The 115,285-nt window shown below is 38.3% G+C and carries 95 protein-coding genes and 3 pseudogenes (1 of these 98 only partly in view); 41 read left to right on the top strand and 57 right to left on the bottom strand.

What is annotated here, in order from left to right:
- The 3 genes from LB467_RS01020 to LB467_RS01010 all read right to left on the bottom strand — a co-directional run.
- The coding region (locus LB467_RS01020) for a transposase (protein ID WP_224472171.1) at window positions 1-388 on the bottom strand (388 nt) is incomplete at its 3' end.
- Between the two features lie 166 nt (window positions 389-554).
- Window positions 555-1,007, bottom strand: coding sequence for a hypothetical protein (locus LB467_RS01015; protein ID WP_224472170.1), 453 nt, complete (start codon window positions 1,005-1,007; stop codon window positions 555-557).
- The gene (locus LB467_RS01010; protein ID WP_224472169.1) at window positions 994-1,584 is read right to left on the bottom strand and encodes a peroxiredoxin family protein; all 591 of its coding nucleotides are present in this window, start codon (window positions 1,582-1,584) and stop codon (window positions 994-996) included. Before LB467_RS01010 ends, LB467_RS01015 begins: the two co-directional genes overlap by 14 nt.
- Before the next feature lie 191 nt (window positions 1,585-1,775).
- Here LB467_RS01010 and LB467_RS01005 point away from each other — a divergent pair, with 191 nt between their 5' ends.
- From LB467_RS01005 to pncA, 3 genes are read left to right on the top strand one after another with little or no spacing between them, the layout of a single operon-like run.
- Entirely contained in the window at window positions 1,776-2,303 is a 528-nt protein-coding gene (locus LB467_RS01005) for a macro domain-containing protein (protein WP_224472168.1), read from the top strand.
- Window positions 2,304-2,317: 14 nt separating this feature from the next.
- Window positions 2,318-3,721 (top strand): nicotinate phosphoribosyltransferase, encoded by a 1,404-nt coding sequence (locus LB467_RS01000; protein ID WP_224472167.1) that lies wholly within the window; start codon window positions 2,318-2,320, stop codon window positions 3,719-3,721.
- Window positions 3,722-3,728: 7 nt separating this feature from the next.
- Entirely contained in the window at window positions 3,729-4,340 is a 612-nt protein-coding gene (gene pncA, locus LB467_RS00995) for a bifunctional nicotinamidase/pyrazinamidase (protein ID WP_224472166.1), read from the top strand.
- Here the strand turns inward: pncA and LB467_RS00990 are convergent.
- Entirely contained in the window at window positions 4,327-5,106 is a 780-nt protein-coding gene (locus LB467_RS00990) for a THC0290_0291 family protein (RefSeq protein ID WP_224472165.1), read from the bottom strand. The two genes, pncA and LB467_RS00990, sit on opposite strands and share 14 nt — an antisense overlap.
- Before the next feature lie 201 nt (window positions 5,107-5,307).
- Here LB467_RS00990 and gdhA point away from each other — a divergent pair, with 201 nt between their 5' ends.
- The 7 genes from gdhA to LB467_RS00955 all read left to right on the top strand — a co-directional run bounded on the left by gdhA (window position 5,308) and on the right by LB467_RS00955 (window position 18,127).
- Window positions 5,308-6,651, top strand: a complete 1,344-nt coding sequence (gene gdhA, locus LB467_RS00985; RefSeq protein ID WP_224472164.1) for an NADP-specific glutamate dehydrogenase — start codon at window positions 5,308-5,310, stop codon at window positions 6,649-6,651.
- Window positions 6,652-7,026: 375 nt separating this feature from the next.
- Window positions 7,027-10,140, top strand: coding sequence for a WD40/YVTN/BNR-like repeat-containing protein (locus tag LB467_RS00980; protein ID WP_224472163.1), 3,114 nt, complete (start codon window positions 7,027-7,029; stop codon window positions 10,138-10,140).
- A 140-nt stretch (window positions 10,141-10,280) separates the two neighbouring features.
- Window positions 10,281-11,000, top strand: a complete 720-nt coding sequence (gene recO / locus LB467_RS00975) for a DNA repair protein RecO (protein WP_224472162.1) — start codon at window positions 10,281-10,283, stop codon at window positions 10,998-11,000.
- Window positions 11,001-13,409, top strand: a complete 2,409-nt coding sequence (locus tag LB467_RS00970; protein ID WP_224472161.1) for a TonB-dependent receptor — start codon at window positions 11,001-11,003, stop codon at window positions 13,407-13,409. It abuts the gene before it with no gap.
- Window positions 13,410-13,553: 144 nt separating this feature from the next.
- Entirely contained in the window at window positions 13,554-16,955 is a 3,402-nt protein-coding gene (ileS, locus tag LB467_RS00965) for an isoleucine--tRNA ligase (protein ID WP_224472160.1), read from the top strand.
- 5 nt (window positions 16,956-16,960) lie between these two features.
- Window positions 16,961-17,344 carry a TraR/DksA family transcriptional regulator gene (locus tag LB467_RS00960; RefSeq protein ID WP_224472159.1) on the top strand — a complete coding sequence of 128 codons (384 nt, stop codon included), beginning with the start codon at window positions 16,961-16,963 and terminating at the stop codon, window positions 17,342-17,344.
- Window positions 17,345-17,500: 156 nt separating this feature from the next.
- A complete protein-coding gene (locus LB467_RS00955; RefSeq protein ID WP_224472158.1) occupies window positions 17,501-18,127 on the top strand; it encodes a lipoprotein signal peptidase in 627 nt (208 codons plus the stop codon).
- Here the strand turns inward: LB467_RS00955 and LB467_RS00950 are convergent.
- The 6 genes from LB467_RS00950 to LB467_RS00925 are packed head-to-tail and all read right to left on the bottom strand — an operon-like array spanning window position 18,124 to window position 22,901.
- Complete coding sequence (locus LB467_RS00950; RefSeq protein WP_224472157.1) at window positions 18,124-18,546, bottom strand: response regulator; 423 nt, start codon at window positions 18,544-18,546, stop codon at window positions 18,124-18,126. The two genes, LB467_RS00955 and LB467_RS00950, sit on opposite strands and share 4 nt — an antisense overlap.
- Window positions 18,547-18,563: 17 nt before the next feature.
- On the bottom strand, window positions 18,564-20,012 hold the full coding sequence (locus LB467_RS00945; protein ID WP_224472156.1) for a sensor histidine kinase: 1,449 nt from the start codon (window positions 20,010-20,012) through the stop codon (window positions 18,564-18,566).
- A gap of 48 nt (window positions 20,013-20,060) precedes the next feature.
- Window positions 20,061-20,630 carry a 5-formyltetrahydrofolate cyclo-ligase gene (locus tag LB467_RS00940; protein ID WP_224472155.1) on the bottom strand — a complete coding sequence of 190 codons (570 nt, stop codon included), beginning with the start codon at window positions 20,628-20,630 and terminating at the stop codon, window positions 20,061-20,063.
- Window positions 20,623-21,603, bottom strand: coding sequence for a succinylglutamate desuccinylase/aspartoacylase family protein (locus LB467_RS00935; RefSeq protein WP_224472154.1), 981 nt, complete (start codon window positions 21,601-21,603; stop codon window positions 20,623-20,625). The genes LB467_RS00940 and LB467_RS00935 overlap by 8 nt, the downstream gene beginning before the upstream one ends.
- Before the next feature lie 3 nt (window positions 21,604-21,606).
- Window positions 21,607-22,479, bottom strand: a complete 873-nt coding sequence (gene rimK, locus LB467_RS00930) for a 30S ribosomal protein S6--L-glutamate ligase (protein WP_224472153.1) — start codon at window positions 22,477-22,479, stop codon at window positions 21,607-21,609.
- Window positions 22,476-22,901 carry an ATP-dependent zinc protease family protein gene (locus tag LB467_RS00925; protein ID WP_224472175.1) on the bottom strand — a complete coding sequence of 142 codons (426 nt, stop codon included), beginning with the start codon at window positions 22,899-22,901 and terminating at the stop codon, window positions 22,476-22,478. The genes rimK and LB467_RS00925 overlap by 4 nt, the downstream gene beginning before the upstream one ends.
- Before the next feature lie 178 nt (window positions 22,902-23,079).
- Here LB467_RS00925 and uvrC point away from each other — a divergent pair, with 178 nt between their 5' ends.
- The 10 genes from uvrC (at window position 23,080) to LB467_RS00875 (ending at window position 38,915) form a co-directional block, all read left to right on the top strand.
- On the top strand, window positions 23,080-24,876 hold the full coding sequence (gene uvrC, locus LB467_RS00920) for an excinuclease ABC subunit UvrC (protein WP_224472152.1): 1,797 nt from the start codon (window positions 23,080-23,082) through the stop codon (window positions 24,874-24,876).
- 60 nt (window positions 24,877-24,936) lie between these two features.
- Window positions 24,937-27,165 (top strand): patatin-like phospholipase family protein, encoded by a 2,229-nt coding sequence (locus tag LB467_RS00915; RefSeq protein WP_224472151.1) that lies wholly within the window; start codon window positions 24,937-24,939, stop codon window positions 27,163-27,165.
- Between the two features lie 191 nt (window positions 27,166-27,356).
- Window positions 27,357-28,529 (top strand): homogentisate 1,2-dioxygenase, encoded by a 1,173-nt coding sequence (locus LB467_RS00910; RefSeq protein WP_224472150.1) that lies wholly within the window; start codon window positions 27,357-27,359, stop codon window positions 28,527-28,529.
- A gap of 44 nt (window positions 28,530-28,573) precedes the next feature.
- Entirely contained in the window at window positions 28,574-29,716 is a 1,143-nt protein-coding gene (hppD, locus tag LB467_RS00905) for a 4-hydroxyphenylpyruvate dioxygenase (RefSeq protein ID WP_224472149.1), read from the top strand.
- A 299-nt stretch (window positions 29,717-30,015) separates the two neighbouring features.
- Window positions 30,016-30,795, top strand: coding sequence for a DUF3108 domain-containing protein (locus tag LB467_RS00900; RefSeq protein ID WP_224472148.1), 780 nt, complete (start codon window positions 30,016-30,018; stop codon window positions 30,793-30,795).
- Between the two features lie 5 nt (window positions 30,796-30,800).
- Window positions 30,801-31,769: a tryptophan 2,3-dioxygenase family protein gene (locus LB467_RS00895; RefSeq protein ID WP_224472147.1), complete on the top strand. Its 969-nt coding sequence runs from the start codon at window positions 30,801-30,803 to the stop codon at window positions 31,767-31,769.
- Between the two features lie 4 nt (window positions 31,770-31,773).
- Complete coding sequence (locus tag LB467_RS00890) at window positions 31,774-33,012, top strand: M23 family metallopeptidase (protein WP_224472146.1); 1,239 nt, start codon at window positions 31,774-31,776, stop codon at window positions 33,010-33,012.
- 239 nt (window positions 33,013-33,251) lie between these two features.
- Window positions 33,252-34,883, top strand: coding sequence for a glucose-6-phosphate isomerase (gene pgi / locus LB467_RS00885; protein WP_224472145.1), 1,632 nt, complete (start codon window positions 33,252-33,254; stop codon window positions 34,881-34,883).
- A gap of 190 nt (window positions 34,884-35,073) precedes the next feature.
- Entirely contained in the window at window positions 35,074-38,286 is a 3,213-nt protein-coding gene (locus LB467_RS00880; protein WP_224472144.1) for a TonB-dependent receptor, read from the top strand.
- Window positions 38,287-38,477: 191 nt separating this feature from the next.
- A complete protein-coding gene (locus LB467_RS00875) occupies window positions 38,478-38,915 on the top strand; it encodes a hypothetical protein (RefSeq protein WP_224472143.1) in 438 nt (145 codons plus the stop codon).
- A gap of 30 nt (window positions 38,916-38,945) precedes the next feature.
- Here LB467_RS00875 and LB467_RS00870 read toward each other — a convergent pair whose 3' ends face one another.
- Window positions 38,946-40,031: an endonuclease/exonuclease/phosphatase family protein gene (locus LB467_RS00870; RefSeq protein ID WP_224472142.1), complete on the bottom strand. Its 1,086-nt coding sequence runs from the start codon at window positions 40,029-40,031 to the stop codon at window positions 38,946-38,948.
- Between the two features lie 99 nt (window positions 40,032-40,130).
- On the opposite strand from LB467_RS00870, the gene LB467_RS00865 reads away from it, so the two are divergent.
- The 3 genes from LB467_RS00865 to LB467_RS00855 all read left to right on the top strand — a co-directional run bounded on the left by LB467_RS00865 (window position 40,131) and on the right by LB467_RS00855 (window position 44,898).
- Window positions 40,131-42,944 (top strand): TonB-dependent receptor, encoded by a 2,814-nt coding sequence (locus tag LB467_RS00865; RefSeq protein WP_224472141.1) that lies wholly within the window; start codon window positions 40,131-40,133, stop codon window positions 42,942-42,944.
- A 132-nt stretch (window positions 42,945-43,076) separates the two neighbouring features.
- Window positions 43,077-44,459, top strand: a complete 1,383-nt coding sequence (locus tag LB467_RS00860; protein ID WP_224472140.1) for a DUF5689 domain-containing protein — start codon at window positions 43,077-43,079, stop codon at window positions 44,457-44,459.
- Window positions 44,460-44,490: 31 nt separating this feature from the next.
- The gene (locus LB467_RS00855) at window positions 44,491-44,898 is read left to right on the top strand and encodes a hypothetical protein (protein WP_224472139.1); all 408 of its coding nucleotides are present in this window, start codon (window positions 44,491-44,493) and stop codon (window positions 44,896-44,898) included.
- Between the two features lie 25 nt (window positions 44,899-44,923).
- On the opposite strand, the gene LB467_RS00850 is transcribed toward LB467_RS00855, so the two are convergent.
- The 13 genes from LB467_RS00850 to LB467_RS00790 form a co-directional block, all read right to left on the bottom strand.
- On the bottom strand, window positions 44,924-45,652 hold the full coding sequence (locus tag LB467_RS00850; RefSeq protein WP_224472138.1) for a hypothetical protein: 729 nt from the start codon (window positions 45,650-45,652) through the stop codon (window positions 44,924-44,926).
- A gap of 77 nt (window positions 45,653-45,729) precedes the next feature.
- A complete protein-coding gene (gene hflX, locus LB467_RS00845) occupies window positions 45,730-46,950 on the bottom strand; it encodes a GTPase HflX (RefSeq protein WP_224472137.1) in 1,221 nt (406 codons plus the stop codon).
- A 233-nt stretch (window positions 46,951-47,183) separates the two neighbouring features.
- Window positions 47,184-48,077 (bottom strand): DUF3078 domain-containing protein, encoded by an 894-nt coding sequence (locus LB467_RS00840; RefSeq protein ID WP_224472136.1) that lies wholly within the window; start codon window positions 48,075-48,077, stop codon window positions 47,184-47,186.
- Window position 48,078: 1 nt separating this feature from the next.
- Window positions 48,079-48,591 (bottom strand): DUF2480 family protein, encoded by a 513-nt coding sequence (locus LB467_RS00835; protein ID WP_224472135.1) that lies wholly within the window; start codon window positions 48,589-48,591, stop codon window positions 48,079-48,081.
- An 86-nt stretch (window positions 48,592-48,677) separates the two neighbouring features.
- Entirely contained in the window at window positions 48,678-49,001 is a 324-nt protein-coding gene (locus LB467_RS00830) for an iron-sulfur cluster assembly protein (RefSeq protein WP_224472134.1), read from the bottom strand.
- Between the two features lies 1 nt (window position 49,002).
- On the bottom strand, window positions 49,003-49,380 hold the full coding sequence (locus LB467_RS00825) for a SufE family protein (protein ID WP_224472174.1): 378 nt from the start codon (window positions 49,378-49,380) through the stop codon (window positions 49,003-49,005).
- Window positions 49,381-49,423: 43 nt separating this feature from the next.
- Window positions 49,424-49,852, bottom strand: a complete 429-nt coding sequence (locus LB467_RS00820) for an META domain-containing protein (protein WP_224472133.1) — start codon at window positions 49,850-49,852, stop codon at window positions 49,424-49,426.
- Window positions 49,853-49,862: 10 nt separating this feature from the next.
- The gene (locus LB467_RS00815) at window positions 49,863-51,101 is read right to left on the bottom strand and encodes an aminotransferase class V-fold PLP-dependent enzyme (protein ID WP_224472132.1); all 1,239 of its coding nucleotides are present in this window, start codon (window positions 51,099-51,101) and stop codon (window positions 49,863-49,865) included.
- Between the two features lie 48 nt (window positions 51,102-51,149).
- Window positions 51,150-52,466: a Fe-S cluster assembly protein SufD gene (gene sufD, locus LB467_RS00810; protein ID WP_224472131.1), complete on the bottom strand. Its 1,317-nt coding sequence runs from the start codon at window positions 52,464-52,466 to the stop codon at window positions 51,150-51,152.
- A 94-nt stretch (window positions 52,467-52,560) separates the two neighbouring features.
- Window positions 52,561-53,313, bottom strand: a complete 753-nt coding sequence (gene sufC, locus LB467_RS00805; protein ID WP_224472130.1) for a Fe-S cluster assembly ATPase SufC — start codon at window positions 53,311-53,313, stop codon at window positions 52,561-52,563.
- 42 nt (window positions 53,314-53,355) lie between these two features.
- Entirely contained in the window at window positions 53,356-53,760 is a 405-nt protein-coding gene (locus LB467_RS00800) for a hypothetical protein (RefSeq protein WP_224472129.1), read from the bottom strand.
- Between the two features lie 9 nt (window positions 53,761-53,769).
- The gene (gene sufB / locus LB467_RS00795; RefSeq protein ID WP_224472128.1) at window positions 53,770-55,215 is read right to left on the bottom strand and encodes a Fe-S cluster assembly protein SufB; all 1,446 of its coding nucleotides are present in this window, start codon (window positions 55,213-55,215) and stop codon (window positions 53,770-53,772) included.
- Window positions 55,216-55,304: 89 nt separating this feature from the next.
- Window positions 55,305-55,634, bottom strand: a complete 330-nt coding sequence (locus LB467_RS00790; protein ID WP_224472127.1) for a HesB/IscA family protein — start codon at window positions 55,632-55,634, stop codon at window positions 55,305-55,307.
- A 271-nt stretch (window positions 55,635-55,905) separates the two neighbouring features.
- Between LB467_RS00790 and thiL the strand changes: the two genes are divergently transcribed.
- The gene (gene thiL / locus LB467_RS00785) at window positions 55,906-56,979 is read left to right on the top strand and encodes a thiamine-phosphate kinase (protein WP_224472126.1); all 1,074 of its coding nucleotides are present in this window, start codon (window positions 55,906-55,908) and stop codon (window positions 56,977-56,979) included.
- 31 nt (window positions 56,980-57,010) lie between these two features.
- Here thiL and LB467_RS00780 read toward each other — a convergent pair whose 3' ends face one another.
- The 5 genes from LB467_RS00780 to LB467_RS00760 form a co-directional block, all read right to left on the bottom strand.
- Window positions 57,011-57,262: a hypothetical protein gene (locus LB467_RS00780; protein ID WP_224472125.1), complete on the bottom strand. Its 252-nt coding sequence runs from the start codon at window positions 57,260-57,262 to the stop codon at window positions 57,011-57,013.
- 74 nt (window positions 57,263-57,336) lie between these two features.
- A complete protein-coding gene (locus tag LB467_RS00775) occupies window positions 57,337-58,107 on the bottom strand; it encodes an alpha/beta fold hydrolase (protein ID WP_224472124.1) in 771 nt (256 codons plus the stop codon).
- 222 nt (window positions 58,108-58,329) lie between these two features.
- Window positions 58,330-59,622 (bottom strand): aminopeptidase P family protein, encoded by a 1,293-nt coding sequence (locus tag LB467_RS00770; protein ID WP_224472123.1) that lies wholly within the window; start codon window positions 59,620-59,622, stop codon window positions 58,330-58,332.
- A 209-nt stretch (window positions 59,623-59,831) separates the two neighbouring features.
- A complete protein-coding gene (locus tag LB467_RS00765; protein ID WP_224472122.1) occupies window positions 59,832-60,122 on the bottom strand; it encodes a chaperone modulator CbpM in 291 nt (96 codons plus the stop codon).
- The gene (locus LB467_RS00760; protein WP_224472121.1) at window positions 60,119-61,060 is read right to left on the bottom strand and encodes a DnaJ C-terminal domain-containing protein; all 942 of its coding nucleotides are present in this window, start codon (window positions 61,058-61,060) and stop codon (window positions 60,119-60,121) included. Before LB467_RS00760 ends, LB467_RS00765 begins: the two co-directional genes overlap by 4 nt.
- Before the next feature lie 277 nt (window positions 61,061-61,337).
- On the opposite strand from LB467_RS00760, the gene LB467_RS00755 reads away from it, so the two are divergent.
- The 6 genes from LB467_RS00755 (at window position 61,338) to LB467_RS00730 (ending at window position 67,554) form a co-directional block, all read left to right on the top strand.
- Entirely contained in the window at window positions 61,338-62,000 is a 663-nt protein-coding gene (locus tag LB467_RS00755) for a succinate dehydrogenase cytochrome b subunit (RefSeq protein ID WP_224472120.1), read from the top strand.
- Window positions 62,001-62,012: 12 nt separating this feature from the next.
- Window positions 62,013-64,016, top strand: coding sequence for a fumarate reductase/succinate dehydrogenase flavoprotein subunit (locus LB467_RS00750; RefSeq protein ID WP_224472119.1), 2,004 nt, complete (start codon window positions 62,013-62,015; stop codon window positions 64,014-64,016).
- A 68-nt stretch (window positions 64,017-64,084) separates the two neighbouring features.
- On the top strand, window positions 64,085-64,831 hold the full coding sequence (locus LB467_RS00745) for a succinate dehydrogenase/fumarate reductase iron-sulfur subunit (RefSeq protein ID WP_224472118.1): 747 nt from the start codon (window positions 64,085-64,087) through the stop codon (window positions 64,829-64,831).
- 82 nt (window positions 64,832-64,913) lie between these two features.
- Window positions 64,914-66,068, top strand: coding sequence for a methionine aminotransferase (locus tag LB467_RS00740; RefSeq protein ID WP_224472117.1), 1,155 nt, complete (start codon window positions 64,914-64,916; stop codon window positions 66,066-66,068).
- A 50-nt stretch (window positions 66,069-66,118) separates the two neighbouring features.
- Window positions 66,119-66,754 carry a ligase-associated DNA damage response endonuclease PdeM gene (pdeM, locus tag LB467_RS00735; protein WP_224472116.1) on the top strand — a complete coding sequence of 212 codons (636 nt, stop codon included), beginning with the start codon at window positions 66,119-66,121 and terminating at the stop codon, window positions 66,752-66,754.
- 2 nt (window positions 66,755-66,756) lie between these two features.
- The gene (locus LB467_RS00730; protein WP_224472115.1) at window positions 66,757-67,554 is read left to right on the top strand and encodes a tryptophan-rich sensory protein; all 798 of its coding nucleotides are present in this window, start codon (window positions 66,757-66,759) and stop codon (window positions 67,552-67,554) included.
- 47 nt (window positions 67,555-67,601) lie between these two features.
- Here the strand turns inward: LB467_RS00730 and LB467_RS00725 are convergent, their stop codons facing one another.
- The gene (locus LB467_RS00725; protein WP_224472114.1) at window positions 67,602-68,960 is read right to left on the bottom strand and encodes a dihydrolipoyl dehydrogenase family protein; all 1,359 of its coding nucleotides are present in this window, start codon (window positions 68,958-68,960) and stop codon (window positions 67,602-67,604) included.
- A gap of 139 nt (window positions 68,961-69,099) precedes the next feature.
- Between LB467_RS00725 and LB467_RS00720 the strand changes: the two genes are divergently transcribed.
- Together LB467_RS00720 and mfd are read left to right on the top strand one after the other, a co-directional pair.
- Complete coding sequence (locus LB467_RS00720) at window positions 69,100-69,336, top strand: hypothetical protein (protein ID WP_224472113.1); 237 nt, start codon at window positions 69,100-69,102, stop codon at window positions 69,334-69,336.
- A gap of 352 nt (window positions 69,337-69,688) precedes the next feature.
- A complete protein-coding gene (gene mfd / locus LB467_RS00715) occupies window positions 69,689-73,138 on the top strand; it encodes a transcription-repair coupling factor (RefSeq protein WP_224472112.1) in 3,450 nt (1,149 codons plus the stop codon).
- Between the two features lie 206 nt (window positions 73,139-73,344).
- On the opposite strand, the gene LB467_RS00710 is transcribed toward mfd, so the two are convergent.
- Both LB467_RS00710 and LB467_RS00705 read right to left on the bottom strand, forming a co-directional pair.
- Complete coding sequence (locus LB467_RS00710; RefSeq protein ID WP_224472111.1) at window positions 73,345-74,145, bottom strand: NAD(P)H-binding protein; 801 nt, start codon at window positions 74,143-74,145, stop codon at window positions 73,345-73,347.
- Between the two features lie 237 nt (window positions 74,146-74,382).
- Window positions 74,383-76,698, bottom strand: coding sequence for a M28 family peptidase (locus LB467_RS00705; RefSeq protein ID WP_224472110.1), 2,316 nt, complete (start codon window positions 76,696-76,698; stop codon window positions 74,383-74,385).
- Window positions 76,699-76,834: 136 nt separating this feature from the next.
- Between LB467_RS00705 and LB467_RS00700 the strand changes: the two genes are divergently transcribed.
- Window positions 76,835-77,305, top strand: a complete 471-nt coding sequence (locus tag LB467_RS00700) for a CBS domain-containing protein (protein WP_224472109.1) — start codon at window positions 76,835-76,837, stop codon at window positions 77,303-77,305.
- Here the strand turns inward: LB467_RS00700 and LB467_RS00695 are convergent.
- The 6 genes and pseudogenes from LB467_RS00695 to LB467_RS00670 form a co-directional block, all read right to left on the bottom strand.
- The gene (locus tag LB467_RS00695) at window positions 77,302-77,649 is read right to left on the bottom strand and encodes a hypothetical protein (RefSeq protein WP_224472108.1); all 348 of its coding nucleotides are present in this window, start codon (window positions 77,647-77,649) and stop codon (window positions 77,302-77,304) included. The two genes, LB467_RS00700 and LB467_RS00695, sit on opposite strands and share 4 nt — an antisense overlap.
- 168 nt (window positions 77,650-77,817) lie before the next feature.
- A pseudogene (locus tag LB467_RS00690) lies at window positions 77,818-78,202 on the bottom strand (DUF4174 domain-containing protein).
- A 67-nt stretch (window positions 78,203-78,269) separates the two neighbouring features.
- On the bottom strand, window positions 78,270-78,887 hold the full coding sequence (locus LB467_RS00685) for a DEAD/DEAH box helicase (protein WP_224472107.1): 618 nt from the start codon (window positions 78,885-78,887) through the stop codon (window positions 78,270-78,272).
- Window positions 78,888-79,031: 144 nt separating this feature from the next.
- Entirely contained in the window at window positions 79,032-79,397 is a 366-nt protein-coding gene (locus LB467_RS00680) for a cupin domain-containing protein (RefSeq protein ID WP_224472106.1), read from the bottom strand.
- 23 nt (window positions 79,398-79,420) lie between these two features.
- A complete protein-coding gene (locus LB467_RS00675) occupies window positions 79,421-80,056 on the bottom strand; it encodes a hypothetical protein (RefSeq protein ID WP_224472105.1) in 636 nt (211 codons plus the stop codon).
- A gap of 131 nt (window positions 80,057-80,187) precedes the next feature.
- Entirely contained in the window at window positions 80,188-80,751 is a 564-nt protein-coding gene (locus LB467_RS00670) for a sugar O-acetyltransferase (protein ID WP_224472104.1), read from the bottom strand.
- A gap of 185 nt (window positions 80,752-80,936) precedes the next feature.
- Here LB467_RS00670 and LB467_RS00665 point away from each other — a divergent pair, with 185 nt between their 5' ends.
- On the top strand, window positions 80,937-81,275 hold the full coding sequence (locus LB467_RS00665; protein WP_224472103.1) for a single-stranded DNA-binding protein: 339 nt from the start codon (window positions 80,937-80,939) through the stop codon (window positions 81,273-81,275).
- Between the two features lie 127 nt (window positions 81,276-81,402).
- On the opposite strand, the gene LB467_RS19405 is transcribed toward LB467_RS00665, so the two are convergent.
- The 7 genes and pseudogenes from LB467_RS19405 to metG all read right to left on the bottom strand — a co-directional run bounded on the left by LB467_RS19405 (window position 81,403) and on the right by metG (window position 91,460).
- Entirely contained in the window at window positions 81,403-83,028 is a 1,626-nt protein-coding gene (locus LB467_RS19405) for a M16 family metallopeptidase (RefSeq protein ID WP_394371751.1), read from the bottom strand.
- Window positions 83,029-83,064: 36 nt separating this feature from the next.
- A pseudogene (locus LB467_RS19400) lies at window positions 83,065-83,562 on the bottom strand (M16 family metallopeptidase); the annotation flags it as partial.
- Between the two features lie 21 nt (window positions 83,563-83,583).
- Window positions 83,584-84,957, bottom strand: coding sequence for an IS110 family RNA-guided transposase (locus LB467_RS00655; protein WP_224472102.1), 1,374 nt, complete (start codon window positions 84,955-84,957; stop codon window positions 83,584-83,586).
- 183 nt (window positions 84,958-85,140) lie between these two features.
- Window positions 85,141-85,671, bottom strand: a complete 531-nt coding sequence (locus tag LB467_RS00650; protein WP_224472101.1) for a M16 family metallopeptidase — start codon at window positions 85,669-85,671, stop codon at window positions 85,141-85,143.
- Between the two features lie 102 nt (window positions 85,672-85,773).
- Window positions 85,774-86,676 (bottom strand): histone deacetylase family protein, encoded by a 903-nt coding sequence (locus LB467_RS00645; protein WP_224472100.1) that lies wholly within the window; start codon window positions 86,674-86,676, stop codon window positions 85,774-85,776.
- A gap of 51 nt (window positions 86,677-86,727) precedes the next feature.
- Entirely contained in the window at window positions 86,728-89,130 is a 2,403-nt protein-coding gene (locus LB467_RS00640; protein ID WP_224472099.1) for a hypothetical protein, read from the bottom strand.
- 242 nt (window positions 89,131-89,372) lie between these two features.
- Entirely contained in the window at window positions 89,373-91,460 is a 2,088-nt protein-coding gene (metG, locus tag LB467_RS00635) for a methionine--tRNA ligase (protein ID WP_224472098.1), read from the bottom strand.
- 170 nt (window positions 91,461-91,630) lie between these two features.
- Here metG and LB467_RS00630 point away from each other — a divergent pair, with 170 nt between their 5' ends.
- Entirely contained in the window at window positions 91,631-92,200 is a 570-nt protein-coding gene (locus tag LB467_RS00630; protein WP_224472097.1) for a hypothetical protein, read from the top strand.
- A 58-nt stretch (window positions 92,201-92,258) separates the two neighbouring features.
- Window positions 92,259-92,622, top strand: a pseudogene (locus LB467_RS00625) (YraN family protein).
- A gap of 89 nt (window positions 92,623-92,711) precedes the next feature.
- Here LB467_RS00625 and LB467_RS00620 read toward each other — a convergent pair.
- The 3 genes from LB467_RS00620 to LB467_RS00610 all read right to left on the bottom strand — a co-directional run bounded on the left by LB467_RS00620 (window position 92,712) and on the right by LB467_RS00610 (window position 96,080).
- Window positions 92,712-94,778, bottom strand: a complete 2,067-nt coding sequence (locus LB467_RS00620) for a M13 family metallopeptidase (protein ID WP_224472096.1) — start codon at window positions 94,776-94,778, stop codon at window positions 92,712-92,714.
- 135 nt (window positions 94,779-94,913) lie between these two features.
- Window positions 94,914-95,396, bottom strand: coding sequence for a nuclear transport factor 2 family protein (locus LB467_RS00615; protein ID WP_224472095.1), 483 nt, complete (start codon window positions 95,394-95,396; stop codon window positions 94,914-94,916).
- A 138-nt stretch (window positions 95,397-95,534) separates the two neighbouring features.
- Window positions 95,535-96,080 (bottom strand): hypothetical protein, encoded by a 546-nt coding sequence (locus LB467_RS00610; protein ID WP_224472094.1) that lies wholly within the window; start codon window positions 96,078-96,080, stop codon window positions 95,535-95,537.
- Between the two features lie 207 nt (window positions 96,081-96,287).
- Between LB467_RS00610 and LB467_RS00605 the strand changes: the two genes are divergently transcribed.
- The gene (locus tag LB467_RS00605) at window positions 96,288-97,247 is read left to right on the top strand and encodes an NAD-dependent epimerase/dehydratase family protein (protein WP_224472093.1); all 960 of its coding nucleotides are present in this window, start codon (window positions 96,288-96,290) and stop codon (window positions 97,245-97,247) included.
- 180 nt (window positions 97,248-97,427) lie between these two features.
- On the opposite strand, the gene LB467_RS00600 is transcribed toward LB467_RS00605, so the two are convergent.
- The 4 genes from LB467_RS00600 to aspS form a co-directional block, all read right to left on the bottom strand.
- Window positions 97,428-97,622 (bottom strand): cold-shock protein, encoded by a 195-nt coding sequence (locus tag LB467_RS00600; protein WP_037318850.1) that lies wholly within the window; start codon window positions 97,620-97,622, stop codon window positions 97,428-97,430.
- A 105-nt stretch (window positions 97,623-97,727) separates the two neighbouring features.
- Window positions 97,728-97,967, bottom strand: a complete 240-nt coding sequence (locus LB467_RS00595; RefSeq protein ID WP_224472092.1) for a hypothetical protein — start codon at window positions 97,965-97,967, stop codon at window positions 97,728-97,730.
- A gap of 4 nt (window positions 97,968-97,971) precedes the next feature.
- Window positions 97,972-99,762, bottom strand: a complete 1,791-nt coding sequence (locus tag LB467_RS00590; protein WP_224472091.1) for a chloride channel protein — start codon at window positions 99,760-99,762, stop codon at window positions 97,972-97,974.
- 122 nt (window positions 99,763-99,884) lie between these two features.
- A complete protein-coding gene (aspS, locus tag LB467_RS00585; protein WP_224472090.1) occupies window positions 99,885-101,663 on the bottom strand; it encodes an aspartate--tRNA ligase in 1,779 nt (592 codons plus the stop codon).
- Window positions 101,664-101,969: 306 nt separating this feature from the next.
- Here aspS and LB467_RS00580 point away from each other — a divergent pair, with 306 nt between their 5' ends.
- Window positions 101,970-102,329: a toxin-antitoxin system YwqK family antitoxin gene (locus LB467_RS00580; protein WP_224472089.1), complete on the top strand. Its 360-nt coding sequence runs from the start codon at window positions 101,970-101,972 to the stop codon at window positions 102,327-102,329.
- Between the two features lie 72 nt (window positions 102,330-102,401).
- Here LB467_RS00580 and LB467_RS00575 read toward each other — a convergent pair whose 3' ends face one another.
- The 5 genes from LB467_RS00575 to LB467_RS00555 form a co-directional block, all read right to left on the bottom strand.
- Complete coding sequence (locus tag LB467_RS00575) at window positions 102,402-102,866, bottom strand: cupin domain-containing protein (protein WP_224472088.1); 465 nt, start codon at window positions 102,864-102,866, stop codon at window positions 102,402-102,404.
- A gap of 576 nt (window positions 102,867-103,442) precedes the next feature.
- Window positions 103,443-106,916 (bottom strand): efflux RND transporter permease subunit, encoded by a 3,474-nt coding sequence (locus LB467_RS00570; RefSeq protein ID WP_224472087.1) that lies wholly within the window; start codon window positions 106,914-106,916, stop codon window positions 103,443-103,445.
- Between the two features lie 6 nt (window positions 106,917-106,922).
- On the bottom strand, window positions 106,923-108,095 hold the full coding sequence (locus tag LB467_RS00565; protein ID WP_224472086.1) for an efflux RND transporter periplasmic adaptor subunit: 1,173 nt from the start codon (window positions 108,093-108,095) through the stop codon (window positions 106,923-106,925).
- A gap of 19 nt (window positions 108,096-108,114) precedes the next feature.
- On the bottom strand, window positions 108,115-109,470 hold the full coding sequence (locus tag LB467_RS00560) for a TolC family protein (RefSeq protein WP_224472085.1): 1,356 nt from the start codon (window positions 109,468-109,470) through the stop codon (window positions 108,115-108,117).
- On the bottom strand, window positions 109,460-110,077 hold the full coding sequence (locus LB467_RS00555) for a TetR/AcrR family transcriptional regulator (protein WP_224472084.1): 618 nt from the start codon (window positions 110,075-110,077) through the stop codon (window positions 109,460-109,462). The genes LB467_RS00560 and LB467_RS00555 overlap by 11 nt, the downstream gene beginning before the upstream one ends.
- A 139-nt stretch (window positions 110,078-110,216) precedes the next feature.
- Here LB467_RS00555 and LB467_RS00550 point away from each other — a divergent pair, with 139 nt between their 5' ends.
- The 3 genes from LB467_RS00550 to odhB all read left to right on the top strand — a co-directional run.
- Complete coding sequence (locus LB467_RS00550; RefSeq protein WP_224472083.1) at window positions 110,217-111,191, top strand: polyprenyl synthetase family protein; 975 nt, start codon at window positions 110,217-110,219, stop codon at window positions 111,189-111,191.
- 216 nt (window positions 111,192-111,407) lie between these two features.
- Window positions 111,408-114,176 carry a 2-oxoglutarate dehydrogenase E1 component gene (locus LB467_RS00545; RefSeq protein WP_224472082.1) on the top strand — a complete coding sequence of 923 codons (2,769 nt, stop codon included), beginning with the start codon at window positions 111,408-111,410 and terminating at the stop codon, window positions 114,174-114,176.
- A 64-nt stretch (window positions 114,177-114,240) separates the two neighbouring features.
- A protein-coding gene (gene odhB / locus LB467_RS00540; RefSeq protein WP_224472081.1) for a 2-oxoglutarate dehydrogenase complex dihydrolipoyllysine-residue succinyltransferase crosses the window boundary here: on the top strand, window positions 114,241-115,285 show its 5' portion. 227 nt of this gene lie beyond the right edge of the window; the window shows 1,045 of its 1,272 coding nt (coding positions 1-1,045); the start codon lies at window positions 114,241-114,243; the stop codon falls past the right edge of the window.

Below are 115,285 nucleotides of genomic sequence, written 5' to 3'. Positions count from 1 at the left end.
GTGCGACAGTCTTGTTTATCAACAGGTTCAACAGATCGGTATCTTTCAATCGCAGCTTGCGGAACTTAGTCAAGGAACTGGAATTGATAACTGCATCTTCGGGCGCCATCTCAAGAAAATACTTGAAGGACATATCATATCGTGAACGCTCCACTACATCCACGTCTGAAATGCAATAGATCGTTTTCAATAACAAGTATTTAAACATGCGGATAGGACTTTCTGCATTTCTCCCATTAGTTGCACAATATTTATCTACCAGTTCATCGTGGATAAAGGAAAAATCAATCAATTCATTGATTCTTCTAAGAAGATTGCCCTTGGGTACGATTAAATCATATAGATCGGAATACGCACTTAACTGAATTTTTTGTTGCTGCAATAACATATATAAGTCGCGGTTAATCAGCATTTAAAATACGAAAAAAGGAGTAAAAACACTACGGCTTCTACTCCTTTTTACTCACTTTAATTCAATTTCTTCAGGGACTTTTTCAGTGCCCTCTTGAAAAAGGCTGGTTTTTTTGTTTTTATCCTTTTGCTGATAAAGCTTCTCAAATAAATTCAACTTCAAAATCCAGATTCCTGGGAAAGAAACACTGCCTATTATTACAGGCCTGATAAAAAATTTTGCCACTTAATTTCTTTACTTGTTTCAGGTCTTCTTTTTTTAATTTGAGAAAGACTCTTAACTCAAAGCTATCACTCAGTACATTATGTGCTACTGTACCTAAAAATATGGTTTGTTCTCCTTCAGAAAAAAATTTATGTCGCGTTATTTCGTAGAACTCATTTTTTTTAAAGGAGACCTGTGTGGGGATAATATTTTCTGGCACCCCGGTCTCTGCCTGGATGTAATACCCATCCAGAATTTTAAAAGAAAGCTTTATCTCATAACCTGTTTCTGCCTTTTCTACTTCTGTTTCTTCTGCCTGAAATACTACAAATTCATCCTGTACAGGTATAAAAAATATAATGGCAAAAAACAGAAAATTACAGTATTTCATTGAGTCGTTTTTTTAGTTCTACCAGCTCAGCATCAAAATTCCTGGTGTCAAGAAGCGACATAAACTGGATCTTACCTTCCTCATCTATAATGATGTTAGAGGCCAGCATCACTTCGTCGCGTGAAAGATCGGGGAGCACATCTTTAGGTGCAAAGCTTGCAGCAACCTCTCCTTCAGGATCAAGTAAAATGGGAAAACTCAGATTATGTTTTTCTTTTAGTTGTTTTTCAACAAGTTCTTTAGGTTCCTTTACATCAATGATCAGGACCTCCACGTTCTTGTCTTTATAATCCTGGTATAACTTTTCCAGGTGGGGCGCCTCGGCATTGCAGAAGGGACACCAGGTGGTCGCGATATGAACCACCAGTATTTTACCTTTATAATCTCTAAGGCTAATCGTTTCCGCATCCAGACTTTTCAGCGAAAATTCAGGCGCTTTTTTATTGTGGATTAATTCAGAGATATCACTGGGATTTTCATCCTCTTGTGCAAAAAGGGGGTGATCGAAAGTCGGAATTATCAAAAGGCTTAGAAGGGTAATTAAAGTTAACCTCCATAAATTTTTATTCATCTTCATAACTTCAGTTTTTAGAAATTAAAGAAATACTGTATCCATTAGAAATAGAGGCAAACATTCTGAAAAACAGCTTTTTATAAAAATAATATTAAAATAGGTAATAAAGAAATGATCTTTAAAAAACATTTATACACCTGGGTTTTATGATTTTTGGTTATATTATTATACAATCTAATTTTAAACATTTAGCTATGAAAACCGTCTTTGAGAACATTGAAATTGAAGTAGCCAAAGGAGATATAGCCAATCAACCAGATGTAGAAGCCGTAGTAAATGCAGCCAATGCCGAACTTGCTATTGGCGGTGGTGTGGCAGGAGCACTTCATCGTGCCGCAGGACCGGGACTTTACGAAGAATGTAAACCCCTTGCTCCTATCTCTCCCGGGGAGGCTGTTATAACCGGCGCACATAATTTGCCCAACGAATATGTAATTCATTGTTTGGGGCCGGTTTACGGTCGCGACAAGCCTGAAGATAAACTTTTAGAAAACTGCTACAGGAATGCTTTAAAGCGTTCAGAAGAGAAGCAGGTAAAGTCGGTTGCTTTTCCTGCTATTTCTACGGGAGCTTTTGGTTACCCGATAAAAGAGGCGACGAAGATCAGTTTTAATACAATTTTAGCCGAAATCCCAAAGCTTAAACACCTGCAAAAGCTTAAATTTGTGTTATTCAGTGAAGCAGACCTTGAAATTTACAAAGCGATGCTTGCCGAAGTATAAACCAACCAGAAGCTATGCTAAATTTTTCAGCTACTTATACCGACCAGTATCAACTGGCGATGGCCCAGGTATATTTTAAAAAAGGCCAAAAAGACCATACCGCAATTTTCGATTATTTCTTCAGAAAGCTCCCTTTTAATGGGGGTTATGCGATTTTTGCCGGACTCCAGGATTTACTGGAAATAATTGAAAACATAAAATTCAGCAACAAAGATCTGGAATACCTGAAAACACAGGATTTTGATGATGATTTCCTGGATTATCTGAAAGATTTTAAATTCCGCGGAAATATTTATTCGGTACAGGAAGGTGATGTGGTTTTACCTACACGTCCGGTTTTGCAGGTGGAAGCCAATATAATCGAAGCCCAGATTATAGAAACAATCCTGCTGAATTTACTCAATTTTCAAACCCTTATCGCTACAAAAGCCAGTCGTATTAAACTGGTTTCAGGGGAACGAACTTTACTCGATTTCGGATTAAGAAGGGCGCAGGGTCCCGGCGGGTACTATGCTACCCGTGCAGCCATAATTGGTGGTTTTGACGGAACAAGTAATGTGGTTGCGGGCAGGGATTTTGATATTCCGGTTTCAGGAACTATGGCACATTCTTTTATTCAAAGTTATGATGAGGAGATCACTGCTTTCAGGGATTTTGCTGAAGGCAGGCCAAAAGAATGTGTGCTTCTTGTAGATACATACGATACGCTTAAAAGTGGTGTTCCTAACGCGATTAAAGTGGCTAAAGAGATGGAAGAACGCGGCCATAAATTAATGGCCATAAGGCTTGATAGTGGGGATTTAGCCTACCTGTCCAAGCAAAGTAGAAAAATGCTGGATGCGGCCGGTTTTGATTATGTGAAAATTGCCGCGTCAAATCAGTTAGACGAAAATGTGATAAAAAGTTTGCTTGAGCAAGGCGCCAGGATAGATGTTTTTGGCGTAGGCACCAACCTGGTTATTGGTAGTCCTGATGCCGCCTTGGACGGAGTTTACAAATTGGCGTATTCTAATGGAAAACCAAGGATTAAAATTTCAGAAAGCATTGTAAAGGTTACCCTTCCGCATAAAAAGCAGGTGTATCGTTTAAGGGATTCTCAGGGGGAATGTGTTGGTGGCGATCTGGTTGCTCTTTTCGAAGAGGATAATATTGAAAATATGATACATCCTTTTGAACCTTATAAGCATATGAAAGTTGATGGCTTGCAAAAAGAGCCTTTGCTACAACCGGTTATGGAAAATGGCGAAAACAAATTGGAACATAGATCGCTTCAGGAAATCGCTGAATACAGTAAAAACCGGCTCGCCGAACTTTCTTTTGAATTTAAACGCTTTAATAATCCGCATATTTATAAAGTGGGAATTAGTGAAGCCTTAAAATCAGAACGAGACAAGTTAATTACATCTTTTAAAAATTAAGAAGTATATGAAAACCTTGATTATTGTAGATCCTCAAAACGATTTTATGCCGGGGGGCTCACTTGCCGTTCCAAATGGAGATGAGATCATTCCGGTAATAAATAAGCTTCAAAAAAAGTTTGATCTGGTGATTGCTTCCCAGGATTGGCATCCTAAGGCTCACGCCAGTTTTGCCAGTAGCCATATGGGAAAAAAGGAATTTGAAACAATAGACCTTAACGGAACTGAGCAGGTAATGTGGCCGGAACATTGCGTACAAAATACCGATGGTGCCGAATTTAATGAAAATTTAAAAACAGCAAAAATTGAAGCGATCTTTAGAAAAGGAACCAATCCTGAAATTGATAGCTACAGTGCTTTTTACGATAATAAACATCTAAAATCTACGGGGCTTACTGGCTATTTAAAGGAAAAGAAGGCCGATGATCTTTATTTCTGCGGACTTGCAGCTGAAATTTGTGTTTATTTTACGGCTAAGGATGCTATTAAAGAAGGTTTTAAAGCTACCATTATTGAAGATGCTACACGTGCTCTTGATGCGGAAGATTTTAAGAAAGCAAAAGCTGAATTAGAGGATTTGGGCGGAAAAATTATTACTGCTGAAGCTATTGAAAATTGATGTAGTACACATAGCCCACATTAAGCCAAAAAATATAATCGTTGAATTTATTTTGTGGTGCATCTATATTCAATCCATCAAGCCAATCGCTTCCATAGTATTGGCCCCTGGCTTCAATTAAGAGATCGTGTCTAAACCCTAGACGGTATCGCACCCCCAATCCGCCAATTATGGCATACGTGGTGCCGCGTTCAAAATTCATTCCTCCAACAAAAGTTGGAAATACGTTTTTTGGGTTTTCCAGGGAACCTAAATCAGAATAAGCATCAGGTTTGTAAGACACAAAATGCCCTCCTAAACTTACATAGGGGGAGAACATATAACCAGAGTGGGTAAAATCCCTGATACGAAAAGGGTGGTATTCCAGGTGTATTCCGCCTTCAATAATCTCACTTTCCCCGTGCATCGCTCTTAACAATTGCCCGCCGAGAGTAGGTTTGCTGGCCACAGGACCAAAATGCTCTAGTTTGGAGTAAAAATAATCCAGTTCATTTCTAATTCTAAAATGATTGGTAAAGAAAGAGGCGGTTTGGGAATAATGACAATCGCTTTTATAGGCGAAATTCATATAATGTGAAATTCCTATTCCGTAGCCGGCATTGTTAAGGTTGTTTTTTACATTCCAGCGTTCGCCATAATCGGTAAAAAATGAGGCTGGTCCTGCTTTAACGGCTATTTCGTGGGCAATGCCAAATTGAGAATAACCCTTTACCTGAAAGAGTAAAATGAAAACGATAAAAGCTAAAAATATTTTGCAATTGCACATTCATTCAGGCTTGAGCGAAGAACAAATATATAAAAACTACTTTAACAAAAATTACAGATTGTACTCTACTTGAAAATCCCTAAATCGAAGACGTTAATTTTATATGAAAAGACAAAAATTTGAGGTCATTTTTTATAGAACCCATATATTTGCAACATAAAACACAGTTTTTTTTATAAACTATTTGTAGTATCACATAATATGGAACAAAATATACAAGATTTTCTGGATAAAGTATCTCAAAGAAATCAAAACGAACCGGAATTTATGCAGGCCGTGCACGAAGTTGCTGAAACGATTATTCCTTTTATAGAAAAGAATAAAAAGTATCAGAACATGCAATTGCTGGAGCGTATGGTAGAACCAGAACGAGTAATTATGTTCAGGGTTTCCTGGTTGGATGATAAAGGTAATATTCAGGTAAATCGCGGTTTTAGAATTCAAATGAATTCTGCAATTGGACCTTATAAAGGCGGATTGCGTTTTCACCCTTCTGTAAATCTTAGTATCCTTAAATTCCTCGCTTTTGAGCAGGTATTTAAAAACAGCCTTACCACTTTGCCTATGGGTGGAGGAAAAGGTGGGTCTGATTTTGATCCTAAAGGAAAATCTGATAACGAGGTAATGCGTTTCTGCCAGAGTTTTATGACAGAACTTTACCGGCATATCGGTGCCGATACCGATGTTCCTGCGGGAGATATTGGGGTTGGTGGCCGTGAAGTTGGTTATATGTTTGGCCAGTACAAAAGATTGCAAAATGAATTCACCGGAATTTTAACCGGGAAAGGACTTTCTTATGGTGGTTCTTTAATTCGTCCCGAAGCAACAGGATATGGAAATGTATATTTTGCGCAAAATATGCTTAGAACAAGAGATGAATCTTTTGAAGGAAAAACCGTTGTTGTTTCTGGATCTGGAAATGTAGCGCAGTATGCTGCCGAGAAAGCCCTGGAATTTAAAGCTAAGATCTTAACCATGAGTGATTCAGGTGGTTATATTTATGACGAAGCTGGAATTGATGAAGAAAAGCTTCAGTTTATTATGGATCTTAAAAATGTAAGACGCGGAAGAATTAGCGAATATGTAGATAAGTATCCTTCAGCTAAATATTTTGAAGGGGAAACTCCTTGGGGAGTGAAATGCGATGTTGCGCTACCTTGTGCAACTCAAAACGAACTGGAAGAGGCTGATGCTAAGAAATTAGTTGAGAATGGTTGTATCTGTATTGGCGAAGGTGCGAATATGCCCTGTACTCCAGATGCTGTGGAGGTATTTAAGGAAGCAAAAATCCTTTTCTCTCCCGGTAAAGCTTCTAACGCTGGTGGTGTTGCCACTTCAGGTTTAGAAATGAGCCAGAACTCTATGCGATATAACTGGACTTCGCAAGAAGTTGACAAAAAACTTCACGCGATTATGAACGATATTCACGAGCGTTGTGTAGAATTCGGAAAAGAAGAAGATGGTTATATAGACTACGTTAAAGGTGCAAATATTGCCGGTTTTGTAAAAGTTGCCGATGCCATGCTTGCCCAGGGAGTAGTGTAATTCATACCTGCTTATCACCTTAATTTAAGGTCGCTTTTTAGCGACCTTTTTTATGAATTATAAGTTTTAACTGAGGTTAATAAAAACATATCACTATAATATTATAGTTCCTTTTTTATTGTGCTTCAATTTTTAGGATTTTAAGAATTTATTGTAGATTGGTTTCATAAAAAAGTTGAAATCCTAACTTTCATCAGATTTTTTCATCTGTAATATCCAGATCAATTACGAGTTGAGATCTCGAAAGACCTGACGTGAGTTTTCTTGAAAAGAAAAGAGCTGTCTCTTCTGTTCAAGCAGCCTCTAAATGCATGAGAATAAAAAATAAACTTTAAATAAGCCAATCCATTAATTTAAACTCAAACTAAAGTACTTATGGAGAATTCTAGTATTCCATTCAGGTTTTTACAAAATTTTTTAATTGTTTTAATCTGTTTACCCTTCCCTTTTTGCAGCCTTCAGGCGCAACAAACTTTACCCGATTCAACTCTTTTTCAAACTTTGGAGTACCGTGTAGCTGGTCCTTACAGGGGTGGACGTTCTACGGCTATAGCAGGTCATGCCGATCGTATCAATGAATATTATTTTGGCGCAACTGGAGGTGGTCTTTGGAAAACTACCGATGGCGGTCTTACCTGGAAGCCCGTTACAGATAAACAAATAAACGCGTCTTCTGTGGGAGCTGTGGATGTTGCAGATAGTGATCCTGATATAGTATATATTGGAATGGGAGAATCCCAGTTTAGAGGAAATATTATGCAGGGAGATGGAATCTATAAATCTATAGATGCCGGAGAAACCTGGGAAAATGTAGGTTTAAAGAATTCTCAAACTGTGGCCCGGGTCCGCATTCACCCAACAAACCCAGATATAGTTTACGTAGCTGTTTTGGGCCATCCTTTTGGTCCGAATGAGGAACGAGGAGTATTTAAAACTACAGATGGCGGGAAATCCTGGAAAAAGGTTTTATATAAAGGGCCTAAGGCTGGTACCGCTGATTTGATGATAGATCCTAATAATCCTGAAGTTATATATGCTTCTATTTGGGAAGTTTATCGTAAGCCCTGGAAAATGTGGGGAGGAGGTGGTGCTTCCGGTCTTTTTAAATCTGAAGATGGAGGAGAAAACTGGACTGAGTTGAGTAATAATCCCGGGATGCCTGAAACGCCTCTCGGTAAAATTGGCGTGACTGTTTCTCCGCAAGATTCCGATCGGGTTTGGGCAATAATAGAAGCGAATGAAGGAGGGGTGTTTCGTTCAGACGATGCCGGAAAGACCTGGGAGCGTGTTAATGAAGATCGGAAACTTCGCCAGAGGGCATTTTATTATACCAGGATCTACGCCGATCCTAAGGATAAAGAAACCGTCTACGTACTTAACGTTGATTTTTGGAAATCTACAGATGGAGGGAATACTTTTGATCACGAAATTGAAGTTCCCCATGGAGACAATCATGATTTATGGATAGATCCCAATAATCCAATGCGAATGGCCGAGGCCAACGATGGGGGTGGAACCATCTCCATAAACGGTGGAGAGACCTGGACAGATGAAGATTATCCAACAGCACAGCTTTATCATATTACAGCAACAAATGACTTTCCTTATTTTATTGCAGGAGCGCAGCAGGATAATAGTACCGTAGCAATTCCCAGTGAAGGTTGGGATTTTATGACTTCAAGAGAAAATTCAATTAAAGAGTATACATATTCCTATCCGGTAGGAGGAGGGGAGAGCGGTTATATCGCTCAGGATCCCAATAATCTGGATATATTCTATGCCGGAAGTTATTCGGGTGTTCTTACACGTTTTAATAGGAGTACCGGAGAAAGAAGACGAATTGAGCCTTATCCACGATACTTTATGGGAAATCCGGCTGAAACCTTACCCGAAAGAGTGCACTGGACTTATCCTATTGTTTTTTCCCCGCTCGAAGACAGGTTGTATGTCACATCACAGCACGTATGGACAACCACAAGTGAAGGACAATCCTGGGAGAAAATTAGCCCCGATTTAACTTATGCCGATCCCGAGACTATGGGAGAAAGTGGTGGTGAAATCACCCTTGATATGAGTGGCCCCGAGTTGTATGCTACTATCTATGCTTTAGCTCCATCCTTTCATGATGTGAACACTATTTGGGCTGGATCTGATGATGGACTGATTCACATTACCAGGAATCACGGTGATTCCTGGGAAAATATCACTCCTCCCGGATTGCCTAAAAACTCACGGGTAAGTATAATTGATGCATCCAGGCATCAACCGGGAACAGCTTATGTTGCTGTAAAAAGATACCAGATGAACGACAGGGCACCCTATATTTTTAAAACCGATGATTACGGTAAAACCTGGGAGAAAATCACAAATGGAATTCAGGATGGACATTACGTACACGTGGTGCGGGAAGATATTACAGCTCCCGGGGTTCTTTATGCAGGAACAGAGCATGGAATGTATGTTTCTTTTAATGATGGGGCGAATTGGAGTTCACTTCAACTAAATCTTCCAGATGTAGCAATTCGTGATCTTGCAGTAACTGAAAAGGATATTGCTATTGCCACTCACGGAAGATCAATGTGGATTCTTGATGATATTTCACCTGTAAGAGAATATAGCAAAGAAATAACCAATAAGGATTTACACCTATACAAACCTTACTACGCCGTAAGAAGAGTTCAGGATGCTGTTTTTCATTATAATCTTGGAAAAGAATCTGAGGAGGTGAAAATTGAGATTCTGGATTCTTCAGGAGAGATCGTTCAAAGTTTTACAACAGAGGAAGATGAGGAATCCATAGCTACAGAAGAAGATATTGACAATTCAGCAGAAACAAATACAGACAATGAGGAAGCAGGAGATGAAGCAGCTGAAGAGAAGAAAGATTCATCTATACCCACTAATAAAGTAGGGTTGAACACCTTTAAATGGGATTTGCGTTACCCAGGAGCTACTGTTTTTGAAGATATGATCTTGTGGTCTGCCAGTCCCGAAAAAGGACCTATCGCTAAGCCTGGAATTTATGAAGTAAGAGTTACGGCCAATGGTGAATCTGAAACTCAAACTTTTGAAATAAAAATTGATCCCAGAGTTCAGGGAGTAACAGAAGCTGATCTGGAAGAACAATTTGATCTTTTGATTAAGATTAGGGATAAAGTAAGTGAAGCAAATGAAGCGGTAATTAAAATTAGAGAGTACAAAGAAGAAATGGGTGATAATATTGACCCTCAAACTTTAGAAAAGTTAAATGAAATTGAAGAATCAATCTATCAGGTAAAAAATGAGAGCCCGCAGGATCCTCTAAACTTCCCTATAAGACTTAATAATAAGATAGCAAGTCTTGGAAATATTGTGGATAGCGGAGAGGCAAGACCTACCGATGGAGCTTACAAAGTGTATAATGAACTCTCAGAAGAACTTTCTGTTTTAATAAATGAAATGAATTCGATTTTGTTGAATGCAAATAGAAGTAATTCAGTCGAAAATTAATATTTTAAGTTTTTTGAACCTTGAAAAGCCACTTTTTGTGGCTTTTTCATTTTTAATATCCAAAGAGATTTGACGTATTTTTGAATGCTTAGTAGGGGCTGTATTTAATGAAACTTTGAAGAAAGATTAATCCATATTTTATGTTGATTACCACCAAAGCAATAGTAATAAGTGCTTTAAAATACGGCGAGGCCGATTTGATTGTGAAAGCCTATACCTACAGCGATGGCTTAAAAACCTATATGCTTAAAGGAGTGTTGAAATCTAAAAAAGGAAAATTCAAGGCTTCCCAGTTTCAGCTACTTACCCAATTGGAGATTGTGGCAAACCACCGCAACCAGGGAAAAATGGAGTACCTGCAAGATGCTAAAGTATTACATACTTATACCAGCCTGCATACTAATATGGTAAAAGGCGCGATGCTGATGTTTTTAGCCGAAGTTTTAAAAAATGCCATTCGGGAAGAAGAAACCAATCCGCAGTTGTTTAATTATCTCGAAAACTCACTTATGTGGCTGGATCTGCACGATAAAATCGCCAATTTTCATCTTTTATTCTTATTAAATTTAACCCGTTACCTGGGTTTTTATCCAGATACTGCTTCAAAAGAATTTACCTACTTTAATCTTTTAGATGGTGTTTTTGAGTTGAATAGTCTAAATAATTACTGCATTGATGGCCGGAATGTGGAGATTTTACGACAGTTCTTAGGCATAAATTTTGATACTTTGAATGAAGTAAAACTAAATCAGCAAAGTCGGTCCAATTTCCTAAATATGTTAATTTTATATTACGAATTGCATATTGAAGGATTTAAAAAACCAAAATCGCTTGCCGTGCTCAACGAAATTTTTAGCTAAATGCGAAGTTTGATAACAGGAGTAATTCTCCTTTTTTTTATGGCTAATATTATCTACGCTCAGCAGATACAGGTTTTAGATGAAGAAACACACGAACCTCTTGCCAGTGTGGCGATATACAATGCGGAAAAGTCTAAAAGTGCACTTACTAATTTTGATGGGGAAGCAGATGTTTCAGCATTTGACCGGGATGAAATTATACATTTTACGCACGTTAATTATACCAATAGAAGCCTCAGGAAATTCCAGATTCTTCAAAATGAAAATAAGGTCTACCTAAAGGGTAATGATAATGAGCTGGAACAGGTGGTACTTTCGGTAGCGAAATTTGAAATGAATAAAGATGAAATTCCGCAGAAGATAGTCAGTTTTTCAGCAAATGATATCATTATGGCGAGCCCGCAAACCTCTGCCGATCTTTTGGAAAGCAGCGGGCAGGTTTATATCCAAAAAAGTCAGTTGGGCGGTGGTAGTCCTATAATTCGGGGTTTTTCAACAAACCGACTCTTAATTACCGTAGATGGTGTAAGAATGAATACCGCAATTTTTAGAAGCGGAAATCTTCAAAATATAATATCTATAGATCCACTGGCAGTAGAAAATACGGAGGTAATCCTTGGACCGGGTTCGGTGGTTTATGGAAGCGATGCCGTGGGTGGAGTGATGAATTTCTATACTTTAAAGCCAAAGTTTTCTTTTGGCGAAAAAAAGTCGGTTTCCGGAAATGCATATTCCCGCTATGCTTCTGCCAATAACGAAAAAACCATACACGCCGATGTTAATATTGGTCTGGAAAACTGGGCATTTGTAAGTAGTATAACTTACTCAGATTTTGGAGATTTAAGAATGGGATCTCACGGCCCCGATGAATATTTGCGAAACGAATATGCGGTGCGAAGAAATGGGGAAGATGTGATTGTTTCTAATGAAAACCCTGAAGTACAAAAGCCTACAGGTTACAATCAAATAAATTTGCTGCAAAAGGTAAAGTTTATGCCACATAAGGACTGGGACCTTAATTTAGGACTTATATATTCTACTACATCAGATTTTCCAAGATTTGACAGGCTTTACCAGGAGCGGGATGGCGGATTGCGTTCGGCAGAATGGTATTATGGACCGCAGGAGTGGTTTATGGGGAATTTTAAGATTAATAAAAAGGGACACGGGCCCCTATATGATAAAGCCCAGGTAACCACCGCTTATCAGTTTTTTGAAGAGAGCCGGCATAACCGGGATTTTGGGGAGGATTGGTTATATAATACGCAGGAGAATGTAGATGCTTATTCGGTTAATTTTGATTTTGAAAAGACTTTTGAAGAAAGCCGTTTGTTTTATGGAGCAGAATATGTTTTTAATAAAGTAAACTCCACCGGTAATGTTCAAAATATTTTAACCGAAGAAGAAAATATTACAGTTTCACGATACCCAAACGGATCTACCTGGCAATCAATCGCAGCTTATGCAAGCTATCAATGGAAAATTAGGGAAGACCTTTCTTTTCAATCGGGGCTTCGTTATAATCATATTCTGGTTGATGCTGAATTTGATGAAAATTTATACGATTTCCCGTTTCAGGAAGCTAATATAAACACAGGTGCTTTAACCGGAAGCGTAGGAATTAACTGGCAGCAAAATAGGTATATTGGCTGGCGATTAAATCTTTCCACAGCATTTAGAGCGCCCAATATAGATGATGTTGGAAAAATATTTGATTCTGAACCGGGCGCAGTTGTGGTGCCGAATCCAAATTTAAAACCAGAATATGCCTATAGTAGTGAACTTGGTTTTGACTGGAAACCTGCAGAAAATATCAGTTTAATAGCCACTGCCTTTTATACTTATTTAAACGACGCGATGGTGCGCAGGGATTTTACTTTAAATGGAGAAGCTGAAATTGACTACCAGGGAGAACTCAGCCGCGTGCAGGCTATTCAAAATACTGCTAAAGCCCACGTTTATGGTTTAGAAGGTGGGGTAGAAATAGACCTTTCGGTAGCGCTTCGGTTTAGTTCACAGATTAGTATTACCGAAGGAAAAGAGGAACAGGAAGACGGCTCTACAGCACCCTTAAGACACGCCGCTCCAATATTTGGAAACACGCATTTAACCTGGCATAAAAAAAGGCTGAAACTTGATCTATTTGCTGAATATAATGGCCAGTTCGATTATGAAGATCTCGCCCCTACAGAACAGGGTAAGGCATATCTTTATGCCATAGATGATAATGGAAACCCTTATTCTCCTTCCTGGTATACCATAAATCTCACGGGCCAATATCAACTTTCAGAAAGTTGGCTTGCCACAGCTTCTTTAGAAAATATTACCGACCAACGTTATCGAACTTATTCTTCCGGAATTGCTGCGGCAGGTAGGAATCTAATTTTAGCCTTGAGGTATAGTTTTTAAAATTTTTCTTAATTCTCAGGGCTTTCAAAAACCGTTTAGGTTTTATTCACTATCAATTTCTTTTCGGCTAGCTTTTTCCGTTTTTCTAACCTGCTCTTTTCTTAAAATTGATTATTTTCGCGACTCATTGGAAATTTTGAAGAAATGAGCAATAAGTTCCCTGAATATAAAGGACTTGACTTACCGAAAATAGCTGAAGAAATCCTAAGCTACTGGAAGGAGAACGATATTTTTGAAAAAAGCGTTTCTACGCGGGAAGGCAAAGAGCCTTTTGTGTTTTTTGAGGGGCCACCTTCAGCAAATGGGCTTCCGGGCATTCACCACGTGATGGCGCGAGCCATTAAAGATATCTTTTGTCGGTATAAAACCCAAAAAGGGTTTCAGGTAAAACGTAAAGCCGGTTGGGATACCCACGGTTTGCCCGTAGAACTTGGGGTTGAAAAAGAACTCGGGATTACCAAAGAAGATATTGGGAGCAAAATTTCCGTAGAAAAATATAACGATGCCTGTAAAAACGCGGTTATGCGTTACACCGATGTGTGGAATGACCTTACCGAAAAAATAGGCTATTGGGTAGATATGGACGATCCATACATTACCTACAAATCAAAATATATGGAAACGGTTTGGTGGCTGCTTTCCGAAATTTACAAAAAAGGCCTAATCTACAAAGGTTACACCATTCAGCCTTATTCGCCAAAAGCCGGTACCGGTTTAAGTTCTCACGAGCTTAACCAACCTGGGACTTATCAGGATGTAACCGATACCACGGTAACAGCGATGTTTAAAATTACAGATGTTTCAGCTGCTACAGTTAAAGAGGATTTAGAAGGGGCTTATTTAATCGCCTGGACCACCACACCGTGGACCTTACCATCAAATACCGCCTTAACCGTGGGGCTAAAAATTGAATATGTTCCGGTAAAAACTTATAATCAATATACGTTCGAACCAATTACGATTCTCGTTGCAAAAGATCTGGCCAGAAAGCAATTCGATAAGAAATTCACAGAAGTTGAAACCGAAGAGGAGTTAAAAGCTTATTCTGAAGGCGATAAGAAGATTCCATTTTTAATCGGGGAAACGATTTTAGGAAAAGATCTTGTTGAAATAAAATATGAGCAGTTATTGCCTTATGCGCTTCCTGCAGAAAATCCTGAAAATGCATTTCGAGTAATTTCCGGGGATTTTGTGACTACTGAAGATGGTACCGGAATTGTACATACTTCACCGACTTTTGGTGCCGATGATGCGATGGTGGCCAAACAGGCTTCACCGCAAATTCCGCCATTATTGGTGAAAGATGAAAACGGAAATTTGGTGCCAATCGTTGACCTTCAAGGGAAGTTCAGACCAGAAATGGGTGAATTTGCCGGGAAATATGTAAAAAATGAATATTATGATGAAGGCCAGGTACCGGAAAAATCGGTAGATGTAGAGCTTGCCATTAAACTTAAGGAAGAAAATCGCGCTTTTAAAGTAGAAAAATACGTTCACAGTTATCCAAATTGCTGGAGAACCGATAAGCCTATTTTGTACTATCCACTGGATTCCTGGTTCATTAAAGTGACCGAATTCAAGGAGCGAATGTTTGAGTTAAACCAAACTATTAACTGGAAACCAAAATCTACCGGCGAAGGCCGTTTTGGGAACTGGTTGGCCAATGCTAACGACTGGAATTTATCCAGAAGCCGTTATTGGGGTATCCCGTTACCAATCTGGAGAACTGAAGAGGGCAAAGAAGAAAAGCTTATTGGTTCTATTGCTGAATTAAAAGAAGAAATGGCGAAGGCTGTAAAAGCCGGCGTTATGGATAAAGATATTTTTGAAGGTTTTGAGCCCGGAAATATGAGTGAAGAAAACTACGATCTGGTAGATCTTCACAAAAATGTGGTAGATGAAATCATTCTGGTTTCCGATTCTGGAAAACCAATGAAGCGGGAGGCCGATCTTATAGATGTTTGGTTCGATTCAGGGTCCATGCCTTATGCACAATGGCATTATCCTTTTGAAAATAAAGAAAAAGTTGAAAGAGGAGAAAGGACGGCCGATTTTATAGCTGAAGGCGTTGACCAAACTCGGGGGTGGTTTTATACCCTGCATGCAATCGCGACAATGATTTTTGATGACGTAGCTTATAAGAATGTTGTTTCCAATGGACTCGTTTTAGATAAAAATGGACAAAAAATGTCTAAACGTCTTGGGAACGCGGTAGATCCGTTTGAAACTCTGGCGGCTTACGGGCCGGATGCCACTCGCTGGTATATGATCTCCAACGCCAATCCCTGGGATAATTTAAAATTTGATATTGAGGGAATCGCTGAGGTACGCCGTAAATTCTTCGGTACACTATATAACACTTATTCTTTCTTCACTTTATATGCGAATATTGATAATTTCACTTATGAAGAGAAGGATGTTCCGTTAGAACAAAGACCTGAGATAGATCGCTGGATCCTTTCAGAATTACATACGCTTATCAGAAAAGTAGATAAATTCTATGCCGATTATGAACCTACTCGTGCAACCCGGGCAATTTCAGAATTTGTTCAGGAAAATCTTAGTAATTGGTTTGTGCGTTTAAGCCGTAGAAGATTCTGGAAAGGCGATTATCAGCAAGACAAGATTTCGGCTTATCAAACCCTTTATACCTGTTTGGTTGAAGTAGCCAAACTGGGTGCGCCGGTAGCACCGTTCTTTATGGACAGGCTTTACAAAGACTTAAACAAGAGTACACATAAAGAAAACTTTGAATCGGTACATTTGGCTGAATTTTCAAAGTATGATGAAAAATTTGTTGATAAGTCTTTAGAACGAAAAATGGAGAAGGCTCAAACCATTTCTTCGCTAGTACTATCACTTAGAAAGAAGGAGATGATAAAAGTGCGTCAGCCGCTGCAAAGGGTAATGATTCCGGTTCTTGACGAACAGCAACGCGAAGAAATTCAGGCGGTTGAAGACCTGATAAAATCTGAAGTAAATGTGAAAGAACTTCAGCTTATAGATGATGCTTCAGGATTGTTGGTGAAACAAATAAAACCAAATTTTAAAGTTCTTGGCCCACGATTTGGCAAAGATATGAAGCTGATAGTCAATGAGATAAATAAATTTACTTCCGAAGATATTAAAAGAATTGAGCGTGAAGGTGAGATAAGCATAGACCTTAACGGAGAAATGACTAAATTAGCTATAGAGGAAGTAGAGATCACTTCTCAGGATATTGAAGGTTGGTTAGTGGCGAGTAGTGGAAATATTACCGTGGCTTTAGACGTTAGTATCTCTGACGAATTGAAAAAAGAAGGAATTGCCAGGGAATTGGTGAACAGGATACAGAATATGAGAAAGGATTCTGGTTTCGAAATTACCGATACAATTGAAGTGACCCTACAAAAAGACGGTATTGTCGAGGATGCTGTTAATCAAAATATAACCTATATCAAGAATGAAACATTAACTGCAAGTCTCGAATTTGCGGAGGTAGTAACTAAAGGAGCCGAGGTGGTTTTTGACGATGTTACTACTAGAATGTTTATTAAAAAACATTAGAAATTATGGCAACTGAAGTAAAAGAGCGTTACAGCGATGCCGAATTAGCTGAGTTTAAGGCCTTGATTAAAGGCAAAATCACTAAGGCACAGGAGCAATTGGCCATTTATCAAAATGCTTATAAAAATGATGGGAACAACGGTACCGACGATACCGCTCCAACATTTAAAGCTTTTGAGGAAGGCAGTGAAACTATGAGTAAGGAAGCGAACTCTCAATTGGCTATTAGGCAGGAGAAATTTATTCGTGATCTCAAAAATGCATTAACGCGAATTGAAAATAAAACTTATGGAATATGCCGTGTAACCGGGAAATTAATCGCTAAAGAGCGTTTACAACTTGTGCCGCATGCTACTTTGAGTATTGAAGCTAAAAATATGCAGAAATAAAAGCTTTCTGGATTTTATATATTACGTCCCTTTGCCAATGCTTTGGGACGTTTTTGTTTTACTTATTACAAAATTGCTTTTGAGAAGCTGATTTTTAGCCGGGTAAAAACTAAATAATATTAGTATTTTAGCGGCGTTTTAAATTCCACAGAGTTCATGTCCTTAAAAAAAGCGGGTATTATTATCGTTTTGGTACTTTTAATAGACCAAATTTCAAAATTTTATATCAAAACAAATTTTTCGCTGGGCGAAGAAGTGCCAGTTTTTGAGTGGTTTAAAATTTTATTTGTAGAAAATGAAGGTATGGCCTGGGGTACCAAAATCCCGGGAGAATACGGGAAACTTTTCCTAACCTTATTCAGATTAGTGGCCATTGTTGGTATTGGTTACTGGCTGTGGGATTCAGTTAGAAAAAATGGTTCCAGAATCTTAATAACCGCAATTGCCTTGATTTTCGCCGGAGCTTTTGGAAATATCATAGACTCGGTTTTCTACGGAATTGTCTTCAACGATAGTTATGGTCAGGTAGCTGAATTTATGCCAGCACAAGGCGGCTACGGCACCTTATTTCACGGGAAGGTGGTAGACATGCTTTACTTCCCGCTATGGCAGGGATATTTACCTGAATGGATTCCTTTTTGGGGCGGGAATTATTTCACATTTTTTGAGCCGGTTTTCAATATAGCCGATACCGCCATTAGTGCGGGTGTAATTTTGCTTCTGCTTTTTAATAGGCGGGCTTTCCCTAAAGAAGAGGAAGAAATTAAGGAAAAAAATAATTAGGCAGCGGCGTGACCGTTACGGTCAAAAATCTTCTCGAATTTTTTCAATTCTATTGGTTTGATTAAATAATCGGTAACCAGGTTAAAAGATTTTGCCCGTTCCAGGTCTCTCGGATCTATAGAGGAACTCACCACGTAAAGCGTGATTTTCTTTTCGAAGTTATTCTTTATTTTAATAAACTCATTTAGAAACTCCCAGCCATCCATAATTGGCATATTAATATCCAGAAAGATAATATCTGGAAGAATTTCTTCGGTAGCGTTTTCCAGGATCAATTTAAAATGATCTAAGGCTTCCATTCCGTTTTTAAAAATGAGAAGATTTTCTGAAAGTTTTTTAATTTCAATGATCTTCTTAACAAGGTTTACGTATATTTTATCATCGTCAATAATACACGCCAATTCTACTTTTTGCCCCATGAGAATTAGTTTAATTTTTAAAATTTAATCTTAAATGTAGTGCCTACATCTACAGTGCTGGTTACCGAGATTGAACCCCCAAGTGTTTCTACCTGGTTTTTAGTTATAAAAAGTCCAATTCCACGCGAATCCAGGTTCTTATGAAAGGTTTTATACATCCCAAACATCTTATCACCATATTGATCCAGGTCAATGCCTAAACCGTTGTCACTAACCTCCAAAAACGGAGTTTCGTTCTTGACATAAGTTTGAATATAAATAACCGGTTTTCTGCCCGGATGTTTATATTTTATAGCATTAGTGATTAAATTTAGCAAAATACTTTCAAGATACTCAGGGATATAGCTAATTTCTTTTAAGGCGTGAAATTCAGCTACGATTTTTGCATTTTCCCGATTTATTAAAGAAGAAGTTGAAGCCATTACCCCACTTAGTGCTTTCTCGAAGGAGACAATTCGCCGTTCTTTGCGCAAAATCGATTGTTTATTTACGATATTATTTAACTGGTTTATGGCCAGATCCAAATTTTCAGAAATATCTGCTACATTAGGAATTAACTCAATTTTATCGGTGTCTGTTTTGGCCTCTTTTAGCAATTCTACAATAAGGCAAAGATTACTGCTGTGGGAACGCAAATGATGAGATACAATATGCGCGAAATTAAATAAGCGGGAATTCTGCGTTGCAATAATATCTAATGAATTCTGCAGGTTCAGTTCGTTTACCTTTTGTTCGTTTATATCCTGAAAAACTCCGCGAATCCCGATTATATCCTGATCTTCGTTATAAACCGGTTTTCCGGTTGCACGCACCCAGAAATCTTTGTTATAAAGATTTCTCATTTTTAATTCTATCTTAAACGGAATACCATATTTTTCACATTTTTCAAATGCCGACATTACTACAGGATGTTCTTCAGGCGCGTAAAATCGGAAATGTTCCTCGTACGGGGGTTGGTAATCCAGCGGGCAGTCAGTTATCTTTTTGGTTACATTATCCCAGTAAATATTTTTGTTCAGGGTGTCAATATACCAACCGCCCGTATTAGTCATTTGAGCCGTTTCCCGGTAATAAAAGAAGTTTTCTTCAATGGTGTACTGGTCTCGTTTGCTTTGATGAATATTAACGAATAGCAGCACCGCCGTTTCCTTATTATTTTCTTTATTTTTTAGATTTCTACATTCAAACCAGCGGTATTTTCCATTGCTGAGTTTCAGTTTAAGTTCTATGCTAAAGGCTTCATTTTCTTCGGTTAGTTTATCGAAATAAAGCCTGAAATCGTAACGATAATCCTGGTGCAGAATTTCCTTTAAAAAATATTCAAAATGGGATTCAGAAAACTCGGGTTTACCAATGAGGGTGTCAAAATGTTCTGACCAGCTCACCTCTTTATTTAGAAGATTGATCTTCCAGTAAGCGATATCAAAATCTTCAAGAATGCTGTTTAATTGAAGGTCGTTTAGCATTAAGGGGGTGAAAGTTTTGTTAAAAATAACGGAATACTTCCTAAATCCCTAATTTTTAAAGCTATATATTTTGCCGGGTGTTACGCAATAATCCAACGGAATGTCACTGCTGAATACTTCTTTAAAAGCAGGTTCAGCCCTAAAAAAGGAAAGTCCAATTTTTATAACCCCTGGTTTGCATTCACTTAAAAAAGTATCGTAAAAACCTTTGCCATAACCAATGCGATGCCCTTCCTCGTCAAAAGCCAGTAAGGGAACAAAAACTACATCTATTTGTTGAGGGGGAATGGGAATGCCACCTTCAGGTTCCGGAATATTCCAACGATTTTTTCTTATTACGCTGGTATCGGTAAGTAAAAAATGCTCTAATTTATGCTCTGTAATATTGGTTTTAGAAAGGACGACGTTTTTGTCTTTTCCCTGGAGAATATGCAGAATGTTTTCGGTGTCCACTTCTTTTTGCTGGGCGATACTTAGAAAAAGATGATAAAATTCTTTTTTCCAAACCGGCAATTGCAGCAATTGGTTTGCAATTTCCAGACTGAGTTCTTCTATTTTATCCTCAGAAAGTTTTAAGCGTAAAGCTTTGTATTTTTTTCGTAATTCGGCCTTACTCATCTTTTGGTGGTGCTGAAATATGAAAAATTGCGTCGCCCTGGTAAACAATAGGGGATTCATTTATATTGATTACATACCCGGTGTTTACAGCCTTAATTTTATGCCTGAATTTACCATAAGGATCGGTAATAGTACCAATGTATTCCCCTTTTTCAACATGTTTTCCACAGGGAATTTTCATGTGCAAAAGGCCGCTGTACTTTGCGCGCATCCAGTTGGTATTTTCAATTATCACTGTTTCGGTAATTGCATCGGGATAATCAAATTTGGGATGAAGCATTTCCAAAAAACTTAAAATTCTCATAGCGCCTTCAACCCCGTGTTTGGCTACATCGCGATTGCTATCCATAGATTTTCCGCCTTCGAAAAGCAAGACCGGAATTCCTTTTTTAGCACAGGTCTCGCGATAAGATTTGGTGATTGTTTTGGAGTAAATGGTGAATGGTGCACCAAAAATTCGTGCGTATTTAAGGCTTTGTTCATCGCCGCGTTTTACCCGTATTTGGGGCGCGTTAAATCTACTGGCACCACCGGTATGAAAATCCAAACAAAAATTAGCCAGAGGTAATATATTCTTTACGAACTGAAATGCGAATCGGCTGGCCAGGGAACCGTGTTTTGTTCCGGGAAACATTCGGTTTAGGTCACGGCCATCGGGGAATTCCCGGCGTAAATTCAGAAAGCCGAAAATATTAACCACGGGAACACAAATAATGGTCCCTTTCTGCGGTCTGTTGATGCCCTTAGAGATAATTTGCCGAACGATTTCTACCCCGTTTATTTCATCGCCGTGAATACCTGCGGTAATTAAAACTACCGGGCCGGGTTTCTTAGAACGCTCAATAATTACCGGTACCTCTACTGAAGTAGTGGTGTAGAGTTTAGCCATATTGAAATTAATCGTGGCGCTTTTTCCCGGCTTTACCTGTTCGCCAAGTATTTCCAGAACATTGTCACTGGTTATTTTTGCCATAGGCTAAACGTTCCTTTCAATATATCTTATTATGGTTTTGGCGATATCTTTACCGGTGGCTTTTTCAATGCCTTCCAATCCGGGAGATGAATTAACTTCCAGGATTAGTGGCCCACGAGCACTTTGTAGCATATCTACCCCCGCAACCCCAAGTCCCATTGCTTTGGTAGCTTTTACTGCGGCAATTTCTTCTTCATCGGTGAGTTCTACTACTTCAGCACTACCGCCACGGTGAAGGTTGGATCTAAATTCACCTTCTTTCCCCTGTCTTTTCATCGCGCCAACCACATGACCATCTACTACGAAAGCCCTAATGTCTCCACCTTTGGCTTCCTTAATAAATTCCTGAACAATCACACGAGCCTGTAGGCCATTAAAAGCTTCAATAACAGATTCTGCAGCATTTTTGGTTTCGGCTAAAACAACACCAACACCCTGGGTTCCTTCCAGTAATTTTATAACTAAAGGCGTACCTCCAACCTGTTTAATAACTCCGGAAACATCCCTGGAATAATTGGTGAAAACAGTTTTTGGTAATCCAATTTTTGCCCGGGAAAGTACCTGTAAACTTCTAAGTTTATCACGGCTTCTAACCAGAGATTCCGATTCTGTGGTGGTAAATGCACCCATCATTTCAAACTGTCGCACCACTGCGGTACCATAAAAAGTAACCGAAGCCCCAATTCTTGGTATCACGGCATCTACACCTTCAATATAACCGCCTTTATAATAAATATTGGGTTTACGTTTCTCAATTACGATGTCACATTTTAGAGGGTCAACAACTTCTACTTCGTGTTTGCGTTTGGTAGCGGCCTCTACAAGGCGTTTTGTAGAATAAAGATGGCTATTACGCGAAAGGATTTTTATTTTCATTTTTGTTTAATATTGTAAGAAACGTCAGTTAATTCGGTGTCCACGATAAATTTTTTAGTAAGGAATTTTCGGCCAATTAGTACCGGAAACCTCATTTCCTGTCGGGACGACAAAGAAAGCGAAATTTTATAGACCTTATTAAAAATTTTAATGGTAGATATTACCTGATATCTTTTTTGAATTATTCCGTTACTGCTACGCACAAAAACGATATCATAATCTGTAAAAGTAAATTTTTTTCCGTTGTATAAAGGATGCTCTTCGTCAAGGAAGGTACATTCCAGAACTCCATCTTTTTCAACTATATTTTCACAGTGAATAGATGAAGTATAAGCGCCGGTATCAATTTTAATAGCGATATCGTTTAAATGCAATGCAGGAAAATCTGCTTTGTCAAAACGCCCAATTACTGTTTTCTTCATAAGCGCAAGGTAGTAAAATACACAACTAATCTTTTTATAGAAATTATAAAATTTAAAGCGCTTAAGCCCACTACTAAGGTAGTTAACCCGAATTTTGGAGCTCATTTAATACAAATTTAACATCTACAAGGCCCCGCAATTTTTATAGCTACGCATAATAAATTCTACCTTTGGGGAGATGGAAACGCCAGCTTTAGAAGTACAATTACAAACCCTGCCCAATAGTCCCGGAGTCTACCAGTATTATGATAAGAACGGAAAGATCCTCTATGTAGGGAAAGCCAAAAACCTTAAAAAAAGGGTTACTTCCTATTTTACCAAGCGTCACGATAGTCACAGGATTGGTGTGATGGTAAAAAAAATCAAAGAGATAAAGCATATTGTGGTGGCTTCAGAAACCGATGCTTTACTTTTAGAGAATAATCTTATCAAAAAGCATCAGCCGCGTTTTAATGTAATGCTGAAAGACGATAAGACCTATCCCTGGATTTGTATTAAGAATGAACGTTTCCCGAGGGTTTTTCCTACCCGAAAATTAATAAAAGATGGCAGCGAATATTACGGACCTTTTACCAGTTTTAAAACCGTAAATACCTTACTGGAGCTTATTAAAGGACTTTATAAACTTAGAACCTGCAATTATGATCTTTCCGAAGAAAAAATAAGACAGGGAAAATATAAAGTTTGTCTGGAATATCATTTAGGAAATTGCAAAGGCCCTTGTGAAGCAAAACAGGATGAAGCAGAATACAACAGCAATATCGAAGCGATTCGGCAAATTGTGAAAGGGAATTTTAAAGATTCCCTGCAGCAATTTAGAGAGCAAATGAAAGAACATGCCGAAAAAATGGAGTTCGAAGATGCCCAGCGTATTAAAAATAAAATAGATGTTCTTGAGAATTACCAGTCTAAATCTACGGTGGTTAATCCAAAAATCACCAATGTTGATGTATTTTCTATAGTTTCAGATGAAGGTTATGGTTATGTGAATTTTCTTCAGCTTTCTCACGGAGCCATTATAAGGTCGCATACTATAGAGATGAAGAAAAAGCTGGAGGAAACCGATGACGAGCTTTTGGAACTGGCAATTACCGAAATACGGCAGCGTTTCAGTTCTAATTCAAAAGAAATTTATGTGCCTTTTAAAATTGATGCCGGCGAAGAGGTGAAAGTAACTATTCCGAAGCTGGGCGATAAAAAGAAGATTGTAGATCTATCGCTTCGAAATGCGAAATATTTCCGACAGGAGCGTTTTAAACAAATGAAGATTGTAGATCCAGACAGGCATGTGAAGCGAATCATGGCACAAATGAAGGAAGACCTTCGGCTAAACGTAGAGCCGCGGCATATAGAATGTTTTGATAATTCCAATATCCAGGGAACAAATCCTGTGGCGGCTTGTGTTGTTTTCAAAAACGGGAAACCAAGCAAAAAGGATTATCGTAAATTTAATATCAAAACCGTGGAAGGGCCAGATGATTTCGCATCCATGGAAGAGGTAGTTTTTAGACGCTACAAACGTTTGCTGAATGAAGGAGAGGATTTACCTCAGCTTATTATCGTAGATGGCGGAAAGGGGCAGCTTTCTTCGGGAGTGAAGGCGCTGGAAATCTTAGGTTTACGTGGGAAAATAGCCATTATTGGTATTGCAAAGCGACTGGAAGAAATTTACTATCCGGGAGATACTATTCCGCTTTATTTAGATAAAAAGTCTGAATCATTAAAAATTATTCAGCAGCTTCGAAATGAAGCGCATAGGTTCGGAATTACTTTTCATCGTAACAAAAGAAGTAAAACCGCGTTAAATACCGAGCTGGAAGAAATTGCGGGTATTGGTGAAAAAACCGTGGTAGAATTATTAAAACAATTTCGCTCGGTAAAACGTATAAAAGAAGCATCAGAATTAGAGCTCGCTGAGGTTATTGGGGTTTCCAAAGCTGGGATAATTTACAATCATTATCAATCAAAAAAATAAAACCAGCATGATAGTGGGAAGCCTGTGATATATTCACCAAATGGGATTAAAATTATAAAAATGAAAAAACTATTGCTTTTAATTTTTCTGCTTTTGACCCTTCCTGGTATTTCCCAGCAGCAGGAAGATTTAAAAGTGGGTCTTGTTCTAAGTGGAGGTGGTGCAAAAGGGCTTGCACATATTGGTGCTCTTAAAGTAATTGAAGATGCGGGAATTAGAATAGATTATATTGGGGGGAGTAGTATGGGGGCAATAATTGGGGGTTTGTATGCTTCTGGTTACACAGCACACCAGTTAGATTCAATTTTTCACGAGACCAATTTCAATATATTAATTCAGGATAATATTCCGCGTAGTGCAAAATCTTTTTATGAAAAAGAAGATTCAGAAAAATATGCGCTTAGTTTGCCTTTTGATAATTTTAAAATTGGTTTTCCTTCTGGGCTTTCCCGGGGCCAGAATATTTACAATCTAATTTCCCAACTTACTATGCATTTGGGAAATGTGGATGATTTTAGCGAATTGCCTATTCCGTTTTTCTGTATAGCGGCCGATGTGGAAACTGGGGAAGAAGTGATCCTGGATGAAGGTTCCCTGGCGCAGGCGGTTTCTGCGAGTGGGGCAATTCCTTCACTTTTTAGTCCGGTAAGTCTCAACGGAAGATTGCTTACCGATGGCGGGGTTGCGAATAATTATCCGGTAGAGGAACTCAGAAAAAGAGGGGCTGAGGTAATTATAGGTGTAGATGTTCAGGATAGCCTGGTAAATAGGGAAGAATTGCGAAATGTATTTGATATTCTTACCCAAATTAGCAATTTCCGCACAATAAGTGAAATGAAGGAAAAAATTCCTAAGACGGATATTTATATTAAGCCAGATATTAGTCCGTTTTCGGTTTTATCTTTTGAAAAAGGTAAGGCCATTATAGACTCGGGAAGGGTAGCTTCGCTCAAAAGGAGAGAAGAACTTGAAAAGCTTGCTGAAAGACAAAGTGCCGAACGGCAGGAAGTTGTGATGTTTAAGATTGATACTCTTCAAATAAGCACGCTAACGCTGGAAGGTAATAATACCTATCCGCGGTCCTATATAATGGGGAAATTAAGACTCAATTATTTTACGCATTTTACATTTGAAGATCTTAATAGAGGTATTAATAACCTTTCTGCAACAGGTAATTTCAATAAAGTTAATTATCGATTAATTCCAAATAATGACGATGGTCTTTATACCCTGGCCATGAAAATGGAAGAGAGCGAAAATAAAAGCCTATTACGCTTGGGCTTGCATTATGATGAACTTTATAAAATAGGGGCCTTAATTAACTATACTCGAAATAGCCTGCTGTTTTCTAACGATGTTGCTTCTCTGGATGTAGTGGTTGGGGAACAATTTCGGTATAATTTTGATTATTATATCGATAAAGGTTTTTACTGGAGTATTGGTTTTAAATCCCGCTATAATAATTTTGATCATACGGTTTCTTTCGATTTTGCCCGCGAAAATGCAGAGTTGGAAGATATTGGGGTGAACAGGATAGATATAGATTACCGGGATTTTACCAATCAGTTTTATGCAGAGACTCTATTTCAACAGGTTTTCTCTTTCGGCCTGGGAGCCGAGCATAAATATTTAAGGATTGCTTCGGAAACTTTAAATAATCCAAATCCTGAGTTTGATGATAACACACTTTTTGAAAACAGCCATTACTATAGTGCTTTCGGTTATTTAAAATACGACTCTTACGATAATAAATACTTTCCCTCCCGGGGAGTTTATTTTGATGGAGATTTTCATGTTTATCTGTTTTCCTCAGATTTTAATAATGATTTTGCTGAATTTTCCATTGCAAAAGGTACTCTGGGCTATGCGTTTTCTCCTATCAATAAATTTTCTGCCCGAATTGTATCGGAAGCAGGGTTTAAAATAGGAAGCGACGGAGTAAATACCCTCGATTTCTTCCTGGGAGGATATGGAAATAACCTAATCAATAATTTTGTTCCATTTTATGGTTATGATTTTATAAGCCTTTCGGGAGATAGTTATATTAAAGGTCTTGTGGAGTTGGATTATGAGATCTTTAGAAAACACCATTTGATTGCGAGTGCCAACATTGCTAATGTGGGGAATAAGTTATATTCCTCTGGAGACTGGTTTACGATGCCAGATTTTACAGGCTACGCTCTGGGGTACGGGGTTGATACTTTTATAGGTCCTTTGGAGGTGAAATACACCTATTCTCCTGAAATTAAAGCCAGTCAGTGGTTCTTTAGCCTTGGATTTTGGTTTTAAGTGTTTTTCTACTTCCTGCCTGATAAAATGCTACAAGGTTCTTGATTCATTGCTTCCGGTTTTTAGAGATGTTTTAAGAATGTTTCTTTAAAAATTCCCGATATTTGTTTTAAGGTAAAATAACACCGGAAAAAATAACAAATTCTCAATAATCTTTTGGAAATTGAGGTTTTAATTAAAAATATCAGATTATGCCTTTTTATCATAAACTCGGTAAGATTCCTCATAAACGTCACACGGTTTTCAAAAAACCGGATGGCAGTCTTTATTACGAACAACTTTTTGGTACTATTGGTTTTGACGGGATGTCTTCTAATCTTTATCACGAACATCGCCCAACCCAGGTAAAAGAGGTAAAAGGGAGTTATAGTGTAAAACCGAAAATCGCTGCTGAAAACAATATAAAATCCTATCGTTTTAAAGGATTTCAGGTAAAACCGAATCCAGATTATCTTGAAAGCAGAAAAGTAGTTTTGACTAATTCTGATGTTGATATCACGCTGGCTTCCCCGCAAGCATCTACCGATGATTATTTTTATAAAAATGCAGATTCAGATGAATTGCTTTTTATTCATAAAGGAAGTGGAAAATTGAGAACACACCTTGGAAACCTGGATTTTAAATACGGCGATTATTTATTGATTCCGCGAGGAACTATTTATAAAATTGATTTTGATGATGAAAACAATCGTCTGTTTATTGTAGAATCAAGGAGACCAATTTACACACCTAAACGCTACAGAAACTGGTTTGGGCAATTGCTGGAACACTCCCCGTTTTGTGAGCGTGATCTAAGACAGCCACACGAATTGGAAACCATCGATGAAAAAGGTGATTTCCTGATTAAGATAAAAAAACAAGGCGAAATCTTTGATATGGTTTACGCAACACATCCTTTTGATGTGGTAGGTTACGATGGGTATAATTATCCGTATGCTTTTTCCATTCATGATTTTGAGCCTATTACCGGTAGAATTCACCAACCACCACCGGTACACCAGACTTTTGAAACCGATGCTTTTGTGGTTTGCAGTTTTTGTCCGCGTAAATACGATTACCATCCAGAAAGTATCCCCGCGCCATATAGCCATAGCAATATAGATAGTGATGAGGTGCTGTATTACGTAGACGGTGATTTTATGAGCAGGAACGATATTGAAGCCGGCCATATCTCGCTACATCCGGCGGGAATTCCGCACGGGCCACACCCGGGAGCTGTAGAGCGCAGTATAGGCCAGGTAGAAACCGAGGAACTAGCGGTGATGGTAGATACTTTTAAGCCATTAATGCTCACAGAAGATGCGATGGAAATTGCCGATGAAACCTACCACAAATCCTGGTTGGAAGAAAATCATAATAAATAATAGAAATATCAAATAGCTAAAAAGTAGCATTAAAAAATATTAAAATGAGTACTGATAATACATCACTTAAATTAGAAAAGGTAATGCAGGACGCCGAAGATTTTCTTCCAATCCTGGGCACCGATTTTGTTGAACTTTATGTAGGTAATGCCAAGCAGGCAGCTTATTACTATCAGCACGCCTGGGGTTTTCAGCCGGTTGCTTATTCTGGTTTGGAAACAGGCAGAAAGGATAGTGTTTCTTATGTGTTGCAACAAGGCAAGATTAGAATTGTGCTTACTTCCCCGCTTCAGCCGGAAGGCGATATTAATGCTCACATTAATAAACATGGTGATGGGGTGAAAATGGTAGCACTTTGGGTAGACGATGCCAGGAAGAGTTACGAAGAAACTACTAAAAGAGGTGCGAAATCTTATGTAGCGCCTTACGAGATGGAAGACGAACACGGGAAAGCCGTGATTTCTGGAATTCATACTTATGGAGAAACCATTCACTTATTTGTAGAGCGAAAGGATTACGAAGGGCCATTCCTTCCTGGTTATAAAACTTATGCAACTAAAGTGCAGGCTGAGGATACAGGTCTAAAATACATAGACCACATGGTAGGTAATGTAGGTTGGAACGAGATGAATAAATGGGTAGACTTTTACGCTAAAGTAATGGGCTTTGCGCAAATGGCATCTTTTGACGATAAAGATATTTCCACAGATTATACTGCCTTAATGAGTAAGGTGATGAGTAATGGGAATGGAAGAATTAAATTCCCGATAAACGAACCTGCAAAAGGAAAGAAGAAATCCCAGATTGAAGAATATATAGAATTTTACAACGGGGCGGGCGTACAACATATCGCACTGGCAACTGATAATATACTGGAAACCGTAACTCAACTCAGAGATCGCGGGGTTGAATTTTTATATGTTCCCGAGACATATTATGATACTTTGTTAGATAGGGTAGGGGAAATAGATGAAGATCTTGAGCCTTTAAGAGAGCTTGGAATATTGGTAGATCGTGACGATGAAGGCTATTTATTGCAGATCTTTACCAAGCCGGTTTTAGACCGTCCGACTATGTTTTTTGAGATCATCCAGAGAAAAGGAGCGAAATCTTTTGGAAAAGGAAACTTTAAAGCCCTGTTTGAGGCTATTGAGAGAGAGCAGGATTTACGAGGAACTTTGCAATAAACTTTAAATGCTTAGATTAACTAAAGTTTAAAGTTAAAAAAATGTATTACTGAAAATTATTGTGTTAAACTTAATTTTCGTGTTGTTATAACTCTATTAAATGCAGACTTTTGCGCTCGCATTTTTGGAGTGGTTACCAATAATGTAATTAATTTTTTCATAATTTAAGTTTTAGTTGGTTAATAAGACAAAAACCCCGTCATTAATTTGATGGGGTTTTTTCTTTTAATACATTTGGAATAGAAATTGTAAATATCCTTTTCCCAATCAATCTGTAAATCAGTATTTAAAAATTTGGTATGAAAAAAAGCATATTTACAATATTCATCTTTCTTCTAGCGGGATTCACGTTTCAGGCCCAATCCCAAAAAGCATTTAATGCCGGCGAATGGTTCAAATTTCGCATACATTACGGTCCTTTCAATGCCAGTTATGCTACTTTAGAAGTAGACGAAACAAGTTTAAATGGAACTCCTGTTTATCATATTGAAGGTATTGGAAAATCTACCGGCTTACTACATTGGTTTTTTAAGGTAGACGATAATTACCAAACCTATATCGATAAGCAAGATGGGAAGCCTTATAAATTTATTAGAAATATAAATGAAGGGGGCTATACTAAAGATCTTGAGATAGAGTTTAATCATAGCGATAACAAGGCCCACGTTTTTGATAAAAAACACAACGAAAATCATATCTACCCCACCAAGCCAAATGTGCACGACATGTTGTCGGCATTTTATTATATTCGCAACAATATTAAAAGCGATAATCTTCGTCCCGGAGATGAGATGCGTCTCAATCTATTTATAGATGATGAGAACATGGATTTCAAATTGAAATTTCTCGGCCGGGAAGTGATAAAAACCAAATTTGGTAAAGTTGCCACATTGAAATTCAGGCCCTACGTTATGGCTGGAAGGGTTTTTAAGGAAAAGGAGAGCCTAACTTTTTGGGTGAGTGACGACAAAAATAAAGTACCAATTAAGATCGAAGCGAATTTGGCGGTTGGTTCCCTAGATGCCGATTTAGATGATTATAAAGGTTTGAAACATCCATTTAAAATAATTATGGACTAATATACATGGAAATAAAACCGGAAATTGCAGAACGTATTTTTGCATTAGAGGAAAAGTTTAAAAATTCAGGTCAGGATCTGGCTTCCTATTTAGACGGACTTTTACATGACAGATACCTTACCTATTGGGATTATTTGAGTATTGATACGCTTTTAAGTCTACAAAAAACCCTAACGCATTTTCCAGACGAAAAAATCTTTATTTCTTACCACCAAATTACTGAGCTTTACTTTAAACTCATTATTCATGAGCAGCAACAAATTATTGAAGCTAAAGCTCCTGATGCAAATTTTCTTATTGAAAAATACAATCGGTTAAACCGTTATTTTAGGATTCTTACCGATTCTTTTGATGTAATGATCAAGGGGATGGAAAGAGAGCAATTTCTTAAATTTCGAATGTCTTTATTGCCGGCCAGCGGGTTTCAATCGGCACAGTTCAGGATGATAGAGATTTATGCGACTCCTTTAGAAAACCTGGTATCCTATAAAATAAGAGATCAATTTTCAGAAGAGAATAGCCTGGAAGATTTGTACGAAAATATTTACTGGAAGAAAGGCGGAATAGATCTTAAAACAGGGGAGAAAACCTTAACGCTAAGGCAGTTTGAAAGGCGCTATACTCCGCGTTTTTTAAGAATAGCTTCAGAATATAAGGGAAAAACCCTTTTTCATAAATATCTCGAACTTCCAGATTTGGTTAAAAATAATAAGTTATTAAAAGAAGCATTGCGTAATTTTGACGCCAATGTAAATCTAAACTGGTCCCTAATGCATATGGGTGCGGCTTATAGATATTTAAATAAGGATAAAGAAACCATTGAGGCTACAGGTGGAACAAACTGGAAGGAGTTTTTGCCGCCAGGATTTCAGAAAAACAGTTTTTTTCCTTATTTATGGACTGAAGAAGAATTAGATAATTGGGGCAAAGAATGGGTAGAGCATATGTTTAATATACACAAAGAAAATTGCTGAAAAATTGAAAAAATTAAGTATCCTACTGGTATTGATGTTGGCTTTTGCGGCCTGTGAAAATGATGTTAAAGAAACCGCGCTTAATGAGGAAAAGGTAGAAAAAAAAGCACCTAAGCCTGTTAAGAAAGAGTTTGGTTTTATTCTGGATGATTATGAAGTGGTAGACGCTACAATAGAATCTGGAGATAGTTTTGGTTACATTCTGGATCAGCACGGCGTAGATCGAGGTAAGATCTACCAGATTTCAGAAAAAGTAAAAGACACTTTTAACCCCGCGAGGATAACAGCGGGTAGAAAATACATGATCCTTAAAGAAAAGGATTCAGCGAATACCCCGCAGTATTTTATCTATCAAAATGATAGAATAAACTACACAATTGTGGGAATTGGTGATAGTATTAGCGCTACCAGGAAAAAGAAGCCGGTAAGTGTTAAAAGAAGGGAAGTTTCGGGGGTGGTTAGTTCTTCGCTTTCAGCAGCTGTGGCAGAGCAAGGTTTAAGCAATCTATTAGTCTATGAGCTTTCTGATATTTATCAATGGAGTATAGATTTCTTTAAACTTCAGAAGGGAGATCAGTTCAAAATGATCTATTCTGAAAAATATATAGATGATACTATCTTTGCCGGAATCGAAAACGTTGAAGCTGCGGTTTTTAAGCACGGAGACAGACCTTATTACGCTTTTGAATACTTAACCGATTCAATAACCGGGCAACCCAGTTTTTATGATGAAGAGGCTAAAGCCTTACAGAGTTTCTTTTTAAAAGCACCGTTAAACTATAGCCGGATATCATCCAGATATACAAAAAGAAGATTTCATCCGGTTCAAAAACGCTGGAAAGCCCACTTGGGAACTGATTATGCAGCGTCTCACGGAACACCGATTGTAAGTACTGCCGATGGGACGGTAATCGCTGCAAGTTACACTTCCGGAAACGGGAATTATGTAAAAGTGAGACATAATGATAAGTACACGACCCAGTATTTACATATGAGCAAACGAAACGTGCGTAACGGGCAGCGGGTAAAACAAGGTGATGTAATTGGTTATGTAGGAAGCACCGGTCTTGCTACAGGGCCACACGTTTGCTATCGCTTCTGGGTTCATGGGAAGCAGGTAGATCCTTATCGCCAGAATTTGCCAACGGCAAAGCACATAGAACCAGAACATAAGGAGCAATATTTTGCAGCGATAGAAGATTTAAAGATTTCCCTGGATGAAATTCCATATAAGGAAATATAAAAAATAGATGAAGCTGTCTAAAAAAATTTTTAAATCGTCATTCTGAATTCATTTCAGAATCTAAGATTTTGATAATCAAACATATTAGAAGCTGAAACAAGTTCAGCTTGACCAAATTAGACTTTTTAGACCGCCTCGTTAAAATATTCTGACATTTATGTCGGAATATTTTAAATTTCCGCTTACTAAAAAAAATAATTATAAAGTTTAGGCTAAGGCCGAGAAAAAGAAATAATTGAATGAAAAATATTAATCCAACCCAAACATCAGCCTGGAAAAAATTAGAAAAGCATTTTAACCAAGTGCAGCAATTGCAGCTTAAAGAGCTATTCGAAAAAGATCCTGAAAGGGCTTCGGCATTTACTATTGCCTGGGAGGATTTTTACCTTGATTTCAGCAAAAACCGAATTACTACTGAAACCCGCGATTTGCTTTTGGAGTTAGCGGAAGAATGCGATTTAAAATCGGCGATAAACTCTTATTTTAAAGGCGATGCGATTAACCAAACGGAAAATCGTGCAGTGCTGCACACCGCCCTTAGGGCTCCGGCTAATGCGGAAATAAATTATGAGGGCGAAAATGTTATCCCTGAAGTTCAGGAAGTGAAAGAAAAAATTAAAAAGTTTTCTGAAAAGATAATTAGTGGTGAGAAAAAAGGCTATACCGGTAAAGCTTTTACCGATGTTGTAAATATCGGTATTGGAGGTTCAGACCTGGGACCGGTAATGGTAACCGAGTCGCTTCAGTATTATCAAAATCATTTAAAAGTTCATTATGTTTCTAATGTAGACGGTGATCACGTTCATGAAATTTTAAAAAACCTGAACCCTGAAACTACTTTATTCCTTGTGGTTTCAAAAACCTTTACTACTCAGGAAACCCTTTCTAATGCTACAACTATAAGAAACTGGTTTAGAAAAACAGCTCCTCAGGAAGCAGTTTCCGACCATTTTGTGGCGGTTTCCAGCAACTTAAAAAATGTTGAAGAATTTGGGGTTGCCATAGAAAATGTGTTCCCAATGTGGGATTGGGTTGGCGGCCGTTTTTCACTATGGAGTGCCGTAGGGCTTTCTATAAGTCTGGCGGTTGGTTATAATAACTTTGAAGCTTTATTAAATGGTGCCCATAAAATGGACGAACATTTTAAAACTTCAGATTTCAAAGAAAATATACCGGTGCAATTAGCATTACTAAGTATCTGGTATAATAATTTTTATAAAGCCGAAAGTGAAGCTGTTATTCCTTATACACAATACTTGCATAGGCTCCCTGCGTATTTGCAACAGGCAATTATGGAGAGCAATGGGAAAAGCGTAGACCGAAATGGGAAAAAAGTAGATTACCAAACCGGCACCCTAATTTGGGGAGAACCGGGTACCAATTCCCAGCACGCGTTCTTTCAATTAATTCATCAGGGAACAAAATTAATCCCTGCAGATTTCATAGGCTTTAAAGAGTCTTTGCACCAGGATGAAGACCATCATAATAAATTGATGGCTAACTTCTTTGCGCAAACCGAAGCTTTGCTTCAGGGTAAATCTAAAGCTGAGGTTCGAAAAGAACTTGAAGGTAAGGGATTATCTAAGGATGAGGTTGAAAAATTATTGCCTTTCAAAGTATTTGAAGGAAATAAACCTACAAATACTCTACTTGTAAATAAACTTAATCCCGAAAGTTTAGGAAAGCTTATTGCGATGTACGAACATAAGATCTTTGTGCAAGGCGTTATTTGGAATATTTTTAGCTACGATCAATGGGGTGTAGAATTAGGAAAGCAGCTTGCTAGCAAAATCCTTGCTGAAATCGAAAATAAAGCGGTAGATAATCACGACTCTTCTACTAAAAACCTACTGGAGTTCTTTTTAAAATAATAATCATTCTTTCTTTAACACTTGTTTTGATTCTGTAGTCTCCAAAAAATCAATTAGTTGGAAGTTTTTTTTAGTTTACTGTAGATTTGACGTTAAAGTTAAATTTCTTAACATTCCGGTAAACTTCGGAAAGTAGTATTTACCTTCATTTGCATCGAAAATTAAACTCAAAACAAACAAATTAAAAGAAATGAGGAAATTACTAGCATTAGCGTTGTTTTTAACATCAGCTACAATTTTTGCCCAGGGTGTGACAACTTCTTCCATTAACGGTAGAGTTTTAGACAATAATGGTGATCCATTACCGGGCGCCAATGTCATTGCAGTTCACGAGCCATCAGGTACTCAGTACGGAGCAATGACCGATTTTGAAGGTTATTATCGTATATCAAATATGCGAGTTGGAGGCCCTTATACTGTTACGATTACATTTGTTGGATTTGAAAATTACCGATCGGAAAATATAAACTTACAATTGGGTGATTCAAAAAGAATAAATGCTACCTTAAGTGAGACTTCCAATGAGTTGGAGCAAGTAGTAATTACCGCCACTCAAAATGGAGTTTTCGATTCGGGAAAAACTGGAGCTGAGACTAAAGTAACCCAAAGACAGGTAAATACCTTACCTTCTATCTCCAGAAACATCGCAGACTTTGCCAGGTTAACCCCGCAAGCTCAGGTTAGTGGTGATGATGTTATTTCTATAAGTGGACAAAACAACCGGTATAATGCAATTTTTATTGATGGTGCTGTTAATAACGATGTATTTGGATTAGCTGGTAGTGGAACTAATGGCGGCCAAACAGGCGTTAGCCCGATTTCGCTAGATGCAATTGAATCTTTTCAAATTAACGTTGCTCCTTTTGATGTAAAACAATCTGGTTTTGCAGGAGGTAGTATTAATGCGATTACCAAATCTGGTACTAATAATTTTGAAGGTTCGGTTTATAGTTTCTTAAGAAATGAAAAACTAGCAGGCAAAACGCCGGTTGGTTTAATAGGTGATGATGGAGAAAGAGAGCGATTAGATGAATTTACTGCATTAACTACAGGTGTAAGATTGGGTGGGCCAGTTATTGAAGATAAACTTTTCTTTTTCGTAAACTACGAAAGACAGGATAATGAGACCCCGCAACCTTTTGATTTTGCCAATTATAGAGGGAATTCTTCACTTGAAGACATAGAAGGATTGTCAAGTTTTTTGGTAAATGAATATGGTTATGAACCAGGTGCTTTTTTAAATACTGCATCTTCTCTGGTTAGTGATAAATTAATTGGAAAAATTGACTGGAACATTAATGATAATAATAAATTATCTCTTAAACATAGTTATGTTAAAGCAGTTCAATTACAGGCTAGAGGTTCTAATGCCGGAAACATCAACTTCTTTAATGGAGGTGTGAATTTTGAATCTATCACGAATTCTACAGCATTGGAATTAAGCTCCCAAATAGGCAATAATATGGCCAATAACTTTGTTTTTGGGTGGACAACTGTAAATGACAATAGAGATCCTGAAGGAGGTAGATTTCCAAGAGTTGAAATTGTTGACGGACAGGGGGATATAAATTTCGGATCTGAACCATTCTCTACTGCCAATAGATTAGATCAAAGCAATTTAACTTTGACGAATAACTTTGATATCTACTCGGGTAAGCACAATATAACTATTGGTACCAACAATGAATTTTCCTCTTCAAGAAATGTTTTCTTCAGACAAAATTTTGGAGATTACAGGTTTAGTAATTTAAATGACTTTTTACAAGGTAACAGAGCAAATCGTTATCGTCACGGATATTCTTTAATTGGTGGTTCGGGTGATGATTCAGAAGGTGCTGCAGAATTTGATATTTTCCAATTTGGATTATATGCTCAGGATGTTTATAATGCAACCGAAAATTTGAAATTAACATTGGGAGTCAGAATTGACGTACCTTTTTGGGGTGATGGTCTTGTAAATGAAGATTTTAACAATAGAACTATTCCACTTCTTGAAGCTCAAGGTCAGGATTTAAGAGGAGCAAGAGTAGGAGAAGGTATTGATTCTAACATCCACTTCGCCCCTCGATTCGGGTTTAACTGGGATGTTAATGGAGACCGTACAACTCAGGTGCGTGGTGGTACTGGAGTCTTTACTTCCAGATTACCATTAGTATGGCCCGGTGGAGCGTATAATAATAATGGATTAACTGCAGGCTATGTATTTAGAACTGGCGATGGTGTCCCAGAGTTTGAGCCTAATCCGGATAATCAGTTACAAGATCCGCCTCAGGGTTCCGGCTTAACAGGAGGTGAAATAAATCTATTTGCTAAAGATTTTAAGTTGCCACAGGTTTGGAAAACCAATATCGCGGTAGATCAAAGGTTACCAGGCAACTGGACAATTTCTGCAGATTTTATTTACAACGATGATCTTAACGCCGTTGCTTACGAGAATATAAATCTTGAAGGACCTGAATTTACCACTACGGGGTCAGGCTCACGTTTCCATTATTCCGGCGATAGAATTGATGACACTTATGACGCCGTTTATATGGGTTACAATGTAAAAGAAGGTAATTCATATAATATTGTAGGTACATTGGCCAAAAACTTTTATAGTTCATTTATAGATGTTACTGCGCAGGCTTCCTATTCTTATGGAGAATCGACGGTGTTATTTGATGCTACTTCTTCACAAAACAGTTCACAGTGGAGATTTCAGGAATCTATTAATGGTTCAAACAATCTTACTCTATCCAGATCTGATTTTTCACCGGGACATCGTATAATTGCTAATTCTACAATAGAATTTAAATGGACGAAAAATCTTAATACACGTATAGGTTTATTTTATGAAGGTAGACAAGGAGATCCATTTACTTATTCTGTATTTGGTGACGATTTACTAAATGATACAGGTAACAACACTGGAGCACTGCCTTTTATTCCTGAAAATGAAGCTCAAGCTCATTTAGTGGATATTACAGACAGAGATGGCAATGTTACAACTACTGCTGCACAACAATGGGCAATGATGGATGCTTTTATTGAAGGTAATGACTATTTAAGTACCAGGAGAGGACAATTTGCTGAAAGAAACGGTGATAGAACAGCCTGGTCTCATATTATAGACCTTAAATTCGCCCAGGAATTTGCTATTAAAATCAAAGAAACAAATCATAAATTTGAGTTTACTGCTGATATCTTCAACTTCACGAATTTCTTGAATAAAGAATGGGGTGTAAGAAACTTTACTGGAAGACAGAGATTTACAAATTTTGAAGGGTTCGCGGAAGACGGAACCACTCCACAATTCACGTTTGATTCTGATACAGGTAGCACCATAAACCAGATTGATGATGCAGGTTTGCAATCTTCAAGATGGCAAATGCAGGTTGGTTTACGATATTCTTTTAACTAAGTTAAAGTATTAAATTGTTTAAAAACCACCCCAAATCGGGGTGGTTTTTTGTTTCTGTAAAAACCCACACCTGGTTCAACAAATAAAATCTAATGGAAGTAGATGGAGTCGAATTTCAACTCTAAAAACAACCTGTAACGAAGAGCTTAATTTTTTATAGAAAATCCTATCTTTACTAAAAATCTACTTCTATGTATGCAACTGTACAATTTATACACTCTTATTGGGCTTATTTAGTACTTATCGTTTTGTTTGTAGCTGCCATTAACGCAATTATTGGTTATGCTTCTAATAAAGAATATGCGGCGACAAACTTCAGGATCGCTCTTTTTACACTTATAACTTCTCATATTCAGCTTTTAATAGGGATCGTTCTATACTTTGTATCTCCATATTTTTCTGTCCTTCTTGAAGAAGGAATGGGTACAGTAATGCCAGATCCAACCCTTAGGCTTTACATTGTAGAACATCCTTTAATGATGATTATCGCGGTTGCTCTAATAACAATTGGATATTCAAAACATAAAAGTAAACTTACTTCAAAACCAAAATTTAAAATCCTTGCTATATTTTATACCCTTGGTTTATTGATTATGTTATCCCGTATTCCCTGGAATGCCTGGTTTTAGAAGAAATGATTTCAGGAATCTTGTGATTTATTATTGCCCATTAGGGGAGTTGGAGGGGGACTCTTTAATCAGGTAGATATAAACCGGAAAATGATCGCTGTAGCCACCCTGGTAGCCACTATAACCATAACTTCGGAAAGGATAACCTTTATATTGCCCGTTTTCGGTGATTAGGTATTTCTTATTAAAAATCCCTGCTTTATAAAACTGAAATCTGGAATAATCTTTCCCGGTTAAACCTCCCGAGACAAGGATCTGGTCAAATAAATTCCACCCATCACGGTATGCCAGAGTACCCATACCTTTTTTCAACATATTTTCCATAGGATTATATAATTGATGCATACTTAGACCTTCTTGATTTGCTTCTGTATTAAGGATTTCTTTGAAACTTTTATTGGTAGGATCATCGTTAAAATCACCCATACTTACAACTCGCGCTAAAGGCGCCCGCTTAAATATTGAATCCAGGATAATTTTATTTAGTGCCGCGGCCTTTTCCCTTTTGTAACTGCTTGCTGCTTCCCCACCACTTCTTGATGGCCAGTGATTCACTATAAAATGCATTTTCTCTCCATCAATTTCTCCACTAACCACCAGTTGATCTCGTGTATAAACCCGCTTATCTGGTTTTTTACTATCATAGATCAACAACTCGTGAGAAACCGAATTATCTACTCTAAAAATTTCTTTTCTATATAAAAGCGCCACGTCAATCCCGCGCCGGTCAGGTGAGTCATAATGCACAATCCCATAATCGTATTGCTTCAGCCTGGGTTCGTTGATTAAATCCTCCAGTACCTGCCGGTTTTCTACTTCGCATACGCCTACAATTGTTGGAGGTTGTTGGGTAACTTCAAAGCCTATTTCAGCAATAACCCCTGCAAGTTTTTGCAATTTATCACGGTATTTTTCTTCTGTCCAAACATCGTCCCCTTCAGGCGTGCGATCGTCATCAAAAGTGAAGGGATTATTTTCTGTATCAAACAAGTTCTCGACATTATAAAACCCAATGCTTATTATTTTATAATCCTTTTTTGTCTGTGAGAAAAGACTTTCAGCAGTAAACAAAAATAAAAGACAAACGCTAAAAAGGGGAAAAACACGGGTAATCATAACCTTACAAATTATTTAAAATATTCACATAAAATACTGATTTTTTGCTTGTTATGTGTAATTTATCTAAACTTATATTGAATATGCAATTAAAAATCAATGAAATATTCCTTCCTTATTTTACTTTTTGAGCTGGGATTCTCAGCTTCTTTTGCGCAGGAAATTTCCCTGGAAGGAAAATTGGTAGATGCACAAACCTATAAAGAGTTGTCCGGTGCGAAACTTCATATAGAGAAAACTATCTTTGAAACGTTTTCTGATGAAAACGGAACATTTTCTTTTACTTTAGAAAACCTTCCTCTCGGAGAACAGGTTTTGAATATAGTTCTTCCTGATTATAATGATCTTCGAATCCCAATTGTTATTGAAGCCGGAACCAGCAAAGATCTGGGCCTTATTTTGATGCAACCTGTTCTTGTAGAGTATGCCAATCAAATTAGCACGATTAGCCTCTCTGATGCTGAGCTGGATGAAGATGAAGCACATATAGATAATCTGTCAGGACTTTTGCAGGCATCGCGGGATGTTTTTCTTAATGCAGCTGCTTTTGATTTTAGCCAGACATTCTTTCGTCCCCGCGGTCTGGATAGCGAGCACGGTAAAGTCCTGATTAACGGCGTGGGAATGAATAAAATCTATACCGGCCGGCCACAGTGGAGCAATTGGGGCGGCTTAAACGATATGCAGCGCAACCAGGTTTTTTCTATGGGCCAAAGCCCTTCAGAGGTTAGTTTTGGTGGGTTGGCGGGAACGACAAATATTATAATGCGGGCTTCAAAATATGCTAAAGGCGGCAAAGCTTCCATCGCTGCGGCAAATCGCAGTTATAATGGCCGGGTAATGGCGAGTTATGGCTCCGGGGAATTAAAAAATGGCTGGGCTTATGCCATTTCTGCTTCGCGAAGGTTTGCCAAAGAAGCTTATGTTGAGGGCACTTTGTATGATGCAAATGCATTTTCTCTTTCTGTTGAAAAGACTTTTAATAAAAACCACAGCTTAAATTTCACGGGATTTTATACGCCTAATATTCGCGGAAAATCATCACCCAATACTGCGGAAGTCTTTGAGTTAAAGGGAAGAAAATACAATGCTTACTGGGGTTATCAGGATGGGGAGATCAGGAATTCCCGAGTAAGGGAGATAAAAGAACCGGTATTGATGCTAAACCATTTTTGGGAATTTTCAGAGAAAATAAGTATCAGTAATAATTTTGCTTTTCAGTTTGGGAAAATGGGAAATTCCAGGATAGATTTTGGGGGTACCCGAATGGCCGAAATTAATGGACAGAATAGTTATGTGGGTGGTGGTACCAATCCAGATCCTACCTATTATCAAAAGCTTCCCAGCTATTACCTACGCTTTAGCGATAATCCTAATTATGAAGCTGCATACCTAGCGCAGCAGGATTTCAAAGAAAATGGGCAGTTAAATTGGGAGCAGTTATATAGTGCTAATAATGCAGCCGGCTATACGGTTTATGCTTTAGCAGAAGACCGCAGCGACGATCTTAAATTTGATTTAAATTCTATCGTTTCAGCTAAAATTAATGATAATATTAGCCTGGATGGAAAGCTGGCTTTTTCCTACTTGAATTCCCATAATTTTGCTTCTATTAAAGATATGCTGGGAGGAGAAACTTTCCTTGATATCGATTTTTTTGCAGAAGGTGATGAGGAAACTTCTCTGGAGCAAAGGGCGCAAAGCGATCTTCAAAATCCAAATAGGAGTGTTTTAGAAAACACTCCTTACAAATATAATTTTAGGTTGTATGCCAATACCACCAAAGCTTTTGGCCAGCTAAACTTTGATTACGACAGGCTTGATTTTTATGCCGGGATAACCGCTTCCCAAACCGCATATCAGCGGGAAGGTTTATTCCAAAACGGAAATTTTCCCGATAATTCCCTGGGGAATAGCGAGCAACTAAATTTCACCGATTTTGGAGGGAAAATTGGAGCAAATTATAAATTTACGGCAAAACATTTATTTGGTTTTAACGTGGCCTGGTTTACCAAACCTCCAAACTTGCGCAACTCCTTCTCTAACTCACGCCAGAATAACGAGGTGGTAATTGGGCTTACGAGTGAACAATTACAGAATATGGATTTTAGTTACAGGTATAGATCAACCAATATCAAAGCAAGGCTTTCTGCCTATTATACTCAAATTAAAGACGCTACTGAAATTTCCTTTTATTACGCCGACGGACTTTCTGGATTGGGGAGAAACAGCACTACGGCATTTGTGCAAGAGGTTTTAAGCGGAATTGATAAACAACATCTGGGCCTGGAATTGGGGATCGAGGCGCAATTAACTTCAGCTATCAAATTAAAGGCCGCAGCAGCAATGGGACAATTCACCTACAACAATAACCCTGAACTCTATTTAACTTCAGACGATTTCAATGATATTTTAGATTATGGAACTTCGTATTTAAAAAATTACAGGATTGCCGGGGGTCCGCAAAGGGCTGCCCAAATAGGCTTTGAATATCGGGATCCAGGTTACTGGTGGTTTGGGACTACGATAAATTTCTTTTCTCATGCGTTTTTAGATATAAGTCCGTTAACCAGGACCTCAAATTTCCTCAATGATACCGATGGCTTACCTATTCTGAATTACGATGAAAATATTGCCTCCAATCTTCTTAAACAAGAGCAGTTTGGTAATTATATGCTCGTAAATGCCATAGGCGGAAAGTCCTGGTTAATAAAAGGTAAGTTTATCGGTTTTTTTGTAAGCCTCAACAATATTTTTGATAAGCTCTATAAAACCGGTGGTTTTGAACAGTCCCGAAACGCAAATTACCGCACCCTAAAACAAGATCGGGAGAGGGAAAACCCCATTTTTGGACCCAAATACTGGTATGGCACCGGTGCTTCCTATTTTGCTATGCTCTACGTGCGATTTTAAGACTATAGCGATGAAACCAGCATGATGCCGGACGTAAAAATTAGTACAAATAACTCGTCTTGATTAATTCAGGAGGGAGATGATTGTAAGCCTTTAATAAATTCCCAAAAAGGGGAATAATAATATAAGCATATGAAAAATTTTAACTTTGTGAAGATTGTTGTTTTGGTGAATTTAGCAGCTATTTCTTGTGTGAAAACCGATGATTTCCAGCTGCCGGAATCCAAAACCGAAGAGATAAATATTGAAGGTGATATTACGGGAATTTCTGCGGTTAAGAGCAGTTTTAAACCCGAAACTGAAGATATTTATGTTTTTTCCGAAACCAATACTTTAATGGAAGCTTATGTTGTTTCCAGTGATGAGGGTGGCAATTTTTATAAAGAATTGGTTTTGCAGGATAAACCTGAAAATCCCATCGCTGGAATTCTTCTGTTGGTGAATGATAACTCCTTATTTGAAACCTATAATTTTGGTAGAAAGATTTATGTAAAATTAGATGGGCTTGCTTTATGGTCTAATAACGGTGTGCATCAGTTGGGTGTTCAAAATAGGGGAGACGTAGTGCAAATCCCATCTTCCAGGATAGATGATCATATAATCAGAACCTCGGAAACCGCTGAAATCGTTCCGTTAAAGCTTGAAATTTCAGAATTTAAAGAAGCACACGAGAATTTATTTATTGAAGTGGAAAATGTTCAATTCAACCGAAACCTGCTCAGGGAACAACATCACTATACCTTCGCTGGAGAAGTGACCGATGAATATGATGGCGAACGGCAGCTGGAAAGTTGCCGAACCGGTGCCAGTGCAATGTTAAGTACCAGTACTTTTTCCGGATTTAAGTCTTTGTATTTGCCTAAAAATTCTGGAAGTGTAAAGGGAGTTCTATCTAGAAATTTTTACGACGATTATTTTGTGATCGCGGTAAATTCGCCTGATGATTTCAGCTTTGACAGCGAACGTTGTGATCCCGAATTTCTAAAATGCGAAAGTAATAATGCTGGTGGTGGAGAAGTCTTTTTTGAAGAAGATTTCACCAATGTAACGAGTCTTACCGCTTTGAAGAATAAAGGGTGGACTAACCTAAATGTAAATGGCGGTAAGGCATTTGAACCCGGAACTTTTGATGGTAACCGGTATATTCGGGTTTCTGCATATAATACCCAGGAAACTCCTATGGAAGCCTGGCTGGTTAGTCCGTCCATAGATTTAGACAGTATTTCAGGAGCCCTTTTGTCCTTTGAGATTATGGCTTCTTATGATAATGCTACTATTTTAAGTCTTCTAATCACAGAAGATTTTACCGGCAATGTATTAACTACCAACTGGACTCCTTTAGATGCTGTAATTCCCATAGGGCCAACCAGGCAATATGGAAAGCGGTTTGTAAAAAGCGAGATCGATATTTCCTGTTTAAAGGGTGAAATTCATTTTGCTTTCAGGTATTTGGGCGCAGCACCGGATAAAACCACAACTTATGATATTGATAACATACGGGTAATTGAGAATTGAGTAAATTAGAAGGTTATTTTAAAAGTGAAAAATGAAGCAAACTTTACTCTTTCTATTCTTGTTTACTACTACTTTAGGCTTTGCTCAGCATTCCCAGGATTTTGCTGGTAATTGGTTTTGGGAATCTCCAGATGGGCAAAACACTATGGAATTACAGCTGGAATATGAGAATCAGAATAGTATTAGGGGTAACCATTGCGTGACCTTCTTCCAGGGTGAAAATACCGATTGTAAAAGGAAGAATGGAAATGCCTTTACGATCAATCTGGTTAAAATTGCCGAAGGTGTATACGATGGTACAATAGAAAGTGCAGTAAGTTATACTTCCGGGAAAATACGTTTGCAATATATTGACAGCGAAAAAGCGATTCGCTTTTATCTAAAAGAAGTGCCCCCTGGCAAATTTTATATGCCGAAGGAGGCATTCCTGATTAGATAATTTTTTATTAGTCCAGAAGCTGTAATTATTTTTGATAAGCTTCACTATATGGCGACCAGATTTCGTAAATAGGATCTCCTTTAGAGCTTTTTCCTTTGTGGTGCCATTTGCCATCTTTCACTTCATATTGAAATTCCAGGCTGGCTCCTACACGACTTGCATCCCTGGAGAAAAATTCAATGTTTTCGGTGTACTTCCCGTCTTCTGCAGTATAGGTTCCCCCGCCGGTACCATTAAATTCTTTGGTAGCCGAATTAAAAGCTATCCATTGAAACCTGCCACCACTTAAAATTTTTACCGTACGCCTGTCGCCTGGAGTCATTGTGTTCATTTCGCCATTTCTTTCCCGTCCGGTAATTACCCAGTTACCAGTAAGGTCATTGGTTTTTTCAGAGATCCTTTCCCAAATTTTTGTGGTAATCCCGTCAGAGATTTCCACCTTATTATCACCTTGCCAGATAATATTATATTCGTGTTCTGCGCCAATTTCATCAGCATCATAGGTATCAAAATCTCTTATTTCGGTAAAGGTTTCATCTCCCAGGCTGAGTTCTCCACCCGCAGCCCCCAAGAATTCGTTATTGCTAAGGTCTTTAGAGCCCAGGGCAAAATAGCCATCCTGTATTATTTTAATAACTTCACGATCTGTAACAGTTTCACCGTCTTTTTCGATTAATTTCCAGGCTCCATCCAGTTCCTGAGCTGTAATTATTCCGAAGCAAAATAGAAGGGGTAGTAAGATTAATTTTTTCATTGTATTAAGTTATTGGTCTAGCCTAATTTACTAAAAATACCAATAAAAAACCCCGAAACTTTCGGGGTTATATTTTCTTATTTTTCTTCTCCGTATTTATCATATTCCGGATAGAGGAAGTTGTTATATGGGAAGCGGGTAATATGGATTTTGCGAACCGCTTCATAAACTTTTCTGTGGAAATCTTCCATATTCTCCTTATTCAAAGCTGAAATAAACAACACATTATCGCCCATTTTGTTCATCCAGGTTTGTTTCCATTCCTTAAGGGAGTAATGAGCCTTTGTCTTTTCAGTAATTAAATCGTCGTCTTCAATCTCTTCGGCTTCATATTGATCAATTTTATTAAAAACCATTATGGTTGGTTTGTCATTACTCTTTATCTCGCTCATAATCTGGTTTACAGATTCTATATGATCTTCAAAATTGGGATGCGATATATCTACTACGTGTAGCAATAAATCGGCTTCCCTAACTTCATCTAGAGTCGATTTAAAAGACTCTACCAGCTGTGTGGGGAGTTTCCTTATAAATCCTACCGTATCGGTTAAAAGGAAGGGTAAATTGCGAATTACCACTTTTCTTACTGTGGTATCTAAAGTTGCAAAAAGTTTATTTTCGGCAAAAACCTCACTTTTACTAATGGTATTCATTAAGGTAGATTTTCCAACATTGGTATAACCCACAAGTGCTACTCTAACCAATTGCCCACGGTTACCGCGCTGCACTTCCATTTGCTTGTCTATAATTTCGAGTTTCTTCTTTAAAAGCGCAATTTTATCCCGAACAATCCTACGGTCGGTTTCAATTTCCGTTTCCCCGGGACCACGCATTCCAATCCCACCTCTCTGGCGCTCAAGGTGAGTCCACATTCCGGCAAGTCTTGGTAGTAAGTATTCGTACTGTGCCAACTCTACCTGTGTTCTGGCATAACTGGTTTGTGCTCTTTGCGCAAAAATATCCAGGATAAGTGTAGTTCTATCTAAAACTTTACATTTCAGGATTTTCTCAATATTCTTTTGCTGCGCAGGAGAGAGTTCGTCATCAAAAATAGCGGTACCTACCTCATTTTCGTCTACGAATTCCTTTAATTCGTTCATCTTCCCGGTCCCTATAAAAGTTTTGGGATTGGGTTTGTCCATATTCTGGCTAAAACGCTTTATAACTTCGCCACCTGCGGTATAGGTAAGAAATTCTAATTCGTCCAGGTATTCTTCTAATTTATCATGCCCCTGATCTTTGGTGACAATACCAATTAGAACAGCTTTTTCGTGGGTTAGGTCGGTTTTTTCAATCATAAATACAAAGTTACACAATAGATTGCTACTGCGATTTTTGCGCAAATTATTTCAACATATATTTAACTAAAAAATCTTATAAAAACAAAAGACCTGCCGGATTAAGGCAGGTTATATTTATTTTATCGTCTGTTTACCGTCACGCTGAATTTATTTCAGTGTCTAAATTTCAAATCATAATAGATGCTGAAATAAGTCAGCATGACGTTACGGGTTAGTTTATTGTAATATGTTTAAAACCCATAATTAAACCCTAAACCGAATACTTCCCTAATCTGGAATCCTTTTACGGCATTATCGTCGTAAATAGCCTGGAAAATAAGGTTAGTAGAGAGGTAATCGTTAATTTTCATTTTCATGTTCATCGTATAATCGATATCTACATTTTTCGTGTCTTCCAGGTAATTGGAATAGAGGTTCAGCATATTCTCCATTTTAACATTTTCAATAATATTAAATTTAGCATATCCTGAAACTGAAGTACCAAATTCAAAACGCATTGCTTTATCGGCATCCACGCCAAAATAATCGCCATCTACATAGCCCGGTGCGGTGGTGAAGTCTTTATCTACAAATACCATCCTTCCGGTAGCCGGTGCAATATTCACATAGAAATTCTCGCTTTTTTTCCATAACATACCGGGACCAAACTGAAGGTAAGCTGGGGATAAGAAATTAGTATATTCTGTTCTTATGGTTTGGCCGGTTTCGGCATCTTCACTAAAGTTATAACCTTTTGCTATTTGTGTCCTGAAATTTAAGAAAAGGGAATAAAACCAGTTGGAATCCTGTACCTGTTTTCCAGCAATTGAATTGAACTCCAACCTATCACTGGTTTTTCGGGCAAAGTCATCACCTTGTTGTTTGGTAAGACCGTAGTCTAATAATATTTTACTATCCCAGGTAAAATCGTCTTTTAAGTAATTGAAATCGTAGTTAAAAAGAAAGTTTCCTGCCAGGTTGGAGGTTCCGCCACCTGTCCATTCATCATTAAAGGCCGATTGGTTAAAAAGTAAAGAAATATTTCCTTCTGTAGTCCATCCTTCTTTTTGTTCTTCTTCCTCTTCCTGGGCATTAACGTTAAAAACCCCGCTGAACAAAGCGAGGGCAAGTACTAATTTCTTCATCTTATTTTTTTGGTTTTTTATACAAAGGTACCGACGAGCAGGCCTCGCCATACATTAAACTTTTAACTACAGGTTGTAGTTTTTCTATTAAAAGTAAATAGGCATTTTTTGGAACCGGCTTATGGGAACAACCCTTAATGATCACGGGTTTGTCCTGAAATTTGCTCAGGTCCATTTTTTGAATGACTTCGGTATATAGAACCGTTTCCAGGGTTTCCAGGTCTCCAGTTATCACTTTTTTTGCATAAGGCTGCAAATAAATGGCCAGTAACATAAATGCCCAGGCCGGGATTATCGCATCGCTGGAGCAGGTAAGGGCTAGGTATTTGCCTTCGTATAGGCTCCAATCGTGATTTTTTGCCTGTTCCCTAAATTCCCCCTCGCGCAATACAAAACCTTCCAGGAGCCAGTCTTTTATATCAAACAAAACGCGTTCCCCTTCAGGATAATAATCCTCAAGGTTAAAGGTGATAAGTTTGCTGTTGGCTATCCGGTTTACTATTTCCTCAGCCATAAATGAAGTTAAGAGTTAAAAGTTATTGATTTATATAATTTTTGAAGCTAAAGTTTTAATTTCCCCATAGGGGGTTAGGGGCTTTTTTATAAAAGTCCCAATTCCAGTTTTGCTTCTTCGCTAATAAGGTCCTGATTCCACGGCGGATCGAAAGTGATCTCTACCTCGGCATCTTTAACCGTATCTATAGAAGCCACTCTCTCCTTTACTTCCTGTGGTAAACTTTCGGCTACCGGGCAGTTTGGTGTGGTTAGGGTCATTAGGATTTTCACCTCGTAATCGGTATTTACCATTACATCGTAAATAAGTCCTAATTCGTATATATCTACTGGAATTTCAGGATCATAAATGGTTTTTAAAACCTTTACGATCTTTTCTCCTAATTCCTCGGTGTTTATTTCTTTTTCCATCTTAATTGAGTTGTGTTTGGTATGCCACGGCATACATTTTAAGTTGTTTGATCATACTCACCAAACCATTGGCGCGGGTAGGAGACAAATGCTCTTTAAGGCCAATATCATCAATAAATTTCGTGTTGGCTTCAATTATTGCTGAAGGATGATGATTGGAAAAAGCCCTTATTAAAATGGCCACTATTCCTTTGGTGATTATCGCGTCACTATCTGCGGTAAAAACCAGTTTTTCATCTTCCAGTTCAGCGTGAACCCACACTTTGCTTTGACATCCTTTAATAAGGTTTTCGTCAATTTTGTACTTTTCGTCAATTAAAGGAAGTGCTTTGCCAAGTTCTATCATATATTCATAACGCTGCATCCAGTCGTCGAACATCGCGAACTCGTCTACAATTTCTTCCTGTATTTCCTGTATCGTCTTACTCACTGTCTTCTGTTTTTTGCAGGTTTAAAAGTTCCTGATTTTCTCCAGATAAAAATATTAAATCTTTATCGCTAATTCTAACATTTCTGATCTCCGGAATTACCTCTCCAAAAATCTCTTCATATTCCATTTGCCCTTCGCAGTACATTTTTGTTCCCAGCGGCGGATTGAATTTCACAATTGAATCTTCAATTTTATAAGTCGCTACAAAATTATTGCAACCGGTTTTTCCTGAAAGTATTTGTTCTTCTCCATTAAAAATTAAAATAAATCCTTCGGAAGAAATATCTTCCCCATCCATTTCCAGTAATTCATAGTCGCCCTTAAGGGATTTTAAATCTGCAGGATCTTCTGAAATTTTCTCTTCTGAATTTCCGCAGGAAACAATTACGAACGCACTGATTAAGAGTAAGATTTTCTTCATCTTTTACTATTTACGAGAGCATTGATTTAGCTTTTTTAACCGCTTCAATAAATCGGTTAATCTCTTCTTTTGTATTGTAAAACGAAAAAGAAGCCCTTACCGTGCCCGGAATCTTATAAAAATCCATAATAGGCTGTGCGCAATGGTGTCCGGTTCTTACAGCTATACCCATTTTGTCGAGAAGTGTGCCAATATCATACGGATGAAGGCTTTCAATATTAAAAGAAATTACAGCGGTTTTTTCTCTCGACGTTCCGTAAAGTTTCATTCCCTCAATTTCCTGAAGTTTTATAGTGGCATAATCCAACAGTTCTTCTTCATAGCGGGCAATGGCTTCAAACCCTATAGCGTTCATATAATCTATGGCAGCGCCAAAAGCGATACCGCCACAAATATTTGGTGTACCAGCTTCAAATTTATGCGGAAGTTCAGCATAAGTAGTTTTTTCAAAACTAACCGTAGCGATCATCTCGCCGCCACCCTGATAGGGCGGAAGTTTATTGAGCCATTCTTCTTTTCCATACAAAACTCCAACTCCTGTTGGACCACACATTTTATGGGCAGAAACCACGTAAAAATCAACATCCAGGGCCTGAACATCTGCTTTAATATGGGGGGCTGCCTGTGCGCCGTCGATTAAAACGGCTGCGCCTTTTTCGTGGGCTTTATCTATGATCTTTTTAATAGGATTTATTGTCCCCAAAGCATTTGAAACGTGATTTAGAAAAACCATTTTTGTCTTTTCTGAAAGCAATTCTTCAAAAGATTCATAAATGAGTTCTCCCTGCTCATTCATAGGAATAACCTTCAGGATAGCTCCCGTCTTTTCGCAAAGCATTTGCCAGGGCACAATATTGGAATGATGCTCTAATGCTGAAACCCAAATTTCATCACCTTTTTTCAAAATAGAAGCGAAGCCACTTGCCACGAGATTGATTCCGTGAGTGGTGCCTGAAGTAAAAATGATTTCGTGCGTTTTTTCAGCATTAAAGTGTTGCTGAATTTTTTTTCTGGCACCTTCATATTTATCGGTTGCTTCCTGTGATAGGCTGTGCACACCGCGGTGAATGTTGGCATTGTAGTTAGAATAATAATCTACGATCGCATCCATTACCTGTTTTGGAGTTTGCGAAGTGGCTGCATTATCCAGGTAAACCAGCGGATAACCATTAACTTCCCTATTCAGGATAGGGAAGTCTTTTCTGATTTCTTCAACGTTAAAAGCTATATTATTAGTAGCAATGCTCATTTTTATACTGATTTGAGGATTCCATTTAATGCTACTTTAAATAGCGATTTATAGATTGAATCCTAATTCTACACCCAGCTTAAGGGCTATAAGTTTATTGATTCTCTTTTTAATCTCCGGAATTTTCACACTTTCCAGTACATTGTTGGCAAAAGCGTACATTAAAAGTCCGCCTGCTTCTTTTCTTGGGATTCCACGAGACTGAAGATAAAATAAAGCTTCTTCATCTAACTGACCAATTGTACAACCGTGGCTACATTTTACATCATCTGCAAAAATTTCCAGCTGAGGTTTTGAGTTTATGGTTGCCTTATCGTCTAATAAAATATTATTGTTAGACTGATATGCGTTTGTTTTTTGCGCTTCTTTTTCAACAACCACTTTACCGTTAAAAACACCAACCGATTTTTCATCAAAAATACCTTTGTAATCCTGGTGGGATTCACAATTTGGTTCGATATGATGTACCAAAGTATTATGGTCTACGTGTTGTTTCCCTTCAATTATGGTCACACCTTTCATTGTTGAATCTATACGTTCCCCTCTTTGGTAGAAGTTAAGGTTGTTTCGGGTTAATTTTCCGCCGAAAGAAAAAGTGTGTACCGAGCAGAAACTTTCAGATTTCTGTTGGATGTAAGTATTATCTATTAAAGAAGCAGAAAGTTTATCGTTCTGAATCTTATAATAATCTACGATAGCACGTTTATCGGCAAATATTTCAGTAACCGAATTGGTAAGTACCGGATGCTCGGTTAAACTCTGATGTCTCTCAATAATCTGGCAATGAGAATTCTCGTCTACCACGATTAAATTACGGGGCTGTAGCAATAAAGATGATTCATTTCCGGTAGAGAAATTAATAATCTGGATTGGTTTATCGGCCATTGTATTTTTGTGAATATGGATAAATGCCCCTTCTTTAGTAAAAGCAGTATTCAACGCATTTAGCCCGTTTTTTGGAGCAATTTTATTGAAATAATTATCAATTACCGGCTTGTAAAGATCTTTATTCAAGGCCGATGACATTAGACAAACATCAATCTTATCGTGTGTAGTGCTGGATAAGTGCGATGAGTAAATACCATCTATAAACACCAGATCATAAGTATCTATCTCGTGGATAAGGTACTTTTTAATGTCTTTGTATTCTATAGTGTTTTCCTTCTTCGGAAAAAGACTGTAGTTTTCTTTCAAAACCGATTTTAGGGAAGTGTATTTGTAATCTTCTTCCTTTCGGCTTGGGAAACCTATAGTTTCGAAATCCTTAATCGCCTGATTTCTTATTTTATGAAGATCATCGTTGGCTCCTGTGTACTCTTCTTCAAAAGCCAGGAAAGATGATACTAATTTCTCTTTTAATTCCATTATACTATATTTTGTCTTTCCCGTGTAGGCGGGAAACTTTGCCAGTCTTTAAAAGACCAAATAGCTTTTCTTACTTTCTTTTCGGAATAAGTTTTTAAACTGCTTTTTCAGCTTTTACCCATTCATAACCTCTTTCCTCTAGCTCGAGAGCAAGTTCTTTTCCGCCAGATTTCACAATTTGACCGTCTATCATTACGTGAACCACATCTGGTACGATATAATTAAGCAAACGCTGGTAGTGAGTAATTAGCAATACCGCATTGTCTTTGCTTCTTAATTTGTTCACTCCGTCGGCAACAATTTTTAGCGCATCAATATCCAAACCTGAATCGGTTTCATCAAGAATAGCTAATTTTGGCTCTAACATAGCCATCTGGAAAATCTCGTTTCTTTTCTTCTCTCCTCCTGAAAATCCATCGTTTAGAGATCTGGATAGGAATTTACGGTCAATTTCCAAACTTTCAGATTTCTCGCGAATCTTTTTCAACATTTCATTAGCCGGCATATCTTCAAGTCCGTTGGCTTTTCTATGGGCGTTAATCGCGGTTTTCATAAAATTGGTAACCGAAACTCCTGGAATTTCCACCGGATATTGAAAAGAAAGAAAGATGCCTTTATGAGCTCTTTCTTCAGGATCCATTTCTGAAATCTCTGTGTTTTCAAAAAGGATTTCTCCTTCAGTTTGTTCAAATTCTTCTTTCCCGGCAATTACCGAAGAAAGTGTGCTTTTTCCTGAACCGTTGGGTCCCATAATAGCGTGAACTTCTCCCGGATTAATTTCAAGATTAATTCCTTTTAGGATTTCCTTACCTTCTATCGTTGCGTGTAAATTCTTTACTTTTAGCATAAATTCTATGTATGCATCCCGATTAAAACCGGGATTGGTTTATTATTCTTCTTTTTGTTGTTCCGGAACCTTTACAGTATCCGGAATTTCTAAAATTTCTCTTATTTCTATATTCTCGTCCCAACCTATTTGTCTGAGGTTTGGAACAATCTTTCCTCTCACTTTTACCGTAACCATATCAAACTCTTCTTTCTGAAATGGACGTATTTGTTCGGCGAGTACTTTAGACATCGAATCTATGGTTACGCCGTAAACAAAATCGCTTCCCCTTAGAATTGCAGCATCTCCTGCATAGATAATTTCCCCGGTCAGCGTTTGAATGCTATCGGGAATTTTTTCTGTTTCAGGTTGATTCATAAGATCCTGGCGGCCTTCGTCCTGGCAGGAAAAAGCCGTAACGGCAAGGCTAAGGATTAGCAAAAACTTCTTCATTTGTTCAATCTTCATTTTCCCTGTTTATCCCACAGATCCTTCAAGGGAAATTTCTAATAGTTTTTGTGCTTCCACAGCAAACTCCATAGGTAATTTGTTCAACACTTCTTTGCTAAACCCATTTACAATAAGGGCGATAGCTTTTTCGGTATCAATACCACGCTGGTTACAGTAAAAAATCTGGTCTTCCCCAATTTTACTGGTGGTAGCCTCGTGTTCTACCTGGCCGGTTTTGTTTTTAACTTCAATATATGGGAAGGTATGCGCACCACATTTATTCCCCATTAAAAGGGAATCACATTGCGAAAAGTTACGGGCATTTTGTGCTCTTCCATTTATCTGTACTAATCCCCGGTAAGAGTTTTGCGATTGTCCTGCCGAGATTCCTTTGGAGATAATGGTACTTTTGGTGTTTTTGCCAAGGTGGACCATTTTTGTACCGGTATCTGCCTGCTGGTGATTGTTGGTAACCGCGATGGAATAAAATTCTCCGATTGAATTATCTCCTTTTAAGATACAGGAAGGATATTTCCAGGTTACTGCCGATCCGGTTTCAACCTGCGTCCAGGAAATCTTCGCTCCTTTTTCGCAAATTCCACGTTTAGTTACGAAGTTGTAAACTCCGCCTTTACCTTCCTTACTTCCCGGAAACCAGTTTTGTACGGTACTGTATTTAATTTCGGCGTCGTCCATTGCAACCAATTCTACAACCGCCGCGTGCAATTGATTTTCATCACGGGTTGGTGCTGTACAACCTTCAAGATAGCTTACATAACTTCCCGGCTCTGCAACAACAAGCGTCCGCTCAAATTGCCCGGTGCCGGCCTGGTTAATTCTAAAATAAGTTGAAAGTTCCATTGGGCATCTTACGCCTTTTGGAATGTAGCAAAATGAACCATCACTAAATACTGCGGAATTTAATGCCGCATAGAAATTGTCCGTTTTAGGGACTACCGAGCCAATATATTTCTTTACAAGCTCAGGATGTTCCCTTATTGCTTCAGAAATAGAACAGAAAATAATTCCTTTTTCAGCTAAAGTTTTCTTGAATGTAGTGGTTACCGAAACAGAGTCCATAACGATATCTACGGCAACGCCGGCAAGTTTTTTCTGCTCATCTACAGAAATACCCAGCTTTTTGAAGGTATCCAACAATTCCGGATCTACTTCATCTAAACTATCATATTTCGGTTTTTTGTTGGGGGCCGAATAGTAAGAAATGTTCTGAAAATTAGGCTTTTCGTAATGTACATTGGCCCATTCCGGCTCTTTCATAGTTTCCCAATGGCGATATGCTTCCAATCGCCATTCGGTCATCCATTCGGGTTCTTCTTTCTTTTTAGAGATCGCTCTAACAATATCTTCATTTAATCCCACGGGAAATGTATCCGATTCAATATCGGTATAAAACCCATACTCATATTCTTTAGTTTCGAGCTCTTTTTTTAAGTCATCTTCAGTATATGCCATCTCAATTTTTTCTAAAATTATTCAAGGTTCACAGGTTGAAAACTCAAAGCTTAGTTTCTGCCTTCAAATTTTAAACCTTAAACCAAATTCTACAGAGAAAAACTTTCTCCGCATCCACAGGTTCTTTGGGCGTTGGGATTGTTAAATACAAATCCTTTGCCGTTTAAGCCGCCAGAGAATTCTAAAACAGTTCCGGCCAGGTATAAAACGCTGCGTTTATCTACTACTATCTTTATTTCGTTGTCTTCAAAAAGTTTGTCGTCTTCGGCTTTTGCTTTGTCAAAATTCAATTCATAAGACAAACCAGAACAGCCTCCGCTTTTCACACCCACTCGAACAAAGTCTTGCAAATTGTCAAAACCCTCTTCGCTCATAAGTGCGGCAATCTTTTTTTTAGCGCTTTCGCTTACTTTTATCATAGCTAAAAAGATTAATTCTAAATTGGTTACAAATATACTACAAAACAAGCGGTTTACCATAGAGGCGGTATATGTTTTAAGAATGAGTTGATAAGCCCTGCCAATTACTATTTCAACTATTTTAAAACTTATAAATATCTGTAAATTAACCAGTTTTGTATTATTTTGTTTCTGTTTGTTAAATCAATAGGCACCGTTTTTTAATCTATGTCTATCTTTATAAGGGCAGTTGAATAATATTCAGTTATTTTGCAAATTAAAATGATAAGTTATGTTTCAAGATAGTCAGGATATGCGCACAAACCTTTCAGAATTAGGTGAATTTGGATTAATAGATCACCTCACCAAAGGTTTTGAACCCAAACTTTCTTCCACAGTAAAAGCAATTGGAGACGATGCTGCGGTATTGAATTTTGACAAACTGCACACCGTGGTTACCACCGATCTTTTGGTTGAAGGAGTGCATTTTGACCTGGCTTATATGCCGCTGAAACATCTGGGTTATAAAGCGGTAATGGTGAATTTATCTGATGTTTATGCGATGAATGCGAAGGCCACCCAAATCACGGTTTCTATTGCTGCTTCTAATCGTTTTCCCGTAGAAGCTTTGGAAGAATTATATTCTGGAATCGATTTGGCTGCAAAATTATATAATATCGATGTTGTTGGCGGTGATACCACTTCTTCAACCTCGGGATTATTAATAAGTATTACCGCGATTGGAATAGCTGAAAAGGAAGATATAGTATATCGAAGCGGCGCAAAACCGAACGATCTTTTAGTTGTTACCGGTGATATTGGTGCGGCCTATATGGGCTTGCAAATTTTGGAACGTGAAAAAGAGGTTTTTAAAGCTAATCCTAACGCGCAACCAGATCTTGATTCTTATACTTATTTAATTGAAAGGCAATTAAAGCCTGAAGCCCGAAAAGACATTGCGCCATTATTGAAAGAACTTGGTGTAAAGCCAACTTCTATGATAGATATTAGTGACGGACTTTCTTCTGAAATTATCCATTTATGTAAAAACTCCCAGGTTGGTGCAAATTTATTCGAAGAGAAAATCCCGTTAGATCCTGCTGTGATTTCCGTATGTGAGGAGTTTGATATAGATAGTACCACCATCGCATTAAGCGGCGGCGAAGATTATGAATTGCTTTTCACCATTTCCCAGAAGGATTATGATAAAATAAAAGCAAATCCTAATTTAAGCGTTATTGGTCATATGACAGAGGAAAAAGAAGGGATGCATCTAATAACCCGTGCCAATCAAAAACTACCACTAATTGCCCGTGGCTGGAATTCTATGGAAGATAAAAGTGATAATTCTGAAAAAAAGGAATAAATTTTCTGAAAAATTCATTCATAGATAAAAACTAAGAAGCCTGGGCGAAATGTTTGCGCTTTCTTTTTTTATGGATTTTAGAAATGTAATCGTTGGTTTCTCTAAATTTAGGGGTTAAGCGGGCCAAAAAACCATTTGCGGTATCGGTCATTTCCATTCCGCATTTCTCGCATTTGTATTCGTGTACGTGATCTGTAACATTTTTTGAAACGCGTAGTTTATGTCCAAAAATGCTGCAAAAAACCTTTCCGAACGAAAATAAAGTAGGGTTTCTTTTTTTCATAAGAGCTTGATTTTCTTGTTTCTGAAAGTCTAAAGTATAAAAAAAAAAGTTAAACTTTCGATAAAAAGTTAAAATTAATCGACAAAACGCAAAATTTTTTGGAATTCTTTTGTGTTTTCCATAAAGGATAAATGCCCGTCTGGAAGACTTTTAAACTCACTGCCACAGCGTAGAGCTATGATTTTAATTGTATTAAAGTCTAAAACAGGATCCTGTTTTCCGGCCACAATAATTTTTTGTCCTTTAAATTTTGCAAAAAGCCCGGTATGATCTGTACGAATTTTCATACCCTTGATAGCGGCGTAGATTCCCTCAGTAGAAAACTCCAGGGCCCGGTTCTTTAATTCTTCAATTTGAGATTTGAAGACCTTATTGTTTTCCGGCGTTAACAAATTTGAGATGGCCATACTCACAAAAGCCCTTTTGTTTTTAAGAACTAAAGCAGCCGCACGATCGCGATTGGCTTTGCGTTCTTCAGAATCTGCCTGCGGGGTAGAATTTACCAACACCAAGCTATGGCATATTGTAGGAAAAATATTTTGGAATTCCAAACTCACATAGCCACCCATGGAATGACCTACAAAAGAAGCTTTTTTAATATTGAGTTCATCTAAAATATACTTCACCGCTTCGGCCATATCTGTCATCGTGTGAATTTCAGAGATATTCCCCGATTCTCCGTGGCCGGGAAGGTCTATGCAGATTACCTGTCGGTTTATGGAAAGTTCTTCAGCGAAATCCTTCCATATTTCTTTTGATTCTAAAAATCCGTGGAGTAGGACTAATGGATTTCCGGTACCCTGGCTGGTAAATGAGATAAGTGTGTTTTTGTAGGTTACTTTCATTGGCTTTTAAAATACAAAAAGCCACGAATCTTTTTAAAAATTCGTGGCTTTAGTTTTAATGACTTGTTGGAATAGTTCTACTGAAAAGCGTCATTGCGAAGGAGGAAACGACTGAAGCAATCTCTTCATAAAAATATAACAACTTTTAAGAAAATCCATTTTCAAACAAAAGATTGCCGCGCTCCCTAAGGTCGCTCGCAATGACGTTCAAAGTTTTGAAAACTAAGAATTCATAATTTCCTCAATCTCCTCAACTTCAATCGGGATATTTCGCATCAGGTTAAAAGGCTCGCCTTCTTTCTGAATTACCACATCGTCTTCCAAACGAATTCCGAAGCCTTCATCGGGTAAATAAATTCCCGGTTCTACAGTGAAAACCTGGTTGGGTTTCATGGGTTCGGTTAAAATCCCGTAATCGTGAGTGTCTAAACCAATATTATGCGCGGTACCGTGCATAAAATATTTTTTATAAGCCGGCCATTTAGGATCCTCATTTTGAACATCGGCTTTGTCGAGTAGCCCTAAATCCAATAGTTCTGAAGTCATTAATTTACCGACCTCTTTATGATATTCTGCCCAAATCGTTCCGGGAATCAGCCATTTTGTAGCTTCTTTTTTAACCTTGTTTACAGTGTTATAAATCTGCTTCTGGCGATCGGAGAATTTTCCTGAAACCGGAATTGTCCTGGTCATATCGCTGGAATAATTGGCGTATTCAGCTCCGGTATCTATAAGGATTAGTTCTCCTTCTTTGCATTGCTGATTATTCTCGGTGTAATGCAGCACATTTGCGTTGTTTCCGCTAGCAATAATTGGCGTATAGGAAAACCCACGACTACGATTTCTTATCATTTCGTGCCAGTATTCGGCTTCAATTTCGTGCTCCCAAACTCCGGGTTTTGTGAATTTTAAAGCTCTGCGGAAAGCTTTTTCGGTAATATCACAGGCTTTTTGCATCAAATCCAGTTCAATCGGGTCTTTCACCGAACGTAAGCGTTGCAAAATAGGATTGCTTTTTGCTACCTGATGCGCCGGATATTTCTCTTTACACCATTTTATAAATCGGTCATCGCGGGTTTCTGTCTGTACATTTGCGCGATAATGCTCGTTGGTGTTAAAATACACCGTTTCGCACTGGGACATGACTTCAAAGAAAATCTTTTCAAAATCCTGAAGCCAGTAAACCGTATCTATACCACTAACTTTCAGTGCTTTTTCCTTATCCAATTTTGCGCCTTCCCAAACTGCAATATGCGGATTGGTTTCTGTAAGAAATAAAATCTCACGATGTTCGGGTTTTGGGGCATCGGGGAAAAGTACTAAAATCGCTTCTTCCTGGTCCACGCCACTTAAATAAAAAAGATCGCGATTTTGCTGAAAAGGCATCGTGCTGTCTGCGCCAATCGGGAAAATATCGTTGGCATTAAAAACCGCAAGGCTGTTGGCTTTCATCCCGGCCATAAAACTTTTGCGATTTTTTATAAATAATTTACTGTCTATTTGATCGTATCTCATATTGTTATTTATAAAAGAGGCTGTCTTAAAAGTAATTGAAGGCGTCATCCTGAACTTGTTTCAGGATCTAAGTTTGTGAGAATCAGAACAAGTTAGAAGCTGAAACAAGTTCAGCTTGACGAAAACATGACTATTGGGAACAGTATCTCTGGTTTTTATAGTTGTGCCTGCAAAGTTATCAATATCTAACAGAGTAAAAAGTTCCCGGCTTACTCATATAATCCCAACCGGTTTTTAAGCCGTAGGTTTTGCTTTTGCAATTTCTTCACCTGTTCCAGTAAGTGCTGAATTGCTTCCAGGCCTTCTAAATTTATATCAAGGTCATAATGCAACCGCCATAACCTTTCAAATTCTGAAATTTCATCGCAATGCACATATTGGGTCTCTTCTACTGTAATGATTTCAATTAAACCACTTTCGTAGAGTGAGCTAACAAAAGTACGTTCAACCTTATACCGGGTGCAAATCTCATCGGTGGGGATTAAATCTTCTAAATTCATGAGCCTAATTTTTGAAGTTCTTTAAACAGTTCTTTTTCCCGGGCGCTTAGGTTGGTGGGCATTTTAATATTATAGGTTATGATTAAATCTCCAAACTGGCCTTCCTTTTTGTATTTCGGGAAACCCTTGCCTTTTAATTTCACTTGAGTTCCGGGTTGGGTTTCGGGTTTTACATTTAGTTTCACTTTTCCGCTAAAAGTGTCTGCGGTGATTTCCCCGCCGAGTAAAGCGGTGTATAGATCGATCTCAATATTGGCAAACAAATTCTCTTTTTCTCTTTTGAATTTTGTGTTGTTTATAATATTAAAAGTGATATAAAGATCGCCTTTGGGTCCACCCTGAACGCCAGGCCCTCCGTGGCCTTTAATTTTAATGGTTTGTCCGTTTTCAACTCCTGCAGGAATAGTAAGTCGAATATTTTTTCCGTTTACTGTAAGAGTTTGTTTGTGACTGCTGTAAACATCGCTTAGGTTTAGCTGTAGTTGAGCATTAAAATCCTGACCTTTAAAATGTTGTCCGCGACCGGAACCTTGAGCCCTTGCGTTGCCGCCAAACATTTCCTCAAAAAAATCGGAAAAAGTATCATTTTCAAAATTTCCTGAATAGGAGTATCCACCCTGGCCACCACCAAACCCGGAGCCTTGGTGGCCACCAGAATAAGCTCTGCTGCCCGATGTTTGGTGCTGCTTTCTTGCCTCTTCGTATGCATCAGCGTGTTCCCAGTCTTTTCCGTATTGATCGTATTTTTTTCGTTTTTCAGGATCGCTTAATACCTCGTTTGCTTCATTTATTTGCTGAAACCTGAGCTGCGCCTCTTTGTCGTTTGGGTTAAGGTCTGGATGATTTTTTCTGGCCAGTTTTCTGTAGGCCTTCTTAATATCGGCCTGGCTGGCAGATTTGTCTAATTCCAGTAATTTGTAGTAGTCTATAAAAGCCATTAAAACTTATGAATTAGTGATGAAATTCTATCCCCTGAAATTACTAAAAAGCTGGCTTACTTCCCGTTAACTTTTTGCAAAATCGGGGAACTAGTGATAAATATCAATTTGAATACGTTTTCGAAGCTTATACCTGAATTTCTTAAAAAATCAATTCAACAATTATTAAACTTCTTTGTATTAGTTCTAAATAGCGGGTAAAATACATCTCAAAGTTTGTGAGTAACTCTTTTGAGATGTATTTTTGCGGTTAAATTTCTATAAAATAATCAAACCAATGGGTGGATTTCTAAATTCAACCATAGCAAGAAAAGTTGCTATGGCCTTATCGGGACTTTTTCTGGTCTTATTTTTAGCTCAGCATTTCAGTATCAATTTTATTTCAGTATTCAGTAAAGATCTGTTTAATGAAATTTCCCATTTTATGGGAACCAACTTTTTTGTGCAGGCTTTATTACAACCGGTTCTAATTTTTGGAGTGATTTTTCACTTTGTAATGGGTTTTATCCTGGAGGCGAAAAACCGTAGTGCAAGAAATATTAAATATGTAAAATTTAATGGAAATGAAAACTCCAGCTGGGTATCAAGGAATATGATTTATACCGGTCTTGTGGTTTTGGCTTTTTTAGCTTTACACTTCTATGATTTCTGGTTTCCGGAAATGATTCATAAATATATAGAGTCTCATCCCGAGGATGCTGCTCGTTATTATGACGAGTTGGTAGCGAAATTTCAAAGCCCGATTAGAACAATATTATATGTAGTCTCATTTGTATTTTTAGCCCTTCACCTTTATCATGGCTTTTCTTCCTCATTTCAATCTGTGGGATGGAGAAATAAGTACGCCAAAGGTCTTAGAGGATTTACTCAAGCTTATGCGATCATCATACCACTAGGATTTATTTTTATAGCCCTTTTTCACTATATTAATAACCTTTAATACGTAAGATTTATGTCAGTTTTAGATTCAAAAATACCTAAAGGGCCTCTAAAAGAAAAGTGGACCAATCATAAAAACAATATCAATCTTGTTAATCCTGCCAACAAACGTAATATAGACGTTATTGTAATAGGAACAGGACTTGCCGGAGGTAGTGCAGCTGCAACTCTTGCTGAATTAGGTTATAATGTAAAAACATTTTGCTACCAGGATTCTCCAAGACGTGCGCACTCTATCGCCGCACAGGGAGGGATTAACGCTTCAAAAAATTACCAGGGAGACGGCGATTCAGATTATCGTTTATTTTACGATACCGTAAAAGGTGGCGATTACCGTTCCCGCGAAGGAAATGTATATCGTTTAGCTGAAGTTTCGGGGAATATTATAGATCAATGTGTGGCACAGGGAGTTCCTTTTGCCCGTGAATATGGAGGTTATTTAGATAACCGTTCTTTTGGTGGGGTTTTAGTATCCCGTACTTTTTATGCTAAAGGACAAACCGGACAGCAGTTATTGCTTGGAGCTTATTCGGCAATGAACCGCCAGATTAACCGTGGGAAAATCAAACCTTACAACCGTCACGAAATGATGGATTTGGTTTTGGTAGATGGAAAAGCCCGTGGAATTATCGCCAGAAATATGATTACCGGTGAAATTGAACGCCACTCGGCTCACGCCGTGGTATTGGCTTCCGGTGGTTACGGTAATGTTTTCTTCCTTTCTACAAACGCGATGGGAAGTAATGTAACTGCTGCCTGGAGAGCTCACCGTAGAGGTGCATATTTTGCCAACCCTTGCTATACACAGATTCACCCAACCTGTATTCCGGTTTCTGGAGATCATCAGTCTAAACTTACGTTGATGTCTGAATCCCTTCGGAATGATGGACGAATCTGGGTGCCAAAGAGAAAAGAAGACGCCGAAGCAATCAGAAGTGGCAAGAAAAAACCAACTCAACTTGCAGAAGAAGACAGGGATTATTACCTGGAACGTCGTTATCCTGCTTTTGGTAACCTGGTGCCACGTGATGTGGCTTCCAGAGCTGCTAAAGAGCGTTGTGATGCAGGTTTTGGAGTAAATAAAACAGGACAGGCAGTTTACCTGGATTTCTCTGACGCGATTGAGCGCTACGGAAAAGAAAAAGCTTTTACCGCCGGCAATAAAGATGCTTCAAAGGAAGAAATTATAAAATTAGGGAAAGAAGTAGTAGCTGCTAAATACGGAAACCTTTTCGATATGTATCAGAAGATCGTAGATCAGAACCCGTATGAAACCCCAATGATGATATATCCTGCCGTTCACTACACAATGGGTGGACTTTGGGTAGATTATAATTTACAGACTACTATTCCAGGTTGTTACGCAGCCGGAGAAGCTAACTTCTCAGATCACGGTGCTAACAGGCTTGGAGCTTCCGCATTAATGCAGGGCTTGGCAGATGGTTATTTTGTACTGCCTTACACTATTGGTAATTATTTATCAGATGATATTCGTACCGGTGCAATTTCTACAGATTCTCCTGAATTTGAAGAAACTGAAAATGCGGTGAAAGAGCGAATGGATAAATTGATGAATGCCAATGGAAGCAAATCGGTTGATTCCTATCACAAGGAATTAGGACTGATTATGTGGAACAAATGCGGAATGGCCCGTAATGCAGAAGGATTAAAAGAGGCAATTGAAGAAATTGCAGCTTTAAGAGAAGATTTTTGGAAGAACGTAAAAGTTCCCGGGACCGCAACCTCCAAAAATGCCGAGCTTGAAAAAGCAGGTAGGGTAGCAGATTTCCTTGAACTGGGAGAGTTATTCGCTAAAGATGCTTTACATAGAAATGAATCTTGTGGAGGGCATTTTAGAGAAGAATACCAAACCGAAGAAGGGGAAGCCTTAAGGGACGATGAGAATTTTAGATATGTCGCCGCATGGGAACATAAAGGTAAACCTGCAGATGCTGTTCTTCACAAAGAAGAACTGGTATTTGAAAATATTGAATTGAAAACAAGAAGTTATAAATAGAATTGAGATTTTAGTATTGGGTATTAAGTGCTCAATACTAAATACTCACTACTCAATACTTTTAAGATATGAAGCTTAACTTAAAAATATGGCGTCAGGAAAATGCCACTGCTAAAGGAAAAATAGTAGATTATCCTGTAGACGGGATAGACGGGGATATGTCTTTTCTTGAAATGCTGGATATCCTTAACGAGCAGTTGGTAGAAAAGGGAGAAGATACCATTCAGTTTGATCACGATTGCCGTGAGGGAATTTGTGGTTCCTGTTCTTTGCAAATTAACGGTGAGCCTCACGGCCCCGATAAACTTATTGCTACTTGCCAGTTGCATATGCGTTCTTTTAAAGATGGCGATACCATTTATATAGAACCTTTCCGCGCAAAAGCATTTCCGGTTATAAAAGACCTTATTGTAGATCGTACTGCTTTTGACAGGATTCAGCAAGCCTGGGGATATGTTTCGGTAAATACTTCCGGAAATACCGTAGATGCGAATACCATTCCTGTTGAAAAGGAAAAAGCTGATGAGTCGTTTAACGCTGCAACCTGTATTGGTTGTGGAGCTTGTGTAGCGGCTTGTAAAAATGCAAGTGCTATGCTGTTTACTTCAGCTAAAGTTTCTCAGTATGCATTGCTTCCTCAAGGACGTGTAGAAGCTACCGAGCGAGTTAAAGCGATGGTTAGACAAATGGATGAAGAAGGATTTGGAAACTGTAGTAATACAGGAGCCTGTGAAATAGAATGTCCTAAAGGAATTTCTTTGGAGAATATCGCGCGTATGAACCGTGAATATCTTGCAGCCAGTGTAAAAGGATAAAACTTCCTTAAATACGAATAAATCAATCCCAAATTCTTTTTGAATTTGGGATTTTTTATGCAACTTATTTAAAAATAGAACAATGCCAGATTTCAACAACCTTCCTTCAAAACTGCCCGCCGGAAAAACGAGTATATTTTCTATAATGAGTGGGTTGGCAAGGAAACATGATGCTATAGATCTTTCTCAGGGTTTTCCGAATTTTGAAACCGACAATCATCTAAAAGAACTGGTTTGCGAAGCGATGAAAGATGGATACAACCAGTATCCCCCAATGAATGGCATTCCCGAATTAAGGGAACAAATAGTTGCAAAAATAGAAAACCTCTACGGCAAGAAATATAACGAAGCTTCTGAAATCATTTTTACGGCAGGTGCCACCCAGGCATTATATTGCGCGATAAGCGCGTTTGTTCATCCCGGCGATGAAGTTATTGTCTTTAAACCGGCTTACGATTCTTACGAACCCGATATTAAACTGGCCGGAGGGAAACCCGTTTTGATAGAATTAAAAGGGAAAGACTTTACAATTGACTGGCAGGAAGTGGAAGAAAAAATCACAGCCAAAACCAGGATGATTATTATAAATACACCGCATAACCCTACCGGAACCATCCTTTCGAAAAGCGATATGCAGCGGCTGGAAAAATTATTGAGCAATACTAATATTATTCTTTTGAGTGATGAGGTTTACGAGCATCTTATTTTTGATAATGAAGATCACCAGAGCGCTTCCAAATATCCCGGTTTAGCCGAAAGGGCGATCGTTTGTGCTTCCTTTGGGAAAACCTTTCACAATACCGGTTGGAAAATGGGTTATTGCATAGCTCCCGAAGTTTTAATGAAAGAAATCATAAAATTCCACCAGGCCACTGTCTTTTGTGTAAATCATCCTATGCAAAGAGCTTTTGCTGAATACCTAAAAAAACCTGAACATTACCTGCAACTCGGCGATTTTTATCAGGAGAAACGGGATAAATTTCTTGAGTTAATGGAAGGCTCAAATTTTAAGGGAACTCCTTCAAAAGGAACTTATTTCCAGGTGATGGACTATTCTGAAATCACGGATGAACACGATGTCGATTTCGCAAAAAGACTAATTACTGAATACGGCCTGGCTACGATTCCTGTGTCAGTATTTCATAAAGAAGGAAAAGACCACAAACAATTGCGTTTCTGCTTCGCTAAAACCGATGAGACCCTGGAAAAGGCAGCAGAGATTTTACATAAACTATAAAAACAAAAAAGACCTCACAGGTTTTTGAAACCTGTGAGGTCTTAAATTAGATGACGATAAACCTCCAAAACCAAACTTTTGAACTTCATCCTAGCGGTGCCGCTTTCTGGAAAGAAGAAGAAATCCTCTTAATTAGTGATGTACATTTAGGGAAGATTTCCCATTTCAGGAAATTTGGAAGCGCAGTGCCTCATAAAGCGATTAATGCTAATTTTCTTAGGCTGAGTGAAGTTGTAGGTAAATTTCAACCAAAGGCGGTCTGCTTTTTAGGCGATCTTTTTCATAGCGATCTAAATAGCGAATGGAAATTCTTTGAAAACTGGCTTGGTTTTGTAGAAGCCGAAGTAGTCTTAATCGCCGGAAACCACGATATAATTTCTCCTTTAAAATATGAGGAATTAGGCGTGAAAATTCATTCAGAATGGCAACTAAATGGGTTTTTACTCACCCATCATCCCGAAACCAGAGAAGGTTTTTTCAACCTTTGCGGTCATATCCACCCGGGTTACAGACTTAATGGAAAAGCAAGACAAAGCCTTAAATTACCGTGTTTTTTCCAAAGAAAAGATCAGTTGATATTTCCTGCTTTTGGAGAATTTACCGGGAATTTTATGATGAAATTAAATGAAGGGGAAAAAGCTTACGCGATTACTCAAAATGAAGTAATTTTAATAGAAAACAGCTAAAAATGGAAAAACGTCTTGCAGTCCTGAATTTTATCTCGGTGATTCTGATTATTGTAGTGAGTTATATTTCTCAAACCGGAATAATTAACGGCAATACCATGGGCAGCCTTAGCGCTGAATATTATAATTTATTCACCCCGGCAGGTTACGCTTTTGCAATTTGGGGCGTGATATTTCTTTCGCTTTTAGTCTTTTCAGCCTATCAGCTTTTCCAGGCATTTTCAGCAAAAAAGGATTTAGATTTCCTTGGCAAATCTGGTTTTTGGTTTTTAACCGCAAACCTGGCCAATGCCGCCTGGGTGTTTACGTGGTTGTATGAATACACCGGACTTTCAGTTTTACTGATGTTTTTAATCCTATTCTCCCTTATAAAAATAATCCTGAACACGAACATGGAACGTTGGGATGCGCCTTTAAAAATCCTTGCTTTTAGTTGGTGGCCTATTTGCCTTTATTCAGGATGGATTGCCGTGGCAACTATCGCCAATGTTTCGGCTTACCTTGCAAAAATTAACTGGACAGCGCCTTTCTTCGGGGAAGAGCTCTGGACGGTTATTATGATTGCCGTAGCCGTTTTCATAAATATCGCAATAATCTGGCGTAGAAACATGCGGGAGTTTGCCGCGGTTGGGGTTTGGGCTTTAATTGCAATTTATTTTAGGCATTTTGGAGAAATTCCGCTTATAACTTATTCTGCGTTAATTGGCGCTGTGGCCATATTTTCAAATATCATTTATCACGGTTGGTTGAATAAGGAAACAAATCCTATGACGAGACTTTTGAAGAAAAAGAAATCTTAAATATTACCGTTATCTTCCGTCTTTTGGAAGGGTCGGGGAGAGGCTTTTTAAACCATTCCCTTAATATCGCTTGCCCAGCTTGGGTAGGTAAAAATCATCTTTTTTAGAGTCCCACAATCAAGTTCCCCACACATCGCCATCACAAACATATTAATTATTTCTGAAGCTTCCGGTCCTACCAGGTGCGCGCCAATGACCAGTCCGGTTTTTTTGTCCACCAGGGTTTTATAGGCGTAGATCTTTTCATTAATATGTTTGGCGTTAAACCAATCTGGAACAAATTTATGTTCTAGCGTATAATCGTAGCCTTGTTCTTTAGCTTCTTTTTCAGAAAGTCCTACGGAAGCTAATTTAGGCAATGTGAAAACAGCTGTAGGCTGCGGCGGATAGTGTGCTTTTTTGGGTTCTTTTTTACTGAGTAAATTTGCTGAAACTACTTTAGCTTCCTGGGAAGAAAGCGGAGTTAATGGCAAACCTTCACTGTTGGAAACATCGCCACAGGCATATACATTTTTATTGGTGGTATTTTGCAGAAATTCGTTCACGGTAATTCCTTTTTTAGAAAAAGCCACCTTTCCTTTTTCGAGGTCTAAATCTTCAATAGACGGAACTCTTCCGGCAGAATTAAAAATCATTTCAGCTTTAGCCGAAACTTCTTTTCCATTCTGGTTTGCCTTTACCCGAAAATTTTTCTGAAGTTTTTCAATTTCATTTACTTCAGCATTAAAAATAAATTTGATTCCCAGCTCCTCTTCAGAAACCTGCTGGATATATTTTACCATATCTTCATCGAAATTGAATAACGGGCGGGGTGTATAATCTATCATCGTTACTTTAACTCCAAAACGGGCAGCGATATGGGCAAACTCCATCCCTATATAACCGGCGCCAATGAAAATCATCGTTTCCGGTAATTCTTCTAACTCAAGGAAATCTTCACTAAAGAGAGCGTGTTCTTCGCCCGGTATTTTTAACGGCATAGGTTTGTGACCGGTCGCGATCACGATCTTATCGGCAGTTATTGTTTTACCTTCTACAGAAAGGGTGTTTTTATCTAAAAATTTTGGAGATTGATGATACATTTTAATATCAAGATCGGCAAGGTCTTTCTCGGTAGCTGCGGGAATAGCATCTACAAAAGTTTCTTTAAAAGTTATAAGATCGCTCCAGTTTGCTTCAGGCATTTTGGTGATACCTTTTCCCTGCATTTTCGTAGCCTGGTCTAAAATTTCAGTAAAACCCGTCAATACTTTTTTGGGATCACAACCCCGGTTTGGGCAGGTGCCGCCATATTCCCGATTATCGGCAATGGCTACTTTTAAACCTCCCTGCGCACAATCTTTGGCCACCCCTTTTCCGGCGGTGCCGGTGCCTATTACAAATACATCAAAATGCTCAAATGCCATAATTATAATTTCTTATAGCAAATTAGCCATCTGTGGGCGTTTTAGCTGTTATGGAAATGGTAAATCTTAAAAATGAAAGTATAGCTGAGCGTTCAAAAATTTAAAATTTGTAAATTTATAAGACTAACTATAGATAATTATGGAAGCGGTAGAACTCAAAAAAACGGTGCTGAAATATGTAGATGAAGCAGATGAGCGTCTTTTGGAAATGATGCTTTCACTTGTCGAGAATTACGAGGATAAATCATCTTCAGTTCTTACCGAAGCAGATTATCAGGAAATGGATCAGCGAAGAATGGATCATTTAAATGATAAAAGCGAGTCCTATTCCTGGGAGGAAGTTCAGCAAAAAGCTAAAAATGCATTAAAAGGATGACATTTGAACTTATAATAAAAGAAGAAGCCCAGTTAGAGATAATTGAAGCTTTTATTTATTATGAGGGAAAAAAGAAGGCTTGGGCGAGTCATTTTTAGATCATCTAGATTCTTATTTTAAATGGATAAAGAACTATCCATTTCATTTTTCAGAGATGAGAAAACCATATAGGGAGGCCGTAATTAAACGCTTTCCGTATCTCATTATCTATGAAGTTTTGGAGAATGAGGTAATTGTTTACTCCGTATTTAATACCTGGCGAAATCCTTCAAAGAAAAATAGTTAAACCAACTAACGTTAAATAATTGTTGGGGAGTTGCGGGGCAAAATTTCTGCAATTATCTTTGCGCCAATGAGTAAAACTATTATCGCCCAAAGCTTTGCACAATCCCCGCAACAGCAGGAATTGAGGGACTCCCTTGTCTCTTCTGAAAAAAATCGTACTAAAATCCAACTGAAAGGCCTTATTGGTTCTTCGTTTTCTTTTGTTGCTGCCAATGCATTTAAAGAAGCCGAAAAACCCTTTTTGCTGATTTTTAATGATAAAGAAGAAGCCGCCTATTATTTAAATGATTTGGAACAATTGGTGGGGGAAAAAAATGTGCTTTTTTATCCCGGAAGTTACCGCCGTCCTTATCAAATTGAGGAAACCGATAATGCCAACGTACTATTACGGGCCGAGGTTTTAAATCGAATTAATTCCCGTAAAAAACCGGCGATAATCGTCACCTATCCCGATGCTTTATTTGAAAAAGTTGTTACACGTAAAGAACTGGACAGAAGTACGCTGAAAATCTCTGTGGAAGATGAACTTTCTATAGATTTTGTGAACGAAGTACTGTTTGAATATAAATTCAAGCGGGTAGATTTTGTAACCGAACCGGGGGAATTCTCAGTTCGTGGTGGGATCATAGATGTTTTTTCCTTTAGTAACGACGAGCCTTATCGAATCGAGTTTTTTGGTGATGAGGTGGACAGCATTAGGAGTTTCGATGTGGAAACCCAGCTTTCTACAGATAAAGTGAAGAAAATTTCGGTGATGCCGAATGTTGAAAACAAACATTTGGATGAAATAAGAGACAGTTTTCTAAGATATATTTCAGAAAAAACGGTGGTTTTTGTAAAAAACCTCGATTTGCTCACTGCGCAGGCCGATAAGCTTTTCAGTAAAGCAGAAGAAGCTTTTAAGAAACTTTCGGAAGAGGTTAAACACAGCGAACCCAATGAGTTGTTTTGTAACGGCCAGTTGATTAAAGAGCAGCTCGAGCTTTTTTCAGTAGTTGAATGGAGCAACCAATCTTACTTTCGTCTTCCTGAATTTATTTCAGGATCTAAGTCGAATGAGACCCTGAAACAAGTTCAGGGTGACGGTGGGGTAAAACTTATAGAATTCCAAACCAAACCACAGCCTTCATTCAATAAGCAATTCGATTTACTAATCGATAATTTAATTGAAAATCAGGAGAACGGGTATACCAATTATATTTTCTGTGTTAGCGAACAACAGGCCAAGCGTTTCCACGATATTTTTGACGACCAGGAGCAGAAAGTAAAATACCAAACTATAACTTTAGCCCTTTTTCAGGGGTTTATAGATGAAACGGGTAAGAATGTTTGTTACACCGATCACCAGATTTTTGAGCGCTATCATAAATTTCATCTCAAAAACGGTTACGCCAAGAAACAGGCGATTACGCTAAAGGAACTTACCAACCTGGAAGTCGGCGATTACGTAACCCATATTGACCATGGAATTGGAAAATTTGGCGGCCTTCAGAAAATTGATGTGGAAGGTAAGATGCAGGAAGCCATTAAACTTTTCTATGGTGAACGGGATATTTTGTATCTCAGCATACATTCGCTGCATAAAATTTCGAAATACAACGGAAAAGACGGAAAAGAACCCAAGATGTTTAAATTGGGCAGCAACGCCTGGAAAAAACTAAAGCAAAAAACCAAGGCCCGCGTTAAGCATATTGCCTACAATTTAATTGAACTTTATGCCAAACGCCGCCTGCAAAAAGGTTTTGCTTTTGGTCCTGATTCTTATTTACAGCACGAGCTGGAAGCTTCTTTTATATATGAAGACACACCAGATCAAAGTACCGCAACCCAGGCAGTAAAAGAAGATATGGAAAACGAGCGCCCAATGGACCGTTTGGTTTGTGGGGATGTTGGTTTCGGGAAAACCGAGGTTGCGATTCGGGCTGCTTTTAAGGCGGTAGATAATGGAAAACAGGTCGCGGTCTTAGTGCCAACCACCATTTTGGCTTTTCAGCATCACCAAACTTTTTCTGAACGTTTAAAAGATTTTCCGGTTACGGTGGATTATTTAAACAGGTTTAGGACTGCAAAAGAACGCCGCGAAACCCTGGCCGATTTAGAGAGTGGAAAAGTTGATATTGTTATTGGTACGCACCAGTTGGTGAATAAAGCGGTGAAATTTAAAGACCTGGGCCTGCTGATTGTAGACGAGGAGCAAAAATTTGGGGTTTCGGTAAAAGATAAGCTCAAAACCATAAAAGAAAATGTAGATACGCTCACGCTCACGGCAACGCCTATTCCACGAACGCTTCAGTTTAGTTTAATGGCCGCGCGAGATTTGTCTACCATTACCACACCGCCACCAAACCGTTATCCAATAGAAACGAATGTGATCCGTTTTTCCGAAGAAACAATTCGGGATGCGGTTTCTTATGAAATTCAACGTGGAGGGCAGGTTTTCTTTATTCATAACAGAATTGAAAATATTAAGGAAGTCGCCGGTATGATTCAGCGTGTGGTTCCAGATGCAAAAATAGGTGTGGGGCACGGCCAGATGGAAGGTAAGAAACTGGAAAAACTGATGCTGAGTTTTATTAACGGCGAATTTGATGTGCTTGTTTCTACTACGATCGTAGAAAGCGGGCTCGATGTGACCAACGCGAACACCATTTTTATCAATAATGCGAATAATTTCGGAGTGTCCGATTTGCACCAAATGCGGGGTAGAGTAGGCCGAAGTAATAAAAAAGCGTTTTGCTACTTTATAACGCCGCCATATTCCGTAATGACCGAAGATGCACGAAAGCGAATTAGCGCCCTTGAGCAATTTTCTGAACTGGGAAGCGGAATAAATATCGCGATGAAAGATCTGGAAATTCGTGGTGCTGGAGATTTACTGGGCGGCGAACAAAGTGGGTTTATAAATGAAATAGGTTTTGATACTTATCAGAAAATTCTGAATGAAGCTATTGAGGAATTAAAGGAAAACGAATTCCAGGAACTGTATAGCGAATCTGAAAATATTGAAGACAAGACTTTCGTAAAGGATACGCAAATTGATACCGATTTTGAGATCTTATTCCCCGATGATTATATCAATAGTATTACTGAAAGGTTGAACCTTTATACGCAGCTGAATAAAATTACTTCGGAAGAGGAATTGCAGAAATTTGAAACCGAACTTGTAGACCGTTTTGGGGAATTGCCAACTCAGGCTGTAGATTTATTGAATAGCGTGAGGATAAAATGGATCGCGGCGGGTATAGGTTTAGAGAAAATTATTTTAAAGCAAGGTAAATTAATAGGCTATTTCATAGCTGATCAGCAATCCAGGTTTTACCAAACCAATACGTTTACCAAAGTGCTGCAATACGTGCAAACGCATAGGCACAAATGCACGATGAAGGAAAAGAAAACCCGGAACGGTTTGCGTTTGCTACTAACTTTTGAAAAAATTAATTCAATTGAAATTGCTTTACAGGTTTTAGAGCCATTGGATTTTAGGATGAAGGAAGAAGAAGTCGAAAAAGCTTCATAAAAGCTTCCCTATTTAAGGGTGGCCGTTAGGCCGGGGTGGTTGAACGCTTCCGTCATTCCTTCAGAATACCACCTTCCTTCCTTGAGAAGGTAAGGAGCTTGAATATATTAGACCTCACAGGTTTTCAAAACCTGTGAGGTCTTTTTTGTATTACGTCATTCTGTCCCGAATGCTTTCGGAATCGTTTCAGAATCTAAGCTGTTAGATTAAATCGCTTCTTCAAATTCATACCCCAAAACCTCCTTTAAATTCATGGAACTTATCTTTTTTCCTTTAGAAACCCCATTTTGGTCAAATTCAGGGAGGTTTAAGTTCATTTCTTTTGCGGTTTTGGTATAGTAAGCTTCTTTGGTTGTATGATCGGGATAAGCGGCGTTAAAGACTTTATTCCAGGCTTCTTTTTTTATGATCTGGTATATAATTTCAATACAATCTTTTTGCTGAATTAGATTAACCGGGGCCTTAGGGTTTTTAATTCCGGTTTTGTTGGCAAGGTATTTTACCGGATGCCTCCCCGGGCCAATTAACCCGCCAAACCTGATAACAGCAGTTTGAAAATGTTCATTATTCAGCAGCATTTTTTCTGAGGAAATAATTTGTTTGGCTGCTTCAATAGTACTGTTAGCTTCGTTCTCTTCGGTATATTCCGGGAAACCTTCTTCGTCTTTATAAACTGAAGTAGAACTCACAAAAATCACTTTTTCAATTGGGGATTTTTCTATATAATCCATAATCCTGCCTATTTTTCCTACGAAATCGGCTTCAGGATCGCTACGCAATCCCGGCGGGATATCGATAATCAGAATTTCAGAATGGGCCAGGAAAGAAGTGAGATCGCCCTGAACTCCTTCCGTAAAAATTTTAATCTGGTATGGTGTAATTCCGGCATCGCGCAATTGCTGCATTTTTTCCCGACTGGTTACAGAGCCTTTTACTGTATGTTTTTCCGCCAGCTTTTTTGCCAAAGGCAATCCCAACCAACCGGTTCCTAATATTGATATGTTCATAGTTAATATTCCTGTGGGAGGTTATCTAAAAGCTTATTAGAAAGTCATCCTGAATTCATTTCAGGATCTAACTCTATTAAAATTAATATTATGTTAGAAGCTGAAATAAATACAGCTTGACGAAACCAGGAAACTTTATAGACTACCGTTTATTAATGATTTAAATAAAAATATTCATGTATTCGTGGCAAAAAAACCAAACAGATTCACACTCTACCAAAGCTACAAAACCAAAACCTACTCTGGGCTTATGGTTTTCTTAAATATTACAGCATCGTTGAGAACAAAAGGTCTCGGAATCATTGTTTCTGGTCTTGGCGGTACATTTAAGGCCTTGTTTTTCAGCAAATCATAGCTCGATTCATAAATGGTGAATTCAGGTTTTTTATCGTTTTTTAAACTGAATTCCAATCTTAGCGTATCCCGATTGGAAACGTGGTAAGTCAGCAGCCTTTCGTGCCAACGCCGGGTGTGAATATGAAATTTATTTTGTCCAAGATAAAGGCTATCGGCTATTTTATTATTGATTTTAAACGTTTCAAAATCGATATTCCGGTGTGCGAAAAGCTCAATTCGGTTAATATTCCGATTGGGCGCGATCTTAAGAAGATAGGAGTTTATAGTTTCAGAAGAATCTGTTTTCTTCCAAATAATAGAGGGCTCTTTCAGATCGATTTTTGGCGCATTGGTTTTCCAGGTAAATCGGGATCCATATTTACTGCTAAGGGTATTGCCTTCAGAAGGTGCAATAAGTGGTTCTTCACCAAAATACTTTTTAGTCCATTCATCGGGCATTTTGTCGTAGGAATACCAATTAGTGGTATTATTATCAGCATCGACTAAATATACCAGGGAGTTCGGTTTGGGGCGATCCTCAGTAAAATCGGCCTTAAAATGCGCGGTAATAAGAAGGATGTTAAACACTAAAAAGAAGAAAACCGCAATTTTTTTATTGCTTTTGAAATAGGCAAAAACAGGTAACAAAAGCTGAAACAACAGAACAGTTAGCAAAGCTGAAACAAATAAGCTTTTTAAGCCTAAAGCTACCGGAAACATTTTAATAAACAGCGCTAAAATAAAAACTGCCGGCAGTCCTAAAAATGCCATAAGTAACGTATTAGGTGCTTTTTGCCTTATCATTATTAAAAGCTGAAAAAGCGCAAAATATCCCGGAATAATAAAATAGGCCGCGCCTTTTAAAAAGAATGCAAGCAAACCGCATAGCAGAAACCAGAAAAATAATGGAACAACAAATAGGTTGGCTTTGTTTTCAATATGTCTAAAGCGATGATAAGTGAAAAATGAAATCAATAAACTCAGGGAGATAAACGCTGCGATATAGTAATACCCGTTATAGGTGAAGCCTTGCTCCATCTCAGAATATTCCGGGTAGCTGAATAAGAGGAATTTCCATAGAAAAAAAACTAATAAACCGGAAAAAGCTAAACTCACCACGAACGGAATAATGCTTTTTAGAACAGGCTTTAGCTGAAGTCGGTTTTGGGTAAATCCGTAGCCCAGGATTATTATATATAGGATAAAAGCGATAATAAGCATCGGGAAAATCCAGGAAAACGGATAGCTAATTATTTCCCCGCCGGGAATATTAAAAAACAATACTTCTTCTTCAGCTTTAACTTTGGTTAAATCGGCATCCTTAAAATAATCAAGCAGTGGCATTAAATAACTGCCTTGGTGCGCAAGGGTCTCTTTATCCAGATTCTCAGGGGTATCGGTAGCGGTGTGATAATCAAAATGATCGTCTATAAATGCAAAATTATACCCGGGAATATCGCCTTGTTCGCGTAAAACCGTAAGGTCGGTATCATTGGGTAGCATTTTGTAAACGCTATAAAAAAGCGAATTTGTAACAGGAAATTCAGGATTTGCTTCTTTAAAGGAATTAATGAGTCCGGCGTTTCCGGAATTTGTTTCCAAAAACATTAAGGAATTGCCGTCGCTGCCGCGTGCTTCAAAATTTAGCGCAAGTTTTGCGTCTTTTGCCCAGGGATGGTCTTTTATAAAAAGCTCGGCACCGTTTAAGCCGAGTTCTTCGGCATCGGTAAATAAAATGATGATATCGTTCTTGTACTCTTTATTATCAGCTAAAAAAGCACGAATTCCTTCTAAAATTGTACCCACTCCGCTGCCTGCGTCACTGGCACCGTGAGAAGAATGCGGATTACTGTCGTAATGCGTCATAATTACAATGGCTTCGCCGCTTCCGTTTCCTTCTAAACGCGCCAAAATATTTTGGGGGCGAACCAGGGTTCCGTTTTTGGTGAGGCTGTAATCTTCGTGAGTTTGAGCCTGTAATCCCATTTCCTGCAGCTCACCAACTATATAATTTCTTACCCGGCTATGCGCTTCAGTACCTACATAATGTGGTTTCTGTGCAATCGCTTCAACATGTTTAAAAGCACGTTGGGTAGAAAAAGTGGTTTCAGGCGCGTCTTCGGTTTCAATAGTTTTTGGCTGACTGCTGTAAAAGCTGAACCAAACAGCAACAGCAATAAAAATAAGTGAGAAAAAGCGAGGTATATTTTTCAACATAATTCAGAAAAAAACAAAAGGTTTACAGGATTTAAAGATACTTAAGATTTTAAGGAATGGTATTACCAGGCGACCTGCTTTCAGGATAATTAAATTTTTCCTATATTTAAGTAATTAGGAATCAAAAATTTAGGGTATGGGTATTAAAAGTTTTCAGGGAAAAAGGGCGGCGCCAGAAAAGCCAAAAAGCGATCCAATGTTGGTTAGGGATTATATGAGCACCTCGCTTGTTACCTTTAAAGAACACGAGAATATTATGGATGTTGCTGAAAAACTCACCAAAAATAAGATTTCGGGTGGGTGTGTGGTAGACGATCATAATAAATTGTTAGGTATAATTTCTGAAGGGGATTGTATGAAACAAATTTCAGATAGTCGCTATTATAATATGCCTTTGGAGGATGCTACGGTGGGAAAACGAATGACCTGTAATGTAGATACTATAGATGGCAATATGAACGTGATGGATGCCGCGAAACTCTTTATTGAAAAGCGTTTTAGGCGATTTCCAATTGTAGAGCACGGAAAACTTATAGGACAAATTAGCCAGAGCGATGTTTTACGGGCCGCGGTTCGTTTAAAAAGCAACAACTGGCATATTGGTTAATTGCGTTTTACCAAAGCGTAAATCCCATTTTCTAAAGGAAGATATCCCTGATCGTATACAAAATAATAGACCTTACCTGTTTTAGTAGTATAAATGCTGGTATGGTATTCAAAGTTAAAACCACGGGCTAGTAATTTATTTTTACTAATCGTGGTTTTTTCGTTTGGATTGAATTCTTCCAAAATCCGGTAATTTTTGCGAAGCAGGTTATTTACATTTCTAACCAGGTTTTTCCTGTCTTTGTTGAGGTTATTGTGATGTGCATTACGGCAGTAATCGCTGCAGAATTTTTTATCTACACGACCAACAATTTTTTCGCCACATTCCAAACAGGATTTTTCCATTCTACTCGATAATCGAGATTTAGATACTCCAGGACTTACCTCGAAATTGATTCTTATTATTTATAACACCTTGCGAGCTTGTTTTAGGGCCGTTTGCTTGTTTTCACAATAAATATAAAGAAAATCCTGAATAATTGTTGAAATTCAGGTTTTTATACTGTTTTGAAGTTATCTGTTTTTCCGCATTTCTGCTTGCCGCATCGGCATCCTGTCTATGATATTCAAAAGTTTTTCGGCGGAAAGCACTTCATTTTGAACCAGTTTTTCCCGGCCATCCAAGCCAATAAGAGTAACTCGAAATTCATTTTTTTTCAGCTTTATGTTTTTTATACAGTTCGGCAGAATTTTTCCAGATTTTATTCTGAAAACCGGTATTATATTTTTCGGGGAGGATTCTGTAAATAACCAGTTTTCGATCTTTTAGTCCTTTTTGGTGTTTCTGGAGTTCCGTAAGTTGCTGCTGAAGTTTTTCGTTGTTTTCATCTTCAGCAACAATCAAAATCAGGCGGTCTTTCCATCGGTGCTTAGAAAGGTCTTGCGCATTTAAACTCATAGCACTTAAGAGGATTAGTAGAAAAAGACTTGCAGATTTTAGCATAGTCTAAATTACGAAAAATCCCCTATACCTTTAATCTTAGCATTTCAGCCCGGCTCATAAATGAATCTTTTAGACGCTCAATTTTTGGGTTCATCGTAGAAGCAAAAACCAGGTATTGGCACTTGGTAATATGCTGCGGTATCCTAATCAAATCGTTATAATCACTATTTTTGGTTAGAAATTCAGCGTCTTCTACGGCAAGGATCTTCAACTGACTCACATTAATCCCGGTAATTTTGAAAAGTTTGAATAACTTCTTTGGCGTAGCGATTACGATATCTACCCCATCGTAAATTTCATTTTTTTGTTTTTCTATATCGGGAGCATCGAAGGCGCTAAAGATTCGCAAATCCATATACCTTGTGAATCTATTGAATTCTTCTTCTAGGGCCAGCGCGGCTTCTTTGTCCTGTACAAAAATAAGTGCACGGGGAGCATCTTCAAAAGCAGCACTTTCCAATTTTTGAATTGTGCTTATTACCAGCGCTGTAGTTTTCCCTGTTCCTTCGGGAGCCACTATAAAAAGGTCTCTTCCGCTTTTTATTTTGGGTAAAATTTGTTTCTGAAAAGGAAGTGGTGTTTCAATTTCCAGTCTTTCCAGGGCTTCTTTAAGCGAAGCATTTAGTTTCTTAAACGACATAAAATTTATTTTAGAGCAATTAATTTTCAATCTTTCAACAAAAAACCAAAAGCTTCTGAAGTTTACAAAGATAGTTTTCCCAATAATTAAAGTGCTAAAAACATATTATTGCTTTTAGACAATTTGATCAATAAGTTTGAACCATTAAATCCAGTCTGGATTTTCAATAGTCAACTTATCTTTTACCTCACCGGTATGTTTGGTAGTGGCGGGTTCAAAAAGTAAGATCCAGGCCTCTTCTGGAGCTACAGGGTTGTGCTCAACTCCTCTGGGAACGATATACATTTCGCCTTCACTTAGACTTATCGTTTTATCACGAAATTCAATATTCAGTTTCCCTTTAATAACAAGGAACATTTCATCTTCATCTTTATGATCGTGCCAGACAAATTCACCTTTTAATTTTGCTAATTTAACCTGTTGCCCATTTAGTTCACCAATAATTTTGGGTGTCCAATGTTCATTAAAAAGCTTGAATTTATCTTTTAAGTTTACTTTTTCTAAGTTCATAGTTTCTAAATTAAAAATTACAATTAGCTTTTAGTGAGTTGGGATATTTTAGCTTCAATTGGGAAACCTTTGATGCCTTCTTTGGTCTTTAAGTAAGTTTCAATTTCAGCATCGGTCATATTATAAGTTTCTTTTAAACCTTCAATAATTATTTTCAGGTAAAATGCGTGGGGCGGGTTAATTTCATCTTTTAAATAATCTTCATTAGTGAAACTGAAAATAGGATAGTCTTCATCTTCGCCCAGGTAGATAATTTTCCCGTACCAGGAATTGTTTTTCATGTCCAGGCTGCGGTTTTTAATTACCTGCTCAAGATCGATATCAAAATCGCCTTCAAATTTTATCTCCTGTTGCACCAGGTCCACAAATTGTTGTTGGGCGATGAGGTACATTCTGCCCAGGGTTTTGGTGTTTTTATCAAAATCAGATTTTATAAATCCGGCGCCACCGCCACTCCAGGTTTTGGAGGATTTAGCAAAATAAAGTTCGCCGTTAATAGTGATTCCTTTAGATTTTTCGGGCAGGGTTTTGTTGGTACACCCCGGATAAACGCGTTTTGCATTTGCCGGCCGGCCACCACCAATATAACAACTAAAGCGTTCTTTTAATAAATTGGAGCCGTAACAGGCATACCAGACTTTGGGTTCTTCTTGTGGCATCTTTTTTCTACAAGAAAAGCTTTCTTACAGAGAATAGCAACCTCTAAAGCCGGTGATTTTTCTGCTAAAAAGGTCTATAAAATGTATTATTAAAAATAACTTCTCAGTATTTCGCGACGTTTTTTATTGTCCTAATAGGTATTTTCTAAAGGTTTAATGATTTTAGCTGGATTTCCACCAACCAAAACATTTGGTGGAACATCCTTTACCACCACCGTACCCGCAGCAACAACGCTTCCATCGCCAATACTAACCCCCGGACAAATAATGGCTCCACCGCCTATCCAAACGCTGTTGCCGATTGTTACCGGTTTACCATATTCTAAGAGGGAATTTCTCGTTTTAGCATTTAGAGGATGTGTTGCGGTATAAATGTGGACGTTAGGCGCTAGAAATACATTATTACCAATTTTGACTTCTACAACGTCTAAAATACAGCAATTAAAATTCATAAAAACCTGATCGCCCATTTTTATATTATAACCATAATCGCAATAAAACGGTGGCTCTATCCAAAGTCCCTTTCCGGCTTTTCCAAACAGGGAATAAAAAAGTTCAGTTCTTTCATCTGCTTTTTCTTCACCCAGCTTATTTGCCTTTTGAAATATTAGTCTGGCGTTATGCCGGTCATTGGCGATTTCTTTTTCTGAACCCAGGTATAATTGCCCGGAGAGCATTTTCTCTTTTTCGGTCATTTTAAGTGCTTATAAAGTTGAAGTTAATATTACAAAATTTTTAAGTGGAGTTAACTATTTCCAAACGTTTACAAACGCCTATAAACGTAAACAAATAATTCCCAACCGATTACTGCTGAATTTCCGTTCTATGTTTGTCCTGTTGAAATGAACTAACGATTTTCAGCTTTTTAAATTAATACGTTATGAGCACTATTAGAAACAAAGTACAATTGATCGGGAATGTTGGAAGAGAGCCTGAGATCGTAAACCTGGACTCTGGTAAAAAACTGGCTAAATTTTCGGTAGCCACCAATGAAAGTTACAAAAATGGCAACGGCGAACGCGTAACCGATACCCAATGGCATAACATCGTAGCCTGGGGAAAGACCGCAGAGTTGGTGGAGAAATATGTAAATAAAGGCAAAGAAGTTGGGGTAGAAGGGAAACTTACCAGCCGCAGCTGGGATGATAAAGACGGGACTAAACGTTATATAACCGAAGTTGTTTGCAATGAGTTACTGTTAATGGGAAGTAAGAGTTAGGCCTATGGTCTATAAGAAGAAAATCAATAAAGAAGTGGCTGTTTGAGAAAAAGTAATTTCGTCAAGCTGTCCCGAAGCTTCGGAACAGGATGAGGATTATAAAACTTCTCAAACAGCCTCTTTTAAATTAATCTTTTAATTCAACTTGTTGGTTTTCTATAGAAGATGATAAGCGGTTGCCATCGGCGTCGATTTCTATAATTTGATCAAAGCCAATTTCATTAAGATTTTCTTCAATTTTGGCTTTATCGCCAACAATAAACCAGTTCACATTTTCAGGTTTTACCACGGTATTACTTACATCGTGCAATTCATCCAGGCTCAGGTTTCGCACATTGCTATCGTATTCCTGATAATAATTATCTGGCAGATTATATTTTACCAGATTTCTTAGCGAACTGTTTACCGCGGCATTGGTTTCCCATTGTCCCGGAAGCCCAAGGATTTGATTGGTTTTTACTTTTTCAAGCTCTTCCCTGGTTGCCGGCCTTGATGTAACGAAATCGGCTAGTTCCTTTCTAAGCTCCGTAACCGATTCAGCTGATTTATCGGTTTGTACCGGGGCGTAAACAATAAATGGTCTTTCCTGTTTAGCTCCCATAACAAAACCTCCGGCGCCATAAGCCCAGTGCTTATCTTCGCGTAAATTCATATTGATTCGGGATGTGAACTCCCCTCCAAGGATGTTTACCATTTGTTCTACAGCAATTTCTGAAAGAGCTCCATATTTTTCGGTAAGGTGACCTGCGATGATTACAGATTGTTGAGATTCCGGTCGGTCTATTAAATATAAAGTATTTTTAGTCCCGGTTTCTGGCTTTTTAAAACTTACCTGTGGTACATCACCCTTTTTCCAGTTGCTGAGGCTTTTTTCAAGTTTACTTTGAAGTTCGTCCATTTCCACATCCCCGGTAACCACTAATGTTGCGTTATTTGGTTTGAGGCAGGATTGATAAAAGTTTACCACCTCGTCACGAATCAAACTTTCAACGGTATTTTCATAACCGGTGCCGGTATACGGATTGCTATATGGGTGGCCTTCACCATAAAGGTATTTGTTGATCACCCTAAGTGCCATACCTATAGGTTGCGATTTTTCCCTTTTTATACTATTTAGTTGTTCCGTTTTTAAGCGTTGAAATTCATTTTCAGGGAAAGCAGGGTTTTGAATTACCTCGGCAAACAGATCCAGACTTTCGTCCAAACTCGGCTTTAAAGTTCGCATACTAACGCTGGAAATATCCTGATCAGAACTGGTATATAAATCTGCTCCAAGCATTTGTAACTTTTCACTAATTTGAAGTGCGTTTAAGTTATCAGTGCCTTCATCAAGTAAACTCATCGCAAGTGAAGCAGTTCCCGGTTTTGCTAGAATATCGGTTTTGTAGCCGGCATCAAACATTAGATCCATCACAATTGTAGGAACACCCTCTCTTTTAGCCAGAAGGATATTCATTCCGTTTGAAAGGGTTGCTCGTTGTAAATCTGGAAATTTACTGCTTTTTGTTGGTCCCAATTCCGGTAGCTTAGATCGGTCTACCGTAGACTCAGTAGTGGTATATTCCGGAAAAGGATTGGCAACTAAAATATGTTTTCCCTGGGTTAACCACTTTTGGGCAGTAGCTTTAAGATCTTCAGGAGTGGCTTCTTCGGCATATTTTAAAACAGTTTGGTAATATGCGGGATCGCCAAAATAAGTTTCGTTTGAAGCCAGGATGTCTGAAACCCCTCCAAAACCGCCAATACGTTCCAACCCTTTTATAAAGTTGGCAAAATACTCGGCTTTTATCCGTTTCAATTCTGCTTCAGTGGGCCCGTTTTTAATTAGGTCTTCAATTTCTGTGAGTAAAGTTTCTTTTACTTTTTCAACTTCTGCTTCAGGCTTTAAATTTGCCATTGCAATAAAACGGCTGGCAATTTCACCCGAGGCCTGATAAGCCGAAATATAACTGGCTGTTTGATCTTCATAAACCAGTTTCTTGTATAGTCGGGAGTTTTTTCCACTACTTAAAATTGCGGCAAGTAGATCAAAATGAATGTCTTCCCGATCACCAAATTGCGGAGTATTCCAGGCAAATAAAACCCGACTTTCGGGAACACGATCTTCATATACCTGGTAAGTGTCATTGTTTTTTACGGGAATATTTACCTCCTGTCGCTCTATAGTTGGCCCGGAAGGAATATCCCCAAAATATTTTAAAACTTTTTCATAAGCCTCATCGGGAGTGATGTCTCCGGCTATGGCTATAACCGCATTTGCGGCACCGTAATACGATTTAAACCATTCGTGAACATTCTGACTAACGTTTTATAAGTTGTTGATTATCAAGCTATTTTTAAAGCCAATATCTTCATTAGTCAAACCGAATTTATCGATTTGTTTTCTAATACGCTTTACCAAATCCAGCTTTCTTTTCTGATCCAGAAATAAGTAACCTTCAGGATTTATATAAGGCACACCTTTGACAATCATATTCCAAATAATCACTGCCAATTTACGAGCCGTGGCACTTATAGCCGATACGCGTCCTTTCCTAAAATTTACTCTGTGAAAGAAATCTCTTAAAGGAGTAGATTCTTTTAAATTCCCTATTGCATTGGCTGCATTTCGCAGGGCAATTTTTAGCCTGTTGCTGCCTTTGGGTACTTTACTTGAAAGTACCTTGCCGCCACTTACTTTATTATTTGGAGCCAGACGTAGCCAGCTTGCAAAGTGTTTAGCAGTTGGAAATTTCCTAATCCCTTCAATGCCTACTTCGCTCATTAAAGCCAATACAGTGGAATAACTCATCCCTTCAATGGCCAGCAAATCTGTGCCCTCAAACATCTGGTAAGACTTTAGATTTAAGTCGATGTCTTTAGGAGTGTTTTTGTTTATTCTTTTATGGGGCTTGGGTTCTATATAATGCTGTCTCTTATTATCATCTGTACCAATGATCTCTTCCAGCATTTTTGCAATTTCTTTGTCACACTGTCCTATTTTTAGTTGTAGATGGTCGTAGGTTTCTAACTCCTGTCCCAAGGCAAACAAATAATCTTTTCTTCCATTGGATTGTAAAGCACTCACTATTTCTTCTTCGCTTTTGCGACAATTCCCATGGCGCAGTGAAGCAAGCTTTTGGGGATTAGTTTCTCCATTACAAATTGCACGGATGATCAGTAAGCCTGTAAGTCCGCAAATATCTTTTACTACCACATCCAAGCGAAAATTAAGTAATCTAAGATACTTTTGCATTTTCTTGGACGTAGACGCGGCAGCATGTAAAAGATTGGACCTGTGCCTGCAGTAAGTGCGTAATTGTTCAGTTTTACCATCGGGAAGAAAACTACCGGTAAGCAGTCCTAACGTATGTAATTTTTGAATCCACTGACAGTCCATTACATCACTTTTTTTTCCTTTGATATTCTTAGTGAATTTTCCATTACAAAGAATTACATGAAAACCCCTGGCAATAAGCACAGCATAAAGATTTTGCCAGTAAGTTCCCGTACTTTCCATGGCGACAGTTTTGATGTGTCTTTCTTCCAACCAATCAGCCATGGTAAAAAGATCCTGATTAAAAACACCGAACTCCCGAACATCCTGTTCGGATTGGCCAATGGCCACCCAATGAGAACGGCTTCCAATGTCAATTCCCGCAGCATTGGGATTGACAATTTCCATTGAAATAGATGCTTCCATAATTATATAAATTTTAAAGTAGCTCTAAGGAAATGTGCTTTTGGCAAGAAAATATTCTGATCGGGGTTCCTGACAGATCAGGACCGCCACTGGAGTCATCGCAAACATCTCAACCAGGATTGCGCTCGTGCTTCCCAAGGGAGCAACAGTTGAAAAATCGGCCTTGCAAAGAGCTTCTCTAATTTATGAAAAAGATAAATGCGCACCGTTAGCTTGGGGAGTTAATGGTGTGGTATAGGAGGGATTCTGAACAACACCACGTTGTTCGTCAAGCAAATCCTGGTCTACGGCTCCAAGCATGTGCCCCATTCGGTCTGATTCCAGAAAAAGCACCTGGTCTAAGGCCGAAACTGGTACATTTTGAAAATAATTGGTGCGATCCTGATTGGTTGTTCCGTTTACATCGGTCCCGCCAATTCTTTCAATAGCCTGAAAGTAATCGTCGTTAAAGTTCTCACTACCGTTAAACATTAAATGTTCAAAAAGATGGGCAAAACCACTTTTTCCCGGTTTTTCATTTTTTGAGCCAACATGGTACCAAACGTTTACCGCTACGATCGGTGCTTTATGGTCTTCGTGCACCAGTAGTTTTAGACCGTTCGGTAATTCAAAGCGTTCAAAATCAATATTAATGTTATCGACTTTAAAATTCTGAGCAAAATAAGTCTGTACCGGAAATACAAGCAGACATACGAGGAAAGCTAATTTCTTCATGATGAATAATTTTAAGATGAATAAATGAATAATAGGGTGAGGCCCAATAAATATAATAATTTAATCTTCTGGTGCTCAGTTTTCTATAAAATTTTATAGGGGCTAAAAGTAAATTTCCTTAGCCAACCGGTAGGTATTAGCGTGGGCTTCAATAATAACCCTTATTTCTTTGGAATAACCACCACCCATACTGCATTGCACCGGAATATTTAGATCGTGACAGGTTTGTAAAACGAACCTGTCCCTTTCTTTACAGCCGTTTACCGAACAGGAAAGTCGGCCGAGTTTATCGGTTTCTAAAATATCCACGCCGCTTAAGTAAAAGATAAAATCGGGTTTTTGCTCTTTGATTAAACCGGGCAAGGTGTCTTTTAACAATTTAAGATATTCAGCATCACCACTTCCATCGGGGACTTCAATATCGAGATCTGATTCTTCTTTTTTAAAGGGATAATTTCCTTTCCCGTGCATTGAAAAAGTAAAAATCGATGGATCATTCTGAAAGATTTCTGCCGTACCGTTGCCCTGGTGAACGTCCAGGTCTATGATAAGTATCCTTTTCGCCAAATTTTCCTGCTGAAGATACCTGGCGGCAATCGCCTGATCATTAAGTAAACAAAATGCTTCTGCGCGGTTTGTATAAGCGTGATGTGTACCTCCTGCAATATTAAAAGAAATCCCATTTTCCAGGGAATAATGAACGGCTTTCATCGTACCATCGGCAATGATCATTTCCCTCTTCACAAGCGCTGCCGAAAGTGGGAATCCACTTTTACGAATTTCTTTTTTACTGAGTTTTAAATCACGTAATCGTTTAAAATAATCGGTTTCGTGAACATTTAGGATATATTTTTCATCAGGAAATTCGGGTTCAAAAAAATTAGCGTCGCTACAAGTACCTTCGTGAATTAATTGGCGGGGCAACAATTCATATTTTTCCATCGGGAAACGGTGGCCTTCCGGTAAGGGATGTTTATAGATGGGGTGATAGGCTATTTTTAGCATTATTATCCAAAAAAACTGGTTGAATCATAAATTTGATGCAAAGATCAAATATTATATTGAATCTGCTGAAAGTTGCTGCACGTCATGAATTAAATCCCCTTCGCTGGTAACTCCTTCTATGATTAACTGGAAACCAACTTCAGGTTTTTTGATTGTAATGACTGCTGCTTCTCCTTTTTCGAAACTCACTTTGGGGATCCAGTCTATAACCCCAAATTTTTGAAAAAATTCATCTGAAGTATTCTCATACCTTGGTACATAATATTGCTTTTCTTCAGCATAGGCAAGGGGGATATCGATCTCTTGAATACGATCAAACGATTTTGAGCTAAAATGAGAGTCATGTTTTGTATAAACTTTTATACTACCCCTTGAATCCCGGAATCCAGCACCCATTCCTGTTTTATTTATTTCAACATAGTCTACCTGTGTTAAGGGAAAATTATAAAACATTCCCTTATCCGCCATAGGAACATCGTCAAGATACATACTCATTCCAAAATCGGGGTCCTCACTATCTCGTTCCCGTGTGGATGTATTTGTGGCGAAGTTTGATGTAACCCAAAAATTGGGGCTATCATTTACATTAAGTGCCTGGCTTTTCAGGAAATCTGCTAAATAATGAAATAAATTTATATCCTGTTCTGAAATTACTGAGACCCGGCCAAAACGATGCTTCCCTAGTTTCCGGGCTCTATCAACAGGCCTTTCAACTTTTGCAGAGAGATGGACTTCATTTAAAAGTTCAGCTTCGGTATTCAAGCCTTCATACATATTAAATTGCTGAGTTTGATTTTCGGCCTGAGACAGAATTCGTAAAGGGAGTGGCTTTGTCTGCGACTCAAAATCGGGAAATTTATTTGGTAGAAAACGAATGTTAAGGTTTGCCGGGACTAAATTTTCATTAGATTTAATTCTGGAAATCTTAAGTTTTTCACCTTTAACCGGAACATATTCATCAAAAACAAAAGATGTGAATCCTTCCGGAATTTCAATTACCTGTGGGGCATTAACACCAACCCCATGTATCAAATAGCTTAATTTTTTTTGGTTGACATCATTTGTTGGGATGTAAGCTTTAAAAGAAAACTTATGTTGATTATAGCTTAACTGTAGATTATTCTCAAAAATATTTTTCCAGTTATAACTACTCCAGCCCTGCGTTAATAAGAGGTTGTCTAAATCTCTTTTTCTTTCTGGCGTAACATTTGTAAAATACCTGGCAGCATTCTCTATGTTGCCTTTGATGTATGGTTTTAGATTGATATAGGATAGTATATTATGATTTCGTTGATAGGAAATTGTATTTTCTGGCAAAATCGAGATACTCAACTTTCCTTCTTTTTGAGCCCCAAACGGGATGCTTATATGGAGTGAATCCTTTTTTGAAGTGGTATGCAAATTTCTTGATGTTTCCACGACAAAATTTTCGTGGTTAAAATATAGGCGCTCTGCGATAGGTTGCATTTTTTCATTGAATAATGTAAAAACATTCATTCCGGGAGCCAGTTCTTTTAAATCGAAAACTACTAAGGCTGTTTTGTGATCTTTGAATTCAATATTAAAGCTCTGAAATGTTTCACTTCCCTGGGCGATAAGAAAGAATTTTTTAGATTGAAACAAAGAAAGGCTATTAGCATTAGTCTTTAATAAAATCTCCAGTTGAGTTTTCTTTTCATTAACAGATAATACTATTCCTTTATATTCAATCTCCGGCGAGAACTCTACTGGAAGTTCTTCTCCACCATATTTAAAAATTGCAGTGTAGTTTTCATTTCTATTAGGTATAAACGAAAATTTCCCGATTCCAAAATCATTTAATTCAACTATTCCTATTAATTCTTCACTGCTATTTTTAATAATTATTTTAGCATTCCCTATGCCAAGCCCTAAACTGTCTGTTGCTATAACTCCAACACTATTTATAGTGTTATTTAAATAATGACCGCTTTCGGGTAAAAATTGAATATCAATTTTATCAGGAAAGCCCCGTGGTTCTTGAGCTACATAACTGGAATTTAAAATTTTGAAGCTTTCAGAAAAATGATAAGGCTCTTCAAAGTTCTGCATCTGGTTAGTAAAAGCAGTTAAAGTATAATTTCCGGCCTGAAATGTAGAATCTATATCTATTACTCCAAAGGTATTGCCATCTTCTACACGGTACATTTCCTTTTTAATCAGGCTATCTTTTTCGTTTTTAACCGTTACGTATAAATTCGAATTTGAAATATTTGGTTTATGAGTAGATTCATTTAATACGTATGCTGCAAAACCAAGTTGTTCTCCCTTAAGCAGGAGAGATTTGTTGAGGTGTAAATAAGCTATTTCTTTCTTTACAACTTTGTAATTGGATAATTTTTCTATTAAATTTTCTTTGGTGGATTGGCTGTTTACGCCAGATGAAACTGCAATGATTAAGAATAAAGGGATGATTGATTGTAGAATTATTTTCATAAAAGCGGTTTTATTGATGAATCTTTAAAATCTCATCAAACAATATACCGAAATTATATATTTCTTGTGATTATGCACAAAAAATTAATAATTAAGTGGTTTTAAATAGGTATAGGTAAGGAAATTGTGTTATTTATTTTGATTCCTTAAATAATTAGGAAATAAAAAACCTTTAGCTTTGTGATGAATAATTTATTTTCAGAAAGCTAAAGGTTAAGCTGTAAGTTTTATAATAGTAACTGCTAATTTATCGTCGTCCCCGGTTTTACACCATCTTCATCAGGGTTAACAAATACCAGTTTTCCGGCTGAATTCTCTGTCATTAAGATCATTCCCTCGCTTTCCACACCGCGAAGTTTTCTTGGTGCTAGATTAGCTAAAACGGTTACTTTTTTTCCTATAATTTCTTCTGCTTTGTAATGCTCGGCAATTCCTGAAACTACGGTTCTTTTATCTAAACCGGTATCTACCTTAATTACCATCAGTTTTTTGGTTTTGGGCATTTTATGGGCTTCGATTATGGTCCCCACACGCAAATCCATTTTGATGAAATCTTCAAAAGTAGCAGTTTCTTTTTGTGGTTCTAGCTTATTGTTCTCGGCCGCGTTTGCGGTTTTTGTAGCTTCCAGTTTATCCAATTGTTCCTGCATTTGTGAGTCTTCTATTTTACTGAAAAGCAATTTTGCTTTTCCAATTTGGTGCCCTGCCGGGAGTAAAGAATCCCTGGTGGAAATTTTGTCCCACTGAGAAAATTCTTCCCCGGAAAGTTTACTTTCAGCATCAGTGAAATTCAGCATTTTTTGAAGTTTTACCGATGAAAATGGCAAAAACGGTTCGCTTAAAGTCGCTAAAGCCGAAGCGATTTGCAAAGCCACGTACATAACGGTTTTTACCCTTTCTTCATCAGTTTTAATCAGTTTCCAGGGTTCTTCATCGGCTAAATATTTGTTTCCTAAGCGGGCCAGATTCATCAATTCCCCCTGGGCTTCACGAAAACGGTATTTTTCAATAGAACTTGCAATAACCGCGGGGTAAGCTTTTAGTTCCGCAATAGTTTGCTCGTCCACTTCAGAATAATCATGTGGCTTTGGAACAATTCCGGAGTAATACTTATTGGTCAATACCACCACGCGGTTAATAAAGTTCCCGAAAATAGCAACCAATTCGTTATTGTTACGAGCCTGAAAATCTTTCCAGGTAAAATCGTTGTCTTTGGCTTCCGGGGCATTTGCTGTTAAAACGTAACGCAAAACATCCTGCTGATTTGGAAATTCCTCAAGGTATTCGTGCAACCAAACCGCCCAGTTTTTGGAAGTAGAAAGTTTTTTCCCTTCCAAATTAAGAAATTCGTTTGCCGGAACATTTTCTGGCAAAATGTATTCGCCGTGTGCTTTCAGCATCACCGGGAAAATAATACAGTGAAAAACGATGTTATCTTTTCCTATAAAATGTACGAGTTTCGTATTCTCGTCTTTCCAGTATGGCTCCCAGTCTTTGCCTTCGCGCTCGGCCCATTCTTTGGTAGAAGAAATATAGCCAATAGGTGCATCGAACCAAACGTAAAGCACTTTGCCGTCACCGCCTTCTACAGGAACTGGAATTCCCCAGTCTAAATCGCGGGTTACAGCACGGGCGCGTAAACCATCGTTTAACCAGGATTTCACTTGTCCGTGTACATTGCTTTTCCAATCGTGCGCATGGCCTTTTACGATCCATTCGTCCAGCCATTCCTGGTATTGGTCTAAAGGTAAAAACCAGTGGCGGGTTTCTTTTAAACTAGGAATTTCACCTGTGATTGCCGACTTAGGATTAATAAGATCGGTGGCGTTTAACGAAGTTCCGCAGCTTTCACACTGGTCACCGTAGGCTTCTTCGTTCCCACATTTTGGGCAGGTTCCAGTCACAAATCTATCGGCAAGAAATTGCCCTGCTTTTTCATCGTAAAGTTGCTGGGTTGTTTCTTCAATAAACTTTCCGTCTTCATACATTTTTTTGAAAAAAGCCGAAGCTGTATCATGGTGAACTTTTGCTGAAGTCCTGGAGTAATTATCAAAAGAAACCCCGAAATCTTTAAAAGATTTTCTGATAATTCCGTCGTATTTATCAACGATATCCTGCGGGGTAACTCCCTCTTTTTTTGCTTTTATGGTAATTGGTACTCCGTGCTCATCACTTCCGCAAACAAAAGCAACATCATTGCCCTGCATTCGCAAATAGCGGGCATAAATATCGGCTGGGACATAAACACCGGCAAGATGCCCAATATGTAGGGGGCCGTTGGTGTATGGTAATGCTGCGGTAATGGTGTATCGCTGTGGAGTATTGCTCATTTATCGTATAACTTTTATGAAGGCGCAAAGGTAAGCAACTCCTTAAAAATACGCGTTAAATTCTTGTAAAACACAGGGCGACTAAAGTAAATGTTCCTCATTTTAGCCTTTAAAATCTTCCGATAGGATTATTGAAATAAATATATTCGGAAATAAAACCTAACCAACAGATGAAAAAATTAAGCTTAATAATTGTTGTACTTACTCTCGCGGCCTGCGGAAGTTCTAATAGCAAAATGTCTAAAGATAAATTTGTAGCTGAAAACCTTACAGATTTTGATGCTGAAGAGTTGAATGAAAATTATCCTGATGCAAATATGTATGAAGATTCCGGGTTGTTTGAAGAAGGATCGGTAGAAAGGGCATATACAGTCATGTATCCAGATAGTCCGGATGAATTGCATGTTACCTGGAAAACTGAGGAACGTGAGGAAATTTTTGATATTCGGTTTTCTGAAAAGGGAAAATGGAAATCTGCTGAAGGAATTGAAATTGGAACTCCCTATGAAGCTCTGAATCAAATTAACGGAAAAGAGATTTCGTTTTATGGATTTGGATGGGATTACGGCGGCGCTGTGATGTGGAACGATGGAAAACTTGAAAATTCAAACCTGAGAGTGTTTCTCGCGCCTGAGGGAGAAGTTGCCGATAAGTTTTACGGGGACCGCATTATAGAAGCAAGTGAAGAAGAAATTGAAAAACTGAACCTAAAAGTAACCAGCATTATGTTGATGAATTAGTTGTTTTTTACAGGAAACCCCCCGGTTTAAAAATCTTGAATAAAACCTAAATTCACTTATGGCTAAGCATAATGCTTTGGGGGAATTGGGTGAACGCCTCGCTGTGAAACACCTTATAAAACAAGGTTATGAAATTCTGGCTGAAAATTATGTTTATAACAAAGCGGAAATAGACATTTTAGCCCGGAAGCATAACACTTTGGTGGTAGTAGAAGTAAAAACAAGAAGCACTCCTGATTTTGGGGACCCACAAAGTTTTGTAAAGCCTAAACAAATTCGGCAGCTCGTAAAGGCTGCCGATTTTTTTTTTAAATGATAATCAATTAGACCTGGAAGTGCGGTTTGATATTGTTGCGATTATAAAAAATAAGGCAGGAATACAGGTAGAACATCTTGAAGATGCTTTTCTGCATTTTGAGTAAGAGCATTATTAGAATAAAAAAACCTCACAGTTCCGATTCAAATCGTAACTGTGAGATTTATCATTTTATAAGATTTCCGAAGAAATTTATTACCAGATTTTTACTCGATCTTCTGGAGCTACATACATTTTATCCCCTTCTTCAATATTAAATGTGGTATAAAAAGCATCGATATTTTGAAGTGGTACGTAAGCTCTGTACATTCCCGGAGAATGCGGATCGGTCTTGATCCTGTTTTTTAAGGCTTCGTCACGCATTTTTGTTCTCCAAACAGTAGCCCAGGACATAAAGAAACGTTCTTCTGGCGTAAATCCATCTATTTTACCCGGATCTCCGTGTTCTTCTAAATGAATTTGTAATCCGTCGTATGCCGCATTAACGCCACCAAGGTCACCTATATTTTCACCTAAAGTAAATTGACCGTTAATAAAAACACTGTCTAAAACTTCAATGTTGCTGTATTGATCTGCAAGGTCTTTTCCAAGCGCTTCAAATTGCTCAAGGTCTTCATCTGTCCACCAGTTATTCAGGTTTCCTTCAGCATCAAAACGGGAGCCGCTATCGTCAAACCCGTGAGAGATCTCATGGCCAATTACTGCCCCAATTCCGCCGTAATTTACAGCCGCATCGGCTTTGTAATCGTAAAACGGTGGCTGAAGAATAGCCGCCGGAAATACAATTTCGTTATAGCTTGGGTTGTAATATGCGTTTACGGTTTGCGGAGGCATAAACCATTCGGTTTTGTCTACCGGCTGGCCAAGATCGGTCATATTATCGGCTACTCTCCATTTGCTGGAGTTCATCATATTCTGGAAATAAGATCCACCATCTTCAACTTTTACAATTTCAAGATCGCTGTAGTCTTTCCACTCATCTGGATAACCAACTTTAATAGTAGTGGTCCCCAGTTTTTCTTTCGCTTTTTTCTTGGTTTCTTCACCCATCCAGCTTAGGTTGTCTATCCTGTTCTCGTAAGCCTTAATAAGATTAGAGATCATTTCCTGAGCTTTTTCTTTAGCTTCAGCCGGGAAATGTTTGTCTACATATAATTTACCTAAAGCTTCACCTACAGTACCGTTTACAGTCTGTAAAGCACGTTCTTTTCTTGGGCGTTGCTCCTGCGCACCTTGCAAAGTCTTACTGTAGAACTCCCAGTTAGCTTCTTCAATTTCTGTAGAAAGCGTGCTGGCTGCATCGTTGAAAATGCTCCACTTCAAATAATCTTTCCAATCTTCAACAGAATTTTCAGCGAAAATACCCTGAAGGGATTCCATATATTTTGGTTGAGCAACGATAATGGTATCAAGATCTGTAGCTCCAATTTCTTCAAAATAAGTATCCCACTCAATCGCAGGAACCATATTTTTAAGCTCAGCTACTGTTCTTGGATTATAAGTATTACGCGCATCACGACGCTCTACTTTATCCAGTTGAGGTTCTGCAAGGCTGGTTTCAAAAGCAAGAATACGCTCTGCGGCTGCTGCAGCTTCTACTTCAGAATACTCTATATATTGAAGCATCCTGGTGATGTGTTGCTTGTATTTTTCTCTTTTTTCTTTGGAATCTGAGTCATCGGCAACGTAGTAATCACGATCTGGTAAACCTAATCCTGCAGGATAAAGGTATGCAGCGTTCATATTACTGTTCTTTGCGTCTGCACGAACTCCGAAAGAGAAAAATCCGGCACCGCCGTATTCTTGCATTTCGGTAAGGAATTCCTGTAAGTCTTCTTTATCTTCAATAGCATTTACTTTGGCTAAATATGGTTTTACCGGTTCCACGCCTTTTTCATTTCGGGCAACGGTATCCATAATTGTATTATAAAGGTAAACGGCTTTGGCCTGGTCGCTTGACGGATCTAAACTGTCGTTTGCAGAAGCACCTTCTAAAATCGCCATCGCATCCTCATCGGTACGCTCACGCAATTCCATAAAACTTCCCCAGGTAGTTTGGTCTGAAGGGATTTCGGTAGAATCTACCCATTTTCCGTTTACATATCTAAAGAAATCTTCTTGAGGTGTAACGGTAGTGTCCATATAGGCTAGGTTAATACCGTGCACCTCTTCTTTTTTACTTTCTTTATCGTCGTTTTGACAACTTGTAATAGTTGCAGCTCCCAAAATCGATAAAAAGAGCACATTCGTTATTTTTTTCATGTGTGGTTTAAGATTATTATGAATTATCGCGCTAAAGTACTAAAAAATAGGCTATTTAGCCGAAGATTATTTGAAGCTATAAACGAATTGAATTTCATAGTCTGGATGCAATTCCTAACACTATTTCTGTGAAGTTTAATCAATTTCATTGATTAATTTTTGATCAAATTCTTTCTTTAGCCTAGTTACTTTTTCCACGTTCTCGTTTGGGATCGTGATAGAAAGTACATAATGTACAATTTTCCAGCCTTCTTCAGTTTTATGAAGCACTCCAGAGCCGCGGCAAATGCCCATTTGTGTGTCCAGCAACTCATCAAACCAGGCGATTTTGCTATTTTCTTGCGTATAGATATTGCGTTCCAGATTTGTGAAATTCCAGGCTTTTCCACGATCAAAATAAGGTTTTGAAAATTCCCGAAAATCATCGTTCTGCCAGTTTTCGGTAGCATCGGTACCTATAAAAATGCCGTCTTCGGTCATTAAGCTGAAATACTTATCAAAATCAGCTTCCGCAGCGGTATTGTGCCATTGGGTTAGAACGGTATCTATATTAGATTTTTCCTGCGCAGATATTCCTATACTGAACATTAGAAAAAACAGTGCTATATTCATTTTCATTCTGATAATTTTTTTAATCCCTCATTGAGGGTTTAATTCCCCGAGGCCTGCCCGAATCATTCAGGCGGGATTGCCCCGAGGTTCCTGATTGAAGCCACCAAATTTTTAGGTATTTCTAAATAAAGAATAGGGGGCAAGTTACTCTGCTGAAATAGTATCCCTTTCAACCCTAAATTCATCCAGCTCATCTTCAAAATCTTCCAGGGTTTTCAGGAAAAGCTCATTAAGCTGAATCTTTAAATTATTGAATTCGTCTGGGATTTCACGGGCAACCTCAGTAATGGCATCGGCATCTAACCGCCGGCGATGCGAAAGTTGTTCTAAAACTTTCGCTTTGGTAGCCAGAACATTGGCACGGGCTCTAATCGCATTAGAACTTAAAGAATCTGGAATACTGGCCGAAAGGGATTCCATAACCTGCGAGATAGGTCGCGAACTTTCTATGGTTTGTTGCAGGTTATAATTTTTTAACTGGTCTACTTCATTTTGTGCCGCAATATAAGCCAGCCATTGTATTACATGTTTTCTTGCTTCAGGAAGTAAGACTATTTCCTGGTTAGTGGTTTCTATAGGCTTGTTTAAAGTAATAGAATCTAATTGCCTGCCTGAATTGTCCTCAGTTTTGGATTTTTCATTACAGGACCAAAATAATAGGATAAGTATTATAAATACCGGTTTCTTCATACATCTACAAAGTTAATCTAAATTACTCCAATTTAAATAACTTTCCCAGGTCTAAGTATTTGTTCCTTACCTGTGAGTTTCAATTTCTGATATATTCAGTCTAAAAGCCATGGCTTGATAAAAGATTTCTAATAAAAAGAAAGGTTTTGGCGATTTCATTGCAAATACCTCTGTGTAAATAAATATATTTGCGGAAAAATGAATAAGATGGCCGGGAAAATTTTAATTATAGGAGCTTGTGGGCAAATTGGAACCGAGTTAACCTTGAAATTACGTGATCTCTACGGAAATGATAAAGTAGTGGCTAGTGATATTAGGGAAGGCAGCGAGGAGCTTATGGAATCTGGCCCTTTTGAAATTGCCGACGCCACTGATGCTGATTTAATAGAATCTCTTATTAATAAACACGGGGTTTCTGAAGTTTACCTTATGGCCGCAATGTTAAGTGCCACTGCTGAAAAAGCCCCTATGAAAGCCTGGAACCTTAATATGGATTCCCTTTTTCATATCCTTAATTTTGCGAAAGATAAAAAGATAGAAAAAGTTTTCTGGCCCTCAAGTATTGCTGTTTTTGGTCCCACTACGCCTAAAAACGATACCCCGCAAACTACAATCATGGAGCCTTCCACGGTATACGGGATAAGTAAACAAACCGGTGAAAGATGGTGTGAATATTTTCACGATAAATACGGTGTAGATGTAAGGAGTTTGCGTTATCCCGGCATTATAAGTTACAAAACCCTTCCCGGCGGCGGAACTACAGATTATGCAATAGAGATTTTTCACGAAGCGCTTAAAAAGAAAAGCTATACTTCATTTTTAGATGAAAATACCGGACTTCCTATGATGTATATGGACGATGCGATTAAGGCTACCGTAGATATTATGGAAGCACCTTCAGAAAAAGTAAAGGTGCGTTCCTCTTATAATCTTTCGGCCCTGAGTTTTACTCCTAAAGATCTCGCTGAAGCTATTGAAAAGGAAATTCCTGAGTTTAAAATTGCTTATGAGCCCGATTTCCGTCAAAAAATAGCCGATTCCTGGCCCTCCAGTATAGATGACTCTGAAGCCAGAAAAGACTGGCAATGGGAACACGATTTTGACTTACAAAGCCTGGTTAAGGAAATGCTTAACGGTGTATCTGAACAATTGAAAACAGCGAAATAGCTGTATCTTCTTTAATATCCTTAAATTTTAGAAGAGAAATCAATAATGAATGGCCTGAATTCCGGGCTATAAAGATGTCGTAGTCATACTCAGATTAAAAATCTAAATCATTAAAATTAGAGCATAAAAAAAGCCGCTATCACAGCGGCTTTTCAAGTTCTTGAAATAGGATAATATATATTATTCTATAACGCGTACTTCCGCAGCGTTAACTCCTTTTCTACCTTCTACTTCAACGTACTCAACTTTATCACCTTCGTTCAAGCTCTCGCCATCTAATCCAGTAATGTGTACGAAGATGTCTCTTCCTGTTTCGTCGTTGGTAATGAATCCATATCCTTTTGATTCATTGAAAAATTTAACTGTACCTTCCATCGTAATAATAAAATAAATAATTAATAAAGGGCAAAGTTAGCATAATATTATTGATGACAATGCAATATTTTTAATTTTCTTTTGAAAGTCTTTTAAAATAGACGCTTAATCTATGCCTTTGTCTTTCATTCTATCCATGTTCTCTTTAGTGAGAGTGTAGTCTTTGAGACGTTTTCCTTTCCATCTCACATAGAGGAAAATTGGCATTAAAATAAATGCACTTGCCAGTACAGCTAGACCAATTATCTGGTCTCCCAGCAAAACATCTTCAAAAGTGCGGGTATAAAACCCTACTCCAATGGCAATTAAAATTAATATGCCCAGTATCTTTAAAATGGTATTCATAGCATTAAACAGTTACTTCTATTAGTTTTTGACGGTATGCGGTGAGTAGTTTAGATTTTGAAATAAAACCAATATACTTTCCATCTTCCACCACCGGGAGGTTCCAGGCATTTGTTTCCTGAAATTTAGTCATGATATCTTTTGAGCGGTCTTTTCTAAGGTCTATTATTTCAGGGGCTCGTTGCATAATATCGCTCACCTTTACCTCTTCATACATTTTCTGGTCGAACATTATCGGCCTTATATCGTCTAAAAGAATGATACCTAAAAAGTTACGGTTTTCATCGATAACGGGAAAAAGATTTCGGGAAGATTTTATCACACCTTCGTGAATAACATCGCCTAGATTCATCTCGATATTAAGAGTCACAAAGTTTTTTTCTATAATCTGCTGAATATTCAAAAGGGTTAAAACAGCCTGATCTTTATTGTGGGTTAGTAGCTCCCCGCGTTGGGCAAGTTCCATGGTGTATACTGAATGCGGTTGAAACCTGCTGGTTACCACAAAAGAAATGGCAGCGGTAATCATTAGCGGAACAAAAAGCTCATAGCCGCCGGTAAGTTCGGCAATAAGGAAAATTGCAGTAAGCGGCGCATGCATAACTCCCGCCATAACCCCGGCCATTCCTACCAAAGTGAAATTACTTACCGAAATAGGATTATTCAGCAGTCCGAGATTATTTACAATCAGCGCAAAACAATGTCCCATGGCGCTACCCATAAATAAAACTGGTGCAAAAATACCTCCAACTCCTCCTGCACCCAGGGTTAGAGATGTTGCGATAATCTTGAAAACCACAAGCCCCGCCAGGAGGAGAATCACCACCCAGATGTTATCCAGATATGCATCAAATAAATTGGTTTGCAGGGCAAACATATAATTTTCCTGAAGCAAATTATTGATCACGTCGTAACCTTCCCCGTAGAGTGGAGGAATAAAAAATATCAATACTCCCAGCCCAAGTCCGCCGGCAAGCAATCTGAGGAACCCCGATTTTATTTTCCGGAATAGCTCTGCAGATTTAAAATAAACCTTTCCGAAGTAAATTGAACAAACCGCTGCTATTACGCCCAGTAAAACGTAAAATGGAACTTCAGAAACATCAAATTGATCACTTAATTGATAATGTAAAATGATATCGTTGCCAAAAAAGAAATAGGAGGTAAGTATCGCAGAAACCGAGGCTGTAAGTAACGGGATCATGGAAACCAGAGTAAGGTCCAGGCTAAATATCTCTATCGCGAAAATTATTGCGGCAATTGGCGCCTTGAATAAAGAGGACATCGCCCCGGCAGCAGCACAACCTATTAAAAGGGTGCGAGTGGCCTGATTCATTTTAAACAGCCGCGATAAGTTGGAGCTTATGGAGGCCCCGGTAGCGACTGTAGGCGCCTCTAAACCAACAGACCCCCCGAACCCTACCGTAAGCGGTGCGGTAATTAAGGATGCGTAAGATTGAAACCTGCGCATAATCCCCTGTCTTTTGGAAATAGCATGCAAAACTGTAGGAATACCATTTCCTAAATCTTTTTTTATAATATATTTTATAATGAAGATGGTAATGGCAATCCCCAGGATTGGGAAAATAAAATAGAAAGCATTGTGATAATTCACAATAAATTCGTCTTCCAGTAAACGTTGGATATAGTGGGTAAAATTCTTGATACTAACCGCTACGAGGCCCGCAAGGAAACCAATAAGAGAACTTAACACCATCAAGAATTGCTGATGGCTAAGATTCCTGGTGCTCCAGTCTGAAAATTGGGTTAAAAGTTTTGTGACTTTAGTACTCACTCAAAATTTTATTTAAGTGAAGATAAAAAAAACCCGATGTGAAACCGGGATTTTCCATCAATTATAATTTTACTCGATAATCGAGATTTAAATGCTCTGGTGCTTGCCTTGAATTAAAAGAATCATTTTCCGGGGATACTTTTTGAGCTTTCTTCCAGGTTTACCTGTAGATGAAGCTCCTTGAGCTGTGCTTCATCAAGTGTGGCCGGTGCATCTATCATCACGTCCCTGCCGTTGTTATTTTTAGGAAAAGCAATAAAATCCCTGATGCTTTCCTGACCGCCCAGAATGGCTACTAACCTGTCAAAACCAAAGGCAATTCCACCGTGAGGTGGTGCGCCGTATTGGAAAGCATCCATTAAAAAGCCGAATTGTGCTTTGGCTTCTTCCGGGGTGAAACCTAAGTAATCGAACATTTTGGCCTGAGTTTCTTTGTCATGAATTCTTATAGAACCACCGCCAATTTCATTTCCGTTCAGTACCAAGTCGTAAGCATTGGCACGAACTTCTCCCGGGTTGGTTTCCAGTAGTGCAAAATCTTCCTTCTTTGGTGAAGTAAAGGGGTGGTGCATCGCGTGAAAACGTTTTGTTTCTTCATCCCATTCCAGTAATGGGAAATCCACAACCCAAAGCGGAGCGAATTCATTGGCTTTTCTCAAACCTAATTCGTTCCCTAGGTGCATTCTTAAAGCGCTTAGCTGGGTCCTGGTTTTATTGGCATCACCGGCCATTACCAGAATAAGATCTCCGGGTTTTGCATTGGTAGCTTCTGCCCAGGTTTTTAGATTTTCTTCAGAATAAAATTTATCTACGGAAGATTTTAAAGTTCCGTCTTCATTATATTTCGCCCAAACGAGTCCGTTGGCGCCTACCTGTGGTCTTTTAACCCAGGATATTAATTTGTCTATTTCTTTTCTTGTGAAAGAAGCCGCTCCCGGAACCGCGATTCCCACGACCAATTCCTGCTGATCGAAAACATTAAAACCTTTGTTTTTAGCAATTTCGTTTAATTCGGCAAACTCCATCCCAAACCTTATGTCTGGTTTGTCGTTTCCGTATTTTTTCATCGCTTCAGCGTAGGTCATTCTTGGGAATTCTGCTACTTCCACGCCATTGATCTCTTTTAGTAAATGGGTGGTTAATCCTTCAAAAATATTCAGGATATCTTCCTGTTCAACAAAAGCCATTTCACAGTCAATTTGTGTGAATTCCGGCTGCCTGTCGGCTCTAAGGTCTTCATCCCTAAAACACTTTACGATCTGGAAATATTTATCCATCCCGCCAACCATAAGCAATTGCTTAAAAGTTTGTGGCGATTGGGGCAGGGCATAAAACTGCCCTTGGTTCATTCGGCTTGGTACTACAAAATCGCGAGCACCTTCAGGTGTAGATTTGATTAAGTATGGCGTTTCCACCTCGATAAAATCCTGTTCAGAAAGATAGTTTCTAACTTCCATCCCAACCTTATGGCGAAATTTCAGTTTATTTTTTACCGGATTTCTACGAATATCGAGATAACGGTATTTCATTCTTAGGTCTTCGCCACCATCGGTTTCATCTTCAATAGTAAAAGGAGGAGTAAGGGAGGTGTTGAGAATATTGACTTCTTCAACCAAAACCTCAATTTCACCGGTTGGAATATTTGTATTCTTAGATTCCCGTTCAATTACTTTTCCGCTCACCTGGATTACAAATTCACGACCCAGTTTTTGAGCTTTTTCCATAAGTTCTTTTGAAGAACGATCTTCATCAAAAATAAGCTGAGTGATGCCGTAACGATCGCGCAAATCTACCCAAACCATAAAACCTTTGTCCCTTATTTTTTGAACCCAACCCGAAAGTTTTACTTCCCGGCCAATTGAAGCTGCATTTAATTCCCCGCAGGTGTGACTTCTATACATGATATTCCTGAAATTTTAAGTAGCGCAAAAGTAAGAAGTTCTTATGGTTTTGGCGATAAATAGCCGGAGAAAATACTCACCAATTGAGATTTAAATACTCATGAGTGTGGCCCAAATCAACCTATGTTTTTAGCTGATATTTTGTGTATAGTATCAAGAATTCTCTCTGTGTTAAGTTAAAAAACCACATTTAAGTGTTTGTTTATTAGGTTTTTAACACCTCAATGTTAAGTTAATGTTACGTGATTGTTGTTTTAAAGTAAACATTTAGCTATATTTGTAAAGTAAAGTTTAAAGAATAAGACTATGAAAAAGATAAAAAACATATTGATGGCTGCCATTTTTACCTTTGGAGCAGCTGCTATGGCGCAAGAAAGTCCAGAACCAAAATTTGAAAAAGAAGGAGATCTTATTAAAGGAACTTTCTATTATGAAGATGGTTCTGTCCAACAAATGGGAACTTACAAAGATGGAAAGCTTCATGGCGAATGGATTGCTTATGATGCTGAGGGTAAAAAGCAAAGCATCGCTACTTATACTAAAGGAGTGAAAACCGGAAAATGGTTTTTCTGGAGTTCAGATAAATTAACTGAAGTTGATTACGATAATAACCAAATCGCTGGGGTGAATACCTGGAAAAGCGATGGTACTTTAGCTGATAACTAAAAGCTAATTTCCTATATAAAATTAAAGGCTGTCTGAAAAGACGGCCTTTTTTTATTCGATTAAATCTGAATTTTAGTCTTTCTCTACCGGTATTGCATCTACCGGATCTTCAAAGGCGATAAAAAGAACGCAGGGAGAATCTCCGCATTTAGCTGAATGCGGTTTATTGGCCGGTCCGTAAGCATACGATCCTTCTTTTAAAGTCTGTGGTTGTTCTCCGTCATAAGTTACTTCCATTTCACCAGAGATAAGTACCATGCGCTCGGCAGAAGTGTGAGTGTGAGTAGGGATGTTAGCATTAGCCGGAACTTTAAAAAAGATGTCGGCATTTTTTTCGGCAGGATTTCCGTGCAAGACTGCTATATTACATCCTGCAGGCATAAAATCGGGGCAGGGACCCCATTCCAGATTTGAGTCGCTTTTTGAAAACGCGATTGAGTTTTCAGAAGTTTCCTGGGCGAAAATTCCGCCGCATAATAAGAGCATTAGTAAAAAGTAAAAACTTTTCACTTCCGTAAACTGATGTTGGATTTTCATAATTTCCCGTTTTATTGGTTAAAAGCTTTTTTTTAAAAAGTTTAATCTTTTAAGCTACCTCAATTAAATGGAAAATGGAATAAGTGAATTCCCTGTAAATAGTAGAAATAAAAATGAGGCTGTCTGAAAAGTCTAATTCCGTCAAGCTGAGACCCGTGATAAAAAATTACCTAGCGTAGTAAAATGACGTTTCGAGCATAGCGAGTTTTAAACTCCGTGTGCGATTTTTTCTGCCTCCGACGACCAAAAGGGAGAGGAAGGCAGTTGCCAAAAAAACACCTCCACATAGGCGCCCTTCCTGCCCGTCCGTTCAGGCGGGTTTTGTTTCGTTTTACTTGTATCCGACGAACGCAGTGAGAGGAATACACGCAAAAAATGAAAAAGGAAACTTCCAAACCAGGTAAGTTTCTTTTTGAATATAGAAATATAAAAAACAAACCTAAATAACAGGATATTAAAATACGTCAATGGTAACTGGTTTCAGCTTCTAACATGATTTTATTATCAACATCTTAGATTCTGAAACCAGTTCAGAATGACGATTTAAAAAACTTTTCAGACAGCTTTTTTTGTAATTTAAGTTCTTGCTTCCAGCTTTCTTTGTTTCCGCTCCTTGCGTTTATCGGCGATTTTCACCTTGGCGCGATTTACCAGGTAGAACATTACCGGAACAACAACCAGCGTAAGGAAGGTGGCAAACACCAACCCAAAGATTACCGTCCAGGCCAGAGGCCCCCAGAAGATCACGTTGTCTCCACCAATAAATACTTTTGGATCGTAATCTGTAAATAAACTAAAGAAATCTATATTCAAACCTACTGCCAATGGGATTAAACCAAGTACGGTAGTAATCGCAGTAAGCAGTACAGGTCGTAACCTCGATTTTCCTCCTCTAACAATACAGTCAAAATACTGTGCCCGGGTTAAAAGTTCGTCTTCATCTACATTCAGTTCCCGTTTTTTCCGGTCTATAAGAATTTGAGTATAGTCAATAAGTACAATGGCATTATTAACTACGATCCCCGCGAGAGAGATAATTCCCATCATTGTCATAATAATGATAAAATCCATCTGGAAAATGATCAATCCAAGGAACACTCCCACCAAACTCAATACTACCGCCATAATGATGATGATCGGTTTGGACAGTGAGTTAAACTGGGCGACAAGAATAAGCAGAATTCCGCCTAAAGCGATTAATAATGCTTTTAGCAAAAAAGCCATATTTTCTTCCTGTTCTTCCTGTTCACCGGTGAACTCTAAAGTGATATTCTTCGGAAGATCATAACTTCTAAGGGCTGTTTTTAACTGGCCTACAATTTCGTTTCCGTTGTAACCTTGCAGCACATTAGAATAGAGGGTAATCACCCTTTTTAGATCTTTTCTTTTAATGGAACTAAAAGAAGATGCAGATTCTGTAGTAACCAAAGACGAAATGGGTACTTGAATTATCTCACCAGTGTTCTGATCCTTAAAAGTAATTGGCTGGTTAAACAATACGTTTTCATTATAGCGGTACTCATCAGCAAACCTTACATTTATCTCATAATCATCATCACCTTCTTTGTAAGTAGAAACCTCTTCCCCATAAATTGCTCTTCTCAAAGTCTGACCTACCTGAGATGTCGAAACTCCCAGCTGTCCGGCTTTTCTCCGGTCTACTTTTACACTTAATTCAGCTTTAGATTTGTTAACGTCAATTTTCAGTTCTTCAATCCCTGCAATGCTAAGATTGTTGACATAGGAACGCAAGTTTTCAGCCTCTAACAGCATTTGCTCATAATCCTCACCTTTAAGTTCCATATTTATGGGGTAACCTGTTGGTGGACCGGCGGCATCTTTCTCTACCACAATAGAAGCACCGGGGAAACCCTGTACAGCTTCCCGCACTTCAGATAAAACTTTGCTACTGCTCACGCCACGCCTTTCGGTAAATTCGCGCATTGAAAGCGTGATCTTAGCTTTATGAGGCATTTCATTTTGCTGACCACCATCGGTTTGGGGATTTCCTGCACCTTCACCAACCTGAGAGATAGCCGATTCAACCATAAAATTATAGCCATCTTCATCTTCATATTGCTTAATGGCTTCAAAAACACGTTGTTCAACCTGTTTGGTGAGTTCATTGGTTTTATTAATATCGGTTCCCTGCGGATATTCGATATAGGTTATAACCTGGTTGGGCTCATTCTCCGGAAAGAACAAAACTTTTGGTTGAACCAGCGCAATCAATACAAAAGAAAGGAATAGCAAAAGTAAGGTTCCGAAAAAGGTGAAATAGGCTTTCTTTCCGCGTAGCGCAAATTTTAAGGTCTTTTCATAGGCATTTTCCATTTTCTTAAGGGCGGTATATTGGAAATATTCCACAGCCCGGGAAAGGAAATATTTATAAGCCCAAAGTAAAATGGCAGCCAGAATTAAAATATTTCCAAAAGCTCTAAGCGCACCAGCATCAACTACAAAACCTATAATTAATAATAATAATCCAAACCCGGCCAGAATAGAACTTATTTTTATAAGTTTCTTCCTGGTAAATTCTTCCTCTTCGGTTCTCATAAATTGAGAGGTAAGCATCGAGTTGATAATTAGCGCGACAAAAAGTGAAGAACCTAAAACGATAGACAGTGTGATTGGGAAAATTACCATAAAACTTCCTATAATTCCCGGCCAGAGTCCCAGCGGGAAGAACGCGGCCAGGGTTGTGGCTGTAGATGCGATAATAGGCCGGGCAATTTCACCTAAACCTTGCTTGGCAGCCAGTTTTCGCGGCATACCTTCGTCCATTAAAGTGTAGACGTTTTCAACCACCACAATCCCGTTATCAACAAGCATCCCAAGACCCATTACCAGGGCAAAAAGCACCATTGTATTCAAGGTGTACCCCATACTGGACAGGATAATATAAGAAAGGAACATAGATAAAGGAATCGCGATCCCTACAAATAATGCATTCCTAAATCCCAGGAAAAACATTAAAACCAGAACCACCAAAATCACACCAAAAATAATGTTGTTCACCAGGTCGTCTACCTGGCTTCGTGTATTGGTGGAGAGGTCGTTGGTTAGGCTTATGTACAGACTTTCTGGAAGATATTCTTCCTGTTCTTTTTTTACAATTTCTTTTATCTGGTCTACAGCCTCGATCATATTCTTGCCGGCACGTTTTTTTATGTCTAGCATAACCACGGGGTCGCCATATTCGCGTGCAAAAGTGGTAGCATCTTTTTCCCTGAAGTTGATAGCTGCGATATCTTTAAGGAATATATTGCCTCCTTCTGTTTTTACAACAACATTGTCAAGCTCGCTGGGATCTTCGATTTCCCCAATGATCCTGATATTTTTTTGAACCCCGCTGGTAATAATATTTCCACCCGAAATTGTTCTGTTTTCACCGCTAACCGCGTTTACAATATCTGTGAAACTAACTTTTGAAGCAGTCATTTTATAGATATCTACCGCGATTTCAACCTCCATTTCTTCGGCCCCACGAATACTGGCTTCTTTTATCTGCGGAAGCAATTCTATACGTTCCTGAAGATATTCGCCATATTCTTTTAATTGCTGAACCGTATAATCCCCCGTTAGGTTGATGTTTAGAATAGGTTGTTCTTCTGAAATATTAAGGTCAAAAACATTGGGCTCTACCTTTGCACCATTATCTAAGGTAGGCCAGGTAGTCTCGGCTTTCACCATATCTACCTTGTCTTTTACCTTGATTTTGGCGCTTTCTACTTCAACATCTTCTTCAAATTCTACAATTACCAAAGAATAATCCTGAAAAGTAGAAGACGAAATTTCTTTAACGCCTGCAATATCATTAAACTCTTCTTCGAGAGGTTCAGTGATGAATTTCTCAATATCTTCCGCCGAGTTCCCAGGGTTTATAGAGCTAACATAAATTTTGGTCTCCACAACCTCGGGAAAGGTTTCCCGCGGCATATTATAATACGACATGAGTCCGCCAATCATCACAATGGCGATAATTACATATACCGTCATTTTGTTGTTGATGGCCCAGGATGAAAGCTTAAATTCTTTATCTAAATTCATTGCAGCTTAGTTTCTTATTTTAACTTCCTGACCATCGCGAAGATTCTTAGCGCCTTCTACGATCAGGGTTTCTCCAGATTCCAATCCTTTGGTAATTTCTATCAGGTTATTGTAGTTATAACCTGTTTCTACGATTTGTCTTTTTGCCGTCCCAATATTTTCTTCGCCTTCTTTTTCCTGAAGTATGAACACTACACTTTCTCCCTGCGAATTTTTAAGTAATGCATTCTCGGGAATAATTATAGCGTTTTCTGCAGTATAATCGTTTAATCTAATTGTCGCGATCTGGTTGGGTTTTATCATTCCGTTCTCATTAGGAACTGCTACCTGAATAATGAAGGAACGGTTGTTAGGATTTATTGTATTTCCAACTCTTCTTATTTCACCTTCAAATTCACGATCTAGCGAACTAATTTCTACAATTACCTCAGTGCCTTTCCTCACGGTGTTTAAATAGTTTTCTGGGACAGCAGCTTCTACATACATATTCTTTAAGCTAACCAAACGGAATAACTGACTTTGACCCGGACTTACTACTTCGCCTTGTTCTGTAAGTACTTCGTCTACAATCCCGCTAAAGGGTGCTCTTACAATGGTTTTATCAAGTTGAGCTTGCAATCTTTTTACTGAGTTTTGAACAGACTCGAAATTGGCTTTAGCTTCCAGATATTGCATTTCTGAACCAATATTTTGTTCCCAAAGACGCTCCTGCCGCTCAAAAGTGGTTTTCGCTAAAGTGGCCTGGGTTTCTAATTGGGCTAATTCGCTGGCAAGTCCGCCGTCATCAATTTTGGCAAGAACCTGTCCTTTATTAACCTCCTGTCCCTCCTGAACACGCAAGTCTTGCAGAATTCCTGAAAATTCAGAATAAATAACAATGTTCTCATCGGTTGCTACATCGCCCTGTACTTCGGCATAATGCTTAAACAGTGTGTCGCTGATTTTTTGCGTCACTACCAGGTCTAAACGTCGGGTTTTATCCAGTCGGTCTATTGCCTGGTCCAGTTTATCCAGCTTTTGGGTAAGGTCGCTTTGCTCTTTGCTCAATTCAGCCTTTTTGGCCCTGATTTCTGTGAGGTCTTCATTTTCTATAATTTCGTCTATAGATTTTCCTTCCTCATTATTTCCACACGATAGCAATAAAAGCGGAATACTTAATAAAACAGCTAACTTTTTCATTGTTGATATTTGGGTATATTTAATCTTCATTATTATATTTTCTGGTATCCAACAGGTTTTCCAATTCAACCTTGGCGGTGATCACATTCAACATAGATTGTAAAAAATCTTGCTGCGCCTGGTAAAGCTGGCGTTGGGCTTCGCTAAGCTCAAAACTGCTGGCAATGCCTTCAAAAAATTTGATCTGGTTCTTGTTTTCTATCCTTTCAGCAAGCTCCAGGTTTTTCTTTTGTGCCTGGTAATTCTCAAGGCTGAACTCGTAATCGCTTTTTGCCGAATTGATCTGGCGTTTTACTTCATTTTCAGTTTGCTCCAGTTCTACCATCGCCTGTTCGTAGGCTATTTGCTTTTGTTGCGTTCTGGAATTACGCATACCACTGCTGAAAATGGGAATGTTTAAACTCACTCCTAAAATAGATTGGGCAAAGTATTCCTGATCCTCATCAAAAAAAGTGAATTCCTGGCTGAAACCCTGAAAGCCATAATTTAGAAATCCGGTTAAAGATGGTAATGCTTTAGATTTTTCCAGTTTCACTTGAATTTCTCGAGATGCAGCGGTATTTGCTGCGATGCGATAATCTATATTTTCTTCTACAGGAATTTCTTCCTGCAAAAGTTCTAAATCAAAATATCGCATCGCCAGATTGTCCAGTTCTTCGGTTAGGTTAACGGGTATTTCAACCGGAATTCCTAAAGTGAGATTAAACATTTCGTAGGCGATGTCTCGCATACGCTGGCTTCGACTTAAATTATTCTTCAAGTTTAAAAGCGTGATTTCCAGTTGCTCTACATCTTCCTGTTCTGCAAGCCCATTTTTATATATCTCGTTGGTTTCATCATAATTTTTCTGAACGTTCTCAACGTTTTTCTGAAGGATTGCTACGTTTTCTTCCGCCAGTAAAACATTTCCGTAGGCATTAATCACGGCTTTCTTTATTTCAAGATCGGTTTTGGTCTTTGCATTTTCAGAAATTTGAAGCAAAGTTTTAGCCGATTGGATACCTACTATATATGAACCATCAAAAATTAATTGGTTCCAGGTTGCCGTGGCATTTACATTTTGTTGTGTGCCAAAAACCACCGGAGTAAAGGTGCCGGGTTCTCCACCGGTTAATTCGGCTGGAAGTAAAGTTACCGGCTGCTTGAGGTAATTTTGATATTCGCCGGTAGCACCAACCTGGGGTAATCCCTGGGAAATAATTTCCCATTTTTGTTTAAGCGCAATCTCGATGTCTTTTTGCGCATTTACTGATGAGTAGTTGTTTTCCAGGCCAAATTCTATAGCTTCTTCAAGCGAAAAACTATAACCTTGTGGGGTTTCCTGGGCTATACTGCTTAAAGAAATCAGTAAGATTAACAGGTATCTAAATTTCATTTGCTTGCTTGTTAGATTTTAATAATTCATCTAATGTTTTTAAACCTTTCTCTGTGCAAATAGAGCTAAGGTGGTATCTTAAAAAATAATCCATCAGTTTTGCATTACTGTACTCGTCTTCGGGGAAGAGGTCTTTATCTTTTGTGCCTAACATTCCCACGAAGTAAATTCGGCTGACAAAAGAAATGGGGATATCCCCTTTGTAATGGCCGGTTGTGATGCCCCGTTCCAGATTTTCAATAACAATGCGTTGTACAATTTCAAATTGTCTTTCCTGTAGAGGATAGTATACTTCGGGGTAATATTTCTTTAGCTGAAATTGCGGAGAACTTTTTTCGTTCTTCAGTATCTGCATTGCATATTTCTTCATCTCATAAGTCTCTACAATGGGATTGAGTTTCTTCGAGCTAAGTACGGATATGCCAAGATCTATCTCTTTTATAAGGTAATCTACCGTGGCTTTAACCAATTTTGATTTAGTACTAAAGTGCGCATAAATGGTCTTCTTTGATATTGCCATTTGTTGTGCAATATCATCCATTGTTACACTTTTAAAACCGAGATTTAAGAAAAGGTCTGCGGCATTTTTTAGAATATCTTCTTTCACTTTTTCTGTAAATTTCCTGCAAATTTACAATCTGGAAACTTAAAAAACAACAAAAGTTTCCTTGGTTTTCGGTAATTTAACTTCCTTATAGAATTTCAAGTACTTTCAATTATGTATTTTAGCCGGAAAAATTTTAGGTATGAAGCCCATTTCTCAATACAGGGACGCTTTTCAGGAGTATTTAGATCTTAAAGTTCAGGTTAAAGAACCTGAGAATCTTTATGAACCTATGAAGTATATCCTTGGTCTTGGCGGGAAACGCCTAAGGCCTGTTTTGGTACTTATGGCTACCGAAATTTTTGAGACCGACTATAAAAAGGCTTTAGACGCTGCCCTTGCCATAGAGATATTTCATAATTTTTCCCTGGTTCATGACGATATAATGGACGATGCACCTTTACGCCGCGGCCAGGAAACCGTGCACGAGCGCTGGGATATTAATACGGGAATTCTTTCGGGTGATGCTATGCTGATAAATGCCTATCAGCTTTTTGAAAGTTATGAGGGAGATACCTTTAAAGAATTAGCGCGATTATTTACCAAAACGGCCATTCAGGTTTGTGAAGGCCAGCAGTATGATATAGATTTTGAAACCCGGGATGATGTATCTATTGAGGACTATCTGAAAATGATAGAATACAAAACCGCCGTCCTGGTAGGGGCTTCTTTGCAAATGGGCGCGATAGTGGCAGATACTTCTACGCAATGCAAGGAGGCTGTTTATGAATTTGGCCGGTTGTTAGGGATTGCTTTTCAGCTTCAGGACGATTACCTGGATGCTTTTGGAGATCCGGAGACCTTTGGGAAGCAACCCGGCGGGGATATTATTGAAAATAAAAAGACGTTTCTTTATTTAAAATCTCTGGAAACCTCAGGAAAAAGAGAAGCTCAGCAATTAGAACATTTGTATACCATTAGTCCGGCGGAAACTTCAGGCAAAATTGAAGCGGTAAAAAATCTTTTTGAAATTAGCGGTGCTGCTGCGCTTACCAAAGAGGAAATAGAAAAATACACCAACAAAGCATTTGAGGTTCTCGATAAAATTGAGATTTCTGAAGAGAAAAAAAGACCTTTAAAACAGTTTGGTGAAATACTTATGAATCGCACGGTTTAAACATGAGCAATCCCAAATTGAGAAATTCTTAATATTTAGGTGGTTACACCTTGCAGATTTGCAGTCAATACATAATTATGGGGATATCCTGAAGTTTTTACTATGTTAAACTTCTTATAATTCATAAGATAAATATATAGTTTGCTGCAGGCTATTTTTTCTAAAAATTGTATTTTTGCTGTGTTTTACACTCAAAAGAAACATTAGTTTCATCTTATGGATAGATTTTCATTTTTAAATGCTGCACATACGGCATACTTCGCCGAACTTTACGACCAATATCTTCAGTACCCCGATAGTGTAGAGCCCAGTTGGAGGGCTTTTTTTCAAGGTTTTGACTTTGGAATGCAACAAAACGGAGTTTCTGCAGAAATAATGGAAGAAGCTCCTGTGAATTTTCAGGAGGGGGAAATCCCGGAACACGTTACAAAAGAATTTAAGGTAATTCGTCTTATAGACGGTTATCGTACCCGCGGGCACTTGTTTACTAAAACAAACCCGGTAAGGGAACGACGCAAATACCGGCCAACATTAGAAATTTCCAATTTTGGGCTGGAAGAAAGCGACCTGGATACCACATTCAACGCGGGCGATATGCTGGGTATTGGGCCTAGCAGCCTTAAGGAGATCATAAAACATCTTGAAAATGTGTATTGTGATTCTATTGGTATAGAATATATGTTTATTCGGAAACCGGAAGAAATTCAATGGATTCAGGATAAATTAAATCAGAATGAAAATCATCCCGATTTTAATGATGATGAGAAAAAGAAAATCCTGAAGAAATTAAATCAGGCGGTTTCCTTTGAATCATTTTTACATAGAAAATATGTTGGGCAAAAACGTTTTTCACTTGAAGGTGGGGAAAGTTTAATCCCGGCTTTAGATGCACTTATAGAAAAAGCAGCAGATTATGGCGTAAAGGACTTCGTTATGGGTATGGCCCACCGGGGTCGTTTAAATACGCTTACCAATATCTTCGGAAAAAGCGCAAAAGACATTTTTAGCGAATTCGACGGAAAGGATTACGAACAGGATATTTTTGACGGAGACGTTAAATATCACCTGGGTTGGACTTCCTGTCGGGTTACAGATAATGGAAAAGGAATAAATATAAATATCGCACCAAACCCATCGCATCTTGAAGCTGTAGGGCCTGTTGTAGAAGGAATTGCAAGAGCCAAGCAAGACAGGCATTATGATGGTGATAATATGAAAGTGCTTCCTATACTTGTACATGGTGATGCAGCTATTGCAGGGCAGGGAGTGGTTTACGAATTGGTGCAAATGGCTCAGCTGGAAGGTTATCAAACCGGCGGAACAATTCATATTGTAGTAAATAACCAAATTGGATTTACCACCAATTATCTTGATGGTCGTTCCTCAACTTATTGTACCGATGTTGGGAAAGTAACCCTTTCTCCGGTATTACACGTAAATGCAGATGATGCTGAAGCTGTAGTTCACGCGATTTTATTTGCGCTGGATTTTAGAATGAAATTCAAGCGTGACGTATTTATAGATTTACTGGGTTATAGGAAATACGGGCATAATGAAGGAGATGAACCTAAATTTACCCAGCCAAAGTTGTATAAAGCTATTTCCAAGCATCAAAATGCAATGGATATCTATGCTGAAAAGCTTAAATCGGCTAATATAATTGACGACGATTACCTTACTAAACTTGAAGAAGAGTATAAAGCAGATCTGGAGGAGAATTTAGAAGATTCCAGGAAAGAAAAAACCACCAAGATCACTCCGTTTATGTACGATGAGTGGGAAGGTTTTGAGAATGTGCGGGAAGAGGAAATGATGAAGGAGTTCGATACAACCTACAATATAAAAGATCTTGATAAGGTGGCCGAAGCTATTTCTAAACTACCCGAGGATAAAAAATTTATGCGTAAGGTTAAAAAGATTATAGACCTGCGACATACACTTTACTTTGAGGACAATAAGCTGGATTGGGCTATGGGGGAGCATCTTGCCTATGGTTCCTTAATGAAGGAAGGTTTTAATATTAGAATTAGCGGGCAGGATAGTGAAAGAGGTACTTTTTCTCACCGTCACGCAATTGTAAAAGTAGAAGATAGTGAAGAAGAAATTATTCTTCACAACAATATAGAAGGCAGGGATGGCGATTTCTTCGTTTATAACTCTCCGCTTTCAGAATATGGTGTAATGGGGTTTGATTATGGCTACGCAATGGCGAGTCCTAAAACCTTAGTCATTTGGGAAGCCCAGTTTGGAGATTTCGTAAATGGTGCGCAAATAATGATAGATCAGTATATTTCTGCTGCAGAAGACAAGTGGAAATTACAAAATGGGTTGGTGCTTTTCTTACCTCACGGATACGAAGGCCAGGGTGCAGAACACTCTTCAGCCAGAATGGAGCGTTTTCTTCAGCTTTGCGCAAAAGATAATATGTATGTGGCAGATGTTACTACACCGGCCAATATGTTTCATATCTTACGCAGGCAGATGAAAGCCGGTTTTAGAAAACCTTTGGTGATTTTTACGCCAAAAAGTTTGCTAAGGCATTCTAAAGTGATTTCAACTAAAGAAGATTTTGCTGAAGGAAGTTTTCAGCCGTTAATAGATGATCCAAAAGCGAAAGCAAAGGATGTAAAATCCCTGGTATTCTGTACCGGTAAATTTTACTATGATCTTTTAGAACATAAAGAAGAAAACGATCGTGATGATGTTGCTTTAGTGCGTGTGGAGCAGTTGTTCCCGTTGCCTATTGAAAAAATGAAAAAAGCGATCAAAAAATATAAGAATGCAGACGATGTAGTTTGGGCCCAGGAAGAACCAAGAAATATGGGTGCTTATGGGCATATGTTATTGCATTTTGATGAAGCTAAAAACTTTAGGGTTTGCAGTAGAAAATTCTATGGTTCTCCGGCTGCCGGAAGTTCTGTAAGATTTAAGAAACGTCACGATAAAGTGATAGCAAGTGTATTTGACAAGAATTTAGAAGAATAAATTAATATAGAATTAAAGATTTCCGCCTTCGCGGAAATGACAATAAAAAATAAAAATAAAGATCATGGCCTTAGAAATGAAAGTTCCTTCTCCGGGAGAATCTATAACCGAAGTTGAAATAGCTGAGTGGTTAGTTGAAGACGGCGACTACGTAGAAAAAGATCAGCCAATTGCCGAAGTAGATAGCGATAAAGCTACATTAGAACTTCCGGCTGAAGCCAGCGGAATTATCACGCTTAAAGCTGAAGAAGGTGATGCTGTGGCTGTGGGCGAAGTAGTTTGTTTAATCGATACCGAAGCTGAAAAGCCAGGGGGAGGTGATAAAAAAGAATCTAAAGACAAGGAAGAGTCTAAGGACGAATCTTCAGATAAAAAAGAGAAAGAAGATAAGGACAAGGGTGATAATAAAACCGAAGAACCTTCAAAATCTTCTACATCTTCTCAAAAACAGGATTCTCACGCAAAAGGTAGCCCGTCTCCTGCAGCTAAAAAGATCCTTGACGAAAAAGGGGTTGATGCTAAAGAAGTAGAAGGAAGTGGCAAGGATGGTCGTATCACTAAAGAAGATGCGGTACAGGCAAAAGCTTCTATGGGAAGTCCGGGTAAAGGAAAACGCGGAGAATCTAAGAAGAAAATGTCTATGCTTCGAAGAAAAGTAGCTTCGCGCCTGGTTTCTGTTAAAAATGATACCGCGATGCTTACTACTTTTAATGAAGTAGATATGCAGCCTATCTTCAACTTAAGAAAAAAGTATAAAGAAGAGTTCAAGGACAAGCACGGCGTAAGTTTGGGCTTTATGTCTTTCTTTACTCTTGCTGTGGTGCGTGCACTGGAACAATATCCAGGTGTAAATTCAATGATAGATGGAGATCATCAGGTAAGTTTCGACTATAAAGATATTAGTATTGCGGTTTCGGGGCCGAAAGGTTTAATGGTTCCGGTAATTAGAAATGCTGAAAATCTTAGTTTTAGAGGAGTTGAAGATGAAGTGAAACGACTTGCATTGAAAGCCCGCGACGGCAAAATTACTGTAGACGAAATGACCGGTGGTACTTTCACTATTACCAATGGTGGTGTATTTGGTTCTATGCTTTCTACTCCAATTATCA

The organism is Salegentibacter tibetensis (genome assembly GCF_020164485.1).
GTDB classification, from domain to species: domain Bacteria; phylum Bacteroidota; class Bacteroidia; order Flavobacteriales; family Flavobacteriaceae; genus Salegentibacter; species Salegentibacter tibetensis.
Note: the sequence above shows the minus strand (reverse complement) of the source record. Positions and strands in the feature narration are given on the sequence as shown.

Coding starts and splice junctions, on each gene's coding strand:
- LB467_RS01015 (WP_224472170.1), bottom strand. CDS start 1,007: ATGAAATACTGTAATTTTCTGTTTTTTGCCATTATATTTTTTATACCT.
- LB467_RS01010 (WP_224472169.1), bottom strand. CDS start 1,584: ATGAAGATGAATAAAAATTTATGGAGGTTAACTTTAATTACCCTTCTA.
- LB467_RS01005 (WP_224472168.1), top strand. CDS start 1,776: ATGAAAACCGTCTTTGAGAACATTGAAATTGAAGTAGCCAAAGGAGAT.
- LB467_RS01000 (WP_224472167.1), top strand. CDS start 2,318: ATGCTAAATTTTTCAGCTACTTATACCGACCAGTATCAACTGGCGATG.
- pncA (WP_224472166.1), top strand. CDS start 3,729: ATGAAAACCTTGATTATTGTAGATCCTCAAAACGATTTTATGCCGGGG.
- LB467_RS00990 (WP_224472165.1), bottom strand. CDS start 5,106: ATGTGCAATTGCAAAATATTTTTAGCTTTTATCGTTTTCATTTTACTC.
- gdhA (WP_224472164.1), top strand. CDS start 5,308: ATGGAACAAAATATACAAGATTTTCTGGATAAAGTATCTCAAAGAAAT.
- LB467_RS00980 (WP_224472163.1), top strand. CDS start 7,027: ATGGAGAATTCTAGTATTCCATTCAGGTTTTTACAAAATTTTTTAATT.
- recO (WP_224472162.1), top strand. CDS start 10,281: ATGTTGATTACCACCAAAGCAATAGTAATAAGTGCTTTAAAATACGGC.
- LB467_RS00970 (WP_224472161.1), top strand. CDS start 11,001: ATGCGAAGTTTGATAACAGGAGTAATTCTCCTTTTTTTTATGGCTAAT.
- ileS (WP_224472160.1), top strand. CDS start 13,554: ATGAGCAATAAGTTCCCTGAATATAAAGGACTTGACTTACCGAAAATA.
- LB467_RS00960 (WP_224472159.1), top strand. CDS start 16,961: ATGGCAACTGAAGTAAAAGAGCGTTACAGCGATGCCGAATTAGCTGAG.
- LB467_RS00955 (WP_224472158.1), top strand. CDS start 17,501: ATGTCCTTAAAAAAAGCGGGTATTATTATCGTTTTGGTACTTTTAATA.
- LB467_RS00950 (WP_224472157.1), bottom strand. CDS start 18,546: ATGGGGCAAAAAGTAGAATTGGCGTGTATTATTGACGATGATAAAATA.
- LB467_RS00945 (WP_224472156.1), bottom strand. CDS start 20,012: ATGCTAAACGACCTTCAATTAAACAGCATTCTTGAAGATTTTGATATC.
- LB467_RS00940 (WP_224472155.1), bottom strand. CDS start 20,630: ATGAGTAAGGCCGAATTACGAAAAAAATACAAAGCTTTACGCTTAAAA.
- LB467_RS00935 (WP_224472154.1), bottom strand. CDS start 21,603: ATGGCAAAAATAACCAGTGACAATGTTCTGGAAATACTTGGCGAACAG.
- rimK (WP_224472153.1), bottom strand. CDS start 22,479: ATGAAAATAAAAATCCTTTCGCGTAATAGCCATCTTTATTCTACAAAA.
- LB467_RS00925 (WP_224472175.1), bottom strand. CDS start 22,901: ATGAAGAAAACAGTAATTGGGCGTTTTGACAAAGCAGATTTTCCTGCA.
- uvrC (WP_224472152.1), top strand. CDS start 23,080: ATGGAAACGCCAGCTTTAGAAGTACAATTACAAACCCTGCCCAATAGT.
- LB467_RS00915 (WP_224472151.1), top strand. CDS start 24,937: ATGAAAAAACTATTGCTTTTAATTTTTCTGCTTTTGACCCTTCCTGGT.
- LB467_RS00910 (WP_224472150.1), top strand. CDS start 27,357: ATGCCTTTTTATCATAAACTCGGTAAGATTCCTCATAAACGTCACACG.
- hppD (WP_224472149.1), top strand. CDS start 28,574: ATGAGTACTGATAATACATCACTTAAATTAGAAAAGGTAATGCAGGAC.
- LB467_RS00900 (WP_224472148.1), top strand. CDS start 30,016: ATGAAAAAAAGCATATTTACAATATTCATCTTTCTTCTAGCGGGATTC.
- LB467_RS00895 (WP_224472147.1), top strand. CDS start 30,801: ATGGAAATAAAACCGGAAATTGCAGAACGTATTTTTGCATTAGAGGAA.
- pgi (WP_224472145.1), top strand. CDS start 33,252: ATGAAAAATATTAATCCAACCCAAACATCAGCCTGGAAAAAATTAGAA.
- LB467_RS00880 (WP_224472144.1), top strand. CDS start 35,074: ATGAGGAAATTACTAGCATTAGCGTTGTTTTTAACATCAGCTACAATT.
- LB467_RS00875 (WP_224472143.1), top strand. CDS start 38,478: ATGTATGCAACTGTACAATTTATACACTCTTATTGGGCTTATTTAGTA.
- LB467_RS00870 (WP_224472142.1), bottom strand. CDS start 40,031: ATGATTACCCGTGTTTTTCCCCTTTTTAGCGTTTGTCTTTTATTTTTG.
- LB467_RS00865 (WP_224472141.1), top strand. CDS start 40,131: ATGAAATATTCCTTCCTTATTTTACTTTTTGAGCTGGGATTCTCAGCT.
- LB467_RS00860 (WP_224472140.1), top strand. CDS start 43,077: ATGAAAAATTTTAACTTTGTGAAGATTGTTGTTTTGGTGAATTTAGCA.
- LB467_RS00855 (WP_224472139.1), top strand. CDS start 44,491: ATGAAGCAAACTTTACTCTTTCTATTCTTGTTTACTACTACTTTAGGC.
- LB467_RS00850 (WP_224472138.1), bottom strand. CDS start 45,652: ATGAAAAAATTAATCTTACTACCCCTTCTATTTTGCTTCGGAATAATT.
- hflX (WP_224472137.1), bottom strand. CDS start 46,950: ATGATTGAAAAAACCGACCTAACCCACGAAAAAGCTGTTCTAATTGGT.
- LB467_RS00840 (WP_224472136.1), bottom strand. CDS start 48,077: ATGAAGAAATTAGTACTTGCCCTCGCTTTGTTCAGCGGGGTTTTTAAC.
- LB467_RS00835 (WP_224472135.1), bottom strand. CDS start 48,591: ATGGCTGAGGAAATAGTAAACCGGATAGCCAACAGCAAACTTATCACC.
- LB467_RS00830 (WP_224472134.1), bottom strand. CDS start 49,001: ATGGAAAAAGAAATAAACACCGAGGAATTAGGAGAAAAGATCGTAAAG.
- LB467_RS00825 (WP_224472174.1), bottom strand. CDS start 49,380: ATGTTCGACGACTGGATGCAGCGTTATGAATATATGATAGAACTTGGC.
- LB467_RS00820 (WP_224472133.1), bottom strand. CDS start 49,852: ATGAAGAAAATCTTACTCTTAATCAGTGCGTTCGTAATTGTTTCCTGC.
- LB467_RS00815 (WP_224472132.1), bottom strand. CDS start 51,101: ATGAGCATTGCTACTAATAATATAGCTTTTAACGTTGAAGAAATCAGA.
- sufD (WP_224472131.1), bottom strand. CDS start 52,466: ATGGAATTAAAAGAGAAATTAGTATCATCTTTCCTGGCTTTTGAAGAA.
- sufC (WP_224472130.1), bottom strand. CDS start 53,313: ATGCTAAAAGTAAAGAATTTACACGCAACGATAGAAGGTAAGGAAATC.
- LB467_RS00800 (WP_224472129.1), bottom strand. CDS start 53,760: ATGAAGATTGAACAAATGAAGAAGTTTTTGCTAATCCTTAGCCTTGCC.
- sufB (WP_224472128.1), bottom strand. CDS start 55,215: ATGGCATATACTGAAGATGACTTAAAAAAAGAGCTCGAAACTAAAGAA.
- LB467_RS00790 (WP_224472127.1), bottom strand. CDS start 55,634: ATGATAAAAGTAAGCGAAAGCGCTAAAAAAAAGATTGCCGCACTTATG.
- thiL (WP_224472126.1), top strand. CDS start 55,906: ATGTTTCAAGATAGTCAGGATATGCGCACAAACCTTTCAGAATTAGGT.
- LB467_RS00780 (WP_224472125.1), bottom strand. CDS start 57,262: ATGAAAAAAAGAAACCCTACTTTATTTTCGTTCGGAAAGGTTTTTTGC.
- LB467_RS00775 (WP_224472124.1), bottom strand. CDS start 58,107: ATGAAAGTAACCTACAAAAACACACTTATCTCATTTACCAGCCAGGGT.
- LB467_RS00770 (WP_224472123.1), bottom strand. CDS start 59,622: ATGAGATACGATCAAATAGACAGTAAATTATTTATAAAAAATCGCAAA.
- LB467_RS00765 (WP_224472122.1), bottom strand. CDS start 60,122: ATGAATTTAGAAGATTTAATCCCCACCGATGAGATTTGCACCCGGTAT.
- LB467_RS00760 (WP_224472121.1), bottom strand. CDS start 61,060: ATGGCTTTTATAGACTACTACAAATTACTGGAATTAGACAAATCTGCC.
- LB467_RS00755 (WP_224472120.1), top strand. CDS start 61,338: ATGGGTGGATTTCTAAATTCAACCATAGCAAGAAAAGTTGCTATGGCC.
- LB467_RS00750 (WP_224472119.1), top strand. CDS start 62,013: ATGTCAGTTTTAGATTCAAAAATACCTAAAGGGCCTCTAAAAGAAAAG.
- LB467_RS00745 (WP_224472118.1), top strand. CDS start 64,085: ATGAAGCTTAACTTAAAAATATGGCGTCAGGAAAATGCCACTGCTAAA.
- LB467_RS00740 (WP_224472117.1), top strand. CDS start 64,914: ATGCCAGATTTCAACAACCTTCCTTCAAAACTGCCCGCCGGAAAAACG.
- pdeM (WP_224472116.1), top strand. CDS start 66,119: ATGACGATAAACCTCCAAAACCAAACTTTTGAACTTCATCCTAGCGGT.
- LB467_RS00730 (WP_224472115.1), top strand. CDS start 66,757: ATGGAAAAACGTCTTGCAGTCCTGAATTTTATCTCGGTGATTCTGATT.
- LB467_RS00725 (WP_224472114.1), bottom strand. CDS start 68,960: ATGGCATTTGAGCATTTTGATGTATTTGTAATAGGCACCGGCACCGCC.
- LB467_RS00720 (WP_224472113.1), top strand. CDS start 69,100: ATGGAAGCGGTAGAACTCAAAAAAACGGTGCTGAAATATGTAGATGAA.
- mfd (WP_224472112.1), top strand. CDS start 69,689: ATGAGTAAAACTATTATCGCCCAAAGCTTTGCACAATCCCCGCAACAG.
- LB467_RS00710 (WP_224472111.1), bottom strand. CDS start 74,145: ATGAACATATCAATATTAGGAACCGGTTGGTTGGGATTGCCTTTGGCA.
- LB467_RS00705 (WP_224472110.1), bottom strand. CDS start 76,698: ATGTTGAAAAATATACCTCGCTTTTTCTCACTTATTTTTATTGCTGTT.
- LB467_RS00700 (WP_224472109.1), top strand. CDS start 76,835: ATGGGTATTAAAAGTTTTCAGGGAAAAAGGGCGGCGCCAGAAAAGCCA.
- LB467_RS00695 (WP_224472108.1), bottom strand. CDS start 77,649: ATGGAAAAATCCTGTTTGGAATGTGGCGAAAAAATTGTTGGTCGTGTA.
- LB467_RS00685 (WP_224472107.1), bottom strand. CDS start 78,887: ATGTCGTTTAAGAAACTAAATGCTTCGCTTAAAGAAGCCCTGGAAAGA.
- LB467_RS00680 (WP_224472106.1), bottom strand. CDS start 79,397: ATGAACTTAGAAAAAGTAAACTTAAAAGATAAATTCAAGCTTTTTAAT.
- LB467_RS00675 (WP_224472105.1), bottom strand. CDS start 80,056: ATGCCACAAGAAGAACCCAAAGTCTGGTATGCCTGTTACGGCTCCAAT.
- LB467_RS00670 (WP_224472104.1), bottom strand. CDS start 80,751: ATGACCGAAAAAGAGAAAATGCTCTCCGGGCAATTATACCTGGGTTCA.
- LB467_RS00665 (WP_224472103.1), top strand. CDS start 80,937: ATGAGCACTATTAGAAACAAAGTACAATTGATCGGGAATGTTGGAAGA.
- LB467_RS00655 (WP_224472102.1), bottom strand. CDS start 84,957: ATGGAAGCATCTATTTCAATGGAAATTGTCAATCCCAATGCTGCGGGA.
- LB467_RS00650 (WP_224472101.1), bottom strand. CDS start 85,671: ATGAAGAAATTAGCTTTCCTCGTATGTCTGCTTGTATTTCCGGTACAG.
- LB467_RS00645 (WP_224472100.1), bottom strand. CDS start 86,676: ATGCTAAAAATAGCCTATCACCCCATCTATAAACATCCCTTACCGGAA.
- LB467_RS00640 (WP_224472099.1), bottom strand. CDS start 89,130: ATGAAAATAATTCTACAATCAATCATCCCTTTATTCTTAATCATTGCA.
- metG (WP_224472098.1), bottom strand. CDS start 91,460: ATGAGCAATACTCCACAGCGATACACCATTACCGCAGCATTACCATAC.
- LB467_RS00630 (WP_224472097.1), top strand. CDS start 91,631: ATGAAAAAATTAAGCTTAATAATTGTTGTACTTACTCTCGCGGCCTGC.
- LB467_RS00620 (WP_224472096.1), bottom strand. CDS start 94,778: ATGAAAAAAATAACGAATGTGCTCTTTTTATCGATTTTGGGAGCTGCA.
- LB467_RS00615 (WP_224472095.1), bottom strand. CDS start 95,396: ATGAAAATGAATATAGCACTGTTTTTTCTAATGTTCAGTATAGGAATA.
- LB467_RS00610 (WP_224472094.1), bottom strand. CDS start 96,080: ATGAAGAAACCGGTATTTATAATACTTATCCTATTATTTTGGTCCTGT.
- LB467_RS00605 (WP_224472093.1), top strand. CDS start 96,288: ATGGCCGGGAAAATTTTAATTATAGGAGCTTGTGGGCAAATTGGAACC.
- LB467_RS00600 (WP_037318850.1), bottom strand. CDS start 97,622: ATGGAAGGTACAGTTAAATTTTTCAATGAATCAAAAGGATATGGATTC.
- LB467_RS00595 (WP_224472092.1), bottom strand. CDS start 97,967: ATGAATACCATTTTAAAGATACTGGGCATATTAATTTTAATTGCCATT.
- aspS (WP_224472090.1), bottom strand. CDS start 101,663: ATGTATAGAAGTCACACCTGCGGGGAATTAAATGCAGCTTCAATTGGC.
- LB467_RS00580 (WP_224472089.1), top strand. CDS start 101,970: ATGAAAAAGATAAAAAACATATTGATGGCTGCCATTTTTACCTTTGGA.
- LB467_RS00575 (WP_224472088.1), bottom strand. CDS start 102,866: ATGAAAATCCAACATCAGTTTACGGAAGTGAAAAGTTTTTACTTTTTA.
- LB467_RS00570 (WP_224472087.1), bottom strand. CDS start 106,916: ATGAATTTAGATAAAGAATTTAAGCTTTCATCCTGGGCCATCAACAAC.
- LB467_RS00565 (WP_224472086.1), bottom strand. CDS start 108,095: ATGAAAAAGTTAGCTGTTTTATTAAGTATTCCGCTTTTATTGCTATCG.
- LB467_RS00560 (WP_224472085.1), bottom strand. CDS start 109,470: ATGAAATTTAGATACCTGTTAATCTTACTGATTTCTTTAAGCAGTATA.
- LB467_RS00550 (WP_224472083.1), top strand. CDS start 110,217: ATGAAGCCCATTTCTCAATACAGGGACGCTTTTCAGGAGTATTTAGAT.
- LB467_RS00545 (WP_224472082.1), top strand. CDS start 111,408: ATGGATAGATTTTCATTTTTAAATGCTGCACATACGGCATACTTCGCC.